The 114,695-nt window shown below is 42.6% G+C and carries 123 protein-coding genes, 1 tRNA gene, 1 other RNA gene, 1 pseudogene and 1 riboswitch (2 of these 127 cut by a window edge); of the genes and pseudogenes, 44 read left to right on the top strand and 82 right to left on the bottom strand.

Annotated features, from left to right (window positions below; all coding sequences use genetic code 11):
- From B6K08_RS04950 to B6K08_RS04860, 19 genes are all read right to left on the bottom strand, one after another.
- On the bottom strand, window positions 1-74 hold the start of the coding sequence (locus tag B6K08_RS04950) for a zinc ribbon domain-containing protein (protein ID WP_080325557.1). Its footprint begins 778 nt before the window's first position; 74 of the gene's 852 nt are visible here — the first part of the coding sequence; it begins with the start codon at window positions 72-74; its stop codon lies off the left edge, out of view.
- Window positions 75-82: 8 nt separating this feature from the next.
- Window positions 83-439 (bottom strand): hypothetical protein, encoded by a 357-nt coding sequence (locus B6K08_RS04945; protein ID WP_080325556.1) that lies wholly within the window; start codon window positions 437-439, stop codon window positions 83-85.
- Window positions 440-621: 182 nt separating this feature from the next.
- Window positions 622-804, bottom strand: coding sequence for a hypothetical protein (locus B6K08_RS04940; RefSeq protein ID WP_143254837.1), 183 nt, complete (start codon window positions 802-804; stop codon window positions 622-624).
- A 271-nt stretch (window positions 805-1,075) separates the two neighbouring features.
- The gene (locus B6K08_RS04930) at window positions 1,076-1,444 is read right to left on the bottom strand and encodes a PDDEXK family nuclease (RefSeq protein WP_080325562.1); all 369 of its coding nucleotides are present in this window, start codon (window positions 1,442-1,444) and stop codon (window positions 1,076-1,078) included.
- Entirely contained in the window at window positions 1,422-1,637 is a 216-nt protein-coding gene (locus B6K08_RS13520) for a hypothetical protein (protein WP_143254836.1), read from the bottom strand. Before B6K08_RS13520 ends, B6K08_RS04930 begins: the two co-directional genes overlap by 23 nt.
- Window positions 1,612-2,010, bottom strand: coding sequence for a hypothetical protein (locus tag B6K08_RS04925; protein ID WP_080325553.1), 399 nt, complete (start codon window positions 2,008-2,010; stop codon window positions 1,612-1,614). The genes B6K08_RS13520 and B6K08_RS04925 overlap by 26 nt, the downstream gene beginning before the upstream one ends.
- Window positions 2,011-2,126: 116 nt before the next feature.
- Entirely contained in the window at window positions 2,127-2,492 is a 366-nt protein-coding gene (locus B6K08_RS04920; protein WP_080325552.1) for a hypothetical protein, read from the bottom strand.
- A gap of 12 nt (window positions 2,493-2,504) precedes the next feature.
- The gene (locus B6K08_RS04915) at window positions 2,505-2,897 is read right to left on the bottom strand and encodes a single-stranded DNA-binding protein (protein WP_080325551.1); all 393 of its coding nucleotides are present in this window, start codon (window positions 2,895-2,897) and stop codon (window positions 2,505-2,507) included.
- The gene (locus B6K08_RS04910; protein WP_159446699.1) at window positions 2,890-3,027 is read right to left on the bottom strand and encodes a hypothetical protein; all 138 of its coding nucleotides are present in this window, start codon (window positions 3,025-3,027) and stop codon (window positions 2,890-2,892) included. Before B6K08_RS04910 ends, B6K08_RS04915 begins: the two co-directional genes overlap by 8 nt.
- Window positions 3,028-3,081: 54 nt before the next feature.
- A complete protein-coding gene (locus B6K08_RS04905) occupies window positions 3,082-3,378 on the bottom strand; it encodes a hypothetical protein (protein WP_080325549.1) in 297 nt (98 codons plus the stop codon).
- On the bottom strand, window positions 3,375-3,581 hold the full coding sequence (locus tag B6K08_RS04900) for a hypothetical protein (RefSeq protein ID WP_080325548.1): 207 nt from the start codon (window positions 3,579-3,581) through the stop codon (window positions 3,375-3,377). Before B6K08_RS04900 ends, B6K08_RS04905 begins: the two co-directional genes overlap by 4 nt.
- Complete coding sequence (locus B6K08_RS04895; RefSeq protein WP_080325547.1) at window positions 3,581-3,811, bottom strand: hypothetical protein; 231 nt, start codon at window positions 3,809-3,811, stop codon at window positions 3,581-3,583. Before B6K08_RS04895 ends, B6K08_RS04900 begins: the two co-directional genes overlap by 1 nt.
- A gap of 77 nt (window positions 3,812-3,888) precedes the next feature.
- Window positions 3,889-4,698 carry an ATP-binding protein gene (locus B6K08_RS04890; RefSeq protein WP_159446698.1) on the bottom strand — a complete coding sequence of 270 codons (810 nt, stop codon included), beginning with the start codon at window positions 4,696-4,698 and terminating at the stop codon, window positions 3,889-3,891.
- Window positions 4,634-5,446: a helix-turn-helix domain-containing protein gene (locus B6K08_RS04885; RefSeq protein WP_143254835.1), complete on the bottom strand. Its 813-nt coding sequence runs from the start codon at window positions 5,444-5,446 to the stop codon at window positions 4,634-4,636. Before B6K08_RS04885 ends, B6K08_RS04890 begins: the two co-directional genes overlap by 65 nt.
- A gap of 12 nt (window positions 5,447-5,458) precedes the next feature.
- A complete protein-coding gene (locus B6K08_RS04880; RefSeq protein WP_080325544.1) occupies window positions 5,459-6,142 on the bottom strand; it encodes a putative HNHc nuclease in 684 nt (227 codons plus the stop codon).
- The gene (locus B6K08_RS04875) at window positions 6,142-6,783 is read right to left on the bottom strand and encodes an ERF family protein (protein WP_080325543.1); all 642 of its coding nucleotides are present in this window, start codon (window positions 6,781-6,783) and stop codon (window positions 6,142-6,144) included. Before B6K08_RS04875 ends, B6K08_RS04880 begins: the two co-directional genes overlap by 1 nt.
- A 9-nt stretch (window positions 6,784-6,792) precedes the next feature.
- Window positions 6,793-7,260 carry a siphovirus Gp157 family protein gene (locus tag B6K08_RS04870; RefSeq protein ID WP_080325542.1) on the bottom strand — a complete coding sequence of 156 codons (468 nt, stop codon included), beginning with the start codon at window positions 7,258-7,260 and terminating at the stop codon, window positions 6,793-6,795.
- A gap of 263 nt (window positions 7,261-7,523) precedes the next feature.
- Window positions 7,524-7,865, bottom strand: coding sequence for a hypothetical protein (locus tag B6K08_RS04865; protein ID WP_080325541.1), 342 nt, complete (start codon window positions 7,863-7,865; stop codon window positions 7,524-7,526).
- 32 nt (window positions 7,866-7,897) lie between these two features.
- Window positions 7,898-8,119, bottom strand: coding sequence for a helix-turn-helix domain-containing protein (locus B6K08_RS04860; RefSeq protein WP_080325540.1), 222 nt, complete (start codon window positions 8,117-8,119; stop codon window positions 7,898-7,900).
- Window positions 8,120-8,259: 140 nt separating this feature from the next.
- Here B6K08_RS04860 and B6K08_RS04855 point away from each other — a divergent pair, with 140 nt between their 5' ends.
- The 5 genes from B6K08_RS04855 to B6K08_RS04840 all read left to right on the top strand — a co-directional run bounded on the left by B6K08_RS04855 (window position 8,260) and on the right by B6K08_RS04840 (window position 11,202).
- Window positions 8,260-8,697 (top strand): helix-turn-helix domain-containing protein, encoded by a 438-nt coding sequence (locus B6K08_RS04855; protein WP_080325539.1) that lies wholly within the window; start codon window positions 8,260-8,262, stop codon window positions 8,695-8,697.
- A complete protein-coding gene (locus B6K08_RS14175; RefSeq protein WP_268761933.1) occupies window positions 8,698-8,829 on the top strand; it encodes a hypothetical protein in 132 nt (43 codons plus the stop codon). It begins immediately after the preceding gene.
- Between the two features lie 133 nt (window positions 8,830-8,962).
- On the top strand, window positions 8,963-9,475 hold the full coding sequence (locus tag B6K08_RS04850) for a hypothetical protein (protein WP_080325538.1): 513 nt from the start codon (window positions 8,963-8,965) through the stop codon (window positions 9,473-9,475).
- A gap of 13 nt (window positions 9,476-9,488) precedes the next feature.
- Window positions 9,489-10,709 carry a site-specific integrase gene (locus B6K08_RS04845; protein WP_080325537.1) on the top strand — a complete coding sequence of 407 codons (1,221 nt, stop codon included), beginning with the start codon at window positions 9,489-9,491 and terminating at the stop codon, window positions 10,707-10,709.
- A 76-nt stretch (window positions 10,710-10,785) separates the two neighbouring features.
- Entirely contained in the window at window positions 10,786-11,202 is a 417-nt protein-coding gene (locus B6K08_RS04840) for an RrF2 family transcriptional regulator (RefSeq protein ID WP_080325536.1), read from the top strand.
- 61 nt (window positions 11,203-11,263) lie between these two features.
- Here B6K08_RS04840 and B6K08_RS04835 read toward each other — a convergent pair whose 3' ends face one another.
- A complete protein-coding gene (locus tag B6K08_RS04835) occupies window positions 11,264-12,748 on the bottom strand; it encodes a class I adenylate-forming enzyme family protein (protein WP_080325535.1) in 1,485 nt (494 codons plus the stop codon).
- Between the two features lie 225 nt (window positions 12,749-12,973).
- On the opposite strand from B6K08_RS04835, the gene B6K08_RS04830 reads away from it, so the two are divergent.
- Both B6K08_RS04830 and B6K08_RS04825 read left to right on the top strand, forming a co-directional pair.
- The gene (locus B6K08_RS04830; protein ID WP_052211791.1) at window positions 12,974-14,671 is read left to right on the top strand and encodes a methyl-accepting chemotaxis protein; all 1,698 of its coding nucleotides are present in this window, start codon (window positions 12,974-12,976) and stop codon (window positions 14,669-14,671) included.
- Window positions 14,672-14,694: 23 nt separating this feature from the next.
- On the top strand, window positions 14,695-15,711 hold the full coding sequence (locus B6K08_RS04825; protein WP_080325534.1) for a substrate-binding domain-containing protein: 1,017 nt from the start codon (window positions 14,695-14,697) through the stop codon (window positions 15,709-15,711).
- Between the two features lie 78 nt (window positions 15,712-15,789).
- Here the strand turns inward: B6K08_RS04825 and B6K08_RS04820 are convergent, their stop codons facing one another.
- Both B6K08_RS04820 and B6K08_RS04815 read right to left on the bottom strand, forming a co-directional pair.
- A complete protein-coding gene (locus B6K08_RS04820) occupies window positions 15,790-16,179 on the bottom strand; it encodes a methylglyoxal synthase (RefSeq protein WP_027396563.1) in 390 nt (129 codons plus the stop codon).
- Between the two features lie 148 nt (window positions 16,180-16,327).
- Window positions 16,328-18,112, bottom strand: coding sequence for a methyl-accepting chemotaxis protein (locus tag B6K08_RS04815; protein ID WP_200810383.1), 1,785 nt, complete (start codon window positions 18,110-18,112; stop codon window positions 16,328-16,330).
- A gap of 330 nt (window positions 18,113-18,442) precedes the next feature.
- Between B6K08_RS04815 and B6K08_RS04810 the strand changes: the two genes are divergently transcribed.
- The 5 genes from B6K08_RS04810 to B6K08_RS04795 all read left to right on the top strand — a co-directional run bounded on the left by B6K08_RS04810 (window position 18,443) and on the right by B6K08_RS04795 (window position 21,500).
- A complete protein-coding gene (locus B6K08_RS04810) occupies window positions 18,443-19,168 on the top strand; it encodes a FadR/GntR family transcriptional regulator (RefSeq protein ID WP_080325533.1) in 726 nt (241 codons plus the stop codon).
- An 84-nt stretch (window positions 19,169-19,252) separates the two neighbouring features.
- Window positions 19,253-19,747, top strand: coding sequence for a zinc ribbon domain-containing protein (locus B6K08_RS04805; protein WP_159446697.1), 495 nt, complete (start codon window positions 19,253-19,255; stop codon window positions 19,745-19,747).
- 532 nt (window positions 19,748-20,279) lie between these two features.
- On the top strand, window positions 20,280-20,453 hold the full coding sequence (locus B6K08_RS13730) for a hypothetical protein (protein WP_159446696.1): 174 nt from the start codon (window positions 20,280-20,282) through the stop codon (window positions 20,451-20,453).
- Complete coding sequence (locus tag B6K08_RS04800; RefSeq protein WP_072033508.1) at window positions 20,443-21,204, top strand: Fic/DOC family protein; 762 nt, start codon at window positions 20,443-20,445, stop codon at window positions 21,202-21,204. Before B6K08_RS13730 ends, B6K08_RS04800 begins: the two co-directional genes overlap by 11 nt.
- A gap of 14 nt (window positions 21,205-21,218) precedes the next feature.
- Window positions 21,219-21,500 (top strand): hypothetical protein, encoded by a 282-nt coding sequence (locus B6K08_RS04795; protein ID WP_039211592.1) that lies wholly within the window; start codon window positions 21,219-21,221, stop codon window positions 21,498-21,500.
- Window positions 21,501-21,638: 138 nt separating this feature from the next.
- Here the strand turns inward: B6K08_RS04795 and B6K08_RS13725 are convergent, their stop codons facing one another.
- From B6K08_RS13725 to B6K08_RS04730, 14 genes and pseudogenes are all read right to left on the bottom strand, one after another.
- Window positions 21,639-21,791, bottom strand: a complete 153-nt coding sequence (locus B6K08_RS13725) for a hypothetical protein (RefSeq protein WP_159446695.1) — start codon at window positions 21,789-21,791, stop codon at window positions 21,639-21,641.
- Between the two features lie 63 nt (window positions 21,792-21,854).
- The gene (locus B6K08_RS04790; RefSeq protein ID WP_039211589.1) at window positions 21,855-22,067 is read right to left on the bottom strand and encodes a hypothetical protein; all 213 of its coding nucleotides are present in this window, start codon (window positions 22,065-22,067) and stop codon (window positions 21,855-21,857) included.
- 161 nt (window positions 22,068-22,228) lie between these two features.
- Window positions 22,229-23,152 carry a dihydroorotate dehydrogenase gene (locus B6K08_RS04785; RefSeq protein WP_039211587.1) on the bottom strand — a complete coding sequence of 308 codons (924 nt, stop codon included), beginning with the start codon at window positions 23,150-23,152 and terminating at the stop codon, window positions 22,229-22,231.
- Window positions 23,152-23,943, bottom strand: coding sequence for a dihydroorotate dehydrogenase electron transfer subunit (locus B6K08_RS04780; RefSeq protein ID WP_080325531.1), 792 nt, complete (start codon window positions 23,941-23,943; stop codon window positions 23,152-23,154). Before B6K08_RS04780 ends, B6K08_RS04785 begins: the two co-directional genes overlap by 1 nt.
- 181 nt (window positions 23,944-24,124) lie before the next feature.
- Window positions 24,125-25,975, bottom strand: a complete 1,851-nt coding sequence (locus tag B6K08_RS04775) for a TonB-dependent receptor plug domain-containing protein (protein WP_080325530.1) — start codon at window positions 25,973-25,975, stop codon at window positions 24,125-24,127.
- 15 nt (window positions 25,976-25,990) lie between these two features.
- Window positions 25,991-26,947, bottom strand: coding sequence for an ABC transporter substrate-binding protein (locus B6K08_RS04770; protein WP_080325560.1), 957 nt, complete (start codon window positions 26,945-26,947; stop codon window positions 25,991-25,993).
- Between the two features lie 145 nt (window positions 26,948-27,092).
- Window positions 27,093-27,269, bottom strand: a riboswitch (cobalamin riboswitch).
- A 213-nt stretch (window positions 27,270-27,482) separates the two neighbouring features.
- Window positions 27,483-29,519 (bottom strand): methyl-accepting chemotaxis protein, encoded by a 2,037-nt coding sequence (locus B6K08_RS04765; protein WP_080325529.1) that lies wholly within the window; start codon window positions 29,517-29,519, stop codon window positions 27,483-27,485.
- 225 nt (window positions 29,520-29,744) lie between these two features.
- Window positions 29,745-30,539 (bottom strand): ABC transporter ATP-binding protein, encoded by a 795-nt coding sequence (locus tag B6K08_RS04760; protein WP_039210494.1) that lies wholly within the window; start codon window positions 30,537-30,539, stop codon window positions 29,745-29,747.
- On the bottom strand, window positions 30,539-31,417 hold the full coding sequence (locus tag B6K08_RS04755; RefSeq protein WP_039210497.1) for an ABC transporter permease: 879 nt from the start codon (window positions 31,415-31,417) through the stop codon (window positions 30,539-30,541). Before B6K08_RS04755 ends, B6K08_RS04760 begins: the two co-directional genes overlap by 1 nt.
- 10 nt (window positions 31,418-31,427) lie before the next feature.
- Complete coding sequence (locus tag B6K08_RS04750; RefSeq protein ID WP_080325528.1) at window positions 31,428-32,423, bottom strand: ABC transporter substrate-binding protein; 996 nt, start codon at window positions 32,421-32,423, stop codon at window positions 31,428-31,430.
- Window positions 32,424-32,669: 246 nt separating this feature from the next.
- The gene (locus B6K08_RS14045) at window positions 32,670-33,014 is read right to left on the bottom strand and encodes a flagellin (RefSeq protein ID WP_234985238.1); all 345 of its coding nucleotides are present in this window, start codon (window positions 33,012-33,014) and stop codon (window positions 32,670-32,672) included.
- A gap of 1,017 nt (window positions 33,015-34,031) precedes the next feature.
- Window positions 34,032-34,451 (bottom strand): annotated as a pseudogene (locus B6K08_RS04740) (flagellin); the annotation flags it as partial.
- 540 nt (window positions 34,452-34,991) lie between these two features.
- Window positions 34,992-36,110, bottom strand: coding sequence for an ABC transporter permease (locus tag B6K08_RS04735; RefSeq protein ID WP_039207430.1), 1,119 nt, complete (start codon window positions 36,108-36,110; stop codon window positions 34,992-34,994).
- Window positions 36,107-37,204: an HlyD family secretion protein gene (locus B6K08_RS04730; protein WP_039207432.1), complete on the bottom strand. Its 1,098-nt coding sequence runs from the start codon at window positions 37,202-37,204 to the stop codon at window positions 36,107-36,109. Before B6K08_RS04730 ends, B6K08_RS04735 begins: the two co-directional genes overlap by 4 nt.
- Before the next feature lie 499 nt (window positions 37,205-37,703).
- On the opposite strand from B6K08_RS04730, the gene B6K08_RS04725 reads away from it, so the two are divergent.
- Window positions 37,704-38,612, top strand: coding sequence for a Fic family protein (locus tag B6K08_RS04725; RefSeq protein WP_039207434.1), 909 nt, complete (start codon window positions 37,704-37,706; stop codon window positions 38,610-38,612).
- Between the two features lie 360 nt (window positions 38,613-38,972).
- Here the strand turns inward: B6K08_RS04725 and B6K08_RS04720 are convergent, their stop codons facing one another.
- The 6 genes from B6K08_RS04720 to B6K08_RS04695 all read right to left on the bottom strand — a co-directional run bounded on the left by B6K08_RS04720 (window position 38,973) and on the right by B6K08_RS04695 (window position 43,417).
- Entirely contained in the window at window positions 38,973-39,578 is a 606-nt protein-coding gene (locus B6K08_RS04720) for a DUF1847 domain-containing protein (protein WP_039207436.1), read from the bottom strand.
- A gap of 17 nt (window positions 39,579-39,595) precedes the next feature.
- Complete coding sequence (locus tag B6K08_RS04715) at window positions 39,596-39,982, bottom strand: C-GCAxxG-C-C family protein (protein WP_039207438.1); 387 nt, start codon at window positions 39,980-39,982, stop codon at window positions 39,596-39,598.
- Between the two features lie 113 nt (window positions 39,983-40,095).
- A complete protein-coding gene (locus B6K08_RS04710) occupies window positions 40,096-40,905 on the bottom strand; it encodes an MBL fold metallo-hydrolase (RefSeq protein WP_039207441.1) in 810 nt (269 codons plus the stop codon).
- 523 nt (window positions 40,906-41,428) lie between these two features.
- Complete coding sequence (locus B6K08_RS04705; RefSeq protein WP_080325527.1) at window positions 41,429-42,427, bottom strand: AIM24 family protein; 999 nt, start codon at window positions 42,425-42,427, stop codon at window positions 41,429-41,431.
- 449 nt (window positions 42,428-42,876) lie between these two features.
- Window positions 42,877-43,155: a DUF4160 domain-containing protein gene (locus tag B6K08_RS04700; protein ID WP_039207443.1), complete on the bottom strand. Its 279-nt coding sequence runs from the start codon at window positions 43,153-43,155 to the stop codon at window positions 42,877-42,879.
- Entirely contained in the window at window positions 43,139-43,417 is a 279-nt protein-coding gene (locus B6K08_RS04695) for a hypothetical protein (protein ID WP_080325526.1), read from the bottom strand. Before B6K08_RS04695 ends, B6K08_RS04700 begins: the two co-directional genes overlap by 17 nt.
- 660 nt (window positions 43,418-44,077) lie before the next feature.
- On the opposite strand from B6K08_RS04695, the gene B6K08_RS04690 reads away from it, so the two are divergent.
- A complete protein-coding gene (locus B6K08_RS04690; RefSeq protein WP_080325525.1) occupies window positions 44,078-44,356 on the top strand; it encodes a type II toxin-antitoxin system RelB/DinJ family antitoxin in 279 nt (92 codons plus the stop codon).
- Entirely contained in the window at window positions 44,343-44,621 is a 279-nt protein-coding gene (locus tag B6K08_RS04685; protein ID WP_080325524.1) for a type II toxin-antitoxin system YafQ family toxin, read from the top strand. The genes B6K08_RS04690 and B6K08_RS04685 overlap by 14 nt, the downstream gene beginning before the upstream one ends.
- A 67-nt stretch (window positions 44,622-44,688) precedes the next feature.
- Here B6K08_RS04685 and B6K08_RS13720 read toward each other — a convergent pair whose 3' ends face one another.
- The 4 genes from B6K08_RS13720 to B6K08_RS04670 form a co-directional block, all read right to left on the bottom strand.
- The gene (locus tag B6K08_RS13720) at window positions 44,689-44,847 is read right to left on the bottom strand and encodes a hypothetical protein (protein ID WP_159446694.1); all 159 of its coding nucleotides are present in this window, start codon (window positions 44,845-44,847) and stop codon (window positions 44,689-44,691) included.
- On the bottom strand, window positions 44,837-45,079 hold the full coding sequence (locus tag B6K08_RS04680; RefSeq protein WP_039206065.1) for a hypothetical protein: 243 nt from the start codon (window positions 45,077-45,079) through the stop codon (window positions 44,837-44,839). The genes B6K08_RS13720 and B6K08_RS04680 overlap by 11 nt, the downstream gene beginning before the upstream one ends.
- A 47-nt stretch (window positions 45,080-45,126) precedes the next feature.
- A complete protein-coding gene (locus tag B6K08_RS04675; RefSeq protein ID WP_039206066.1) occupies window positions 45,127-45,381 on the bottom strand; it encodes a UPF0175 family protein in 255 nt (84 codons plus the stop codon).
- A 307-nt stretch (window positions 45,382-45,688) separates the two neighbouring features.
- Complete coding sequence (locus B6K08_RS04670) at window positions 45,689-46,381, bottom strand: LbetaH domain-containing protein (protein ID WP_080325523.1); 693 nt, start codon at window positions 46,379-46,381, stop codon at window positions 45,689-45,691.
- Window positions 46,382-46,610: 229 nt separating this feature from the next.
- On the opposite strand from B6K08_RS04670, the gene B6K08_RS04665 reads away from it, so the two are divergent.
- Window positions 46,611-46,973 (top strand): helix-turn-helix domain-containing protein, encoded by a 363-nt coding sequence (locus tag B6K08_RS04665; protein WP_052211766.1) that lies wholly within the window; start codon window positions 46,611-46,613, stop codon window positions 46,971-46,973.
- Window positions 46,974-47,152: 179 nt separating this feature from the next.
- Here B6K08_RS04665 and ssrA read toward each other — a convergent pair.
- From ssrA to B6K08_RS04645, 4 genes are all read right to left on the bottom strand, one after another.
- Window positions 47,153-47,504: a transfer-messenger RNA gene (ssrA, locus tag B6K08_RS04660) on the bottom strand.
- 83 nt (window positions 47,505-47,587) lie between these two features.
- On the bottom strand, window positions 47,588-47,935 hold the full coding sequence (locus tag B6K08_RS04655) for an ASCH domain-containing protein (protein WP_027396605.1): 348 nt from the start codon (window positions 47,933-47,935) through the stop codon (window positions 47,588-47,590).
- A gap of 188 nt (window positions 47,936-48,123) precedes the next feature.
- Complete coding sequence (locus B6K08_RS04650; RefSeq protein ID WP_039211438.1) at window positions 48,124-49,053, bottom strand: hypothetical protein; 930 nt, start codon at window positions 49,051-49,053, stop codon at window positions 48,124-48,126.
- Window positions 49,054-49,122: 69 nt separating this feature from the next.
- Window positions 49,123-49,989 carry an aldo/keto reductase gene (locus B6K08_RS04645; RefSeq protein WP_039211436.1) on the bottom strand — a complete coding sequence of 289 codons (867 nt, stop codon included), beginning with the start codon at window positions 49,987-49,989 and terminating at the stop codon, window positions 49,123-49,125.
- A 283-nt stretch (window positions 49,990-50,272) separates the two neighbouring features.
- Between B6K08_RS04645 and B6K08_RS13715 the strand changes: the two genes are divergently transcribed.
- On the top strand, window positions 50,273-50,416 hold the full coding sequence (locus tag B6K08_RS13715; RefSeq protein WP_159446693.1) for a hypothetical protein: 144 nt from the start codon (window positions 50,273-50,275) through the stop codon (window positions 50,414-50,416).
- Between the two features lie 83 nt (window positions 50,417-50,499).
- Here B6K08_RS13715 and B6K08_RS04640 read toward each other — a convergent pair whose 3' ends face one another.
- The 4 genes from B6K08_RS04640 to B6K08_RS04625 are packed head-to-tail and all read right to left on the bottom strand — an operon-like array spanning window position 50,500 to window position 54,123.
- Window positions 50,500-51,651, bottom strand: a complete 1,152-nt coding sequence (locus B6K08_RS04640) for a thiolase family protein (RefSeq protein WP_080325522.1) — start codon at window positions 51,649-51,651, stop codon at window positions 50,500-50,502.
- A gap of 21 nt (window positions 51,652-51,672) precedes the next feature.
- Window positions 51,673-52,233 carry a hotdog family protein gene (locus tag B6K08_RS04635; protein ID WP_039205877.1) on the bottom strand — a complete coding sequence of 187 codons (561 nt, stop codon included), beginning with the start codon at window positions 52,231-52,233 and terminating at the stop codon, window positions 51,673-51,675.
- Window positions 52,230-53,555, bottom strand: coding sequence for an AMP-binding protein (locus B6K08_RS04630; RefSeq protein ID WP_052211706.1), 1,326 nt, complete (start codon window positions 53,553-53,555; stop codon window positions 52,230-52,232). The genes B6K08_RS04635 and B6K08_RS04630 overlap by 4 nt, the downstream gene beginning before the upstream one ends.
- Window positions 53,556-53,562: 7 nt before the next feature.
- Window positions 53,563-54,123: a biotin transporter BioY gene (locus tag B6K08_RS04625; RefSeq protein ID WP_051555365.1), complete on the bottom strand. Its 561-nt coding sequence runs from the start codon at window positions 54,121-54,123 to the stop codon at window positions 53,563-53,565.
- A 275-nt stretch (window positions 54,124-54,398) separates the two neighbouring features.
- Here B6K08_RS04625 and B6K08_RS04620 point away from each other — a divergent pair, with 275 nt between their 5' ends.
- Complete coding sequence (locus tag B6K08_RS04620) at window positions 54,399-54,845, top strand: Lrp/AsnC family transcriptional regulator (RefSeq protein WP_039205878.1); 447 nt, start codon at window positions 54,399-54,401, stop codon at window positions 54,843-54,845.
- A 388-nt stretch (window positions 54,846-55,233) separates the two neighbouring features.
- Here the strand turns inward: B6K08_RS04620 and B6K08_RS04615 are convergent, their stop codons facing one another.
- From B6K08_RS04615 to B6K08_RS04595, 5 genes are read right to left on the bottom strand one after another with little or no spacing between them, the layout of a single operon-like run.
- The gene (locus B6K08_RS04615; protein WP_039205879.1) at window positions 55,234-56,331 is read right to left on the bottom strand and encodes a threonine synthase; all 1,098 of its coding nucleotides are present in this window, start codon (window positions 56,329-56,331) and stop codon (window positions 55,234-55,236) included.
- Window positions 56,332-56,367: 36 nt separating this feature from the next.
- Window positions 56,368-56,991 carry a helix-turn-helix transcriptional regulator gene (locus tag B6K08_RS04610; RefSeq protein WP_080325521.1) on the bottom strand — a complete coding sequence of 208 codons (624 nt, stop codon included), beginning with the start codon at window positions 56,989-56,991 and terminating at the stop codon, window positions 56,368-56,370.
- A 14-nt stretch (window positions 56,992-57,005) separates the two neighbouring features.
- Entirely contained in the window at window positions 57,006-57,392 is a 387-nt protein-coding gene (locus B6K08_RS04605; protein WP_039205881.1) for a RidA family protein, read from the bottom strand.
- A 1-nt stretch (window position 57,393) separates the two neighbouring features.
- Entirely contained in the window at window positions 57,394-58,212 is an 819-nt protein-coding gene (locus B6K08_RS04600) for a carbon-nitrogen hydrolase family protein (protein ID WP_234985226.1), read from the bottom strand.
- 43 nt (window positions 58,213-58,255) lie between these two features.
- Entirely contained in the window at window positions 58,256-59,365 is a 1,110-nt protein-coding gene (locus B6K08_RS04595; protein ID WP_039207035.1) for an alanine racemase, read from the bottom strand.
- 183 nt (window positions 59,366-59,548) lie between these two features.
- Here B6K08_RS04595 and B6K08_RS04590 point away from each other — a divergent pair, with 183 nt between their 5' ends.
- Complete coding sequence (locus B6K08_RS04590; protein ID WP_039207037.1) at window positions 59,549-60,904, top strand: DUF389 domain-containing protein; 1,356 nt, start codon at window positions 59,549-59,551, stop codon at window positions 60,902-60,904.
- A gap of 408 nt (window positions 60,905-61,312) precedes the next feature.
- On the top strand, window positions 61,313-62,062 hold the full coding sequence (locus B6K08_RS04585) for a DUF134 domain-containing protein (protein ID WP_039207039.1): 750 nt from the start codon (window positions 61,313-61,315) through the stop codon (window positions 62,060-62,062).
- 92 nt (window positions 62,063-62,154) lie between these two features.
- Here B6K08_RS04585 and B6K08_RS04580 read toward each other — a convergent pair whose 3' ends face one another.
- Window positions 62,155-62,529: a response regulator gene (locus B6K08_RS04580; protein WP_039207041.1), complete on the bottom strand. Its 375-nt coding sequence runs from the start codon at window positions 62,527-62,529 to the stop codon at window positions 62,155-62,157.
- A 189-nt stretch (window positions 62,530-62,718) separates the two neighbouring features.
- Here B6K08_RS04580 and B6K08_RS04575 point away from each other — a divergent pair, with 189 nt between their 5' ends.
- The 3 genes from B6K08_RS04575 (at window position 62,719) to B6K08_RS04565 (ending at window position 64,963) form a co-directional block, all read left to right on the top strand.
- Window positions 62,719-63,366: a hypothetical protein gene (locus B6K08_RS04575; RefSeq protein ID WP_080325519.1), complete on the top strand. Its 648-nt coding sequence runs from the start codon at window positions 62,719-62,721 to the stop codon at window positions 63,364-63,366.
- Between the two features lie 2 nt (window positions 63,367-63,368).
- Window positions 63,369-63,878, top strand: a complete 510-nt coding sequence (locus tag B6K08_RS04570; RefSeq protein WP_039207046.1) for a type 1 glutamine amidotransferase domain-containing protein — start codon at window positions 63,369-63,371, stop codon at window positions 63,876-63,878.
- A 215-nt stretch (window positions 63,879-64,093) separates the two neighbouring features.
- Window positions 64,094-64,963 (top strand): hypothetical protein, encoded by an 870-nt coding sequence (locus tag B6K08_RS04565; RefSeq protein ID WP_039207048.1) that lies wholly within the window; start codon window positions 64,094-64,096, stop codon window positions 64,961-64,963.
- Between the two features lie 250 nt (window positions 64,964-65,213).
- Here B6K08_RS04565 and B6K08_RS04560 read toward each other — a convergent pair whose 3' ends face one another.
- The gene (locus tag B6K08_RS04560) at window positions 65,214-68,186 is read right to left on the bottom strand and encodes an ATP-binding protein (RefSeq protein WP_080325518.1); all 2,973 of its coding nucleotides are present in this window, start codon (window positions 68,184-68,186) and stop codon (window positions 65,214-65,216) included.
- Window positions 68,187-68,426: 240 nt separating this feature from the next.
- Here B6K08_RS04560 and B6K08_RS04555 point away from each other — a divergent pair, with 240 nt between their 5' ends.
- The 3 genes from B6K08_RS04555 (at window position 68,427) to B6K08_RS04545 (ending at window position 70,688) form a co-directional block, all read left to right on the top strand.
- Window positions 68,427-68,726, top strand: a complete 300-nt coding sequence (locus B6K08_RS04555; RefSeq protein WP_027396625.1) for a hypothetical protein — start codon at window positions 68,427-68,429, stop codon at window positions 68,724-68,726.
- A gap of 63 nt (window positions 68,727-68,789) precedes the next feature.
- Window positions 68,790-68,864 (top strand) — tRNA-Glu (locus tag B6K08_RS04550).
- 60 nt (window positions 68,865-68,924) lie between these two features.
- Window positions 68,925-70,688, top strand: coding sequence for a phosphoethanolamine transferase (locus B6K08_RS04545; RefSeq protein WP_039207052.1), 1,764 nt, complete (start codon window positions 68,925-68,927; stop codon window positions 70,686-70,688).
- A gap of 153 nt (window positions 70,689-70,841) precedes the next feature.
- Here the strand turns inward: B6K08_RS04545 and B6K08_RS04540 are convergent, their stop codons facing one another.
- Window positions 70,842-73,394, bottom strand: a complete 2,553-nt coding sequence (locus tag B6K08_RS04540; protein WP_080325517.1) for a heavy metal translocating P-type ATPase — start codon at window positions 73,392-73,394, stop codon at window positions 70,842-70,844.
- Between the two features lie 14 nt (window positions 73,395-73,408).
- Complete coding sequence (locus tag B6K08_RS04535; RefSeq protein WP_080325516.1) at window positions 73,409-73,759, bottom strand: metal-sensing transcriptional repressor; 351 nt, start codon at window positions 73,757-73,759, stop codon at window positions 73,409-73,411.
- A 446-nt stretch (window positions 73,760-74,205) separates the two neighbouring features.
- Between B6K08_RS04535 and B6K08_RS04530 the strand changes: the two genes are divergently transcribed.
- Window positions 74,206-75,516, top strand: a complete 1,311-nt coding sequence (locus tag B6K08_RS04530; RefSeq protein ID WP_039205887.1) for an ammonium transporter — start codon at window positions 74,206-74,208, stop codon at window positions 75,514-75,516.
- A gap of 19 nt (window positions 75,517-75,535) precedes the next feature.
- Window positions 75,536-75,916, top strand: coding sequence for a P-II family nitrogen regulator (locus tag B6K08_RS04525; RefSeq protein WP_039205886.1), 381 nt, complete (start codon window positions 75,536-75,538; stop codon window positions 75,914-75,916).
- A 137-nt stretch (window positions 75,917-76,053) separates the two neighbouring features.
- On the opposite strand, the gene B6K08_RS04520 is transcribed toward B6K08_RS04525, so the two are convergent.
- Entirely contained in the window at window positions 76,054-77,199 is a 1,146-nt protein-coding gene (locus B6K08_RS04520) for a DNA polymerase IV (RefSeq protein ID WP_039205885.1), read from the bottom strand.
- 291 nt (window positions 77,200-77,490) lie between these two features.
- Here B6K08_RS04520 and B6K08_RS04515 point away from each other — a divergent pair, with 291 nt between their 5' ends.
- Window positions 77,491-78,726 carry an LL-diaminopimelate aminotransferase gene (locus tag B6K08_RS04515; RefSeq protein ID WP_080325515.1) on the top strand — a complete coding sequence of 412 codons (1,236 nt, stop codon included), beginning with the start codon at window positions 77,491-77,493 and terminating at the stop codon, window positions 78,724-78,726.
- A gap of 350 nt (window positions 78,727-79,076) precedes the next feature.
- Here the strand turns inward: B6K08_RS04515 and B6K08_RS04510 are convergent, their stop codons facing one another.
- The 3 genes from B6K08_RS04510 to B6K08_RS04500 form a co-directional block, all read right to left on the bottom strand.
- Window positions 79,077-79,283, bottom strand: coding sequence for a hypothetical protein (locus B6K08_RS04510; protein ID WP_052212049.1), 207 nt, complete (start codon window positions 79,281-79,283; stop codon window positions 79,077-79,079).
- 69 nt (window positions 79,284-79,352) lie between these two features.
- Entirely contained in the window at window positions 79,353-79,766 is a 414-nt protein-coding gene (locus B6K08_RS04505) for a universal stress protein (protein ID WP_027396632.1), read from the bottom strand.
- 39 nt (window positions 79,767-79,805) lie between these two features.
- Window positions 79,806-80,432 (bottom strand): DUF4867 family protein, encoded by a 627-nt coding sequence (locus B6K08_RS04500; RefSeq protein ID WP_039207375.1) that lies wholly within the window; start codon window positions 80,430-80,432, stop codon window positions 79,806-79,808.
- 164 nt (window positions 80,433-80,596) lie between these two features.
- Between B6K08_RS04500 and thiD the strand changes: the two genes are divergently transcribed.
- Window positions 80,597-81,376 (top strand): bifunctional hydroxymethylpyrimidine kinase/phosphomethylpyrimidine kinase, encoded by a 780-nt coding sequence (thiD, locus tag B6K08_RS04495; RefSeq protein ID WP_080325514.1) that lies wholly within the window; start codon window positions 80,597-80,599, stop codon window positions 81,374-81,376.
- 145 nt (window positions 81,377-81,521) lie between these two features.
- Here thiD and B6K08_RS04490 read toward each other — a convergent pair whose 3' ends face one another.
- The 5 genes from B6K08_RS04490 to B6K08_RS04470 all read right to left on the bottom strand — a co-directional run bounded on the left by B6K08_RS04490 (window position 81,522) and on the right by B6K08_RS04470 (window position 87,185).
- Entirely contained in the window at window positions 81,522-83,171 is a 1,650-nt protein-coding gene (locus tag B6K08_RS04490; RefSeq protein ID WP_159446692.1) for a PcfJ domain-containing protein, read from the bottom strand.
- Between the two features lie 182 nt (window positions 83,172-83,353).
- Window positions 83,354-83,851, bottom strand: coding sequence for a methylated-DNA--[protein]-cysteine S-methyltransferase (locus B6K08_RS04485; RefSeq protein WP_239650469.1), 498 nt, complete (start codon window positions 83,849-83,851; stop codon window positions 83,354-83,356).
- Between the two features lie 128 nt (window positions 83,852-83,979).
- The gene (gene bioB / locus B6K08_RS04480) at window positions 83,980-84,957 is read right to left on the bottom strand and encodes a biotin synthase BioB (protein ID WP_080325513.1); all 978 of its coding nucleotides are present in this window, start codon (window positions 84,955-84,957) and stop codon (window positions 83,980-83,982) included.
- Window positions 84,958-85,258: 301 nt separating this feature from the next.
- Window positions 85,259-85,993, bottom strand: a complete 735-nt coding sequence (locus B6K08_RS04475) for an NAD-dependent protein deacylase (RefSeq protein WP_080325512.1) — start codon at window positions 85,991-85,993, stop codon at window positions 85,259-85,261.
- Window positions 85,994-86,249: 256 nt separating this feature from the next.
- Window positions 86,250-87,185: a hypothetical protein gene (locus B6K08_RS04470; RefSeq protein ID WP_080325511.1), complete on the bottom strand. Its 936-nt coding sequence runs from the start codon at window positions 87,183-87,185 to the stop codon at window positions 86,250-86,252.
- Window positions 87,186-87,461: 276 nt separating this feature from the next.
- Here B6K08_RS04470 and B6K08_RS04465 point away from each other — a divergent pair, with 276 nt between their 5' ends.
- The gene (locus B6K08_RS04465; RefSeq protein ID WP_234985236.1) at window positions 87,462-89,234 is read left to right on the top strand and encodes a M48 family metallopeptidase; all 1,773 of its coding nucleotides are present in this window, start codon (window positions 87,462-87,464) and stop codon (window positions 89,232-89,234) included.
- Window positions 89,235-89,388: 154 nt separating this feature from the next.
- On the opposite strand, the gene B6K08_RS04460 is transcribed toward B6K08_RS04465, so the two are convergent.
- Window positions 89,389-90,948, bottom strand: coding sequence for a replication initiation protein (locus tag B6K08_RS04460; RefSeq protein WP_039209070.1), 1,560 nt, complete (start codon window positions 90,946-90,948; stop codon window positions 89,389-89,391).
- A 1,320-nt stretch (window positions 90,949-92,268) separates the two neighbouring features.
- On the opposite strand from B6K08_RS04460, the gene B6K08_RS04455 reads away from it, so the two are divergent.
- Window positions 92,269-93,027 carry a ParA family protein gene (locus B6K08_RS04455; RefSeq protein WP_027396642.1) on the top strand — a complete coding sequence of 253 codons (759 nt, stop codon included), beginning with the start codon at window positions 92,269-92,271 and terminating at the stop codon, window positions 93,025-93,027.
- Window positions 93,028-93,108: 81 nt separating this feature from the next.
- Complete coding sequence (locus B6K08_RS04450) at window positions 93,109-93,471, top strand: hypothetical protein (RefSeq protein WP_080325509.1); 363 nt, start codon at window positions 93,109-93,111, stop codon at window positions 93,469-93,471.
- Between the two features lie 138 nt (window positions 93,472-93,609).
- Here the strand turns inward: B6K08_RS04450 and B6K08_RS13710 are convergent, their stop codons facing one another.
- On the bottom strand, window positions 93,610-93,768 hold the full coding sequence (locus B6K08_RS13710; RefSeq protein ID WP_159446690.1) for a hypothetical protein: 159 nt from the start codon (window positions 93,766-93,768) through the stop codon (window positions 93,610-93,612).
- Window positions 93,769-93,957: 189 nt separating this feature from the next.
- On the opposite strand from B6K08_RS13710, the gene B6K08_RS04445 reads away from it, so the two are divergent.
- Window positions 93,958-96,330, top strand: coding sequence for an ATP-binding protein (locus tag B6K08_RS04445; protein WP_080325508.1), 2,373 nt, complete (start codon window positions 93,958-93,960; stop codon window positions 96,328-96,330).
- A gap of 422 nt (window positions 96,331-96,752) precedes the next feature.
- Here the strand turns inward: B6K08_RS04445 and B6K08_RS04440 are convergent, their stop codons facing one another.
- A complete protein-coding gene (locus B6K08_RS04440) occupies window positions 96,753-98,870 on the bottom strand; it encodes a transporter substrate-binding domain-containing diguanylate cyclase (protein ID WP_159446689.1) in 2,118 nt (705 codons plus the stop codon).
- 319 nt (window positions 98,871-99,189) lie between these two features.
- Here B6K08_RS04440 and B6K08_RS04435 point away from each other — a divergent pair, with 319 nt between their 5' ends.
- Complete coding sequence (locus tag B6K08_RS04435; RefSeq protein ID WP_080325506.1) at window positions 99,190-101,634, top strand: PAS domain-containing protein; 2,445 nt, start codon at window positions 99,190-99,192, stop codon at window positions 101,632-101,634.
- Between the two features lie 68 nt (window positions 101,635-101,702).
- Here B6K08_RS04435 and B6K08_RS04430 read toward each other — a convergent pair whose 3' ends face one another.
- Complete coding sequence (locus B6K08_RS04430) at window positions 101,703-102,254, bottom strand: hypothetical protein (RefSeq protein WP_080325505.1); 552 nt, start codon at window positions 102,252-102,254, stop codon at window positions 101,703-101,705.
- A gap of 435 nt (window positions 102,255-102,689) precedes the next feature.
- Window positions 102,690-104,030 (bottom strand): diguanylate cyclase domain-containing protein, encoded by a 1,341-nt coding sequence (locus B6K08_RS04425; RefSeq protein ID WP_080325504.1) that lies wholly within the window; start codon window positions 104,028-104,030, stop codon window positions 102,690-102,692.
- A gap of 249 nt (window positions 104,031-104,279) precedes the next feature.
- On the opposite strand from B6K08_RS04425, the gene B6K08_RS04420 reads away from it, so the two are divergent.
- The 8 genes from B6K08_RS04420 to B6K08_RS04385 all read left to right on the top strand — a co-directional run bounded on the left by B6K08_RS04420 (window position 104,280) and on the right by B6K08_RS04385 (window position 111,358).
- Window positions 104,280-105,632: a tetratricopeptide repeat protein gene (locus B6K08_RS04420; protein ID WP_159446688.1), complete on the top strand. Its 1,353-nt coding sequence runs from the start codon at window positions 104,280-104,282 to the stop codon at window positions 105,630-105,632.
- A gap of 104 nt (window positions 105,633-105,736) precedes the next feature.
- Window positions 105,737-105,997 (top strand): hypothetical protein, encoded by a 261-nt coding sequence (locus B6K08_RS04415; protein WP_143254832.1) that lies wholly within the window; start codon window positions 105,737-105,739, stop codon window positions 105,995-105,997.
- A gap of 5 nt (window positions 105,998-106,002) precedes the next feature.
- Entirely contained in the window at window positions 106,003-106,197 is a 195-nt protein-coding gene (locus B6K08_RS04410; protein ID WP_080325501.1) for a YjfB family protein, read from the top strand.
- A 209-nt stretch (window positions 106,198-106,406) separates the two neighbouring features.
- The gene (locus B6K08_RS04405) at window positions 106,407-106,922 is read left to right on the top strand and encodes an ECF transporter S component (protein ID WP_080325500.1); all 516 of its coding nucleotides are present in this window, start codon (window positions 106,407-106,409) and stop codon (window positions 106,920-106,922) included.
- A gap of 47 nt (window positions 106,923-106,969) precedes the next feature.
- The gene (locus B6K08_RS04400) at window positions 106,970-109,018 is read left to right on the top strand and encodes a TonB-dependent receptor (protein ID WP_080325499.1); all 2,049 of its coding nucleotides are present in this window, start codon (window positions 106,970-106,972) and stop codon (window positions 109,016-109,018) included.
- 37 nt (window positions 109,019-109,055) lie between these two features.
- Window positions 109,056-109,973 carry a YitT family protein gene (locus B6K08_RS04395; protein ID WP_234985210.1) on the top strand — a complete coding sequence of 306 codons (918 nt, stop codon included), beginning with the start codon at window positions 109,056-109,058 and terminating at the stop codon, window positions 109,971-109,973.
- Between the two features lie 92 nt (window positions 109,974-110,065).
- Window positions 110,066-110,476: an amino acid-binding protein gene (locus B6K08_RS04390; protein WP_027396653.1), complete on the top strand. Its 411-nt coding sequence runs from the start codon at window positions 110,066-110,068 to the stop codon at window positions 110,474-110,476.
- 93 nt (window positions 110,477-110,569) lie between these two features.
- Window positions 110,570-111,358: a ZIP family metal transporter gene (locus tag B6K08_RS04385; protein ID WP_080325498.1), complete on the top strand. Its 789-nt coding sequence runs from the start codon at window positions 110,570-110,572 to the stop codon at window positions 111,356-111,358.
- A 39-nt stretch (window positions 111,359-111,397) separates the two neighbouring features.
- Here B6K08_RS04385 and B6K08_RS04380 read toward each other — a convergent pair whose 3' ends face one another.
- From B6K08_RS04380 to B6K08_RS04365, 5 genes are all read right to left on the bottom strand, one after another.
- Window positions 111,398-111,958 carry a tRNA 5-(aminomethyl)-2-thiouridylate-methyltransferase MnmM gene (locus B6K08_RS04380; RefSeq protein ID WP_159446687.1) on the bottom strand — a complete coding sequence of 187 codons (561 nt, stop codon included), beginning with the start codon at window positions 111,956-111,958 and terminating at the stop codon, window positions 111,398-111,400.
- Window positions 111,959-111,998: 40 nt separating this feature from the next.
- The gene (locus B6K08_RS14170) at window positions 111,999-112,346 is read right to left on the bottom strand and encodes a DAHP synthetase I family protein (RefSeq protein ID WP_268761932.1); all 348 of its coding nucleotides are present in this window, start codon (window positions 112,344-112,346) and stop codon (window positions 111,999-112,001) included.
- Window positions 112,279-113,034 carry a 3-deoxy-7-phosphoheptulonate synthase gene (locus tag B6K08_RS04375; protein WP_268761931.1) on the bottom strand — a complete coding sequence of 252 codons (756 nt, stop codon included), beginning with the start codon at window positions 113,032-113,034 and terminating at the stop codon, window positions 112,279-112,281. Before B6K08_RS04375 ends, B6K08_RS14170 begins: the two co-directional genes overlap by 68 nt.
- A 155-nt stretch (window positions 113,035-113,189) precedes the next feature.
- Window positions 113,190-113,621 carry a flavodoxin gene (locus B6K08_RS04370; protein ID WP_080325496.1) on the bottom strand — a complete coding sequence of 144 codons (432 nt, stop codon included), beginning with the start codon at window positions 113,619-113,621 and terminating at the stop codon, window positions 113,190-113,192.
- 62 nt (window positions 113,622-113,683) lie between these two features.
- Entirely contained in the window at window positions 113,684-114,274 is a 591-nt protein-coding gene (locus tag B6K08_RS04365) for a DUF3793 family protein (RefSeq protein ID WP_080325495.1), read from the bottom strand.
- A 298-nt stretch (window positions 114,275-114,572) separates the two neighbouring features.
- Here B6K08_RS04365 and B6K08_RS04360 point away from each other — a divergent pair, with 298 nt between their 5' ends.
- Window positions 114,573-114,695, top strand: the 5' portion of a protein-coding gene (locus B6K08_RS04360; RefSeq protein ID WP_080325494.1) for a hypothetical protein. 186 nt of this gene lie beyond the right edge of the window; the window shows 123 of its 309 coding nt (coding positions 1-123); it begins with the start codon at window positions 114,573-114,575; its stop codon lies beyond the right edge, outside the window.

Below are 114,695 nucleotides of genomic sequence, written 5' to 3'. Positions count from 1 at the left end.
GACTTTACTCCTGGGGCGTTCCTTGACACCGCTGTATATATCTGAGGAATCCTCCTGTTTATTAATACCTTCATATCGCACCTCACTCATCAAAACTGAATTCCAGTGGAAATTCCTCAGGCTTATTGCTTGCTTTCTCTTTTTCCTTTGCCGCTTTTTTCTCGGCTTCTTTCTTGTCCTTTTCTTCTGCCTGTTTTTTCTTCTCCTCTGCTTCGCACACATCAAGCAGGTTTTTGGCAAGTTTCTTGGCAATATTTACCGCATCCCGCATTTCCATACTAAAACAGGCCAATGTACCAAGCTCCTCTGCTGTTACGCCTTCAAGTAGGTTGTTTTCCTTACATACCTTGATGAGGTTGTCTATCTTGTCCAACATACCTTCCTGCTGTTTCATGCCACTGTTTACACCAGTAGCAAGTCCTTTGTCTTCTCTTGTCATGTCAATCCTCCTATTCTGTTACTTACTCAAAATTTCAACCAATTTCTTGCATGCTCTCCGTCTGATACCTATGTAGATACCTAATGCCGGGAACACACTCATATAAACTCTGTCACCGTGATAACTGATTCTGCTATCACAATAGGCAACAATTTTTCCATACTACTGTTTTCTGTCTGTTCTCATCTCTTAACCTCACACCTGTTAAGTATTTCCTCAATGTCCCAATTCATAGGGGGACTACCAAAATAACACTCATTCCAGTCATACTTATTGTAGAATTTACACTCCTCACAGTTCTTATACTGCGAGCATTCATCACTTATGTACTCTATTGCTTCTCTCAGCATATCTTTATTCATCATCAGCCCTCCCATTCCAACATAACTGCATTATTTTTCACAAGTAAATAGAAAATTTCTAGTGCTGTCCTTTTATCACGATACCTACAATTTGCCTTTTTATGAATTCTTGGGTCATTCTCCTTCCAAGGAATAATGGCAACCCTTTGTGATGACACAAATATCATTTCACACCCTCTTGCCATACAAAGATAAGCACAAGAGTTATACGGCTTTTTGCAGTATTTAAATCCATAATGCTTCACAAAATTTTCCACGGGAATATTAGGTTTCATCATTCTCCCACCTCGTCCAGTTCGTCAACATCTGACAGGTCCGAAAGTCTGTATAATTCAAACCAGTCTTCCAGTGTCATTGTTACCAACCAACGCTCCTTGTTCTTGCGGTGAAACACGCATGCCAGTTTGTTGGTACCGCTTGTCATCACATCCCTCAAAGCCTGTTTGATGGCTTCAAAGATGTTCAGCTTTTCCACTCTCTTGCACTCAATATGGATGTTGGGCAAACCTACCAAATCTGCTGACTCTCCTGACTTACCGCAATACTGCTGACTCCTGCGTACTTTTGGGAAACCTTGCTCTCTGATTTTTCTCACCAGTTCTTCCTCCGCATCCCTGCCCTTACGCTTTCCGTTTACTGCCACTATCTGCCCTCCTATTCCATTCTTCTTGTGCTTTTTGTGCTTCTCTCCAATACATATATGGCCCTGCCAGTGTTCCTGATAACGGATAACCACACGCCTTACACCTCAGCCAGTACAATGGATTTTTTATATTTTCGCTTATCATTTCAGCTTCAAGTCCTCCACAATTACAACAAGGTTTTATAGAATCCATTATCAGCCCTCCACACGCAAGTATATTTATCCTTACTTAACTCATATCTTTTAATGCTTTTGATGTTACAATTTCCTCTTATGTTTCTTACCAATTTCGGTCTGTCTGCACCTATCAATACACTAACTCCATCATCAAGATAAACATACTTATAATTGTTACCAGATACTTCAATCACATCTCCTTTTTCTAGTTCTGGCATAGGATTTACTTCTTGATTAAGCCATTTATTCATTTCCCTTAAACATCTTCCGTTGTCAATATGCTCAGACAAACACTCATCACTATTTCTGATTCCCTTGCAAAAGGTACAACTAGCAGATAATATCTCAGCCAAATATGCCTTGTTTATATTTTCAAAATTGGTCTTCACGCTCTCACCTCCTATTGCTGTCCTTCATGCCTTCAACATACCCTTGTATAACAACACACATGATGCTTATAACGAGGCACCCGCCTAGCACCATACCAACAAGGAATGCCATGACATCAGTCATCTTCTTGGCTCCTTTTCCTGTATTCCTTTGCGGATATCCCGACTATCTCTAGCCGTCTTTTCCATGCTTTTCTGTACTCCCTGTCTATTTTCTTGTACAGCTTCACTGCTTCTGCCCAAGGCACCATTTTTACTATGTACTCATACCCATAGCCAGGATAACCTTGCTTTACAGCCTTAAACCTATATGCTCCTGTTGAATCCTCACAGTTTTGCATATTGGAGTACATCAGAAACTGCGCACCTTCAACAGCTTCCAAGGTGTCATGCACATCACTTCCTACAAGGTGCTCTATTCCCGTTTCTCGGTCACGGACATATATTAATGGCACATGCGTTGTCCAATCTCGATACATCATTCTTATTTCCCCCTAGAATGGTATAGAATAATCATCCACTGGCTCTCCCGCAAAACCACCAGTGTTTCCTGCAGGCGCATTTCCTCTGTCGCCTTTACTTCCACAAAAATCCATTCCGCTGAGAATGACTTCTGTCACATACCTCTTACTTCCATCCTGTGCATCATAGCTACGAACCTGCATACGGCCTTCAACCAAGATTTCCTTGCCCTTTACCATGTTGTCAGCTATAAGCTGTGCCAGTTTTTCCCACGCCACGCATGGGATATAATCTGCCTTAGGTTCCCCTTCTCTTGCAAACTGTCTATTCACTGCAACTGTGAAACTGGCTACACATTTCCCTGTTGTCGTATACCTTATGTCGGGGTCTTTCACCAACCGACCATGTAAAATGACCTTATTCATGCTCTACCTCCTGCTCTAAATATGCCTTAATACCTTCCTCACACTTGAATCCCTCATACTCGCACCGCTCCGGCAATTTTGGCCCTGCACAATACTCACAAGGAACTACTCCCACTATGAAACATGCCATATTTTGAGGGTTCATTTTTTCCATCAGCACATCATATCGCCTCATATTGCACCTCTAAATCATAGGGTTGTTATGATAACCCCTAGAATAATTCTTACTCGCAACCATCAGCAGTGTGTTGTCTACCAACGCAGGAATCTTAACCTTCTTCTCTACCCTGTCCGCAAGTGTCATGCAGGATGTCGCAAGGTCAACAAGCTCCTCAACTAATTCTGCTGTTGTCTTTCCATTTTGTTCATCCCAGTTAGTCCAAGCATTTTTAAACTCTGCATATTCATTGCATAAATGCTCCTTACACTTTTCTATATCTGAATCAATACCCGTTACTGGCGTTATTAAACCTGTTTTCATCCTGCAATCTCCTTCTTGTAAACTTCTGCTAATGCTTCCAGCTCATCAGGGGATATCATTACCCTTCTGCCATTTGAAAATAAGTGATAGGTGACCATTTCTGTCCTATACCCTGGAATCTTTGGAAAATTTGGGTCGAAATACCTCACTTCCTTAGTCACCTCAAGATACTCATTTTTGAAAACTGTTTCACGCTCAACCATTACTTCAGCTCCTTCATGTAGTTGTTCATGTCTCTCAACATATTCTCAAACTCCGCCCTGTCTAGCAGGATGCCACACCTTACCCTCATTTTTTCCGAGAATGCAAAATGATGTGTTACTTCAACCCTAAACAGCTCCGCACTCCCTTGGCTAATCCTTTGCACTAAGATATTCTCCCTATCACCGTTATCATCTATTTCCTCATGCTCATGTATTAATTCCGTCTGCATTGTCTATCCTCCAATCATTTTCGTACCACCAATCATCTTGTTCTTAAGCCCTGATAGTGCCGGCATATTCTTCTCCATTACTGCACCTCCTGCATTCTCCAATCTCCGCCAGCCACTTTAACAAACTTACACATTGCTTTTAGCCGACTCATTATTCTCTCTGCTGGTATTTTGTCCAATCCGTCTTTACTTTGAATACATAACTTCGCCGCAAAGGTTCTCGGATCGTAGTTAGTCGTTATTACCAGCGGAAGGTTCCTGTTATATCGGTGATTGATGATGATAAATAGCTGTTCGGATACCCAGTCTGTCATTTTCTCAGTACCCATATCATCAAGTATCAGAAAATCTGCATCTTTTACACCATCCACAATATCCTTGGCATTACCAGTAGTGAACCTTGACCGTATTGCATCAAACAATTCTGGAACCGAAGTAAATAACACTGGTACACCATTCTTTGCCATTTCGTTGGCTATGATACTTACTAGCATTGTTTTACCAGTACCACGATTTCCATAGAAGATAGCTCCGCTCTGCTTCTCTATAACCTCATACGCAGCATTTACAGCTTCTTGGTTATGGCTATTAATGTGAAAATCACTCCAACCACAGTCAGTGTATCTTTCAGGTATTTTGGCATCCCTAAAAAGTCTATCTACTTTTTCCTGTCCACGTTTTCTTGCTTCGTACTGGCAAAAGTGCAACCTTGTTCTCACACTGCCGTAGTATTCTTCTTCGACTGGAACCATACCAGTTATTTCCTGCTTGCAATAACTAAGGCCAATACATTCTTTACAAAGCTCTTTAGGGTCTATAGGTTCATCCCCACTGGGCAGCCCATTCATCAAGAGGCTCTTGTCCAATATTTCCGTTAGTGCCTGCATTGGTAACCTCCAATTCCTTATAACCATCTTTTGCCATTTGCCTTAGTATGCCCTCAACATATGGCAAAGTACGCTTACCTTTTTTAGCCGCTATTTGTATTGCCTTAATAACAGCCTCAATACCATGACATTCTACAGCCTCAGCCAAACTATCCAGCTCTTGCAAATTGCATATAGGGTGTATTTTGTCCTGATATATTTTTTTTACGTCCTCCGATAAGGGGGGTGGTTCTTCTCTCTCTATACTCTTAATTATTATCTCTTTATTATCTCTATTATCTTGGGTGCAATTTTCTGTAGGGGTTTGACCGATTTTTGCTATAGCAGATACGGATTTTTGCATGGGTAGGGTGCAATTTTCTGTAGGGGGGCTACCGTTTTTTGCTATAGCTTCCTCATTTTTGCTATAGCAAATTTGCGTAAAAGGTATACTGTTTTCTGCTATATCTGACTTATTTTTGCTATAGCAATTTTGAGTAGGGGTGCAATTTTTGGTAGGGGTTATAATGCGAGATACTGGAGTTACAAACTCTAAATTAACGTATCCTTTATTTTTTAACCTATGAATTGCGTCTTGCACTCTTCTTTTTTTATAGCCTAATACTTTAGCTATATAATCATTACTAGCCGTACAACCATCTTTATTATCTAAAGTGACGATTTCAGCCAAAACTAATTTCTCAATTAGGGTTAAGTTTTCGTCCGTCAAAATGCTGAAGGGTATCTTTAAATATTTTTCTTCGTCCAAAATCTCACCCCCTCACTTCTTTAACTTCAATTTCTTACACAAAGCCTCGTCTAACCGTACTGGCACTAAATGAAACTTCTCGATAAAAGCCTCCTCATCATTGTGACAAATGCTATGATGTTCCCGGCACAACGGCAAAACCTCACGCCCCAAATGGTGAACCTCATTTCTGTCTACACCTGCTCCTATCCTTGAACCTTCACAGTGATGTACATCTGCATCCTTGCCACAAACGGCACATTTTCTGTTTATCGAACAGGCATATACAAAACTGGCAATATCCTCACACTGCTCAATTAGAGGTATTTTCGTAGGAATATCATTTTCCACTATAAAACTCACCAAATAAGTGATAAATTCACGGGCTGTACTAACATCACAATTTGCCAGCGAAAAAAGCCTCCGCTCCTGGGCCTCCATCCTGTGAAGTATAAATTCCCACTTCATCATGGACTTAGTTTCATCAAGGGTTTCCGCATTTCTTATACCGCTGACAAACTCTGTTATTTCACCCAACAGGGCATAACATTTTCTTCTCTGCTCAGGGGTAATTTTTCTCCCGTCAGGCAGGATAATTTCAACCCTGTCATAATGTCTGTCCAATGCCTTATTCAAATTTGGCAACTGGGCAAAAATTGTTACTATACCGTTTTCACTGATGTCCGTTATTTTTCCAATGCAATGTTCCTGTACCATCACAACTCAGCCTCTTGGACTAATCGCTCCAATTCTTCTGCGACCCTAACCACTTCATCTGCCGTCATAACCGTGGTAGTTTCCTTCCCACAAATATTCTTGCTTGTGGCTCTCACAAAATTCTTGGAAAGCACATTGTCCTTCATAATCTTATTCAGACGATTAATGGCCTGCTTCTTTACTACATCTTCCTTGGCCTTGGCTTCATCTTCTGCCTTCGCCCGTGACTTCTTTTCCTCATGGAACTCATTTGTGTCTGCATCCTTGCCATCATCTATGGCAAACAGACCATTCAAAGCGTATTTCCTTGCATAACTTGATGTGGACCCAGTGACCTGTGATTCATCCATACCTCGTTTAGAGTCAGCTTCTCTCGCATAGGCTGTTACCTTAACCTCATCAGCATTTACGACATCAACCAGTTTGGCTTCTGCCTTTACATATATCCTGTCACCGACCTCAACGACTTCATCAGACATCAATAAAATAAGGCCATTGTCATTGAGTAACGGCTTCACCGCTTCAATAATGCTCTCCGCTGACCGATACTTATATTTACCAAAGTCATTGACCTTATCTTTCGTAGCTTTCAAATCTCTCTGTATGGACTGCAAGGCCGCATATATTGGTTTACCTGTCATTTTCTCACCTCACTTTATCTGAATATTGTTCCGCTCTACCAAACGGACACCTTCTATCTTCTGCCCTTCCTTGATGGCCTTTTTCAAAGCGTTCTTATCAAAGCTAGGCTTTTGTTCTTTCCAAAATTCAAAAGGGATTTTATCTGCCATGGTCTCATCTATTTCCACTGCTTCACTTGGCAAATATGAGATTCTGAACTCATCTTCTTCCATTTCTTTTCCTTCAAGCTCCCGGCTCAAAGTCTGTTTTGCCCACTCAATAGTGTTCTCAGCTTTCTTTCTGCGGGCCTTAAACTTGTCTTCCTGTGCCTTAAACTTGTCAACATCTGCTGACAGGTTTATCACCAGGAACGCATAGTTTCTCAATTTTTCATGGCGGTCAATTTGCAGTTTTTCCAATTTCTCACTGTCAAGAATCTCACCAGTTTCTTGGTCTATGCAGTCCAAGATTTCCTGATTAATCTCATATAATTTCATGTCAATCCTCCTACTTTAAAAACGGAATCAAGGTACTTACAAACATATAAGCACCCATACAACCTCCAACCACTCCTGCTCCAAACAGAATCAAGAATAACCCTTCATCCGTCAATGGCATCCTTACCCGATGCCGTATCCTTTTGGGCCTTTTGATTTCAAGATACATATACGCCTCCTAGATAAACCCACACAGCAACAACAGGAAGAAGGCCATTCCAACACCTTCCACCGCATCAACCAACATTTCCCAATTCTTGGCCTTACGCCAATTCTTCACCTGCTGATCTACTGACACTTTCAAATTCTCCTTTCCTGCACCTTGCAATAAAACTATTTACTGACCGAACTGTTATCTTCATGTGACTGGCAGGCGGTGTATAAATACATTCCAATAAGCCTTGCCGTACATACTCACCTATTCTGTTCTTGTTCACACACAATGCCTTGGCTGCTTCAGATACAGTCATCAGCCTGTAGGATGTTTCGGGAACAAAGGCCTCCATTTTTCCATTAAGGAAATTAGCCACCTCAGGTGTTTCAGTCAGGATTTCCTTCAATTCCTTTGCAAGCTCAACGGCTTCTCTCAATTCTGAAATTTCCATTTACACCAACCTTCGCTCCACATATCAAGGAATTATCCATTTGTTGTCAGATTTTTGGACTCATCATCCAAAAAAAAAGACACCGGCACATTTAAGAACTTGCAAATGGCCACCATTCTGTCAACACTCATTTCACTTTTTCCATTAATCAGATAATTGAATGTCTTAATATTAATCCCAGTTGCCCTTGCAACAGCAGTCTGCATTATGCCATGTTCCTTAAGATAGACCCTGATTTTTTCATTAACAGTCATTACATCACCACCTTCCACATATTTAGTATATCTTTATTATAATCCCATTTTCTAGGTTTGTACAGTAGATTTCTAGTTTTTTAGATAAATTTTCCATAAAATGGGAATTCTGATATAATGCTTAAAAAGGGGTGATTTTTATGTCCAGTATAGGAGCACGTTTAAAATACTGCCGCGAAAAATTACGCTACCTCCAAAAAGACATTGAAGCCGTTACCGGAATTAGCAGTAAGTCCATTTCCAACTGGGAGCAGGGCAGGTCGTTCCCTTCCCTAACAGATTTGAGAACACTTGCTAATTTATACCATGTTTCTACAGACTTTATCATAGGTGATGTCAATGTCTATCAAGACGCCTTAAAAGAACAACAGGAATCTGATTTTTTAAAAGTCCTTTTTAAAAATGACCCCGAAATGAAGGGGCTAATAAAAAGCGTCAGACTTGACGGTTCCGTTCTTGACAATGATGCCATCTATCATCTGTCTCCCGAAAACATAGCCTTCATAAAGAACGCCATTAGACTGGCGATCATTGAAGCAAAACAAAAAGGGCAGACGGATGTGGAAATAAACCCTTAGGTGGTGAATCGCATGGATGAGGCCGAGTTAATCTCACGTATCGGAGAATTTACCATTGTTCTCTCTGACGGTACCGAGATTAAGGTGGTTTTAGAACCAACCTCTACCACTCCTGAGAGCCCGAAAGACTAACCCTTTTTCGAGTTTTCAAGTCTACTGAAAAGTAGCCAGGCTTTCCTCTTATCAAAGAGCAAAGTCTGCGTTAAAATAGGCCTTTTCCATACAAAATTTGCTAATACAAAATTAAAAAAGAGGCGCTGCTATCATGTTTGAATTCGAGGAAGAATGTAAACAACACATAGAAGCCCGCAAATGGGGTTTACTGAGAAATGTATATTGCAGTGAATATATTTCACTAAAAAAATCCAATGACTTTGAAGGTGCCCTTAAATACTTACTTATAACCCTTTTCTATGATTTGTCAGGCATGGGTAACCACAACAATGTATCTAAATATGACTCTTTAAAATGGGTATTTGAAACAAGGTTATGGGGTGACCTCAGTCTTCTGCTGAAAAAACTTAATTTATCTGACACTGGGTTAGATACTATTTTTAAAGATTCAATCTCACAATGTATTGCCAGGCCTCCGTTTTCTTACTTCAATGATGACATCATGGTATTGATTATCATAGACCATTTACATCAGCATAACGACCTACTAGAGAAGTATAGGCCTTATGCAAATACTCCTAAAATTGGTAGCAAGGACTACTATTTTTATGATGATACCAAATCTCTTGACTATAACCTCAAACATGGTCTTTTTGACAAATAAGGAATGATGCCCCATGGCAAAAGTCAGAACACGCAAACGAGGAAAAACCTATAGCTACATTTTTGAAGCCGGAAAGACTGCCGAAGGAAAACGCCACGTCATCGAAAAAGGCGGATTCGAGTCTGAGGATGCAGCCTACGAAGAAGGACTCAAAGCGTATACCGACTGGAAACACGGAGGTATAGGAATAACCAACGAAAACCTGCTTGTTTCCGAACTCCTTACCTTGTGGTATGACCAGTACAAAAATGAGCTTTCCCGTGGCAGCCAAGACAACTATGAACGTGGTATACGAATACTCAAATCACTAATTGGACACATACCCTTGGAACAGCTACGGCCTAGAGATATTGACTTCATGCTTAAAAAACTGGCCAGTGAGGATAAATCCCAAAGCTACCTAAAGCACATCAAGTCCGTTCTCAATATGGCACTCAGCTATGCTGTATACCCTGCCGAACTGATCAAATCCAACCCTGCAACCGAAATCCATATACCAAAGAACACCCGAACAGGAATCGTCAAAAGAGTCATTGTTACCCCTGAGAAATTCGCTGAAATTATTGAAAAGTTCCCCTTTGGTACTTTTATGCACATAATCTTTATGCTTGCCTACCACACAGGTATGCGCATCAGCGAAATTTGCGGGCTGACTTGGGAGAATGTGGACTTGACCAATAGAATCATCACAGTCAAGACACAGCTTGTCTATGTGGCCCGAACACATTTCTTTAAGGGACTAAAAACTGACTCCAGTTACCGCACCATCTACATTGACTCCGTACTAGCTGAAACACTCACAAAATGGAAAACCCTGCAGCAACAAAACAAAGAACGGATGCAGGGTGGATATCTAAAATGCTACTCCAATGAAAAGCAGGAAGTCACCATAGCTTCTTCCTCTTTGAATATCCAAGGGCAAACACCCATCAACTTGGTGGTAACAGACCTCGATGGTAGGCCAGTACACGCCCGCAACACTTTTTACTATTTCAAACAGTTTGGTCTTAATGCACATTCCTTTAGGCACACCCACGCCACCATGCTTGCCGAAGCAGAGGTTGGCCCTAAAGAGGTTGCCGCAAGGTTAGGCCACAGCAAAATAGACCTGACTATGAATCTTTACACAAAAACAACAGAAAAAATGTTGAAAAATACCAGCTCAAAATTCGAGCAGATTATCAAAAATAATGCAGACAAAGACGCCAATGCAGACAAAAAGCAGACAAATTAAAAGAGGGTTCCCTAAATATCAAGGGAATCCTCTCCATTTTACCAAGGGGTAAAATAGGTTAAAAGGAGGTTATCGTATGATTTCTACTAAAGGAAGATATGCCGTTCGCTTTATGATAGACATGGCCCAGCAGCCTGATGACAAACCCGTAACCCTTGATGATGTTGCCCAGCGCCAGGAGGTTTCCAAGAAATATATGGAACGCGTGGTAAAAATGCTGGTCAGTGCCGGACTGGTGAAGGGAACCAGTGGCAAGGGCGGTGGCTATCGCCTTCTGCGCAAGCCTGAGGAATATAATGTATTGGAGATTCTCCAGGTCACCGAGGGCCGTCTCACCTCTGTTGCCTGTCTGCAGGAAGGCGCTGAGGAATGCCCACGGGAAGCAAAATGTCTCACCCTGCCAATGTGGAAGCTCTTTGATGAAATGGTGAAGGACTTCTTCACCAACATCACCATTGCTGACCTTATCAAGGGTCACGAGCAAAACTCATAAGCAAAATTCATAATTAAAAAGAAAAGCAGAAACCGCAATCAAGCGATTTCTGCTTTTTATATTACTTTTTCTTGGAAGCCTCATACTCTGGGATAATCCTGTTCTTGGCGATCTTGCCGGTGGAAGTTCTAGGCAATGCCTCCACCTCATGGAATTCACGAGGAATCTTATAAAGGGCCAGATTTTTCTGGAGGTATTTCTTTAGCTCCCTAACATTTACAGTTTCTCCTTCACCTACCGCATAGAAGCAAGCCCCCGCATTACCGCGGAGCTTATCTGGAACACCTACTACTGCGCATTCAGTGATGCCTGGATAATGATAAACAAGCTCCTCTATCTCGCGGGGATACACATTTTCACCCATGGAAATAATAATATCCTTTATGCGATCCACTACATAGAGGAAGCCCTCCTCGTCTTCACGCACCACATCACCGGTATGGAACCAGCCATCATGCAGGGCAGCTCCAGTTGCCTCAGGAAGGTTCCAATAACCCAGCATTACATTGTTGCCCTTGACCACCAGCTCTCCGGCTTCACCCTTGGCTACCTCCTGGTTTTCCCCGCTCATTATCTTATATTCAATGCCCTGAACCACAGGACCAATGGAGCCAATCTTGGCAGTTGCAGGAGAATTCATGGTAACCACTGGAGATGTTTCAGAAAGGCCATAGCCCTCACAAAGGGTAATGCCAAAATTGTTCTTGAAATCCTCGGCAATCTTTAATGGCAATGTGGTACCACCACTGACCACCATACGCAGGGTCTTCATATCCTCAGGTTTGGCCAGCTTATTTAAAAGGGCACAAATACTTGGAACCACATGGGTATCAGTAATGCCATAATCACGAATGGTTTCAATGGTTTCCTTTGGAGTAAACTTATCCAGAATAACCATCTTGCCTCCCACATACAGCGGGTACATAACGGACAGGGTCCAGCCAAAGCAATGGTACATAGGCAATACGCAAAGCTCCACCAAATCACTGGTACCGTGGGCCACCTCGTGATACTGCTCATCATTGGCAATAATATTTCTGTGGCAAAGCACCGCTCCCTTTGGATTACCAGTGGTACCAGATGTGTAAATAATCACACAAGGTTCAGTGTCCTTAAAGTCATCAGGCAGCTTGGGAGCATCCGGACAGCTCTGCTCCTGATAGCAGTATCTGAGATTATGCTGCTGAACATTTTCCGTAAAATGTAATTCATCAAGAGCCTCTGCAATATCCAATTCCTTATATGTAAGTACATGGATAATGCCCGCATCCTTAACAATATAAGCTATTTCCCGATTACTTAGCTGAAAATTAATAGGCACCGCCAAGGCACCCAGAGAAACAATAGCCATATATGCAAGGAGAATATCTGAGTTGTTCCGTGAAAAAATACCTACCCGATCTCCCCGGCGAACACCTATATTGTATAGGTAGTTTCGGTATTCCTTTACAGAATTCTGCAAATCCTTATATGTAAATGTACGTTCTTTGTCGATAACAGCAACTGCATCGTCTTTACCACGATAAACCAAATCATGTATTAACATATAGCTTTTACACTCATCCTTCTACTATAATCTCTCATTATCTCTTTTTGTCTAACTGATACAGTATAACAGAATTTCATCACATTGCCAATTAATTCATATCAAATATGACTGACAATTTCAAACATCAAAATAAAAAATAATTCATAAAAATTATTAGCTATAAACGATAATAAAACAGCATAGATTGTGATATAATACTATAGCGAAAAAGGAGGGTTTTATTTGAATGATTTAACAATTCGCCAAAAACTATATATGGTATTTGGGTTGTTGCTGATTATTATCACCGCAACCAACCTCTTTTCCGGGTATAGTTTAAACAGTATTAATAATGGTGCCATGAGAATCGCAACAGAGCATCTTAATGGTGTTATGGCCGCGTCCAACAGCAACCAGACCTTGACAGACTACCGTCAGGGTGAATACAGTGTTTTCACCGCAACTACTCTGCCAAATAGGATTTATGCCATACAGCAGACTAAAAAGCTCGGCGATCAGCTGGACATTGCCTTTAAGGACATCGAGCCAACACTTACCGGGGATAATGCCTCACTTTTCCAGACTATAGTCAGCAATTGGCAGACCTATCGGAAAAACTCTGAGGTTATGATCAATCTTATTTCAGAAGGTAAGCACGCCGAAGCAGCTGTTATGCTTGATAAATCAAAACAGGACTATCAGGTTATCAGCAACGACCTTACAAGGCTTCTGGATGCACAAAAGGATTTTATCCATGCTGAAACAGCAGATGCAGAAGCAAAATATGCTGTTACCAGAAATACTTTAATTTTCACCTTTGTTATAATCCTTGTTCTGTCCGCATTTATGGGCTGGTATCTCAGCTCCACCATTCAGAAGTCTATCACCTATCTGATGAATATCTCCAAGGAGATTGCTGGTGGTAATCTGACAGTGGATGTTTCTGCCAAAACCAACGACGAATTCGGTGAGCTGACAAATTCCTACAAGGACACAGTTCATAATCTCCGTACCCTTATTGGACATATTCATAAAACAGCGCAGGACGTTTCCGGATTTGCCAAGCAGCTTACGGAAAATGCTGAACAGTCTGCCCAGGCAACTAATCAGGTGGCTATGTCCATCACCAATGTGGCGTCCAATGCCAATATGCAGGAAACTGCTGTAACCAATTCATCAAATGATATCAACCTTCTGGCTGAAAATCTTGAGGGCTTTGCAAATAAGGCTTCTGCCTCCAACGAAGCTGCCCATAATGTGCAGGACATTGCCAGCCATGGTGCAGAATCCATTGCCGACGCAGTCCGCCAGATGGAAGAAATCTCTGAAGCAGTTATCAAATCTGCTGAAGTTATTAAACAGCTGGCTGAACGCTCCAACGAAATTGGCACTATTAGTGACACCATTTCAAGTATTGCATCCCAGACCAATCTGCTGGCTTTAAACGCTGCTATCGAGGCTGCCCGTGCCGGCGAAGCTGGCCGTGGATTTGCGGTAGTTGCCGAAGAGGTTCGCAAGCTTGCTGAGGAATCCAACACTGCCGCTTTGCGTATAGCAGATCTGATTTCCGATATCCAAAAGGATACAGATCATGCTGTTAACCGTATGAATCGTGGTACCGAGGTTGTGAAGGCTGGTCAGGAGGTTGTCACCAACGCCGGTGATGCTTTCAATCAAATTGTTAGTGCTGTTGAGAATCTGGCTGAGCATTCCCGTGATATTCTTAACGAGGCCACCAGCTCCTCCTCCAACGCCGCCAATCTGGTTAGCAACATGGCTGCACTGGAGAAGACTGGCAGGGAAGTGGCCACTGAAACCGAATCCGTATCTGCAGCTACTGAAGAACAGGCAGCTTCCATGGACGAAATCGCCAATGCCAGCCGCAAGATGGCAGAGCTCTCTGTTGACCTGCAGAATGCTACTGACAAATTTAAGATTTGATTGTCAAAAGGAGAGAATATTAAGTGAAAAAAATAATCGCTTTAGCATCACTTTTACTTCTTGTAGCAACCTTTCTGGTTAGCGGATGCGGTTCTGACAACGGTTCCAACAAGAAAGTTGCTATAAGCTTTGCCAATTCATCTGCCAGCTGGCAGAAAAACGGCAACAGCGTGAAGGAAGATCTGGAAAAAGAGGGCTTCCAGGTTGATCTGCAGTTTGCTGATACCGAGGATCAGCAGATTGAACAAATAAAGAAGATGATTCAGGACCATCCTGGCTGCCTCGTTATTGGCGCAGTAAATGGTGAAAAGCTCACCGAGGTTTTAAAGGACGCAAAGGCTGAAAACATTCCTGTCATTGCCTATGACCGCCTGATTATGAACACTGATGCCGTATCCTACTATGCTTCCTTTGATAATGAGGCTGTTGGTAAGGCCATGAGTGAATATCTGGTGGCAGCCCTTAACCTCAAATCCGGTGCTGGTCCTTACAACATTGAGGTATTTGCCGGGGATCCAAAGGATAACAATGCTCACATGTTCTTTACTGGTTCCATGGAGGTGCTTAAGCCATACTTCGATAATGGTCAGCTTGTAAGTCGCAGTAACGAAACCAGCTTTGAGCAGGCTGCCACCAAGGACTGGGACGGTAAGAATGCTCAGGCCCGCATGGACAAGCTCATCAGCACCTACTATTCCGATGGTAATCTGGCTGCTGTTCTTGCTCCAAATGATGGCTGTGCCGCTGGCATCCGTGCTTCTTTACAGGCAAATTATCATGGTGCTTGGCCACTTATTACCGGCCAGGATGCCGAAGCCAGTGCCATTGAGGCCATCCGCTCTGGTACTCAGGCTATTACCATTTATAAATCCTCAGATGACCTTAATGCTAAGTGTATCCGCATGATTAAGGCCGTAGTTGAGGGAACTCAGCCTGCCATCAATGACAAAACCACCTACAATAATGGTGTTATGACGGTTCCGGCTTATTTGTGTATTCCAATGATAATCGATAAGGACAACACAAATCTCGTAAAATAATGATCTGTTTTGTACGTAGAAAACGCCTTGACTCAATGAGCCAAGGCGTTTTAAGTTTATCATCGTTGTTTTTTAGAATCAGTCACTGGCAACAGTGTTTTCAATGGCCACATACTTCAGCATGATATGACCACTGGTTCTGTTGGTTGCAAGTGGTACATTGTGAACATCACAAAGTCTCAGCAGTGCGTTAATATCAGGCTCGTGAGGCTGTGAGGTAAGTGGATCGCGAAGGAATATTACATAATCAACCTCGCCAGTAGCAACCTTTGCACCAATCTGCTGGTCACCGCCAAGAGGACCAGACATCATGGTCTCAACATCTATACCAAACTTTTCCTTGATTCTGGTACCAGTGGTATTGGTAGCAATCAAGTGGCAGCCCTTCAGTAAATCAATATGCTGCTCTACAAATTCCAGCATTTCTTCCTTCTTCTTATCATGAGCAATCAGTGCAATAGTCTGCATTAAAATCGACCTCTTTTCTTTTTTCTTTTCCTATTATCGTACATCATGAAATATAACATTAATAAGTGAAAAAAACCTGTAAAAGTCAGATTTTATTCCCAACTTTGATTATACATCAGTTACAGCCTATTTAACACTGTTTTTTAACTTAATTCATCTTGAAATTCTCAACAGCTTTCAGCATATCCTTGGCCATTTCTGCCAATACGCCGCTGGAGCTTTCAATCTCACTCATAGTTGCGGTCAACTCCTCACTGGCAGCGGATACACTTTCTGCCTCGGAGGAAACTGATGAGCTTTTTACAGCCACTGTCTGGATAGCTCCACCAATGGTCTTGGTATTTTCATTCAGAGCATTAACGATATTGTCCATTTCCTGAGACGCTTCCACTACCTTACGAACCATTTCCGCAATCTCATTAAAGCTGGCACCGGAATCCTGTACCACCTTGGTACCAGCTTCCACCCGACCTACACCTTCCTGCATTACAGCCACAGCCTTTTGGCTCTTTTCCTGAATAGATGTAATAAGGCCAGCTATTTCACCAGCAGACTCACTGGACTGCTCAGCCAGCTTCCTTACTTCATCAGCGACAACGGCAAAGCCACGGCCATGCTCGCCTGCACGGGCTGCCTCAATAGCTGCATTAAGTGCCAGCAAATTAGTCTGGGTGGCAATGGAAGAAATAGTATCAACAATCTTACCAATGCGATCAGATTCCTCACCCAATTCTGTAATGACAGCTGCTGATTGGGTTACAGAAGTTTGAATCAGCTTCATCTGCTCTACTGCTCCATCAACTGTCTTTGCCTCCGCAACAGCCTTTTCCTGGGTAACCTGAACCACTTCACTTGAATGCTGAATGGTATTTACGAAATTCATCATGTGCTGTCCCAGTGTTTCCACCTGACCATTGGCAGTTTCAATTTCGGTAAACTGCTCCGAACAGTTGCCTGCCACATTTACCATGGAATTGGCCACGGAATTGGAAACCTCTGCTGACTGGCTGGCACTGTCATTAAGCTGTCCGGCAGAATCAGTAACCTGCTGGGCGGTCTCCATAACTTTTTTCATCATAGTGCTGATACTGGACTGCAAGGTACGCATAGCCTGACGCATTTCGCCGATTTCATCGTTAGAATCAAAACGTGCGTCATCACTGCTGGCAGTACGGAAATCTCCGGTAGCAAAAACCTTCAGCCTGTCAGTTACGCTAATGATAGGCTGAATAATTTTATTTGCAAATACATAACCTATAAAAATAAACAATATCTGCAGAACTAATACAAAAGCCCCCATCTTCATAAGGCCAGACCACAATGCAGCATTGGCCTCTTCTTCCTGCTGGGCCACCATGGCATCAATATGATCAATCCACACACCAGTACCCAAAACCCACTGGTAAGGAGCAAAAGCCACGGTATAATTTCGCTTTGGCAGCGGCGTATCCTCACCTGGCTTTGCAAACATCAGGTCAGTGAATCCGCCACCATCCTTACGGCCATTTTTAATCATTTCTTCAATAAAGCGGGTGCCATTTGGGTCTACGGAATTTATACGGCTCTTGCCTTCTGTCGGACGCCCCAAGAGAACCACATTAACCCCATCATAGGTGTCAATCCAGAAATAGCCGGCACCATTATCATAGCGCATAGCTCTCACCCGATCTGCAGCCTCTTTTTTTGCCTGCTCCTCGGTAAGAGTTCCGTTCTGCTGAAGGCTGTATACGTAATTTATTACGGAAACAGCACTTTCAGTCTGATCCTTAAGCTGTTTCTCAATATCCTGAGTCAATGTTGCCCTATAGGTTTCCACCTGTCGCTTTGATTCATCTACCATGCTGTATACCATCATTATGCCAATACATAAAGTAGTCAGCAAAGATATGGCAACTACAACAAAAATCACCTTGTTTTTTAATGATATCTTCATTAAACTTCCCCCTCTTGCATTTCCGTAGGAATACTCCCCCCTACATCGCAGAATACTCACTATTATATATATAATAGTGAGTATTCTACGTTCTACATAAAAATCCTTCTTTTTTATTTATAAATTGTATGATAAATTATTTCAAGAAGCAACTATCCATCAAACTAACCAGCAAATGGCAAGTCAATGTATTAGCCTATAAAAGCAAGAAATTATAAATAATATTTGAAAAATTGTGTAGCTTTATTGTATCAAATTTTATATAATGGTCTTATAAATTAAACATTTTTTACACGGAACTAAATTTTAACAGTGAGGAGAATTAGTGTCATGGAAGATATAAAGGAGGACAGCGGGAAAACGCTGGTTGAACTAACAACAGACAGAATTATTGATTATATCACTTCCAGGCAGCTGAAGCCTGGCGACAAGGTTCCCACCGAAGCAGAGTTTCTTGACAGATTTGCTGTAAGCCGTGGTACTTTGCGGGAGGCATTTAAGGTTTTGATTGCCCGCAACATTCTGGAAAGTCGTCAGGGGGCCGGCACATTTATTTCTGAAAAACAGGGTATTCCTGATGATCCACTAGGGCTTACTTTTATCTATGACGACCAGATGTTGGCACTGGACATGATTGACCTTAGACTGATGATTGAGCCAAAGGCCGCCCAGTTGGCCGCTGTAAATGCTACGGAGGAACAGAAGCAGGCCCTTATTGATATGATGAAGGCCCTTGAGGATCGCATTAGCAAAGGTGAATCTTATGTGGCCGAGGACGGCAAATTTCATCAGCTTATTGCTGAATCCACTGGAAACAGGATTATTGGCAATCTTACCTATATTCTCTTTTCTTTCATTGAAAAGAATATTTCACTGACCCTCAACAACCTCAGTGTATCAAATACACTCTACTATCATCGCCGCATTTTAAAGGCCATTTTGGAGGGTAAGATTTTTGACGCCTATAATGCCATGACAAACCACCTTAGTCTTATTCGTGAATATATGATAAAAGCCGACGAATACTCACAAAATAAAATAGAGGAGCAAAGCTAAGTTCAAATCTATATGACTTTTCAAATTCCATTTAATTTCAACAATGTTATATTTGCACAAAACATTATCACCGGCATAGGTTTTATGCCGGTGAATTTCCACTTTCCAGGGGTGAATCCCCATACGGATAGCTGTATCAGCTTTGGTGTAAAAAAATTCAACAGCTTCTCTGCCATAGAAGAACAGGTCATCCTTTTCTATGACGATGGAGATATGAAAGCCCCTAATAAGGGTTTTCTCCTTACCACCAAAGGTATGCACATCCTGGGCTATCCTTGGTTTATTCCCATGGAACGATTAATTGGCAGCAATATACAGCTTACCAAGTCCCAGTTTGGCTTTGATTTGACAATGTATTATCCTGAGGGAGTCTCTCCGATATCAGATACCTATAAGATATATGTGCCAAACGATATGCTGATTCCTATACTGCGCATGGTATTTAAACAGTTGTCCGAGCAGGACCATATGGCCCCTGTGGGTAAGGAAAAACGCGTAAAGAAATTCTGTACCAGCTGTGGCACCAAGCTGCTTCCAGGCGCGAAATTTTGCCAAAACTGCGGTATCAAGCTATATTAATCCGTACAGAAAAAGTTGACTATACTGCAAAACGTGATGATATATTTGAGGCTGTTTTACCTAACAGGATTAGCACCACCTACCAAAAAGGATGGGAGGAAACCGACACATCAACTGTCTCTGCAATATATTCTAACAAATATTCCTATCCCATTCAATTTAACACTGCCCAATAGAAAGAGCCAGCCCGAAAGCTGACTCTTATTTTTTTCCAATAATCATTATACATTTTTTTATTATATCAGGATGCCCATAATGGGCATCGAAGGTGAATACTCGTTTCCTTCTGATTTTGTTTTTGGTCCAAGAGCCTAGCACACCTCACTGACGGCTTATCGCAAGGGTATACGTTGCAGCCATCGGCGCCATAAGGAGCCGTTGTCTGCCCTTGCGGCCTGTGAGGTATGCCCTTTCCTGGCCATCAAAAACAAAAAATTCAGCCTGTAAAAGCTAATGCTTTTTGAATGACAATAGAGTATGAAAAATGGTAAAATATAGTATGATATATTTGAGATAAAGGAGTGAATTAGAAATGCTTATTCCAGATACTCCTCAAAATCGTAAAATTGCAGAAGTTGCAGCAACATTGGCAATTGAAAATATGTATCTTAGTAAGGCTTTCATTAAAGAAATAATAAAAGTATCAGAGGGAAAGAAAACCTATGAGCAATTACGCCAGGAGGTTATAGCGGAATATGCACGTTGATAAGTATCGCTATCCTAATTCAAATGTGTTAATAAATAAATTAGGAATAACCAGCAAAAAAGACTTATTAAATGCTGAAGTCCGTTTGACGTATATTCGCCTGAAAGAACTTGAAATTAAACCATTAAAAGGCAAATATGATTTTAAACACCTAAAAGCTATTCATAAATATATATTTCAAGATCTTTATGATTGGGCAGGAAAAGAACGAACTGTAGATATTGGGAAAGGCAACCTGTTTTGTCCAGCATGTAACATTCCAAGCTATGCTGAAACTGTATTTTCAAAATATTATGTTCAGTGTTACGAAGCAAGAACGGATTATAATAAATTTATAAATGTTCTTGCTGAAAATTACGGTGATTTAAATGCTTTACATCCTTTTAGAGAAGGCAATGGACGAACCCAAAGAGAATTTGCCAGATTAATTTGCTTGGCATGTGGATATAGGTTTAAATTAACCCATACCACTCACCAAGATATGCTAAAAGCAAGTATTTTATCTTTTAATCAAGTTGATAATTCACTGTTTGAGAAGATATTTTCCAATGGTGTTACCTTACTCACAGAAGAGCAACCTTCTCTTGGAACATTAGATATTTTGACATCCGATGACCTTGATATAAAGAATACGATCACTGATGATTATGGTTATGAAGAATATAATGCTTCAGATGAACAAATCAATTTTTACAAAACCAAAATAAAAAATATGAAAAAGACAGTAAAAAAACACTCTTTTACACGATAGAAAGGATGATATTTATGGGATGGTTTGGTTCCGGTGTTAATCATGAACCTTATGATAAAGACGGTAATCCGCAGACTACCGGCCACGAATCGGCTGCTATAGTACAAACCTTTGGTACAAATGATCTGGATCATGTTTTGGCTGCATACGCACCAAGCTTAACTAAATGTATTAATTCACAATCTCGTGGATTAACAGAAACTAAGCAAATGGTAGCTGAATTAGCTGAAATTATTAAACAGCAAAACCAGCAGATTGCAGAAATGAGTAAGAAGCTTAACGCTCTGGAGAGATAATTGACTTTAGGATTACGTATGATATAATGAGCATAAGAAAAGAGGCAGTTGATGTTTGCTCCGTCAGTTTCCTCAGAATTTATAATCTCAGTAAAACCGACCACGGCAAATGGTCGGTTTTATATTTACCCTTGTAATTTACTTTACATAGGTAAAAATGGCAACCAAGAGGTTTAGAAGTGCTATCAACAAGGATAGCTGCTCGTAAAGACCCATAGGCACCACCTCCCAAAAAAGATGGTAGGAAACCGACACATCAACATGCCCCTCGATGTCCATTATATCAAACATCTATACCCCATTCAATTTAACAATGCCCATTAGAAAGAGCCAGCCCGGAAGCTGACTCTTATTTTATTTAGTTTCTTCAAAAGGATCTTTACTGCCATTAGGATTTAAGTCTGACATCTTACCGTATTTATGAACAGCATTATCATAGATATTACCTGGCTTCTGTGGATCAAATTTATCCTGAAGCTTATTGCCATAATGTTCACTTGTTTTTGAAGGTGCATCGGCAACATCAGCAACCGTATTGACAACCTTTTGGGCTGCTCCTGATGCCATCCCGGCTGCACTAAAACCATAGTAAGGATTGTTCCCGGCATTAGAGATTATAAATTCATATAATCCTTTTTACTTATGAATACATAAAAAGGCATTTACCAGGCTTAGAAAATTAGCATTCTAAACCTACAAATGCCTTTTGTATTTTTATATTTTTAATATCAACCGATTTTTACCTTCCCCACCAGCTCGGATACATGGCTGAGGTTATGTTTTTCCAGATATGCATCGATTCCCTCGGCTACACGGACCACTGCGTCTGGGTGGACGAAGTTTTCGGCGCCTACGGCAACGGTGGATGCACCGGCCAAAAGGAACTCGATGGCATCCTCAGCAGTGGCAATGCCGCCCAAACCCATAATAGGGATGTTAACCGCCTGGGCCACCTGATACACCATTCGCACTGCAATAGGCTTTACCGCAGGGCCCGAAAGTCCCCCGGTTACATTGCCCAAAAGTGGCTTCCATGTATTAATATCAATCACCATGCCAGTAAGGGTATTAATCAGAGCCAAGGCATCAGCACCGGCTTTCTCTACGGCCCTGGCCATGACTGTAATATCCGTAACATTAGGTGACAGCTTTACAATAACAGGCTTAGTGGTATGGGCCTTCACCTCTTTGGTAACAGCAGCTGCAGCCTTGGGATCTGTACCAAAGACGATGCCCCCCTCCTTAACATTAGGACAGGAAATGTTGACCTCAATACCATCAACCCCATCCACATCCAGCTTCTCAGCCATTATGCCATAGTCCTCCACGGAGCTGCCGGAGAAATTGGCAATAAAAGCGGTGTTAGGGGCTTCCTTTCGTACCTTAGGAAGGATATCCCTTAAAAATACATCAATGCCGGGATTTTCCAGCCCAATGCAATTAAGCATACCAGATGGGGTTTCTGCAATACGCACCCCTTCATTACCAGCCCTTGGCAATGGGGTCAGCCCCTTGGAAATAATAGCTCCCACCTGATCTAAGTCGAGGAAATCGCTGTATTCAACGCCAAAGCCGAAGGTTCCGGAGGCTCCCATAACAGGGGTAGCCATTCTGATACCGGCAAAATCAGTTGCCAATCTTGTTAAATTCATCAGCCAAATACCTCCTCTGCATCAAATACTGGACCGTCACCGCATACCTTCCAACGCTTGCCGCTCTTACCCTCAAAGGTACAGCCAAGACACACCCCAAAGCCACAGGCCATGCGCTTTTCCAGAGAAACCTCACACTCAATGCCCTGTTTTATGGCCAGCTCTGCAATCCCCTTCATCATAACAGTAGATCCACAAACCTTAATATGCTTAATGTCCGGGTATTCCTTCAGTATGTCCGGAATGGCATCAATGGCAAAGCCCTTGCGGCCGTACGAGCCATCATCTGTGGTATATACCAGCTTTTCAGCAAAATTCTCTACGAAATCGCTCCAAAACAGCTCCTTGTGATTGCGTACTCCCAAAAGGATAACAGGCTTAGGACCATCCAGCTCCTTGCTCAAATGACGTGCAGTATAAATAATAGGGGCAATGCCTACGCCCCCGCCAATAAGGAGAGTTCTGCCTTCATTTTTAAAGGAAAAGCCGTTGCCCAAAGGGCCCTCCACACTGATAGGCGCCCCGTCATCCAGCTGGGCCAGCTCCTGGGTTCCCTTGCCAGCCTTGCGGTATATAAGAAGCAACAGCCCCTGCTCTTTGTCCACATCGGCTACACCAAAGGGACGGCGCAGATAGGTACTGCCCATTTCATTTTTTATCATAACGAACTGACCCGGCTTTGCCACAGATACAATATCTGGGCACTCCAGTACAAGAGCATTAACATCGGCGGATAATTCCCAGTTGGAAACAATATTGCCTATCTCCACCAGTTTTTTGGTTTCATTCATTTCGCAATCACCTCATCTAATAATTAAACCATATTACCAGCTATTTTGCCACCTTCTATACTTCCTTCCCCTATTTCTCCCACAATATCTTCAAAAACGAACTATCCCAAAAGGAAAGCTGCCCAGTGATGAGCAGCTTTTGAAATGTAAAATAACTGTATTTTAATGTTGTTTAATTTTATTAGAATTTAATATTTGCACCAACGATGAAGGTACGACCCTGAAGAGGATAATAGAAGCCTGTATAAGTAGATTTAGGTACCACATAATATACCTGATTAGTAATATTATTAATCTTGAAATAGATATCTATATTATCCGTTGCCTTGTAACTAGTGTTGAAATCCCAAATAGCATAGTGGTTGCGACCATAAGCCGAATCATCAAGGCCACTGCCGAAGCGCCCCATAAGGTTAGCCTTCCACCGGTCACATTTATAATGAACCCCCAAACGATACCCATTTGGCTCATAATAAGAAACCTGTTTGTCATCAGTCTTGCTGCTAATATATGAGTAACCAGCCTCATAGGACCAACGGTCAGACAAAGCACCATTCAAAGAAATATTAATTCCCTGCTTCTTTTCATTGGACACATTTTTAGCATCAGTCAAGAAAGTAACTGGGTTGTATACCCATTTAATAGCATCATCAATATCACTCCAGAAGTAATTCACATCCAAAATGGCCTTTTCGGAAAATTCATGGGTTACTCCAACGGTTTCTACATGGCCGGACTCAGGCTTCAGATTTGGATTACCCTTCATCCAAGCATCAGTATAGAACATATCATCAGCTGTAGGAGCCTTAAAGACCTTACCCCAAGAAGCATACAATCTGGTCTGCTTAGTTGGCTGATAATTGAGAGCTGCCTTTGGAGACCAATGGGTACCAAAAGCATCGTGATGATCCATCCGTAAACCCGGTACAAAGGTCCACTGGTCATCAAGCTTGATGGTATCCTGCACAAATAAACCATAGGTGGTGATATCCTTATCCTCGTAACCGCTCTGTTTGTTTGTGGAAGAACTCTTACGCCATTCACCGCCAGCAACGATTTTATGGTTGCCTAGCTGCCAACCATTCTGATATTCCAAGCTATGGCTGTGAGTGTCATATTTTCCCTGATAATCGGTGCTCTTGTAGTTGACCCCATAGCGCAAGAATCCCTGTACAGGCTGATTTTCCTTAAAATTATAGGTAATAGAACCATAATTATAATTGTGATCCTGATGACGTAATAAAGCATCTTCCTGAATACCAGCATCCGCTTGTCTATGGGTGAACATAAGTCTTAGAGAATCACTATCCGTGAATTTTTTATCAAGGCGTAAATAGAGGCTTTTCTTATTATAGCCGCTGTTATTGCGACGAACATCTTCCCCATTATCACCTTTATACCTATAATAATCCCTTTCCTGAAGTCCAGCGGTAGCAAACCAGCTCCAATCGCCTTCACTTCCTTGATTACTAAGCTCCAAATTATGCGTACCAAAGGAACCTATATTCATATCCAAGGTGGTCTCTGCCATGCTGCCCTTCTTGGTGATAATATTTACCACACCACCTACAGCATCACTACCGTAGAGAGCAGAACCGGCCCCTTTTACCACCTCAATGCGCTCAATATTCTTTACAGAAGGAATCATCCCCAAATTAGCACTGGCCCGGCCCATGGAGCCCTGGTCATTATTCAGACGCTGGCCATCAATCATAATCACAACACGTTGGTCACCATTGATAACTACTTCTTGGTCACCATTGGAGTTACCATTGTTCACAACCACACCATTTACATGGGTAAGAGCTTCAGCTACATCGCTGTAGTGATTATCCTCAATCTGCTCAGCGGTGATAACTGTTACATCAGCAGGAGTGCTCATACGGGATGATGGCATACGCTCCGCCGTAACTACCACATCCACAATATCATCATCCTGGGCCACAGCTTCAGCCTGGCACACTGCCGTACCAGAGTACAGCATACCCAGAGCCAATGAGGCCAACACCATTTTCTTCAAATCCCTTTGCATTACATATTCCTCCTATTACCTCTCAACAGCCGACAGATATTGTTGTGGCTCCAGCTTGAATTTGTCACCATATACCCGATAGGCAATCTCCTGAACCGCAAAAACAAAATCCTGTGAGCAATTATATATATAACCCTCATCTGGCATCAGCAGGGCACCATTTTTAATGGCTTTCATTCCCTGTAGCCCCGGGTCATTTATGTATTCAGACCGGATACGGTTGATATCCACCTCTCCATGATTGTTATAGGATGGCAGAAACAAAAAATCTGGATTTATGTCCACCATTTTTTCCTTGGTCATAATCTGTCCATTTTGGATACCCGCAGCGGCAGCACCATTTATTACCCCCGCCAGCTGACAGGCCTCATCAAAGGCACAGCCCGCACCGCCGTAATCCTTCATAAGGGATATTAGCAATACGCTTTTTCGCTCTGACTGAGGAATTTCTGCCACCTTGGCCTTGATTTCCCCAAGCTTTTCATCCATCTTTTTTAAAAGAATATCTCCCCGCTGGGGCTCCCCCACAGCCTGGGCCAACAGAGTAATAGTTTCCTTTATATCCTGTAAATTCTTTGGTCCCTTGCAAACCACCACCGGGATTCCCAAATCCCTTAGGGCCGCCACTCTTGAAAGATCTCCCCAATCCGGCTCGATAACCAAATCCGGCTGAAGTGCTGCTATCTCCTCAACAGATGGATATTTTATTTTTGTCGGTACCTGCTTTCCCAGCTCCACCATATTGGAACTGGAAGGATCATCCAACAAGGAATTAACTGCCACCATGCGCTCCGGCTCCACCAGCCCCAGCATCATTTCATCGGTGCTCATGGACATGGTTAATATCCTCTTAGGCTTGGCAGGGATAGTAACCTTGGTACCCTGAATATCTGTAACTGTATAAGCTGCCGAAGTATCTGCAGTTTTTGTGTCCTGCTTACAGCCAACCAAAGAAATAAGCACCAGCAACATAAGGACTGCAATATTCCACTTAATAAATCTATTCAATGTTCTTTCCTCCGAACAAATAAAATAACCAAAGCAATATAAAAACCGCCCCAATGAAAAAAGGACGGCTTAAAACTCGCTAATCCCCTTCCCATCTCTCGTAGGTCAAACGGTGATTGTTAATTAGGCAGTTCTCCTGGCTCCGGATCATGGCTCCTCCGCTCCTTCCCAGGTTTCCCCAGTGGCATTGCGTGCAGATTCGCTCCCCGATACAGTGGCGTGACCGCGCCGGCATTTAACCGACTTTTCTATTAAGTCTTGCGACACCTAACCCTTTATTATATTGTTCTAAAATACATTCCTCATGGTATCATCAGATGAATTTATTGTCAACGCAAAATATAATTAACAACTATATCATGTAAAGCATTATTTTATTTCGTTACTAAAGTCCTATAACAAAATAAGAGCCATGATATGGTGTAAATTCATCTTATCATGGCTCATATTTTTAATTATATGAATTTCTACATTGCAAATTTTCGTTTACGCTTCCAAATCATACCTTGAACTTGCCCATGGCTGTCTGCAAATCAGTAGCCAGGCTGGACAGGGCATTGGCGGCGGCAGCAATTTCCTCGCTGGAGGCGGACTGTTCCTCAGCTGCTGCGGAAATAGTCTGGGTCTCCTCAGAGGTATCACGGCAAACCTTGTCAATGTTGTCCATAGAACCTACCACATCCTGCATCCCCTTGGATACGGTCTGAACTGCGGCATTGATTTCTTCCATTTCATTCTTGATGGAGGATACACGGGCTGTGATATCCTTAAACTGCTCGCCCACATCACGGATAGCCTGTGTACCCATAGCAACCTCCTGGGTACCGGATTCCATAGCATCCACAGCTTCCTTGGTATCGCCTTGAATAACGGAAATACGGTTCTTGATTTGCTCAGCAGACTCCTGGGACTGCTCTGCCAGCTTGCGAACCTCCTCAGCTACTACAGCAAAGCCACGACCAGCCTCGCCAGCGCGGGCTGCCTCAATAGCTGCATTAAGGGCCAGCAAATTGGTCTGGTCAGCAATGGAGGAAATACTGTCAACGATTTCACCGATCTGTGCGGAGTTTTCGCCCAGTTTTTTAACTACCTCAGCAGAATTAGCAACGCTTCTTTCGATATTGTTAATCTTTTCCATGGCGTTCTGCATCAGCTGAGCACCAGTATCTGCAGCTCCGGCCATCTGCTCTGTATTCTCCGTAACACTGCCGGCCTTATCAGTCATTACACTGATATCCCCAAAGGCGGAATCTATACTGTGCTTAGCCTCATCCATGCTGGACAGCTGCTTTTCCATACCTCCGGCCACATCAACAACGGACTGTGCCACATGGGTTGCTGCCTCTGCTGCCTGCTGGGAGCTGGCTGTCAGCTCCTCACTGGATGCGGCCACCTGTTCTGCGGTATTCATGGTCTGAGTAATTATGCCCTTCAAATTATGAAGCATGGTATTAAAGCCTTCTGCCATCTGCCCCAATTCATCCTTGGAATCTACATTCAAAGGATTCAGGCGCAAATTACCCTTGGCCATCTCACTCATATTGGCACCAAGAGCATCGATTCTGGAAACCATATTGTTTGCCTGATATACAATACTGCCTACGCAGAGAGCAATCATAACGACACAAACAAAAATCATAATCTCGGTGAGGGTTACTGCCGGTGCATTGATTTCTTCCTGTGGCATCTTAATTGCCAGCTTCCAGTTTACCCCCGGTACAGTGGCAAAATACAGATTATTATCATCAAATTCCGTCATGCCACTTTCATTGCTAAGCAGAGCCTTAGCCGAAGCGGCCAAGCTCTTGTTTGCATCCTCGGTGATTTTAACACCATTTTCCACATCGGCAGGATTTTCTGAATATACATAGGTACCATCAGAGGTAACCAAAATTGCTTTGCCATTTTCACCAACCTTGATGCTAGCCATGAGCTCGCTGATTTCTTTGAGGGAGAAATCCACTGTTATACAACCCACATACTGGCCGGACAGGTCAAAAATAGGTGCAGAACAGGTGGACATAACTACCTTGGAGGTCGGATCATAATATGGATCGGTGATTAAAGCACCCTCTTTACCTTCCCCCTTGGCATTTTTATAATATTCCTGAGTAAAATAATTGTACTCCGCATTGCTGTACTCATAGGTTTCCTTGATGGAGCCCCCATCCTTGTACCAATATGGTCCCATATATTCCTGGGATGCATCAAAGGCAAAAGGCTCAAACCAGATACCACTTCCATAGAAGAAATCGTCCTTCTGGATGGTCTTGCCGATAACAGCCTTAAAGGTATCCATTGGAGCATTCTTGTATGTGGCGCCAACGAAACGGGCCGTGTTCACTGCAGTAGAACGGGCCATATTCAGCTTTTCATTAATATAATTCACATTGGCCTTCAGCTCTGAATTCATGGTGTTCTCTATCTGAGTTCCCAAGCTTCCACTGGAAGACACCACTGAAACTATGGTAAGAATAAGCATACCCAAAATTACAACGGGCAGCGTCCCTACCAGCATTTTTCCTTTAATACCCATAGTAAAGCCTCCTTACATATTTGAAAACATGGTATTACTATTATTAACTAAAATTAACTAGCTTATTGTCAGCTTCCATTGACAATCAAATACTGTACTTGATTTATTCCACAAAAAAAATTAAACTCCTGCAAAAATTACAGGAGTTTCAAAAAATACTAATTTAGTCCCGGCAGCATTTTCTCTCGCATGGCAGCCGGCCAGTGTATATTCAGAATTTAATTATTAACTTAACAACAGTGCATCGGAATTAAGCTCGCTGCCTGCAGCCTTCTCAAACATAGCCAGCAGGTCCTTGATAGTGAGGCTTTTCTTTTCCTCGCCACTTACATCAATGAGGATTCTGCCCTCATGGAGCATAATCAGACGATTGCCACAGGACAAAGCATCCCTCATATTGTGGGTTATCATCAGGGTGGTGAGCTTGCGGCTGTTTACAATGCTATTGGTAAGCTCCAGCACCTGAGCCGCAGTCTTTGGGTCCAGGGCCGCAGTATGCTCGTCTAAAAGCAACAGCTTTGGCTCCACCATGGTAGCCATAAGCAAGGTCAAAGCCTGACGCTGGCCACCGGAAAGGAGTCCCACCTTGGATTCCAGACGATCCTCAAGGCCGAGATTCAAGGGCTTCAGCTGCTCCCGGAAATAAGCCCGCTGAGCCTCCGGGGCACTCCACCGCAGGGTTGGGAACTGTCCACGGCGTGAGGCAATGGCCAGATTCTCCTCAATTTGCATGTTGGCAGCAGTACCCATCATAGGATCCTGGAATACACGCCCAATATACTTTGCCCGCTTATGCTCCGGCAGCTTGGTGATATCCTTGCCATCAATAACAATTTTACCAGCATCCACCTTGAAGGTGCCTGCAATGGCATTCATAAGGGTGGATTTTCCCGCACCATTACCGCCGATTACCGTTACGAAATCTCCTGGCTTCAGGTGCAGCGACACCCCTCGCAGGGCCACCTTTTCCGTAATGGTGCCCGGATTAAAGGTTTTCTTGATATTTTCAATATTTAGCATTATTCGGCCACCTTTCTCTTTTTCAGCTTAGCCTGACAAAGCGGCATGGAAAGAGCGGCCGCAACCAAAATTGCCGTAAACAGCTTCAAATCATTTGGCGGCATACCCATCTGCAAAACTACGGCAATAACGGCTCTATATACGATGGAGCCCAAAATAACGGAAATCAAACAGTTTTTGAAGCTACGGGTACCAAACAGCACCTCACCAATAATAACAGAGGCAAGACCGATTACTATGGTACCGACACCCATGCCCACATCAGCAAAGCCATTGGCCTGAGCCACAAGGGCTCCAGACACAGCCACCAGAGCATTGGATATCAAAAGTCCCAAAATAACGGTAATATCAGTATTGATACCATTGGCACGAATCATGTGGGGATTACAGCCCGTGGCACGAATGGAGGCACCAATCTCTGTACCAAAAAACCAGTAGCACAATACACCCGTGAAAACCACCACAGCTGCACCGATTACCAAAACCATATTCCCAAGGGTCACATCAGGAATAGAATACAGGGTAAAAACAGTATCCACCTGTAAAAGGGACAAATTTGCCTTGCCCATTACGTGAAGATTTACGGAATATAGGGCAATCATGGTAAGAATCCCCGCCAGCAGAGCTGGAATTTTTAATTTTGTACATAAAAAGCCAGTCACAACACCTGCCAGCATACCGGCAAAGGCTGCCACAAAAATGGCGAGAACCGGATTCATGCCTCCCAACATACAAGCAGCAGCCACAGCCGCCCCCAAGGGAAAACTGCCCTCCACTGTCAAATCAGCAATATCCAGCACCCGAAATGTAATGTACACTCCGATTGCCAGCAGAGACCACAACAGCCCCTGTGATATAGTAGGAATAATCAAATCCACTTCAAAAACCTCAATTCAGTACCTCGGCATTCTTCAGCACATCTTCCGGAATGGTGATGCCAAGTTTATCAGCATTTGCTTTGTTTACTACAGCCTTAAGAACCTTTGCAAATTCAATTTTCATATCTGCTGGCTTGGACTTGCCGTCAAGAATATCGGCAGCCATAAAGCCGGACTGACGACCCAGCTCATAATAATCCACACCGTAGGTTGCAAGGCCGCCGGCCTTAACCATGTTGGATTCACCGCAAATAACAGGCTTTTTTGCAGCCTCGGTTACGGAAATCAGGGTTGGCATGGAAGAAGCAATTACATTATCAGTAGGAAGATAGAAAGCATCCACCTTGCCCACAAGGCTCTGAGCAGCCTGCTGAATATCATTTACATTGGAAATGGTAGCAGCCTCAACCTTAAGGCCCTTGGATTCAGCATATTCCTTCATGGCCTTAAACTGAATCTCGGAATTCACCTCACTGGAGGTATATACGCAGCCAATAGTCTTGGCATTAGGACAGAGCTTAATCAGAAGATCCACCTGATCCTTGATAGGATTCATATCACTGGTGCCGGTAACATTGCCACCAGGTACATCATTGGATTTAACCAGCTTTGCCCCCACATAATCGGTGATAGCAGAACCAACAATAGGAATATCCTTGGTCAGGTTGGCCACAGTCTGGGCAGCCGGGGTTGCAATTGCATATATCAAATCCACATGATTACTTACAAAACGCTGTCCAATATTCTGTAAATTGGACTGATCGGCCTGAGCATTCTGGTTATCTATCTTCAGATTCTTCCCTTCTTCATAGCCACGCTCCTTAAGGGCATCCCTAAAGCCCTTGTTGGCAGCATCCAAAGCATCATGCTCCACCAGCTGAACAATACCAACCACTTTCTGGTCGGAGGTCGCCTGATTATTGGAGCCGCAGCCCCCCAACAGGCCAAAGGAGAACAGTGCAGCCATTCCCAGGGCTGCCATTTTCATTTTCTTGGAAAAAACCATGCATTATCACTCCTATAGTATAAAAATTACAAACCTGCACATATTATACACGATTGTTTCAGAAAAATAAATATTGTTCTCCCCCATAAACACAAAATTATTTTGTATATAGATAATTATTTTAAAATCCTCTAAACGAGAACATCCATAAATTATCACTCACCCCATAAAAAAAGGGCAGCAACACGGCCGCCCCTTTGGGTTGAATAAATATTCAAATTATGCGATTTGCTGATATTCAGCATACTATTGTAACAAGGACAGCACTGCACTACCGTTCTGGTTGGCCTGTCCCAGCATGGACTGGGCAGTCTGCATAAGAACATTGGCCTTGGTGTAGGCTGTAAAGCTCTTGGCCATATCCGCATCCCGAATTACAGACTCCGCAGAGGTTACATTTTCAGTGGCAGTGGTAATATTGGCCGCCGTAAACTCCAGCCGGCTCTCAATGGAACCAATAATGGTCTGCTGCTTCAAGGCACGGCTAATGGCCCGGTCAATAACAGTTATGGCAGAAGTAGCCTTTTGCTGGGTAGCTACGCTGACAGCAGTACCGTCAGCTTTTGTAAGGCCCAAAGCCTCACAACGCATATCTGCCAAACCAATGCTGATGGTCTGAGAAGCCTTGGTACCTATCTGGAAGTAAGCACTCTTTTCCGGCTCAGAGCTTGCTGCCTGCTTTGCCATGTAGCGAAGAACCATGTAGCCCGCTGCATAGGCACTGTCATCCGAAGGAGCCCCTGAATTCTTTAGTACATCCTTTAAAGTATCAGGGTCATTGGCCAAGGACTGGATTTTCCCCTTGCGGTAATCATCTATACCATGTACCAGCTCTGCCATGCCTTCCTTAACATATTTAGGCAATTCATTAAAATTTTTGATATTGGCAGCCATAATGGCATGGGTCATTTCATGGGCCAGGGTACGGTCCAAGTAAAGCTGGTTCGGATTATCCTTTACCGCGCCATTTTTATCAGTAAGATCAAGGTTGTTATAGTAATGCATATTAACGGTGAGCTCAAGCTTGGTAGTAACACCATCATTATAATAGTTTGTTACGTACGCCAAGTTGTTGGAAGAAGCATCATCTTCAAAGTTTACATCCATGGACTTCACAGAAGTACCATTTTCCCAGAAATTAATGGCAAAGGACTCATCCACCAGCCACATGCAGTTGGTGAGCCACTGGCTGTCCAGGGCACCGGCAATAGCCTTTTGCATGTCGTCACTAATATCATCGGGCCAATTTACCGTAAGTCCCCTGATAAAAGAACTGCCCTTGGTGTTACCACCATATGATGTCTTTTCCTCCGGCACAACGGACTCTGCGGTTTTGGCCTTTTCCCCGCCAGCATCAAGGCCAGTAATGGATCCCGTATCATCATTATTTAGATTGATGCCACAAACCTCCAAAAGGTCTCCATTACTATTTCTCATAGCCTCAACGAAGCTATTTATAAGGGATGCCTCATCCTTAAACATTCCAGAGGAACCAAATTTTATAGCCCCATCCAAAAGCTCCTGGGGGGTACCAGATGTACATGCATCCAAATAAGCCATGAAGGAAACAATGGAATCCTGCTGGTCAGCCACAATATTGCCTCCCATAGCTCCATTTACCAAATATTTTCCATTAAAGGTAACCAAGGCATTATCATCAATCTGGTTCATAAGCTGGTCCAGCTCTTTTTGAATAATTGCCCGGTCACTGTCTGTATTTGTATCATTGGCGGCATCAATAGCCTTAGCCTTGAAGGTTCTCAATGCATCCACCGTGGAGGACACCGCTCCCTCTGCCACCTTCATCATGCTGGAACCGTTCTGGGTGTTGGTAAGGGTCGCATCAAGACTCCGTATCTGCACCCGCATCCGCTCACTGATGGCATAGGAAGAAGCGTCATCCGCCGCACTATTGATCTTCATGCCGGAAGAAACCTGCTGAAGCTGCTTGGCAAATTCCTTGCTGTTCCTTCCAAGAACATTTAAGGTATTGATTGCCGACATATTATTCTTAACTACCATGGCCATAGCGTATCATCCTTTCTGCGCTTGCCCCGTGTTGCTGTAGGGAAATCATCCTTGTTTTAGCCATTGAATTTATAGCGGCATACACCACTACTAATCATGATATCGTTAAATTATTTTGTGAACTTAATATATGAACGTGACACGCCCCCAAGTTGTGTATTTTGCTTTATTTTTTGCAGGAAATCTTCACCTTTTGGAGAATTATTATGTATTGATAACCTTTTTGTTGAAAAATGTGTCTAACTAATACTTAAATTGATATTTGAGAATTGTGCTTTGTGTAGATATTTTTGATGGGAGGGCTATTTATGGAAATTGCTTTAGGGTTCATTATATTCCTACTATGCCTTGTAATCGGTGTTCGAAGCCCCATCCCATATAAAAACCACACCTAAGATTATTAAGTGAATTTAATATTTAAGGTAACAAAAGGGCCACCAGCTTTATGGAAATGCATCCATACAAGTCGGTGGCCTTTTTTACTTGTCAACATACTTTTTTGTCAGTAACTTACTTTTATTAACCAGCATATTACCCGTATTATTCTGCGATTTCCCCGTAGGCAATCTGCTCTTTATCAAATTTTCTGGAAAAAAGTATCCAGATAATCGTTATATAAATAAGGAACTGGCCAATGGTTACAGCGCAATCGAAAAAGCCCGCTCCCCTAAACACGATATCACGAATAAATTTAAACTCCCAAGTTAACGGGAATATCTGGTTAATCCAGTGAACCCAATCAGGCATCATAGTCATAGGCACACCATATCCGCCGAAAATAAATCCTCCTGGCACAAACAAAATCATTCTGCTGGAAGCCGCCCCTGGATTGGCTGCAGACCAACCCATAAACACAGAAACCATCCCCAGCATTATTATGTACAGGGTCTGAACTGCAAAATACAAAATTATATTGCCGGAAAAATTAATATCACCCCAAAAACGCAGTACCACAAGGCCGATAAAATTGGCAATGAGCCAGCAAGCACAATAAGGCAATATGCGTTCTATAAGGTCATAGGCAGTACCCACCTTAAAATGAAGATCCAGCTTCCCCTCCTGTCTCAAGCGTGGCACCATGCCCAGGGTGGCAAAGGCAAAAAACATTGAGGAAAAAAATATCAAAAAGCCCGTTACCTCGCCATTACTGGCAGACTCTGCAGGATTAAAGAGAGAGCGGGAAACCAGCATTGTTCCGCCCCTTATGGTATCACCTGTACCAATACTTGGATTATTTAAATCAGCGATAATCTCATTGAGGGCTTCCCTTACGCCGCTTAAGGCTGAGGAGCTGGTATTATCATAAAATACGCCGATGTCGGCTCGTTCCCCATTATAATGATTTTTCTCAAGACCCTGGGGCAAATACACTACCGCATAGGCCTTATCACGATACATAAGCTCATTTGGCTCTGCAGGTGTATTTACCACCGCTGTAACAGAAATAAGCTGTGAATTATTCAGATAGTCAATCAGCTCATGGCTGTAATGGGAATTGTCCAAATCAATAACCGTAATTGGAGTATCCTTAGCGTAATTTAGCCCCAGCATAACACTGAAAATCACCGTTATAACCAAGGAAACCATTATGGATACCTTTTCATAGGGCATACCATTTCCAGAGAGAAGATGTTTTAATTCGTCACGAAATGCCTTCATCTCATCTTCACTCCCATCGTCATGCCAGGAAGAATTTCTTCAGTTGGTTCAAGGTAAATACGCATCTGGAAGGATGTTAAATCCGCCTGGCCCTTTTCACGGGTCATACGCAAATCCGCAAAGCCAGGGGCCTGGGTGAGCAGGCGAATAGTACCCTTAACCTTTTTCTTTCCAGCTACGGAGATGGCTTCAATTTCATCCCCTTCCTTATATTTGTCGACCTTTTCCTCGCTTACATAAATATCAAAATAGTAACGGTTGCTTTCCATAAGGAGTACCGGCGTATTTTGGGCAATCATTTCCCCCTCTTTTGCCAATATCTTTATAATCTTGCCATCCTCAGGTGCTCGAAGAGTCAAACGCTCCTTTTTAACCTTTAATTCCTTAAGCTGAACCTCCAAGCCTTTCAGCTGCTGGTTCAATGCCTCCACATCGTTTAACTTGTTGGCTGCTGTCTGACGCTCCAGGGCAATAGTTGGCAAATTAAGAGAATCTGTATCACCATTATCTGAGGTACCTGCCAATAATTTACTTAAAAGCTGTTTTTGCTGAGCTACATTTGCAGTGTTTACCTGCAATGAGGTCTGGGCTGCATCCAGATCTGCTTTGGAAATGGCTCCCACCTCAAAGAGCTGAACCTTACGGTTATAGTCCAAGGATGCATTGTTATAGTTGGCCTCTGCCGCATCCACCGCTGCTTTCTGCTGGTCAATCTGGCGGAAGCTCTGCTGTTCGTTGGTGTCCGCCTGGGACATGGCAATATTTACGCCGCCCCCTGCCGACTTTATCTGAGACTTCATCTGGGCAATCTGGGCTTCCAATTTAGCAATGGACAAATCCACATCAGTGCTGTCAAGCACCATCAGCACATCACCCTTTTTTACCTGGTCAGCCTCTTTGACACACTCCTTTACCATCCTGCCGCCTACATTTTCAAAGGAGAGTTTAATTTGTTCGGCGGTTAATATTCCTTCTTTTTTCTCAGTGGCCAGTACCAACGCGTCATTACCTGTGTACATTAAAAGCAGTCCCGTAACCACCATTACCACTGCAAAAATCATACCAAATTTCTTTGCCCTTAATTTCTTATCCATTTCTTACCTCCATCATTTTATGCAAACAAAAAACGACCAATACATAACCGATGGTGACTACAATTTCCGTCCCTGCAGTCTCCTGGCATGTATTAGCCGTTGTCATTTCCCATAATGGGCGACGCCTAAAGCACTATATTGATTTATTTCTTGGTTATCTTACGACAATTTTTAAAAATAGTCAAGAATTTTTGCAGTTTTATAAAAGAAAAGAGCTGATAACCCAATATAATCAAGGTGTTATCGGCTCTTTGTTTTAATTCAACTGTCGAAAACGTGTATTATGACAAAGGTAAAAATTCCCGCATCGATGGATAGATTAAGCAATTGATGTCATTCTGCTATATTCAGATGGAGTTTAAAACTCCGCTTAAATAAGTCTTCATTTTATCGGCAAAATAACTCCATAATATACCATATAAAACGCAATATATTTTGCCGTTTATATGGTATAATTGTAATGAGGCTTGTAAAAGTATATATGGGGAGGGGAGAAACGATGAAATACATAAATGTCAGCGAGGCGGCTTCCAATTGGAAGGTATCGGAGAGAAGTGCAAGAAATTATTGCGCCACTGGCAAAGTGAGAGGCGCAGTATTGGATGGTAAAACCTGGAAAATACCTGATGATGCCCCTAAACCTCCTAGAAAACCACGGGCAGGCAAGATATCCGACGATTTGCTGACCAGACTACAACAGGAAAAAGAGGCTGGAATAAAGGGCGGTATCTATCACAAGGTCCAGATAGAATTAACCTATAATTCCAACCACATTGAGGGCAACAGCCTCACCCATGACCAAACCAGATTTATTTTTGAAACCAATACTATCGGTGTAGACAATGATGCGGTTAAAGTTGACGATATAGTTGAAACGGCCAATCACTTTAGTTGTATCAATATGATAATCGATGCCGCCAAATACAAGCTAAGTGAATCCTTTATAAAGCAGCTCCATTTATGCTTAAAATCAGGAACCTCTGACAGCCGAAAATCTTGGTTTGTTGTTGGAGATTATAAAAGAATGCCAAACGAAGTAGGTGGTCTTGCCACCACTGCCCCGGAAAATGTGTCATTAGAAATAAAACAATTACTAAAAAAATATAATTCGGAGAAAGAGAAAACCTTTGAGGATATCGTGGCATTTCATCATGATTTTGGACAAATTCACCCATTTCAGGATGGCAACGGGCGTATAGGCAGACTGATAATGTTCAAGGAATGTTTAAGAAACGGCATTACACCATTTATTATCAGTGATGATTTAAAGGGTTATTATTATCGTGGATTAAAGGAATGGATAAAGGAACCAGGCTATTTGTTGGACACCTGCCGGACGGCCCAGGACAGATTTAAGGTTTGGTTGGACTATTTCAAAATAAAAATACAAAAAGACCCTAACCGCTGATGGTTAGAGCCCTGACCGAATAAGTCTCATTTAATATTTCATTATGACTACAAGCGTCAAAGAATTTAATAAAACTCATATATCATACTCCGCCACAGGAATATTCCTATCTTAAATTCCATAACAGTACCCCAAACGAAAAACCAGAACCACTCTAGAAATGGTCCTGGCCTTCTTTACTATGAAATCTTAGTGAATCAAATCCCGAAGGATACAGATGAGCTTTAGATTTCGTGTAAGGGCGTGTACACCGTCAGGTGTCCAGTAAGCTTATTACAGGCGAAGTTTGCATTTTCGCCCTAATTGATGGTGGAGATGAGGAGTGTTGTTAATTATAGCAATAATAACGGAAAAATCAACTTAAATTTCCCCTTCATCCATGATTCCCAGCTTCCTTTTCCAATAACGGGAATATATGGCACCCAGAGGATTATGGGAAAGAAGGCGATCCTTTACCACCAGCGCCGTGACAGGCCCCGGGCAGGAGCCATTGAAAATAGCGTCATGGCCCACGCAAAGACCGCAGGAAATGAACAGCTCTGTACCCTTTTCCGCCAATATCTTGGCCTGAAATTTCGGATTACACATGGCCTCATGGTCCAGCTCCGGCTTAACCTGCTTTAATCCAAGATTTTTCTTGTTAAAGCTGCAATTTTTACAGCAAACACTATAAAACTCAAAGCCTTCATTTTTAAAGAACTTGGCAATGTATCTGGCCTCAGAATTTAAGCCAATACAAAAAGCCATTCCCAGCTTCTTATATCCCATGGCCTTGGCAAATTCCGCTGTTTCCTGCAATCGGGTAATATTACTGTAGAAGGTGCCCTCCACATAGGCCGCCGCCTGCATTATTTTCTTTTCCTCATCACTGTAAGCGGATAAAATCTCCTGATCAGTGTAACCAGTGCAGTTTACCCCCTTTGTGTAGCAGGCATGGGAAGGACAATTGGCACAATCTGCTTTCATAAAGAAATCCCTCCGGATTAAATGTATTTTTCAACCAGCTCAATTACTTCCTTAATAAGAGCATCACAATGGGTCTTCTTCTCGATTCCCTTTTCCTTGCTAACGCGCAGAAGGTCTCCGCAGTCCAGCACATCATCATGGTTGGCCTTGATGGCATTATGATACTCACTGAGAATCTTCACATCATTTACCCCGTGCATTCCCAGCACCATAAGACCGGCGGTAACGGCACCGCATACAGAAGCCCGCTTCATGCCGCCACCAAAATTAAATCCAAGATTGAAAGCCTGCTCCTTGGTAAGTCCCATTTCCTCTGCAAAGGGAATCAATACGGACTGGGCACAGTTATAATGCAGGCTGGTATCATCCCGCAGAACCTGGGCTGCTTCTGTGTATTTGCTCATTAGTAACACTCCTTAAAATAAACACTATGATTCATTACGAAAAAAATGTTCCGCAATACATCAGTATTATACCGCAATATATCATTATTTTACAAAGATGTCATATAGATGAATTATATACTATACTCCGCTCCGGAATACATCTGTGACACCTTATCTCCCAAAACCTTCTGCAAAATAGGATAGGCTTCATCACCGGTGCAATGCCCCGTTATAACCCTCTGAATTCCTGTAGCTTCAACGCGTTTTGCGAAGGCCTCCACCTCCTCAGGGGATGTTTTGTATAAATGGAAGCCGCCAATTATGGCATATATTGGAGCATCATTATACTGCTTTTGAACTTCATTGATAATATTATCTGCGCCGCCATGGGAGCAGCTGTTAAATATGACAAGACCTTTTTCAGTTTCAAAAACCAGACTTTGTTCATGGGCAAATAGCTCAGGAAAAAACAAATCATTTTCCATGGTAAACATTTTCGCCTTTTTACCAGGCTCTGTCATATCAAATAAGTGCGGCACCAAAGTTACACCCTTACAGATTTCATAGATGCCATCAACATATTTTATTCTGGATTTGAACTTTTCCAGCCATCCCTTGTGGATACCGATATATTCCATTCCCTCTTCCTTTTGGGAGTAACAATTTTCCTTGCAGGAGCTCCTTAGCAGCATGGATGCCTTTTGGTTTTCCTCGAAAAATGCCCCCATGCCATCTGAATGGTCATAATGGGCATGGGATAATACTGCAACATCCACCTTGGATAGGTCCACTCCTGCCACCTTTGCATTATTGGAAAATCCCTCCGAGGCTCCGGTATCCAACAAAATTTTCTTATCTTCATATTCAATATAAATTGAAAGGCCCCACTCATTTAAATAATTTACCGCTGGCAGATTGTCCATTAACACCTTAATTTTCATATATACACTTCTTTCTTCGCGCCACTCTTTCCATAATAATACATTCCTGTCCTTCGACAATCATATCGACAGTCGTACAAATATAGTTATATTATACCGCCATTGTTCAATTATTCCTAAAAATATATCTTTATATTAGTTGGCCATTTTTCCAGACTCCAAGTCCTCTCTAGTTGGATACAAAAAGGCCCTGACCTCTGTAGAGACCCCCATAAGTTAGATTACTTAGTCTAACTTATGGGGGTCTCTACAATAAGATGGTTAGGGCCCTTATAATATGGCCAAAGCTTCCAACTTCGACCGAATATTTGGTGGAGATGAAGCATACATCACCTTAGTAACTCCCTAGTGAACAACCCCATCTCCAAATATTAGCCAATGTAGCAAAATGCCAATCCTCAACATTTGCTCTTATCTTATCACACTTTTCTGACACACGCTAGCTTAGGTGTTTAGCTTTGCAACCCTTCCTCGGAAGAAGCAAACCTCACTTCTACCCATAGAGTCACCAAACAGGAGAAATTTAATCATCCAGGAAATTATTAATCAATTTCAATGCAGATCCTGCTTTTGAAGCTGCTTGTGAATTTGGATTTGCATTTGAAGATGATGTATTATCTATGGCTTTTTGTTCACCTAAATCATCAATAGGTGCCACAAGGATTTTACCTGTACCTCGATATACATTAACTACCCCTTCGCCAGTTGCCATACTGCTAATAAACGACTTATTGACTTTTTCTACAGCAAAGTCCAAATTGCCAGACCAAGCAACAGCATATGGACCATCAATTCTTGCTGTACTATTCTCAAGCGTAATTTCCATCAATTCATCATATGGTACGGAAGATTCCAATACGGCAACTCCATCACCAACTAATTTAGTATTAAATAATCCCTCTCCGCCTAGAATTGCCGAAGAAAAATTGGCTCTAGACTGCATATCAATATTAATATCACCAGAACTTGCAAGATACATACCATCTTCCACAACTATTCCGCCATCCCAGTCTTTAGGATTAACTAAAATAATATGCTTATACGTTGGTTCAAGAATTAATGTACCGCTACCCGAATACAGTGGTTTCACAGCTGACTCGTTATTTACGACACTCTTAACCATTTTCCCCAAAAAATCTCCTGCACTCTTTACATCTGATTTAACAGAAATATTACCTATCATCATCTGCATAGCACCAGCTTGCAGTCTATATGAATCATCTTTTAATTCAATCCAGACTTGACGTTTGCGTATATTCATTTCAGATGCATAATACGCAAACATAGCTGAAAGTGGATTTGTTGATAAATCTTTTTTGTATTCATATACCTTTACTGCGCCTAACTCAGATACACAACATCTATTTGTTCCTTCCTCTTGCTTTACGGTAAAAGAACCATTATACATAGTGTCATTTTCTACCTGCCCAGTATTTGATGTTGTTGAACCAAGTTGTGTGCCACAACTAGTACAAAATCTAGCCCCATCCGGCAATTTTTGTCCACAATTAGTGCAAAACATACTATTCCTCCCATAAATAAAGTCACATAAAAATATTTACCCATGACCATCTTACAATATTTATTTAGCCATTACAATTTTTCCCCATTGACTCACTGATTATTTTTTTCGAGAACTTCACTGAGAACCGCTCAAAACCTTATGATTAGTAGTTCAAAGCAATTAAGACTCACTGGACCCACATATCTACATCAAGAAATGGAAAAATACCCCTCATTCTTCCACTCAGAAAAAACGCACAAGAAAAGGCCAGAACCACTCTAGAAATGGTCCTGGCCTTCTTTACTATGAAATCTTAGTGAATCAAATCCGAAGGATGCAGATGAGCTTTAGATTTCGTGTAAGGGCGTGTGGACACCGTCAGGTGTCCAGTAAGTTTATTACAGGCGAAATTTGCGTTTTCGCCTTAATTGATGGTGGAGATGAATCATACAGCACCCTACTTATTATTAACAATAATATGAAATCTCATTATGAAACTCATACCACTGCTGAATAATATCCTTTGAACGTGCCTCTATTACAGCCATAATATCTTTTAGAACTCTCTCAGGAATTCTAGAATTATTATGTGCCAATAAACACTTACCACCTTGGGTAATCCATACTTTAGTTGCGTTACCAGATGGTGTTCCCTGAGTTATATGAACATGAATTGGCTCCAGCGGTTCACTCTCATTTGACCAGAAGAAAACCAAATAACCGGCAATTTTAAAAATTTGCGGCATTTCCGAGTCCTCCCTGTCTGGCAAACTGTATAATCAAATGTGCAGTTGATTGAACAATATCCTTTAAATTAGCCAATTCTTCCTCATCAAATCCCTCTATTTTTTCCCACTTATAGGCTGGCAAATAGCAGTAAGCAGACTTAAATCCGAGGTGAATTGGTTTTTCCATATATACTTTTACATATTCTTTGCCCTGTTCATCAAAAAGAGCATCGGAATGGACAATCTGAGTGCCATCATTCAATTCCATAAACTGATGCATCGTAAGAATCACCCTCGCTACCATACCGTAAGTATTTTTTATCCATCTTCAATTTCCTTACTCCAATAAAAAGAGGAAAGTGAACTTTTGTTCTTATGCTAAGTATAGCATAATACCTTGGAAATAGCCAACAATCTAAAAAATTAGCCCAGAAGGTCTATAAAAACCAACTGGGCTAAAAGTGCTCATAAAAACATTTTCGAGGCTTAACAGCATATCACATTACATATATTCACTGCATCATCTGATTCATTATACCAAATTTCTAGAAAAGCATGATATCACAGACGAATGAGCCCTAACCATCAGTGGTTAGGGCCCTTATAACGCCATTGTTCAAATTTTTCTTCTTTAGAAGAAAAATCTTCCAATTAGCGTTTCAACGAGCTGGGAGATATGCTCACCAGCTGTTGTAGTTTGTTTTCCCCCACCTAAAGAAGAAGGGGACATCTTAAAGCTCGTTATAATATGGTCAAAGTTTTCGACTTCGACCGAATATCTGGTGGAGATGATTCATACATCACCCTTGGTACTTAATAGGAATCAACATATAGGTGACATTGCTCTACATTGATTAACATATAATATTTGCCTTCTCATGTCTATTATATTGACAACAGATATTTAGAAGATATACTATAGATACAAGGAGGCGATATTATGGCTGGTACAACGACAAGTATGAGCATTAGAATGGATCGTGCGGTAAAAGAACAGTCTCAACAGCTTTTTAAGGCTCTCGGCATGGATATGACGACTGCTATCAATATTTTTTTAAGACAGGCATTAATAAAGAAAGGACTGCCGTTTGAAGTTACTGCAGAAGGCGCAGACTCAATTCTTATGCAGCGATTAGCGGAGGCGGACAACGATCATGACATTCACGGTCCTTTTAATACTGTTCAAGCCTTAATGGAGGATCTTAATGCTGACGATTGAGTATCCTTCTATTTTCAAAAAGGATTATAAACGCGCAATTAAACGCGGCTGTAACCCCAAAAATTTCGAAAAAGTTGTTCAACTGCTTCAAAATCAACAACCATTACCTAAAAAGTATCATGACCATGCCCTCACAGATTCACGAAACTTCAAGAATGTTCGAGAATGTCATATTGAACCTGACTGGTTGCTTATATACCAGATTATCGAGGAACGCCTAGTATTGAAACTTATGCGAACTGGTAGCCATAGTGATTTATTTTAGGAAACGATTCATTGACCAATATCATTATCAAATACACAGCCTCAGCTACTAAAAAATAGCTGAGGCCTTATATTTTAACCCTGTCCAATTCTGACAATATATCATCAAATGCTTCATCTACATCCTGAACTCGGCCACTTTTCACATCATCCACCGCTTGCTTCAAATGTGCGTATAATTCGGCATTTCCAAATTCTTCCCAAACCATAGGTTTCTTAATTTGCATATTCTCTGCTCCCATCAGGATACTCCAGGTAAGCTCTATTTGTCTCAGCATCAAATTTAGCGATAGGCTTGTTGCAGACCTTCGCTTTCTCTATAGCTGAACGGACAGCCGCAATCGCCCGTCTGTCCATTTCCGCATCCTGATCGCTAATTATATCTTTGTAAGAGATTGAATCATCTTCGGAGACGACTTTGATTTTCATATCTCCTATTTGTTTAATATCCACACTCATTTGTATCACATCCCAATATTTATACCGAGAACTACTAAAAGTTTTAATCAAGCATTCTTCAATTCAGTTTCAAATTCCTCATCGTCATCAAAGGAGAATATGGACACTTCAAACTCCGCAAGGAAATGAATAAATTCTTCCTTTGACATTTCAGCCAAAGCAGCACAATACCCTAGTGACACCTGCTTCTTTTTATACAAATCTACGGCGTAAAGCTGCTTCATATATAATGCCACTTCAGTCTGGGTCTTATGAACATTCAGTAATACCTCATCAGGTATTTTTATAGCCAATGTACACATGAGTATCATCTCCCTCAAAACATGATAATAGGGACAAATAGTGAACCTTTGTTCTTATGTTAGGTATAGCATAATACATTGGAAATAGCCAACAATCTAAAAAGTAGCCCAGATGGTCCGCAAAAACCAACTGGGCTAAATTACACATAAAAATTCTTTTTTGGCTTAATAGAACATCACCTATGTGCACCGCTTTTATTTTAAGCAATCTCCAATATATTCAATACAATAAAAGTATAACATCTAGCGCATTCAGCAATATACAATAATTTAATTCCATGAACGTGTGCATCCACTCTTGTTTACTTTATTGAAAATGGCTTCCTATCATTTCTTGTATTTTATTATTATAGTTTTCTTTGATTATAATATTTGGATATTGTCCAAAAACCATAACATTATCTTGTATTTTCATATCTTTTATGTAACAATTTGCTCCTATTAGAACATTATTGCCTATAATTGATTTTCCTAAAATTTTCGAGTTTGAAAACATAAATACGTTATTTCCAATAACTGGATAAATGCCATTATTCCCGCCAACAGTACACCCCTGAATAAAGCTAAATCCACTTCCAATACTTGCTCTACCGATAACACTCCCCACTGGATGATCGACACTAAAATATTCTGGCAGTTCTACCTCATAATAAACATCACATGATGCAAATGCCTTATTTAAACAATACAATTTATCACAAATTTTTCTTGCTTCACTTAAATAATTTCTGTAATTTTCTTTCTCCTTTATTTCATAATTATATATAGTGTTAGCAAGATAATACAAAAAAATAAAGTATTGCCCAGAGTGTAATAAATTAATATCATCACTGGAGTAATATTTATTTTTTAAATGTTTAAAACAGTTTAAGGTACGAGCTATTGATTCATCTAAATATTGGTCCAAAAAAAACAAGTCACTATCTTTTATACAGTAGAAATTATTTAATTGATGGATAATAAATCCCTTTATCGACTTCTTTTTATCTCCATTAATCAATGCTCATTAACTCCCTCATGTACTCACATTTAGTTATATAATCAGCATAATAATATGTGAACATGTTTTTATTGACAGATAACCATATTATCAGACTCTAAAAAATTTATATACTCCTAAAATACATCTCTACTAATGTCTTTATTGTAAGGTACTCTTGTCATAATGTCAAGAATGCTAATCATTCCATTTTCCTGATTTAGGTTAAAATGATAATCGGGGGTGCGATATGAGTGTTTTTTCTTCTTTAATCAAAGAATGTCGATTAAATCAAAAGCTAAGCATACGTTCAGCGGCAACTTTAATTGGTATTAGCTACACCTACCTTAATAATCTTGAAAAAGGTCTTGATAAATCAACTGGAACAATTAATAAACCTACTCCAGAGACTTTAAAATTAATTTCTTCCGCTTATCATCTTGAATACTCATATCTATTGGAATTATGGGGCTATTTAGCAAAGAGCGATTTAGAGGTTTCTCCCAAGGTTCAAGAATTGTTGACAACCTGTAAAGGGTTTACAGATAAGGACATTGACCTTGTTATAGAATTTGCAAAATATTTATTATGGAAAAATTCAAAAGAGACCTAGACGAATGGTTATCTAGGCCTCTTTTCTGTTATTATCGCTTGTTTTCACCGTATCAAACCTTTCCACCGAAATCCGTTATTTTCTTTTTCACCCTATTCCAAAGCATTCGAAAAGGCCCTAACCATCAGTGGTTAGGGCCCTTATGCTATGGCCAAAGTTTTCGACTTCGACCGAATATCTGGTGGAGATGAGGAGAATCGAACTCCTGTCCGAAAGCGTTGTCATATAGACTTCTCCGAGCGCAGTCAATGTTTAAGTTTAAGAGATGGGCAGACACAGACAACCGCCGTCCCTCCGATCCTGGAGAAAATTCCCCTCAGGCCTCCAGGAGTCAGCCCTTTGGGTATCCCGCTATTGGCCTCTTATCCGCTCACGCGGGAGATAAGCAGACAGAGGTTAGCATTAAGCTGCTAAAGCGTAGTTTTCGTTTGCTTTTATATTTAAAGCGTTTTCACCTTACTAACGGGGCTAGGTGACCCCCCGGCTCGCTATCCATACTCCAGCCACCCCCGTCGAAACCTTTACATCCCCCTGTAAAGGGAAATCTCAGGTTTAAGAGATTTCTGATATATGATAGTGTTTAATATTATAATGATATTCCGCAAAAAGTCAAGTTAATCCAGCACTTCCGTGAAATAAATAACGGTTACTGTATCCTCCATGGTAATGCGCTTTTTGTAAATCTGCTCGAAGTCGGCAATCAACTCCTCACGGGAATTGATTTCCGGATTTTGCACTCCCAGGTCCTCAGAGGTGAGGTTTGCCATGGTCTTTACCCGCACCTTGTCCAAAAATGCGGTATACAGCTTCTTTTTAGGAGTGAACTTCTTGCCTGTGGTAATCCAGACGATGGAATTTTCCGGGAACTGCTTGCTCACATCCCCCAGACGTACGGTACAGCGCTTGGTACGGGCCTCCAGCATTTTTGCGTGCTTCTCAGCCTGAAAATTTAATGACATCATAACTCTTCACTCCTAATATTATAATTTTAAGGTTTACACAAGTTTCGTCAGAGTCTACAAAAATCTAACACAGATACAGTTTAACATATTTCTATGTCATAATAAAGAAAAGTTTACAGTTTTATTTTTCCATTAAAATACAAGAGGAGGGAGGCTCCGGGCTTCCCTCCTTATATTATGATATGTACTTACTTTGTCTTTTCAGGAACCTTGGGGATTTCCTTCAAAACCGCATTATTGAGCACATCCTCCGGAATCACAATATTAGAGATTGTGCCGTAGTTGGTGGCAGAGAAATTCAACTCTACGGTGCTGGCATTAATGATACCATCCATACCGCTGTCTCCCTTCATATTGCTCAGCATAGCCTTGGCAGCGGCTCTCACCTGTGGGGTAAGGTCTGCATAAAGGTTGCGGAACTGATGCTGAACCTCATCTATGGTTATGGTACACTGAACATCCCCCATATTGTTCAGAATATCCTCAAACAGCTTGTTGTCCTTTTCATTACTGCCTTTTTTTACATTACCCAATTTGGACATTTTCAAAAGATAATCCTTCACCTTCTGACCATCCAAAGTAACGATATAATTCTGCTCAGCTCCCTGACGCTGCCCCAATGTTACGCCCTTTACAGCATCCGGCAAATCTGTGCCAAGGCTCTTTTCGATTTCCTCATCAATAGCCTTGCTGTTTCCTTTGCCGTAAACGTACTTGTCCCAGCTGCCGTTCTTGTTTTGTGAATAGAATTCCACATCCTTTTCAGTTTCACGACTATAGAAATTATATCTGGTATTGCCGTTTGGAATTCCACCCAAAGTCATTACCACTTCACTATTTCCCTGGCATACCACTGATGGCTTGGACACGAAATCAAATATGCCATTTACAGTCCCGCCAAAGAATGGGCTTGCCAAATCCACCTTAAAGGATAAGGTTCCATTCTCCATATTAGTAAGGCTGTTCATGGAATTAATCAGCTGTGCCTTGGCGTCCATTTCATTAACGAGGGCAGGCTGAATGTCCTCAGCAAATGCCTGAGAATCCATAAAACCTGGAGTACCAACTGCCAATGCGCAAGCCAGGCCTGCTGCCAATAATTTTTTCTTTAATTTCATAGTGCTCATCCTTTCAAAAATCAAATCACTTAAAGATTTAAATCCACAAATATATTAAAAAAATACTGCTTACTCCGTATCTAAAGGCATCTTACATGATGGTGGCGCAAACTCCCCATCCAGGGCCTGTATATCAGCCAAAGTAAGCTCCAAATTAACAGAGTCTGCATTTTCCTTTATATGCACTGCCGATGAACTCTTTGGTATGGCTATAGTGTGTCCATTACGGATATTCCAAGCCAAAAGCACCTGAGTTGGGGTAACTCCATGGGCCCTTGCAATATCACCCACCACAGGATTTTCCCTCAGCCCTTTACTAAGCCTGCCTCCCTGAGCTAATGGACAATACGACATCAAGGCAATATCATGGTCATTCATATAGTCAATAAGGTCATATTCTATGCCTCTGGAGCCAAGATGATAAAGCACCTGATTAACCTGACACTTGTCTCCCCCTGGAATTTTTAACAGCTTCTCCATATCCCTGGTATCAAAATTGGAAACGCCCCAGCTGCGGATAAGGCCCTCATCCTGCAATGCATTCAAGCCTTCCACAACTTCTTTTAGGGGAACATTGCCAATCCAATGATAGAGATACATATCAAGGTATTTCAAGCCCAAGCGTTCAAGGCTATTTACACAGGATTTGCGCATATTACCCTTTCCCGCATTCCAGGGCAGCACCTTGGAAACCACAAAGACATCATCCCGACTGCCTTCCACAAAATATTGCTTGAGAGCTTTCCCCACCAATATTTCTGATCGTCCCTCACCATACATTTCAGCCGTATCTATTAAAGTCATACCAGCCTTTATGCCAGTGAGAATAGCCTCTATCTCCTGTTTTTCCCTGGTGGGCTCATCCCCAATCATCCAGGTACCAATTCCCAATGGGGGAACAGATTTACCGTTTTTAAGCTGAACCGTCTTGCTCATAGTTTCAACCTCCATTATGGACATTATACGCCAAATTTTCAGTTTTTCCTTTTGAAAAAGATAAAAAAATCCTTATTTCCATTAGAATTCTATTAAACCAATGAAACACCTTTGAGTGTAAAGAATAAGCATGAAATAATAGTGAAAATACACTGTGAAATTTTGCTCATCATCGTTATAACAAAATTGTTAGAAAACGTATATTAAAGTTCTATAGAGGCATACCTTATTATAGGACTATAGTCCCTTTCATGTTTTTATATCGCGCAGTATAATAGGCACTGTGAGAAATGAGAACACAGTAAACCCTTGGTATTGCTGTGATTTCTACTATTCAGGAGGCGAAAACAACATGGATATGGCAATGATTGCTGACGGCATTCTCAAGGCTATCACTTTAGCTGGTGTATATGCTTTCATTAAGTAATTAGAGTATACATTCAAAAAGGTCAAACCCTTTGCTACGAGAGGGCTTGGCCTTTTTTATTTTTCCGCTTTGTCTTTTTGGAGTTACAATCTTCGTACCAAAATGCTTTGCCCCATACCGCCTGCTCCAGCAACAGACATTAGTCCCAGGTCGCCCCCCACAATTTCCAGAGCCTTCAGAAGATGGATCATTATAATCCCCCCGGAGGCTCCGTATGGATGGCCATAGGCCAGGGCCCCTCCAAGCATATTATAACGCTCTATGAGATCAGGGTGCTGCCTTTGAAACAGCACATCGATAACTGCAAAGGCCTCATTAAACTCGATGGCATCCACATCCTCGTATGACAGCCTCTGACGGGCCAGCAGCTTATCCGCTGTCAGCATTGCTCCACGGGGACTTTCCACCGGGTTTCCCCCAGCTGTACAGGTTCCTAAAATCTCTGCCTTAGGGGTAAATTCAGGATGCTCCTTTAGCCAGCTTTCAGAAACCAGCACCACAAAGGCCGCTCCATCATTAATGAGGCAGGAATTTCCCGCCGTCAACAAGGAATCCCCTCCCAGGAGCTTTGGCAATCTGTCCAAAAGGCGCTGGCTCATCCTATAGCGAATGCCATCATCCTTTGATATGCCCTCCACGGGAATAATCTGGTCCTTTAAAAGCCCCTTATTGGCACATTCCGCCGCCAATCTATGGGAGCGCAAGGTCCAAAAATCCAGCTCCTCCTTGGTAACCTTTTCAGTAGCCATAGTCTTGTCCGCCCCTAAAAGCATGGCATTTTCCGCCAGCTCCCCAGGAGAAAACTGGGCCGTCATATAGTGCCCATCTCCCCCGGAAACCCTACCGAAGCGTTCATCGTTTTCGTTATAAATCCGCATAGGCTGCAAGGATGAGCTTTCCATGCCACCACAGATGTACATATCACCATTTCCACTGGCAATCTGGGCATACCCCATGGCTATGGCCGCCGCCCCTGAGGCACACTGCATATCAACAGTAAAAGCAGGCACTTCCTCCGGAAGGCCTGCCGTAAGACACATTAAACGGGCTATATTGCCACCGGTTCCTACGGCATTTCCCGCAATGACCCCATCTGGCAGCAAGCCCCTTCCTATTTTGTTCATAATTCCCTGCACCACAAAAGCCCCCAGCTTTTCCGCAGGGATATACTTAAATTTGTTATTCTTCGTCACTATGGGAGTCCTAAGGCCCCATAAAACATAAACCCGTTCCACGAGATGACCCCTCAGTCAACCTTACTCCACTTCGAAGGTACCGTTAATATATTCCTTGCCGTTACCCCTTAAAACCACTTTATTGCCTTCTATATCCAACCACAAAGGCTCTCCGGCAAAAACAGCGTTTCTATAGGAAACCTCAAACTTTACCACATTCTTTGGCAGAGTCTCCAAAATTCTTTCCATGATAAATATACCAGGCACCACAGGAATCTCCGTACGATGAATCTGGTTGGTATCTCCAACAGCAATTACAAAATCCAAAGTCTCCTGACGGGTGAATACATGCCAGCAGCCCTCGGTATCCACTGCATTGTCACCGGTGAGTTCAGGGGCAATAAGCTCTGCCTTGGCAGCAGCCTCCTTTGGTGTCAGCAGCATGGTGGTAGTCAGGCTTTCCAAGCCGGAACGGGCCTGACAGAGAAGCATTCTCTTGGTGGATTTCAGCATCTCCGGCTCGTAGGTATCCCCTTTATAGGACTCCTCGCTTTCCTTCTGCCACAAATTCTTGATAATCATCACACCATCATAATCGCCGCCTCTAAGGCGACCTGCAATTACAGCTAATTCTCTATTCATAATAACTCCCTCAAGGCTTCCTTGTTTATCTTGCCTCTATCATTTAACGGCAGCATCTCTAAAAATATCAGCTTCTTTGGACGCTCCCGTTCATCCACATATTCTCCCACGTCATGACGGAATTTTTTGGAATCCGTATGGCCGTCTGTCACCACAAAGGCCGCTATGTCCTGACCTCTGGTTGCATCATCAAAGGGCATCACCGCCACGTCCTTGACGCAGTCCATATTGCGTATTTGCTGTTCCAGCTTCAGGCAACTGATTTTATAGCCACCCTTATTTATCCAGTCCGTCTTGCGGCCATTAAATATGATTTCACCATCATCATTAATGTAACCCGTGTCACCACAGCAATATGGAATCTTCACGCCGCTAACATGATATCTGGTGTCCACATATAAATCACCATTCACAGACTTCACCTTTACGCCGTCGAAGGGTTTGCCAAGATTTCTGGAATCCGTATCATCCAGCTTTAAGTGCTTGTAGGAAATATAATTAAGCTCTGAAGTCCCATAATACAGGATTATATCCGCTCTGGTAAAGGTTTTACGAAGGAACTGCTGTGCTTTTAGACTAATGAGCTGTGAACCGGCAATAATCTGTCGAACATAAGGATTCTCTGCCATGGCAGCACGGCCCAAAATCTGTAGCTTGGCGGGCACCATATAAATATGGGTGGCATAATTGCGCATAATCAGCATATTCCAGTAATTGCCGCTTATACGTCGGCAGGTAATCACAGAACCTCCCGCGGCCAGCACTGACATAAACATATTAAGATTTCCAGTAAAACTCATGCTTCCATGGAGGAACATAACAGTGTCTGCATCCACACAAAACACTCTGTTCTGCTCCTGAAAGAAATCCGCCCAGCTTTCAAAGCTACGATATAAAACCTTTGGCACACCGGTACTGCCAGAAGTAAGAGCCCCCATTACCTCCCACGGATAATGATCCGCCACCGCCTCATCCAGAAGCAGGAAATTATTTTGCATGGCACCAACCTGCCACATACCATAAATATTGTTCTCCTGCATAATGGTTTCCACCACATCAGAGGTACAATCCTGATGCATTAAAATGGGGACAGCCCCCAGCTTCTCCAACGCCAAAAAAGCCCCGACTTGATAGACAGGACCTTCAGCTATTATCAATATAGGTTTGTAGGATGTGATTCCCTTTTCAGACGCACTGATAGCCAGTCTGTCCACCAGCTCCAACAGGGAACCGTAGGTAAAACTCTCACCATCGCAGTCCAGCATTAATTTATCCGCCTTAACACCGCACTGCTGAACAAGCAGCTCATAGTAATTTTTCATCTCGAAATTATTCACTCCCCAGAGCTCTATTTACTCTGACGCCAATGAACGCCCCTAAGATACATTTTACTACATCTCCTGGGATAAATGGAAGTACCGCCTGTACAATTGCAGCCTCCAAACCAATATTTAGGACTAACATCATAGAAATCAGTCCACCAATATAGGTAATTGGCAAACTAATGATAATACTTATCAAACTATACCTTTTAAGACTGACCACATTACCCTTAAAATATGACACCATGGTATATGCCACCACAAAGGCAAAATAAAAGCCACCAGTAGGGCCAAAGAGACGCCCCAAGCCACCAGTACCTCCAGGCAAGATAGGCAAGCCTGCAACCCCACCTAAAATAAGGTAGGCAACCAAAGTCATAAAGGTCTGCTTTGGTGTCAAAATGAAGGCTGTAAAGCACATAGCTGCTGTGGATGCAACCACCATGGCCGGCGTAAAGGGAAGTGGAAAAGCAATATATGCCGAAACACTGATGACTGCAAGGCACATGGCCATTTTGGCCAAATCCTTAACGGAAACATTTTGCTGAACTGCCACACTCTGACTCATTGTAAACACTTGCCTTTCTTGCTCTGTAAGTTTAACTCTGCCTCCAAGTATACCCCTTCGTCGCCCTTTCGTCAACCTAAAGTTTACTATTGGTTGACGTGCTGGTTAACTAAAAAATTAATTTATTTTGGTTTCCTGTATCTACCATTTACCAAATATCGAAATTGTTTAACAAATTTCTTTTTTTTAATTATATTTTTAGCCAAAATCTAAGATTTTAATTTACATTTTTCCTTGAATGCTTTATAATAACAGCGAAATGGTGGTGATTGAAAATGGACAAAATTGATAAGCAAATTTTAAAGCGTTTACAGGAAAACGCCCGCGTTACGATTTCCGTTCTGAGCTCTGAAATTTCTCTTTCCATGCCTGCTATCAGTGAACGTCTGAAAAAGCTGGAAGCCTCCGGGGTCATTAAGCAGTACACTGCTATCCTCAATCCGGAATTGATGGATAAGAACCTTACTGCATTGGTTAATTTGGGATTTGATAATCCTTCCAAGGCTGATGATTTCAAGAATTTCGTCCTCAATGAGGCTGATATCAAAGAGTGCTTCTACATTACCGGTGACTTTGACTATTGCCTGAAGGTTGTAACCCATAATACCCAAACACTGGAAAATCTCCTGACACGCATAAAGGAGCAGGCCGGAGTTGCCAAGACTCAGACCATCGTGGTGCTGTCCTCCATTGTTGACAGACCATCCGTTGTGCTTGAGTGACAGCTTAATAAAACCGCAAACAAAAACTGTGGATGTTCCCTTTGTGGGGTGTCCACAGTTTTTAAATTTGTCTGATTAATTTTCTATTCTTATTCTGTACAGGAGAAATTTACGGCTTACGCCTGTCCTCTCCGTCTGTCATAACCGTTTTCCACCCATAATACTGGGCATACATTATATTATGGCTTCCTTCCTGTCGTGGCTCCAAATCTGCCCCCCAGGCCAATATTTCCGTATTCCAGGTAAAACATCTATCGTGCAGGAATAGTTCTTCACCATTCTAGGTGGGATATATGCTCTTGACACAAAAAGCCATAAACGTAGCTGCAATATTTACAGCTGCATTTATGGCTATTTTTCACTCTATATTACTTTTCCTTATTAAAATTCAACTATGATCCGATTTTAAACCTGCCCCGCACATGGACAGCAATGCCTCCTGTGGCTTTCCATATTTTTCACAATAATGCTCATATCCCGCATAAACAGCAGCGGTGGTATGCTCGCAATAAATACCCTGTCTGGCGATTTTCCCTCTGGCTGGCAAAATTCTGTCCTCCGGAATGGTTATACCCTGTACATCGTACTTATAGATATACTCCAGGATTTCCTCGCTACGCATAGGGACACCAATGGCAATACCCTCTGCCAGAGTTCTTTCCACTGGTTCAATTTCCACATCAGACAGCTTTTTCTCCATGGCTTTTACAAAAGGCTGGCATACTTCGCTTTGCACTATAACCACCTGAGGCATCTTTTCTATGGCTCCACTGACCAAAAGCTCCTCCAACCCCTTCATGATACCAATAAACAGGGTTCCATTTCCAAGAGGAACAAAGATATGTCCCGGTATTTTCCCCAGCTGCTCATAGGTCTCATAAATATATGTTTTTGTACCCTCATAGAAAAACGGGTTATATACATGGTTGGCGTAGCATACACCCTCCTGCTCCACCTTGGCCCGACAAACATCAGCACAGTGATCCCGATTTCCAGGTACCACTGTAGCCTTTGCCCCGTGAGCTTCAATCATATTTATTTTCTTGTCAGAGGTTCCCTCCGGAACGAAAATCTCGCAATCAATACCGACCCGTCCACAATAGGCTGCCACACTGTTTCCAGCATTGCCGCTGCTGTCCTGAACCACCTTGTCTACGCCCTGGGATTTTAAAAATGCCACCAGAACCGCCGCTCCTCTGTCCTTAAAGGATAGGGTAGGCATGAAATAATCCATTTTGAAATAGGTATGCTCATCAAAAGGAATAATTGGGGTCATGCCTTCACCCAAGGTGACTTTTTCCCAGGTATCATCGGTCAATGCCATAAATTTTCTGTACCGAAACAAGCTCCAGGTATTTTTATCCACCTGTGACAAATCAAATCTTGGTGGCTGATAATCCAGCTTCCACAAACCGCCGCAGTCACATTTCATTTTTTTGGTGGTAACATCCTCACTATGACCGCATTTCCCGCAAACATACTTCATTTGTCTCTGCTCCTTTCAAAATAAACTAATCTGTCTTTATCTTTTCCCACGAACCTCATCCAAATAGCTATATACAGTGACTCTATTAATACCTAAGCGTTCAGCTACTTGGTCAATACTACCTTTTAACTGAAAAATTCCCCTGGAATCCATAAAGCGGATTTTTTCTATTCGCTCCTCCCGACTAAGGGCAGTCACATCACAGCCGGCCAAAATATTATCTACCAAGGCCAGCACCATTTCCTCCACCCGTTTTCCCTTTCCGTCACTATGGGTTGTCATAGGCTTAGGCTTCGGCAAGAAATTCTGCAGATAGGCTGCCTGCTTCTGAATATGGGTCATATCCAGGTTTATACAAAGGGCCCCTATCAGCTTGCCAGCATCATCTCGTATTAAAGAAGAAGACGTACGAATTAGCTTTCCGTTCTTTTGGAAAAAATCATTTGCAACATAATCCATCTCAACACCTTGAGTGATTGCAGTTTTTACAAAGTGTTCAAAGCCCTGACCTATTTTTCTGCCTGTTACTGTTCCGTTGGCCACGTACACTACACTATGCTCCGGATCTGCAATATCGCGGAGCACTACTTCACACTCATCCCCAAATGTTTCTGCCAACATATCCGCCATTGGAATATAGGCCTTTAATTTTGGATTCACTATTATCCCCCATTTTACTTAAGCTTTGGAATTTCAGCCATCGCTTCAATTTCCACCAAGGCACCGCCATGCAATTCCCTGCTGGGCACCACTACTCTGGCTGGCTTGTGGGTCCCAAAGAATTTGGCATAGGCAGCATTTACCTCATCCCAATACTCAACATTGGGAATATACACATGACACATTATTACATTTTCTTTTTTAAGCCCAGCGGCATTCAGCACTAATTCAACATTATGAAGTGCATCAAGGGTCTGCTGGGTTATATTATCAGCTAATGGCGCCCCTGTTTCGTGATGTACAGGGAGCTGCCCCGATATATACAGCATGCCGTTAGAAATAACGCCAGGCACATAGTGCCCCTTGTTTTCCAGCTTGGAATCAATAGTAATACTTTTCATCCTATTTCACCTCCAAAGCATAAAGGTCAGTCCGCCGATGCTTAATTAATGGCAGCTGCTGCCTGATAGCCTCTGTTTCAGATAAATCCAACTCTATTAGCTGATAGCCCTCTTTTTCATCCATTTGGGCTATTACATTTCCCCAAGGGCCAACGGCAATGCTGTGCCCCCAGGAATGATAGGTGGCATTTAAATCCTGGGCTGGGGCAGTCCCAATGGCAAAGCATTGATTAAACATGGCCTGGGCGCGGAACATCAGCTCCCAATGGGCAGGCCCGGTAGTCATATTAAAGGCTGCCGGTACAAAAACCACCTTTGCACCTTTTAACACCATCAAACGGGCTAATTCAGGAAACCGGAAATCATAGCATATACATAGTCCTATAGCTCCAAATTCTGTATCAAATACAGTGATATCGCGGCCGGCAGTCAAAGTATCCGACTCCTTAAAGGACTGCCCTCCTTGAACATCTATGTCAAAGAGATGCATTTTGCGGTGCTTGGCGATTTGCCTTCCCTGACGGTCAAAGACATAAGCCGTATTATAAACCTCACCAGCTTCTCCCTGCTCCGGTACCGACCCAGCGGATATGTAAATACTGTATTTTTTTGCCAGGGCAGCACATTTACTCCAGACATTTTCTCCTTCCGCCTCGGCATAAAGAGGAAAATTAGCCGTTTCATAGGGACAGCAGAACATTTCCGGCAAGGACAAGAAATCTGCCCCCACCTTAACAGCCTGCTTACAAGCTGCTTCCAGTGTCTTAATTGCCTCATCTTTACTCGGTGATACCATCATTTGCGCCTGTAATATCTTCACCCTTCACGTCCTCCTTTTCCCTTTTACTTTAACTCAATTGCCTCTACACAATTTTTCCGCGACAGGCAATTTCAATTTCCTTTACCACCTTATCCCCGGAAATAAGATATGCTTTTTCATAAAGATTACATACAGGGCATATATGAACCGGTATTATCCGTACCTTGTCGCCAATTTCCACCTTGTTGTGAAAGCTCTGGCTGTTTACGATTGCGTGTTCATCAAAAACCTTATCAATGTGTATCTCCGGATATTCGTAAATAGTCCCCAAGCCCGGTGTAGTACAAATACCAACTGTTCTACGCTGCATGGTCAATCCTTTGGCACCTACATCCAAAATAGTCCGTTCACTGGTAGGTTTACTCATAACTGTTGCCAGGACAGTGGCTGCACATTTGTCAAGTGTACCTACGGCATTCCCTTGGGAGGCGTCCATTAAGGCATAAGTACCAGGTCTTAGCTCAGTGATGCCATCCAAAATTTCCACTTCATTCATAAAAGTAGGTGTAGCGCCATAGCTGACAATCCCACAATTCATTCCATGAGCTTTCGCCAAATTGACAAAAGCCAATGTCCGTTCCTGAGAATATCTGGCTATTTCATGCAGCTTGTCAATGTTATCGGCACCATAACTGTTACCATCATGGGAAAAGATTCCGCCAAATTGGACAAATTCGCATTTTTTTAGTGCTTCCAACAGATTAATAAAATCCTTTTCTTCCACAATTCCCGAACGATTTTCCCCTATTTCAATTTCAATAAGTACCGGAACTGAAACCTTGAAAGCAGAAAATACTTCTTCAGCTGCCGTTATGTGGCACACAGAATCAACACCAAAGGAAATTTCAACACCCTTTTGGGCCAGCTTGGCAATTCTCTCCAATTTAATTTTTCCCACAATCTCATTGGCTATAAAAATATCCTTTATGCCATGCTGAGCCATACACTCCGCCTCGCCTACCTTGGCTACCGCTATTCCACAGGCACCAGCTTTCAACTGCATCTTGGCAATTTCCGGCATTTTGTGTGTTTTTGTATGAGGCCGTAAATTAACCTTATTTTTATCAGCATAGGACTGCATATACACTAAATTTTTCTCCAGTCTTTCCCTGTCAATTAACAAAGCGGGAGTATCTAAATCTCTATACAACATGTTCAGCCCTCCTAAATGAAAACTTACAATTTTTTATTTGCCATCATTGTATATAATTTTTTATATACAGTCAACTAAAATATATTTTTTTATATGACATATTTAAACCCTTTTTCAATGCAGGGAATTTGTCTACATGTATAGAAATATCTAAGGGTAATAATTGTGCAAGGAGGATTGCCCATGAAAACTATAAAAACTATTTTGGCTGACCTGTTTGATCTGCATAAAGACCGGGCTCCCCTAGAGGAAATCAAAGAACGAATTTATTCCGGTGGAACTCTGAAGGGCACAAATATGTGCATTCTGATATTGGCCATATTCATTGCTTCAATTGGTCTGAATATGAACAGTACTGCTGTTATCATCGGTGCCATGCTCATTTCACCCCTAATGGGGGTTATTATGTCCATTGGCTATGGTATGGCTACCTATGATGGTGAATATGTCCGGGAGTCGGTCTTAAAATTGGTCTTTCAGGTCACCTTGTCGGTTATGACCTCGGCAATATATTTCACCCTATCCCCTATTGACACCGCTTCTTCCGAGCTGCTGGCCCGCACCGAGCCCACCATTTGGGATGTGCTCATAGCGATTTTTGGTGGTCTGGCCGGAATCATTGGCAGCACCCGAATTGAAAAGAGCAACGTTATCCCCGGGGTAGCTATTGCCACTGCCCTTATGCCACCTCTTTGTACAGCAGGCTACGGTATAGCCGCCCATTCCCTGAAATTCTTTTTAGGGGCCCTGTATCTTTTCTTCATAAACAGCTTTTTTATCTGTCTGACAACCTTTATAGTTTTAAAATTAATAAAAATTCCAGCCAAGACCTATGTTACTGACGAGGCCTTCCGCAGACAGCGCTGGCAGCTCACCCTTCTTGGTATCATTATTATTTTACCAAGTATGTACATGGCCTACCACAGCATTCGCTCCAACCTGGAGCAGGTACAGGCCCAAACCTATATTGAAAAAAATTTCTCACAAGGAAATCCCCAGGTGGTGGCCTACAATATTGAACCAGACAATCATCGGCTGAATCTAACCCTTATCGGGCGCATTATAACCTCGGAGGAAGAAACAGAGCTGGAAAAAAATCTTCAAGGATATTCCTACTTTAATGGTTGGAGTTTACATATTGTCCAAAACGACATGTCCGACGCCGTCCGCTCTGAAGATGTGAAGGATCTCATCAATAACCAGTGGAAATCTGCCAGTGGATTATCCATTACTGAGGCCCAGGAGGAAATAAAAAAATACAAGGATTTAAGCATGCGGTACTCCACAGCCCATCAACGCTTTGAAAGCGACCAGAAGCTACTGGATAATATCCGAAAAAAAGCCCCGATTCTATTCCCCTACTTTGAAGGTATAGAAGGAGCAGCATTTGCCACCAAGGATAAAGATGGCAAGGTTGCCTACAGAAATTTCATCGCTCTTGTCACCTTGAAAAACACCATAAACCAAGAGGAACATGACCGCCTGCAAAACTGGTTAAATGCTGAATCAGACCTGCCTGTCACCTTAATTATTAAATAACAAAAAGGACTGACTGTTTAATGCTTTGATGCATACAACAGCTCAGTCCTTTCTAATGGTATATGTATATTTTTAAAACTACAGTATGCCTCCATACCATCGTTTTCACATGCGTTCCTTTAGCCACCGTTTTAGCAGGAATGTTAATGCATAAGGGAAAGTATATATCACATTTTTCTTGTGTTTTTAGACCTTAAAATCACATTTTATTACATTCTTTTATGGTTCCTGTCAATCCCGGCATATTCACCAATAACTTAAAAAATAATACTGCGATCCAAATCTATAATCCAATCCATACTTTCACCTTACATAAATAATATTTTAATTTTTAAACAAAGATATTGACATATGTCATAAAATAGCTATAATTTAATTAATGACATATGTCGTAAAAGGAGGGTTGCTATGGCCAGACCTGTAAAAAAGAAAAAAATCTGTTCATTGCCAGCCTTCACCGAATTTATACCCAAGAACGGCAATAAGGATATGCCTGTGGTATTAATGCCGGTGGAGGAATATGAAACTATCCGCCTCATGGACTACAATGGACTGACCCAGCAGGAATGTGCTGAACAAATGAATGTGGCCCGAACAACAGTGCAGGCCTTGTATGTAGCTGCCCGCAAGCGTATAGCTGTATGCCTTGTGGAGGGCAAGCCTCTGAAAATTGTTGGTGGAGATTATGAGGTGTGCAGTGAAGACCACATGTGCAGCATGACCCGTCGCCGAAAAAATCATTGTCCCTATAATCAGAAAGGATGTCGTATTATGAAGTTAGCAGTAACCTATAGTAACGGAAATATTTTTCAGCATTTTGGCAAAACCAGCCAATTTAAAATTTATGACATTGAAAATAACAAGATTGTAAATTCTGAAGTTATCAGCACAAACGGTCAGGGACATGGTGCCCTGGCAGGTATTCTTCAGAGTCTGAAGGTTGACACCCTTATTTGCGGCGGCATCGGTGGCGGTGCCCAGAATGCCCTGGCTTCAGCTGGCATTGCTCTCTATGGTGGTGTTTCCGGCTCAGCCGATGAAGCTGTTGATGCCCTGTTGGCCGGCAATCTTGCCTACGATCCAGCTGTTCACTGCAATCATCATGGCCATGGTCATGGTGAAGGCCATACCTGTGGCAATCACGGTTGCCAGCAATAAAATATAAATTTTGAAGAATAAAACAGAGGCGCCATTATTGGCGCCTCTGTTTTATTCTTCAAAAATACTCACATCACATAAATGTACAGCTATTACCCAAGAACCTTTGCCACCCTGTTCTGCACCTCCTGGGCATTCCAAAATGGCTTTTTCCAAAATTCCACAGCCCCCATCTCCATGGCGGTCTGCTCCATCTGGGCTTGGGCACTCATAACAATCACCGGTATTTCCTTTAGCTGTTCATCAGCCTTCATAAATTGGAGCAGCTCCAGCCCACTCTTATCCGGCAATACCAAATCCAATATAACTAAATCCAGGCTTTCCCCATTTTCCTGCAAAAGCTCAATGGCCCGCCCCACATCATGGGCATTGAGAAGCTCGTAATCTGCTAAAATCCTTGACAACAACAGCTGGTTTACCTCTGCGTCGTCAATAATAAGAATCTTCTTTTTAGACTGGTCACCCATAATATCGCCACCTAACTGTATATTCTTATCTTGATTTAATAATATCACATTGGATACGACGGTACAATAAAAACATTTAACGGATTTTTACCAGCAGGAAAATAGCTACAAAAAAAGAATATAACAATATACCGATATTCCACAAGATTTAACATTCCACTGATATTCCCCTTGAAAGGAGGATTTCCCATGTTTCAGTTTTTAAAACCCATTCTAAGCGGAGTTATGTTCCTGCTTTTGATGCTATGCCCACTGGCAACCCATGCAGAAAAGGTTCACTGGGAAGACAAAGCCTATGATTTTTCCAATATTCAACGGGCCATTGTCTACGACATAGAAATAGTTGACACCTCTGAAATACCAAGTGATCTGACGGAAAAGGTTGTGCAGGAGGAATATTGGAAGACCGCCTCAAAGCCGCCTTACAAGCTCATGCATCCAGACAAGGATGCAGTCCTCTATCCTCAGGATATGGCTGACATTTATGTAAAGGCAGCGATTTTAAAGTGGCATGATGATTACTACATCAAGCCGGCCTACACCAGTTGGGAAACCAGATCCGCCACCCGAAAGGTTAAGCGCTCCGATGGCAGCTGGTACGATGAAACCTATTACTACACCATTCCAGTTTATCACCCTGAAAAGACCATTTACACATCCACTGTACGGGTGAAGTTCGATGTGTATGACAATAAGACCAACAAACTGATTATGTCCCGGGATGAGCTGCGTGAACGGGATGATTCCTACCACGGACAGCAGGGTATCTTTGGTCGGATAAGCAAATCATTCTTTGATGATTTGGGCAAAAAAATAAAAACAAGTAAGGAGAAGTAAGTATGAAGAAAGTTTTACAGCTTGTCAGTGATGACTTTGAGGATTTGGAGTTATGGTGCCCAGTAATGAGACTGCGGGAAGCTGGTGTTCAGGTGGATCTTGTGGCCGAAAAGGCTGGTGTATACCATGGCAAATACGGTGTTCCCTGCGAGGTAGCCATGTCATTTGATGAGGTAGATGCCAAGGATTATGACGGCATACTAGTACCTGGAGGCTGGGCACCAGACAAGCTCAGAAGATTCCCAAAGGTATTAAAGCTGGTGGCTGATATGGATCGGGAGGGCAAGCTCATCGGCCAAATATGCCATGCTGGCTGGGTGTTGGTATCAGCGAATGTCTTAACTGGACGAAAGGTTACCAGTACCCCTGGCATAAAGGACGATATGAAAAATGCGGGGGCCACATGGCTGGATGAGCCATGCGTAGTAGACAAGAATATTGTCTCCGCCAGAAGACCACCGGATATTCCTGAATATATGAAGGCTTTGGTAGAGGTACTTAATAAACAATAAAAAAGCATTTTTTTCCATCAAATCAAAGGCATTCTGCATTTTTTACAGGGTGCCTTATTAATTTTTTTACGTTCATATAGGCTATTCCACCAAACCATGGTATAATATGAGTGAATTATAGTCTAAATTTTTCTACAATTCATACATTTTTCCCATAAATAAATAATTTATTAACTTTAGGGGTAAATTAGGGGGAATACAAGGAGGTGTTTTCAATGCTGGAAGCTATCGGGCGCGTTGGTGCGAGCTCCAGGCAGCGCAATTATCAGTTGGTTGCCCAGTATCGTGCCAATTTAGGACGGAACCTGATGCCCTCAAATACATCACAGCTGCAGCAATCCGTTAAGAAGAATCATACCAGTCCTTCTTCCGGAATAAGCTCCAGTGATGCAATTGAAACTGCCAGCATCAGGTCCAAATTGCAGGAGGGACAAAGGCTTTCCTCTATTGAAATGGACCATCTCAGTTTAAAGAATCCAGCACTCCATCGCAAGGCAGAAGATGTGGAGGAAGCCAGAGTAAGCTTCGAAAATTCGCTGGCTGGCTGTCACACCAAGCAGGAGGCCCGGGACACCCTTATGAAGGCTCTCAACAGGGATGCCAACACCGCAATAAGGGCTTCTGCCTCAGAGAGCTCTGAAGATAATAATATTATCGATGAGCAGGCGGCTGAGGCCTCAACAGTACAGCAGATGGTAACCAGCCTTATGACTCAGATTAAGGCAAGCCTTGGAAACAGCACAAAGGCCGGCAAAACTGCTGAAATCGCAGCATCCGCCAAGGCTATCAAGGCTGATGTGGAAACTGCCTCTGAGACATCAATGCCGTTACCACCATTAAAGGACACCAATCCTGGAGCCAATGATCAGGATATTTTGGAAACATTTCTCTTTAAGATTAGGGCATTACAAAATGCCTGGGATAAATTCGTTCATACACAAGATTATAAGACTATGCCTGAGGGCATTAAGGAAGCCGGAAAGCAGCAGCCAGATAGTCGGGTAATGGATATGATTAAGCGTTACAGTCCTTATAAAATTCAAGCACAGATGGCTACTGCGTCCAATGTGGATATTGCACAGTAACTAATATTCTGTAAAGCATTCTCCCGTAGAACTGGAAAAGCCGGGCGTCACTTATGTGGCGTCCGGCCTTTCTGTTTGTCAATATAACGAGCTTTAAGATGTCCCCCACCTCTTTAGGTGGCGGGAAAACAAACTACAACAGCTGGCGAGTATATCTCCCAGCTCGTTGAAACGCTAATTGGAAGATTTTTCTTCTAAAGAAGAAAAATTTGAACAATGGCGTTATAATGTTTGTAAATTAGTCCTGTGGCTATGCCTCTGCCTTCTTAAACAGATAGGTCAGAGTATCCATCATTTTCTTTACATCAATAGGCTTGGCCAGGTGGTCATTCATACCAACCTCCAGGGCTCGCTCCTTATCCTCCTTAAAGGCATTGGCCGTCATGGCAACGATAATGATATTTGCCTTTGCCTTGTCGTCCAGATTGCGGATTTTTCTGGTGGCCTCATAACCATTAAGATTTGGCATCTGTATATCCATAAGAATCATATCATAATAGCCAGCCTCGGCCTTGGTGAGCATATCAACACACTCAACGCCATCACAGGCATGCTCCACCTTAAAGCCGCTGTCTTCCAAAATAGCTGTGGCAATTTCTGCATTGAGTTCATTATCCTCAACCAAAAGAATACGCTTGCCGGAAAAATCCGGTGCCGCCTCCTGAACATTGCTATCCACTGCAGCAGACGGTTTCTCCCCAATTCTGTGAGGGGTCCGAAAAACTATTTCAGTGCCTTCTCCCAGTTTACTGTGGACTTCAATTTCACCATTCATCATCTCCACGAGATTTTTAACGATGGCCATACCAAGCCCAGTACCCTGGATACCACTCTGAGAGGTGTTACGAGCTCTGGAGAACTGCTCGAAAATCTCCGCCACAAACTCCTCTGACATACCGATGCCGGTGTCCTTGATGGATACCTCCACCAAACACTGCTCCGCCTTTTTTCCAGGCAATTCCTTAACCCGAATCTGAATCATACCGCCCTCAGGGGTATACTTCACAGAATTGCTTACAATGTTCATTACCACCTCAGACAAATGGGTTTTGTCAAGGTAAAGGTAGCGATGCTGTAGGTCACAGGAAACCTCCAGCTTGAGATTCTTCTTCTTTATTTCTCCCTCAAATACTGCAACACAGGCATTTAACAGCTTTATGCCATCCTCCAGCTCTTCATCAATAACAACCTTTTTGTTTTCGATACGGGACATTTCCAAGACATTATTCAGTATGTCCAAAAGCTGATAGCTGGCCAGCTTAACCTTTTTGCGGTACTCCTTGTTCAGTTCAACATTATCAGGGTCCCTTTCCTCCAGCTCCGTAAAACCAATAATAGCGTTGAGCGGTGTACGAATATCGTGGGACATATTAAACAGGAAGGAGGTTTTGGCCTGATTTGCCACATCGGCAGCTTCGCGGGCTTCCTCCAGCTTTTTGTGCTGACTCTGAAGCATTTCGTTAAGCACCTTAGTTTTCTCCAGCTGTACATCCTGGGCCGCCGTAAGCTCCTCAAGACGTAATTGTCTGTCCTGCAAAATGCTATTAAGGACGGTGATTTCCTGTATCTGCTTTTCCGACTCGTCCAGATGTTCACGGTTACGGCTGTTTTCTCTGAAAATGAAGAACACAATCAAGCTGAAAACCACTACAATGGCTGTAATCGGAATCCATATATTTTGCTTCAAGAACTCACCGGGAGTCATGTTCAAATTAGGCATGTAGGTGTAGGAACGGGTCAGCGCAAAATCCTTGTCCATAAGAGTAATACCGTGATTTAACACGCTGATGCCCACCGCATCCGCATTCAGGCCGGCAAAGCCCAAAGAAGCATCATCCGGCAACTGGAGTGTGCGAAGAACACTATAACTGGATTTTTTATGTAACAGGAACTCTGTTCTCAGGCCACTTACAATAACAACATCAGCTTCGCCCCTGACAACCGCATCCATGGCCTCCTCATCAGAATCGAAATAAATAACCTTGTTATCAGGATAATAAACTGCCCTGAAATCATCCATCAGCCCCAAACGGCTGGAAACGGCAATTTTTGCCGTACTCATATCAGGGGAATCCCCTTTATACAGTATATTAAAATAGGAGTTTATTACGGGATCACTTGGCAGCATATCATATTCCTCAGTAATCCAGTAATTGGAAACATCGGGGAATATAATATCGACCTCATGATTTTGCAGTGCCTTGGTAAGAGTCTCCCCCGTATCATATCCCTTGTACTCTATTTCCATTGCAGAATATCCCAAGGCCTTAAAAATTTCGGGAACAAGATCCTTTACAATACCTGTTACCTCACCATTGGCATCTGTATCACAGTAAGGCAAGTAATTATTGAGATAACCTACCCGCAAGGAACTATGCTTTTCCAACCATTGGCGCTCCTCAGGAGAAAGAGCACTGGTAAAAACTGTACGCTTAAACCATTTTCTGTTAAGATCGCTGATATAATTCTGATTTTCCTTATAGAGTCTGTGCTGGGCCCTATTCAAATCTTCAAGGATATCCGGGCGTGCCTTATTTACCGCAAAATAGAAATCTGATGTACCACCCTCAAGGCATACCTCAAAGCCCATATCCCGGAAGGTATTGTAGCCCTCCGCCAACATAACATCTATAAATCCACTTTTCAGGGCATTATCTCTATCTTTGATGTCATCGTATACTATTACTGTAGCCTGAATATTGTGTGTGTCTATGTATTTGTCCACCACTTTGGCATGGGCACCTGTCAATGTACCTATCCGCTTTCCATTAAGGGACTCTGGTTCCGTGGTCACATGATTATTTGAACTGCGCTTAAAAAATAAATACTGGCTAGCGCCCATGGGATTCTTTGGATAACTGAGAACTGCCTCACGCTCCGGCCTGTACGCCAGCCCTCCCAACAAGTCGATTTCACCTTTTACCAGCTTATCATACAGCTCCCCGTAGGAACCATAAACATATTCGTATTTCCAATTCGTATATAGCTTAAGACGCTGCAAATAATCATAGCCATAGCCACTTTTTACTTCACCGTCCTGGTTTCCCAGCTGGAAGCTTTCCTCTACAAAATACCCCACACGAACCACTTTTTCAACATTGGCCTCCACAGGCACCGCAGAGTGTAACCTAAAAGTCCCCGCCAGACAAGCCAAAAATGCTACAAGGCAAAACAACAGCTTTATCTTGTTTAAAAATATCCTTTGGCCACGTCGCATTTTCATGCGCCTCCTATATTTTTATACAATGTAGAGATGTCTTACTATCAAAATCCATGGTATACTTTCTTCATACGTTAGTATATTCGCTAATATTATATCAAAAATTAACATGTAAATTAACTAAAAAAACTTAAAATAGAGAGTTTTTTGCCAATTTGCTTCAATAAAGAAAGGTTCCTATTGGACTATGTGACGCAAAAGTTGTATTATGAAAAAGAACGTTTCACAGCAGGAGGATTCACAATGCTTAATAAAAACTACATGGCTGGCAATGCCCACCTCTCCTCAGAGGCAGCAGAGCCCTTTGAAGTACGAATCAAAAGAGATAAGCCTGAGCTGGCTCAGGGGGTAGACAAGCTACTGGAGCTTGTGCCGGAGGAAATATACAAACGGGCTTTCAAAAATATTCAAACCTTTAACAAACGGGGAGATACACTGCTCATAGTCAGCGGAGGTATATTGGAGCGCACATTTCTGGAGCGTGACTGTATTCCTGCATTGAAGGAAGCCTTTGGTGTGACCAAGGTTCAGATTATCGGATAATGGTGCTTTTTTAATTTTTTCTTGACTCAGGGCGTTTTTTGTAGTAGTATATTTTTTGTTCACGGCGCGTTGGTCAAGTGGTTAAGACTCCGCCCTCTCACGGCGGCTTCAGGGGTTCGAATCCCCTACGCGTCACCAGAAATCACAGCCCAGGATTTTGTCCTGGGCTTTTTTGTTAGCTTTAGGAGTTTTGTATAAATGGATAGGAAAACAATTGGAACATATATTATCAACAGCATTATCTGCTGGGCACTGATGAACGTGTTATTTTATGCCACCACAGGGGATAGCATTATCAGCTTTAACTTGATATTTACCGCTGAATCATTAATATGTGGTTTGCTTATTTTTATTACCCAGATCACCAGCGGATATCCTTTATTTCATAAGAAATGGGCTCCCTTCCTTTTTATCACCAGTTGGTGGTATATTTATGCCCTTTATAAATATATGTTCATCGATGCAGGGCCTGCTTCCCACGAAAGCGAAATTATTGCCGGCATGGGAGGCGCTGCCAGCTTTATGATGGTACAATTTCTGTTGGAAAAATATACCAACAAAAAAGCCCTTCTGTACCTTTTGGACGTCCTGCAATTCATCTATTGCCTGCCTCCTATTCTATCCCTTGTACACTATCATTTATATGGCACCCTCATAACCTACGAGGAAGCCACAGCCATTCGTAACACAAACGTTAGGGAATCCCTTGAATGGATAATGACTTATATGGGGCCTCTTTACATCAGCCTTGTAACAATCGCCCTTGCAGGCCTTTTTCTTCTTATAAACAGGCTGAGAACTCTTCCTTCATCCCAGCATACAGAGGACAGAAAGCCTCCCGTATTGATTGCCTCCATAGGTATAACCCTGGCGGTTTCCCTTCTGCCATGGAATATGTGGGGACAAACGGATTTTGTGGGTCCGTACCTTAAGGCAGTACGCTACAGCATGGGCTTAAGTCAGTATTATCGAAATATTGAAGCAAAAAAGGACAGCATTGTCATTTCTGGCGATGTCCCTGTCACCCAATCTCCCCACACCATCATTATGGTTATTGGGGAATCTGCCACCCGCAACAAAATGAAGGCCTACACCCCCGATTACAAATACGATGATACACCATGGCTGAGCCAGCAGTTAAATAACCCTAATTTTATTATTTTTAATAATGCCTATGCTTGTCAGAGTCTCACCCAGCAGGTGCTGGAAAGCGCTCTTACAGAAAAAAGTGCCTACCACGAAAAGGATTTTCTGGACAGCATGAACATCATAGATATTGCCAAAAAGAAGGGCTACAAAACCTATTGGATTACCAATCTGGGGAAAAACAACAATGAATCCTCCTTCTTCAATGTGGCCTCAAGGGCAGATTACCTCCTAAATACGGGAAATGATGATGACCACAGTATGTTAGCAGAGCTGAGCCAAATTAATCCCCAGGAAAATAACCTTGTTATCCTTCACGGCAACGGCAGCCATGCCGCCTACAAGGAGAGGTATCCAAAGGAAAAGGCTGTATTCACGGAGGATTCCAAGGAAGCAGAATACGCCAACAGCATCCGCTACACAGATGAATTTTTACAGGCTATATACGAATATGCCAAGAATAATCTGAATCTTCAGGTCATGCTGTATTTTTCCGACCATGGTGAGCACATGAAAACAGGTCACACCCCAAATGACCAGAATTATGTGAAGGTACGCATACCTATGTTTATTTTTTTAGGTGATGAATACCTTAAAAATAATTCGTCAAAATCCAAAATTCTTATGGGCAGGAAAAACACCTTCTTCACCAACGATATGATGTATAACACCCTTAGTGGAATTATGAACGCAGAATCAAATTATTATATTTCCAACGAGGATTTAACCAGCCCTGCTTACGATTATACCGCCGACACCCTATGGACCTTCGGCAACACCATCAAGGTCTCTGAAGACCCATTTTTAAAAGAATAACAACACGAAATCTAAAGTTCATCTTCATCTTTCAGATTTGATTCACTAAGATTTCATAATAAAAAGAGATTGCCTGTTACGGGATTTCGCCTGACGAAGTCCCGTAGAATGCAATCTCTTTTTCGTATACATTTTTTAGTTTTCTTTTACCTACTAACCTACTAGTTCATAGCCAGCTTCTTCGATTACTGCCTTAAATTCTGCCTGAGGAATGTCACGACCTGCCTTTACCACTGCAGTCTTTGCCTCCAAATCCACATTAACCTCGGTAACCCCGTCCATTTTGGACAGCGCCTCAGTAACGTGCTTCTGGCAATGCATGCACATCATACCCTCAATTTTTAAAGTCTTTTCCATAGTTTTTTCCTCCTTAAAATCTTCGCTGACTGATTCAGCTGGTTTTTCTGATATTTTTAATAAGGCTTCCGGCTTAAAAAATCTCAGCCGCAAAGCGTTTAAACAAACGCAAACACTGGACATACTCATGGCAGCTGCCCCCATTACCGGAGATAGCTTAATTCCAAAGGTGGTGTACAAAGCCCCTGCTGCCACCGGGATACATATAATATTATAGAAAAATGCCCAAAAAAGATTTTCCTTAATATTACGCATAACCGCCTTACTTAATTTAACGGCACTAACTGCATCCAGTAGGTCATTTCTTATCAATACTGCATCGGCACTTTCAATGGCGATATCAGTACCTGCCCCAATGGCAATACCCAAATCAGCCCGCGCCAATGCAGGTGCATCGTTGATTCCATCGCCTATCATGGCCACCCGATGACCATTGCCCTGAAGCTCGGCAATATGGGCCTCCTTATGCTCCGGCAAAACTCCCGCAATGGACCTTGGTATATCCAATCTGCGACCTATAGCCTCAGCTGTCCGCTGATTATCTCCGGTAAGCATAACCACCTCAATACCCATTTCTTTAAAGAGACGTATGGCCTCAGCGCTGGTGGACTTTTCACGGTCCGCCGCCCCTAGAATGCCAATTAATACATTATTCTGGGCAAATAACAATGGGGTACGACCCTGATCCGCCAGCTCATCCAGATACTCCTGATATGGTGCAGTATCAATGCCCTGCTCAACCATGAAGCTCTGACTTCCAGCCAAATATTGGTCATCAGCCTTCAGCCCCCGGCCAAATACAGCCTTAATATTTGTCATGGACATGGCCCCAATACCCTTGGCATCCGCATAATTCAAAACTGCCTCTGCCAAAGGATGCTCACTGCCCTTTTCCATTCCTGCAGCTATGGAAATAAGCTCCCACTCTGTTATGCCAAGGGGCTTTACATCCGTAATCACAGGCTTTCCATCAGTAATGGTACCCGTTTTATCCATTACTACCGTATCAATATTATGGGCAATTTCCAGGGCTTCCCCGGATTTAATTAATATGCCGTTTTCCGCCCCCTTGCCTGTGCCCACCATAATGGCCACAGGAGTTGCCAAGCCCAAAGCACATGGACAGGAAATAACCAGAATGGATATTACAATGGAAAAAACGAATTCCACGCTGGCTCCCATAATCAGCCAAATAAGGCCGGCGGTACAGGCAATCATAATGACAACGGGAACGAAAATTCCCGCTATTTTATCCGCCATGCGGGCAATAGGGGCCTTGGAGGCACTGGCCTCATCCACCAATCTGATTATCTGGCTAATGGTGGTGTCCTCCCCCACCCGCAAGGCCTTGAATTTTATAAAGCCATTTTTATTGATGGTGGCGGAAATAACCTTATCCCCCACTGTCTTTTCCACAGGAATACTTTCCCCGGAAATAGCTGATTCGTCAATACTGGTGGAGCCTTCGGTAATCACACCATCCACAGGAATCCTTTCCCCTGGCCGCACCACCACAATATCGCCAATAGCAAGGCTCTCCACTGCCACCAGCTGCTCAGCCCCGTCTCTTATAACAGTAGCCTGCTTTGGTGCCAAATCCATGAGCTTTTCCAGAGCTCGACTGGTCTGTCCCTTGGCCCGGGCCTCCAAATACTTTCCCAGAGTTATCAGGGTCACAATCATGCCCGCCGACTCAAAATACAAATTGGTACTGTACTCAGTTACCAAGGCCATATCCCCATGTCCCAGACCATATCCCATACGGAAGATGGCAAAGGCTCCAAACAAGGCTGACGCCATAGAGCCCATTCCCACAAGGGTATCCATATTTGGTGCCCCCTGGGCCATGGTACGAAAACCTACAATATAGAAGTGGCGATTAAGATACATAATAGGAAGCACCAAAATCAGCTGGGCGAAGGCAAAGGTTATAGCATTTTCAGGCCCGTCAAAAAGCTCCTTTATAACCTCTGGAACCGGGATTCCCAGCATATTCTCCAGCATCCCATGCATGGCAATATACATAACGGGAATCAAAAAAGCAAAAGACAATATAAGCCGCCGTAAAATTTCTCTGGCCTGTTTATCCGCCACCTTTTCACTGGTGTCAGCCCGCCCCGCAGCCTCTTTTTGCTGTCCCTTTACGCTGGCCCCATAGCCGGCCTTTTCCACCGCGGCAATTATAGCCTCTGAATTCGTCATAGCCTCATCGTATTCCAGCTGCATACTGTTGGTTAATAAATTAACGGCAACCTCCCGTGTACCAGCCACCTTTTCCACGGCCCGTTGCACCCGTGCCGAACAAGCTGAGCAGGTCATTCCCGTTACATCAAACTTCTCTTTTTTCAAAATATACCCCCTGATTATTTCATAACCTTCTGTAAAAGGCAGCAAAGCTCATCCACAACTGCATCATTACCACTGCGGATATCCTCCACCACACAGCTATGAATATGCTGACTCAGCAGCTCCTTGGTAAAGGCGTTTAACGCTGATTGTACTGCACTTACCTGAGTAAGAATATCCACGCAATACCTGTCCTCATCCACCATATTGTGAATCCCCCGAATCTGACCCTCAATCCGGTTGAGACGACGAATCAGGGCTTTATATTCTTCTCCCTGCTTGTCACGAAATTTATGTTTATGAATGCCTTCACTCTCTGCACTTCCACAGCAACAACTATGTCTTTCCTCTGTACGTACATCACTCATTGTAGCTCTCCTAATAACACACGATATGAATATACCTTATGGGGGTATAATATACCTTATGGGGGTATATGTCAACATACTTTTCTTTTTTTCTATGATATAAAATTATCTAAAAAACATTTCTATACCCTATTGACATAGTACAAAAAATGAGTATACTTAATGACAACAACATACATGGCAATGACGCCCCATGAAATCAGGTACCGGATTTCGTGGGGTATTTTTGTTCTCCTGTAGGTTGTATTTCTCACAAACCAAATAGAAATATCTATACTGTCACACAAGAAATAAGATCTCCTAGCTTTTTCTTCAGTATAGGTATAAGACAATGGCGTCTTATGGTTCTTCCTTAAAAAAAGGGGGGATTATGAGACGCCATTCTATTTGGGAAACATTATTTGGAATAATCTATTTTTTATTTAAGGTGGAAAGGACTGATTCTTATGATTAATACCGGCGATACAGCCTGGGTCCTCATCAGTGCGGCCCTGGTATTTCTAATGACTCCCGGCCTTGCCTTCTTTTATGGTGGCATGGTTCGCAGCAAAAATGTACTTACCACAATAATGCAGAGCTTTTTTATAGTTGCATTAATTTCCGTTGAATGGGTGCTTATTGGCTATGCCATGACTTTTGGAGCTGATATCAACGGCTTTATTGGCGCTTTGGACAAGGTGGGGCTCGTAGGTGTAGGCTACAATGTCCTTGAAAATGGCACCATTCCGGAGTTGGCCTTCGTTGCCTTCCAGTGCATGTTTGCCGTTATTACCCCGGCCCTTATTACAGGCGCCTTTGCTGAACGCATGAAGTTCGCCGCATTTGCTCTCTTTATTCTCCTTTGGGCCATCTTTATTTACAACCCAATGGCTCACTGGGTATGGGGCGGTGGCTTCCTGGCTGAGCTTGGTGCCCTTGACTTTGCAGGAGGTCTGGTAATTCACATTCTCTCCGGTGTATCCGGCCTCACTCTTTGTATTCTCCTTGGCAAGCGCGCCGGCTATGGCCGTACTGCCATGATTCCTCACAATCTTCCAATGACAGTTCTCGGGGCAGCCCTTCTCTGGTTTGGCTGGTTCGGCTTTAACGCCGGCAGTGCCCTTGGTGCCAATGAGCTGGCTGCCAATGCCTTTGTTACCTCCCAGGCCGCAGCCGCTGCTGCAACCCTTTCCTGGGTAGTTACTGAATGGCGGATCAGTGGCAAGCCTACCATCCTGGGTGCCGCCTCCGGCTGTATTGCCGGCTTGGTAGCCATTACGCCTGCCGCTGGCTTCGTGGCCCCTCTCCCATCCGTTATCATCGGCCTTGTAGGCGGTGTAGTTTGCTACTTTGCCGTTGCTGTCCTCAAAGAAAAGCTGGGCTACGACGATGCCCTTGATGCCTTTGGTGTTCATGGTATCGGCGGTATGTGGGGTGCTTTGGCCACTGGTATTTGGGCTACTACAGAAATTAATCCTGATGGTGCCAACGGTCTTTTCTATGGTGAAAGTCACCTTTTCATTGCTCAGCTCATTTCCATTGTTGTGGCTGTCGTTCTGGCAGTTGTGGGTACCACTATTCTGTACAAGCTGGTTACCCTCGTTACCGAAGCCCGTGCTTCCGAAGCTGAGGAACTGACCGGTCTTGATATCATTGAACATGGTGAGCGGGGCTATGCCCGTTCCATCCTGGGTGGCAGCCCTATTATGGGCAGCTTTGAGGATTCCTCCGAAATGCTGGCCAACACAGTGTTGAATGCCACCACCAACAAGGCGTAAGAAAGGGCAAGGTGATAATATGGTAATGACAAAAATTGACATCATAACCCGCTCCAATAAGCTGGACGAGCTTATGAATGCCCTTAACGATATAGGTGTTCTCGGCATGACCGTAAGCCAGGTATTTGGATGCGGTCTCCAGAAGGGCCACGAGGAGGTATATCGTGGCAAGAAGTACGATATTAATCTTGTGCCAAAAATCAAGGTGGAAACCGTGGTATGCGAAGTACCTGTAGACAAGGTGCTAGAAGCTGCCCAGAGAGTTCTCCGCACTGGAAATTACGGCGACGGAAAAATATTCGTATATGAACTCACTGATGCTGTCCGTATCCGTACTGGTCAGAGAGGTGCCACCGCCATCATGGACATTCCTGGTGAAAAGAAAGAAGGCAAGAAATAAATTCTTTAACAGCTAAATAATGTTATATAAATATTATATAATTATTATTTAACAATTATTAAAATGTTATTCTAGATTGTGTTAACCTAAACAATCTCAATAAAAATACTGGAGCCTCTTTTGAGATTCCAGTATTTTTATTTTTTAAGCAAGCTTCCCCGGGTTACTCCCAGCTTGCCAAATTTATTGTTTATATCATCTATGGCCTGATAGAGCTTGTCCTTTTTCTCGTCATGGAACAGGGACACAGCCTCCATTTCCCCAAAGCCTGTGGTGGAAACTCCCAACAGCCTTATATTATTAGTAATATTTAAATGTTTAAATAACTCTTTTATAGCCGTATAAATATCATTGTCGAAATTTGATGCCTCGCAAAGCTGCTTTTGACGGGTATAGGTGGTAAAATCCCTTGTCCGCAGCTTAAGCTGTACGGTCTTGGCCTTAAAGCCAGCTTTTCTCAGCCGCCAGCCCACCTTTACGGACAGCTCCAATAACACCTGTAAAGCATCCTCAGCAGTCTGCAAGTCCTCCCCAAAGGTCACCTCATTACCAATGGATTTGGCTCTGCCCCTTGGGGCCACCGGCCGCTCATCCTTCCCCTGGGCCAGCATAAACAAATGGGAGGCTGTTTTATCACCGAAGGTTTTATGAAGCTCCTCATAGGTCATTTTCCGCAAATCGGCAATGGTCCTGATTCTAAGTCTGTCCATTACCATGGCTGTCTTGGCTCCTACGCCCCATATTCTCCTTACGGGTAAAGGATCAAGAAACTCCTGCACCTTATCCCTGTCCACCACCACCAAACCATCCGGCTTATCCAGATCCGAGGCAATCTTTGCCAAAAACTTGTTGGGAGCAATGCCCACAGAGGCCACTATGCCCGTTTTTTCCTTTATCTCCTGCTTTAGCTTCATGGCATATTGGAGGGGGCCTTCCATAAGATGCTCCATACCGCTGATATCCAAAAAGGCCTCATCTATGGATAATGGCTCTATAAGGGGAGAATAACGGTCAAAAATATCAAAAATCTGCTGGGAAACCTCACTGTAACGGGGATAATTGCCCCGAATAAAAATTCCCTGGGGGCACAGCTTCATGGCCTTGGCCGTGGGCATGGCAGAATGGACTCCAAATTTTCTGGCCTCGTATGAGCAGGTAGATACCACTCCCCGGCCCCCAATACCGCCGACTATCAAGGGCTTGCCCCGATATTCCTTGTGGTCCAGCTGCTCCACCGATGCAAAGAAAGCATCCATATCCACATGCATAATGAGTCTGTCCATAAATATTCTCCAGAAACAAAAACAAACATACCTTCTAAAGGTTAATTTTATATGTTTTTTCCTCAAAAGTCGACCAAAACAGCTAAATTTATGTATATACTACAATTCCAAAAAAACTTTTTAGGTATAGCCTACTCCTTCGCCAATCACCATGTATTATTAATAAGTCTGGCTAATATGTTTTTGATAATCTTTTTCAATATTTTCTCTTTAAACTATTGTATTTGCATATTACTGTGATATAATATGATAAAAATGTTATACTAAGTTATGTTTTAAGGGGTGTTTTATTTGGCTACTGTAAACGAAAACTATTTAAAATTACCGGGAAGCTATCTCTTTGCAGAAATTGGCCGCCGTGTGGCTGCTTTTAAGGAAGCCCATCCTGAGGCTGATATTATCCGTTTGGGTATCGGAGACGTTACCCAGCCATTGCCAGCTGTATGTATTGACGCCATGCACAAGGCTGTTGATGAAATGGCCAAGGCTGAAACCTTCCGGGGCTACGGTCCGGAGCAGGGCTATGATTTCCTTATTGAGGCCATTCGCAAGGCCAATTACACTGACCGGGGTATAGATATTGAAGCCGATGAAATCTTTGTCAGCGACGGCTCCAAAAGTGACTGCGGCAACATTCAGGAGATTTTTGGGGTAGATAACAAGGTGGCCATCACTGACCCGGTATATCCTGTTTATCTTGATACCAATGTTATGGCAGGACGCACCGGAGAGCTGAAGGAGGACGGCCACTTTGAGGGAATTACCTACCTTCCATGTGATGCGGAAAACAGCTTCTCCCCTGACCTACCAAATGGGCGGGTGGACATGATTTATCTCTGCTGCCCAAATAACCCTACCGGCACCACCCTTTCCAAGGAGGAACTGACCAAGTGGGTAAAATATGCCAAGGAAAATAAATCCGTAATCCTCTTTGATGCGGCCTATGCAGCCTATATAACTGAGGAGGATGTACCTCGTTCCATCTATGAAATTGAAGGCGCCAAAGAGGTGGCCATTGAGTTCCGTTCCTTCTCCAAGACAGCGGGCTTTACAGGCACCCGTTGCGGTTATACCGTAATTCCTAAGGCAGTTAAGGGCCTTACAAAAGAAGGTAAAACTGTGGAATTTAACAAGCTGTGGAATCGTCGTCACACCACTAAATTTAATGGTACTGCCTACATCATCCAGCGTGGTGCAGCAGCTATTTACACTCCTGAGGGCCAGAAGCAGGTAAAGGAGCTAGTGGGCTACTATATGGAAAATGCCCGTATTATTCGTGAAGGTCTTAAAGCCGCCGGCATTGAGGCCTATGGTGGTGTAAATGCTCCATATATCTGGCTGAAAACTCCAAACAATATGCCATCCTGGGACTTCTTCGATAAGCTCTTAACAGAAGTAAATATCGTGGGTACCCCTGGAGCTGGCTTCGGACCATGCGGTGAAGGCTATTTCCGCCTTACTGCCTTCGGTGACAGGGAAAACACCTTGCGGGCCATAGAGCGTATTAAGAATAAATTACATTTTTAATAATGTAAAAATAACAATAAAAAAACACCAAATATGTCTTGATAGAACATATATTTGGTGCTACAATACAAACTGAGAGACAGTTGATGTGTCGGTTTCCTCCTCTAGGGAGGTGGTGCCTATGAGTCTTTACGAGAAGCTATCTTTACTGATAGCATTTCTAACCCTCGTAGTTACCTGGCTTAGTCGTCGGAAATAAACCTTCCACGGTAAAAGCAGAAGCCGACCACTGCAATGGCCGGCTTCTAAAGACAACAATCCGAGGAAGCTGACTAACGCCATCAGCTGTCTCTTTTCTTATGCTGATTATATCATTAATAAGTTGTAATATCAACATGCGGCTTCTTCACTCACCAGATTTCCTTCATCCAATTCCGATAGTTTTCTCCCATGAATTTCATTACCAGATCCAGCATGCCGTAGATTTCATCTCCAAGGGTTTCAAAATCCTTCTCCTTCTGCCCAGGAGTCAGCACACACACATCCAGAATCAAAGCCCCATTGCGGTCAAAATACAGTTTGAATGGCTTGTAGCTCATGTTCAGGTTATTGGCCATATAAAACACGTATTACAAATATTTTTTATTTTACAATTTATTTAACACTAAATTAATGTTTTTTAACTGTTATTTTGCTATTAAAACGGAGCAAGGTGCCTGCTCCAATACATTACGGCTTACGCTGCCCATCAGGATACCTTCCACCAGACTCAGGCCGCGGCTGCCCATAACAATCAAATCAGTGGCGTTATCCTTGGCATAATCCACAATCTTCTCATAAGGAATACCCACGTCAAGGACAGTTTCACACTCCAGCCCCTCTGGCAGGCTTTCCTTGATTTCCCCAAGGATTCTGTTCCCCTCCTCTGTAAGAGAATCGATTATCTCCTGACAAAGGTGTACAGAAATAGCCGCCTGCTGAATATTCACCACATACATAAAAATCAGCTTACCAGGCTCCAGCTTGGCCAGACGTACAGCCTGCTCTATGGCCTTCTCGGATTCTTCGGATCCATCTACTGGTACTAAAATCTTGCACATATTTATTCCCCCTTAAATTATCACAAAATTAATGGGTATTTACTCAAAATCCCTTACACTTAAATTTTTACCCTTCAGCAGCCCTACCCGGCCTCTTTCGCCACTTTCAGGATGAACCAGCAGCCACTTGTTGATGGCAAAGAGCATTTTTGACTCCCCCTTGGCCTCCGGCACCACATCCAAAGCCTCGTTGGTACCACCAGGAAGCACTACCCCACTGCGGAATTCCTTCCCATCCACACCACATGGTGCGTAATGCAGAGTTGTGGCAAATATCTCCACCACTGTACCCTTTGGCACAAAGAAGGCCTCCACCTTTGAGGTATCGTATGAATTATCCTCATAATCAATATCCCAGCGGTGTCCCACCATCAATATCATATCCGTTCCTGCAATATTGATTTCCGAATCCCTGTGGTACTCCAGACCGTTCAGTTTATCGTTAAAGCCATGGCAACAGCCAAATTCTATTGGCATTCCCCCATATATCTCATCCATGAACTTTAAGAACAGCTTTGTTTGCTCAAAGGATGGAATAGATGCCTCATAAAGCACCTGACCCTGGGGAGCCGCCGGCAGCTTCTGAACCTCATCCATGAATTCAGTTGCATCCAAATCCAGCACCCGGCCATACATCTTGAAGCCTTCATCCAATACACTTTTCATTACGTAACTCCTCCGATTCTCTTTATGCCTTTAAAATTCGCCAAAATACTTTTCAAATCCTGCCAATCATATAAACTTTTGTTGCCACGGGCCTTTCTTGGTTCTATACTTTAAATTGTATGTACTTGGGATTTGAAACTTATCCCAGAGAGAGAGGGTTTATTATGCAATCTGTATTAACTATTGCCGGGTCGGATTCCAGCGGGGGAGCTGGTATTCAGGCCGATATCAAGACCATTACCGCCCACAAGCTCTATGCCACCAGTGCAATTACGGCCCTGACAGCCCAAAATACCACTGGGGTGCGGGCCATTCACAACTCGCCGGCGGAATTTGTAGGGCAGCAATTAGATGCTATTTTTGAGGATATTCCCCCTGATGCGGTGAAAATCGGTATGGTATCCTCTCCTGAAATTATTCAGATTATTTCTGAAAAGCTGCGGGATTATGGTGCCATGAATATTGTGGTAGATCCTGTTATGGTATCCACCAGCGGTTCCAAGCTACTGAAGGATGAGGCTCAGGATAATCTCTGTCGTTTGCTGCTTCCTATTGCCAGCGTCATTACTCCTAATATCCCGGAGGCTCAGGTGCTTTCGGGCATGGAAATCAACAGTCTGGAGGATATGGAGGAGGCAGCCAAAATTATTGGCTCCAAAATCTATGGTGGTGTTCTCATAAAGGGTGGCCATTTGTCCGCTACAGCCACAGACCTTCTGTACTATGACGGAGAATTTAACTGGTACCGCCAGGAGCATATTGATAATCCAAATACCCACGGCACAGGCTGTACCCTATCCTCGGCTATTGCCTGCAATCTGGCCATGGGCTATGATTTGCCTGAGGCCATTGCCAATGCAAAGAAATATATTACTGGTGCATTAAAGGCAGGGCTGAATCTGGGGAAGGGTTCAGGACCCTTAAACCATATGTATGCGCTATAAAAGCGATTTTTAAACACTAAATTAGTCTTAATACAATATTTAATTAACATTTATATAACATTTTATAGAACATAAAACGGCAGTGACTATGTCTGTAGCGCCGCTACAGCCATAGCCCCTGCCTTTTTTATACTAATGTCGAAACTTATGACATAGGCTTAAATTCCAGATTATGCCTTATGCCCCAGTCCACCACTGCATCCTTTATTTCACCCTTCAAAATATGATTGTGGTCCCCCAGGGCCTGAACAATAGCCCCATTGGATACCTCAATACAGGCCACCGGCTTTCCTTCCTGCTCCAAATAGTATATGGAACACTCCTTGCGGTTCATTCTTTCCGTATAAAGATAGAATACACAATTATGGAATGCCTCCGAAAGCTCAAAGAGCTCCTTACCATTGCGGGCAATCTTAAAGGAGCCCTGTGGTGTATCCTCCTCCTTCATGAGATCTCCCTTGGCCAAGGTAAATTCTATCTCCAGATAACTCTTATGGCGGGCATTACTCTCCCGGCGCCGCTGCTCTGCAGCCAGCTGACTAAGACGGCGTTCCTCAGCGGTCCACACATCATGGGTTTCCTTGGAAAAGCCTGTACGATAAATTGCCTGAACAAAATCATCTGTCAGCTCACCACGGGTGTAGCTATTAAACCACATCCTAAGACAATCATGCACCTCGTATGAGCCCCCATCCAAGGCACTATGAAGAATCTCAGCAGCCCTCAGGGGTTCCCACTTTTCCATAAGCCAGCTATATAGCATCTGCCAGCCCACGTAGGAAGGGTCATAGCCAGATAAGTCCTCCTTATCCTGACGTTTCCACCACCAGTTTATTTCATAATTGCTCAAATCTCCCCACCAATATCGCCACCAGGCCCCCTGGCGCTTATAAAAGGCTCCAAAACGGTCAATTCCCAGCCTATCCAATTTTTGCCCCAAAAGCTGATTTATATCATAAAAATGCGGCCATAAATTTATATCATCAATGCCGATTTTCTGCAGGAAAAAGCATACTACAAGGGAGCGCCCGTTTTCACGATAGGCCTTCTGCAGTCCCTTGGTTTTTGGCAGCTTAAGATAATCGCAAATAAGGTCAAAATTGCTGTCATTTGTTCTTATAATGTGACGGGAAAAGTCGTAGCCAAGCATATCCACATACCAGCCCACATTTACGTCAAGAGGATACTGGGTAAAATACTTCATGAGTCTGGCAGGCGGCATATCTGTAGGCACGGTTGGAACAAAACCGAATTCCTCTTGTGAAAGCTCCTTTAAAAAGGCCATAACCTTGTCCGTAACTATCTGGGGAATTTCCACAGAAAAATCAAAGCCCTCATCGGTCCAGTCGTATTTATAATTAAACACGCTGCCACCGGACTCCGCCTGGTCTGACTTGGACGGAATTGCGGTGTACTGCCATTTGCCATAATTCAGCCTCAATGAATACTGCTTGCTGCCCCTTCTATGAAGCTCCACACCATCAGGAGTGCCCATAACACTAAAGACATCCACCAAAATAATGGCAGTTTTTTGGGGTCTATATAGCTGTACCCGCCATCTGGCCGCCGCTTTCTTATATACACAGCTGTATCGATAATTAAAATCACCTATATCCACATAGGCCAGAAGATGATCCGGGGACTGCAGCTCTGCCAGGGCATCAAGCTGCCTTTCCCCCATTCCCTTATCAACTATGCTTAATGAGAATTTCTCAATATCCTTCTCTATCCAGGGCTCCTGACACTCCACCCAGGACCTGGATTTTCCATCAAAATAATAATAACTCTGTTCCACAAATATCCCGCCCATATATATTACAAAGCGCACCTCAAACGAAGTGCGCAATTTAACCTTGACAATCAAAACATTATTTTAACATTAATATAATATTAATAAATATTTTATTAAATACTAATAAAGCGATTATTAAATGTTTATGTAACTTTTATTAAAACCAATGGTTCTTTATGGAAAGCTTATTCCGTAAATTCGATTTTCTCCAACTCCAGTAAAAACTTTTTCTTATCAATACCACCGGTATAGCCCGTTATAGTCTTGCCAGAACCCAAAACTCGATGACATGGCACCATGATAGGTATTGGATTATTACCTACTGCTCCCCCTACAGCCTGAGCCGACGCCTTCTTCCCCCGCTTTTTGCTCAATAGCTGGGCAATTTCACCATATGTCATGGTCTTTCCATAGGGGATTTCCTTAACAACATTCCATACATCCATACGAAAATCTGTGCCATCCAAAGATAAGACAGGCATAAAATCCGGGTTACAGCCACTAAAATATAGACTTAACCACAATTTTGCATCCTGAATAATGGGCAAATCATCACTAAACTCAATATCCTTGACATTAACAGGGAGCTGATTGCCCTCCTCCTGTTCAAAGATGATGTTGGTCAAGCCATTCTCATGGGCCATAATATAAAGTTTTCCCAAAGGTGAATCATAGTACGACATGTATTGCACGGTGGTTATCACCTCGATTGGCTACAATAAAAAATCCCACGTTTATTTTATTATAACCCAAGCGTGGATTTTTTTCACTTGGTTATGAAATAATCGTGGGATATGTCAAAATATTCTTTTTAATGATTTGTCATGCCTAATTTCTTTAGCAGCCCCATATCTTCCTTAATGGTAGTGCCGGAGGTTGTCAGCATATTGCCAGTGATGGAAGCGGATGCTCCCCCCTGAAATGCGGTTGCACCGTTTTTCGGCAACACCTTTCGCCCCGCAGCCATTCGGATATTCGCTGATGGGTTTATGAATCTGAAAATAGCCAATGTCCTTAGTGCGTTATCTGATGATATAGGGGCTTGATGCTCCATGCCGGTTCCCGGAATAGGTACCAAAATATTTATCGGAATGGACTGAATCCCTAGCTCCTGTAAGGCAAAGGCCATATCTATACGATCCTGCCAGCCTTCCCCCATACCAATAATTCCCCCGGAGCAAACCTCCAAGCCTTCAGCCTGGGCCGCTTTGATAGTCCTTATCCTATCTTCATAGGTATGGGAGGTACAAATTTCCGGAAAATAACGCTCACTGGTTTCTATGTTATGGTGATAGCGGGTCACTCCAGCTTCACGAAGCTTTTTAAACTGTTCCCTGGAAATTATTCCATGGGACGCACAGAGTTTAATCGTAAGCTTATCCTTCATCAATCTATAGGTTGACAGCGCTTTTTCAAAATCCTTACCGCTTAATGCCCTGCCGGAGGTTACCAAAGCAATTCTGTTTACCCCTACGGCTTCATTTGCTTTGGCATTTTTCAGAATTTCCTCAGTGGATAAAAAATCGTACTCATCAACGCCAGTTTTATGGCATGCTGCCTGGGCACAATAACGGCAATTCTCGCCACAGCGTCCGCTGCGGGCGTTTATTATTGTACAAAGATCTACGTGGTTGCCACAGAAATGCTGCTGGAGCTTCAATGCTCCCTGTTGTAATTTTTCTAATGGTGTATTTAAGAGGAAGGATGTATCATCTTCGTTTTTTATCCTTTTTCCCCCTATAATTTCTTCTACAATGCTATCTATGTTATGAAAATTAACCTCACCCATTATATGCCCCTCACTTTTTTCCACATTTAATTGAACTAACGTCAATATTGTATGACTGTGGCATTTTATTGTCAACCAGATACAGAATTTAGGTTAACGCATATCCTTTTCTGCTAATGAACACTTGATATTATTTAAACATTATTTTTATGTTATTTTATTGTTATTAATTTGTTATTTTATACTTTATTTATTGCTTTTTTATTGTTAATTATCCACTATTTTAATACTGCAAAATAAAAAGCTGACCTTGACTGCAAACAATCAAAATCAGCTTTAAAAAACTTCATTATTCTACATATTATTCAACACAGGCTTTTAAAACCTTTCCTGCAGCATCGTGAATAACCAGATCACACCATTCGTCAGCCGGGGTTGCTGTCTTGTTTATCACAATAAGGTTCATGCCCCTAAAAAATCTTACCAGACTGGCCGCAGGATAAACCATAAGGGAGGTGCCCCCTACTATCATGGTATCAGCCTTGGTAATGGCTTCCTCTGCATCAATAAGGTCCTGGCGATTTAGGGCCTCCTCGTAAAGCACCACATCAGGCCTTACCATGCCGCCGCATTTCGAACAGGTAGGAATCCCCTCACTATTCACTACAAATTCTGCATCATAAGTGGCGTGACATTTTACGCAGAAATTGCGGTGAACAGAGCCGTGGAGCTCAATGACCCGCTTGGAGCCTGCCATCTGATGCAGTCCATCTATATTCTGGGTAACCACGGCCTTCAGCTTCCCCATTTCCTCCAGCTTGGCCAGAGCTTTATGGGCATTATTCGGCTTGGCATCCAGATAAATAAGATTTTTCTTATAATAATCGAAAAATTCCTTTGGGTGATCCTCCAAAAATGTATGGGAAACCATTTCCTCAGGAGTAAATTTTTGCTTTAGCTTTCTGTTATATAAGCCCTTGGCGCTACGGAAATCCGGAATCCCGGACTCGGTGGAAATTCCAGCCCCACCCAAAAAGACCATGGAACGGCTCTTGTCTATTATTTCCTTCAATTTCTTTATCTCTACAGCACCCATCCAAAACCACCTCACATTCATTGGATATTTGCGTCTGCTATTAGCTTTTTCCTCTGCTATTAGCTTTTTCCGGTGAATCTTAATTTTAGTTTATTCTGCAAAATATAATAAAAATCCTGCTGAAAATTTCGCAATATAAGGAATATAATTTTTACAACACTCGCAATTTCTAAAAAAGAAAACACCTGCTGATTAGCCAGCAGGTGCTTCCCTCTAGGAAGGTCTTATGGGTTTATCAAAAAATGAGATTGTCTTATTAAACAGCACGCTTATAATTTTCGAGCTGCTCTATTCCCTTTGGCAAAGGCAGGCTGTCATAGGTTCTCTTAATAGAAGTATAAAGCTCCGCCTTTCTTTCAGTAGAGGTCTCCGGATTTCTCCATTCCTCATACATCTTATGGGTTGCACGACTGGCTGCCAGAGTTTCCTGTGAATGAACCTGTATTTCAAAAACCTGCCCGGATGGGCTGGTAGCATTCAAGTGTACTGCCTTGTAGCGGCCATCCTTGTTAAGATATTTATTGTCAATTTCATCCAATGTGTAGCCCTTCTCCTCAAGGAGCGCCACAGTGTCACGAACCTTATCTGCCATTTCATCGTGGTTCACCACTTCAGTATATCTGAGGAGATCACCGGTTTCAGAAACATATTCAAAATCCTGCTTTGGGGTTTCCCCTGCTTCCAGGGCCTTGTTGGTCTTACGGTCAATTTTGCTCTTGATACTGGAGGCTGTTTTAACGGAATACTCCAGCCCCTCCATGGATGTACCCAGTCTATTGGCAATATCCAGCATATCCATGGTAATACGCGGTTCATTGGCCCGCGCCATATTATACGCCACCTGAGCCCGCTGCTGACATCCTTCCAGAATGTTATCTCCCTGGGATGCACTACCGGAAATAACCACCTTGCCGTTTCTGTTACGATAAGGAATACCACCAAGGCGCATACTGTCTGTCAGAGCCGTTGCTGTGCTCATAAGGCCCAGCTGAGCCGCCGAAGCACTATTTACATTACCAAAGCTGCATGTAAATGCAGACCATGCAACCACACCGGCAACGAGAAATGCCTTCCCTCTGCCAAGGTTGTCCATCTTGGTTATTTCAATCATCCGTGATAAATCGTTGAGCTTGGTATTTTTCAAATATCTTCTCACCTTTTTCATGTAATTATTAACATCATTTGTATCCATACAGCTTCACTTCCCCTCTGTACTAAAATAGCTGAGATACATTGCAACAGCTTTAATGCTATTGTCTATGGTTATAATATAGCAGTGAATTATGAATTTTAGTTGAAAGTCATAACCAAATAAATAAAAATTTCCTAGCTTTTTCTTTTACAAGAATTAAGATTACCATGTTTAAATTTTAATTAATACAGTATTAATTAAAATATAATGTATCCCATATTTAATAGTGATATGATGTTTTATATAAAATATTATGAGGTGATGGGATTGAAAAAAATGGATTTGAAGAAAAAGGTAATGTACACTCTAAGCACTGGTCTGCTGGCGTGTACCTTTTCATTTGCTCCCCTTTCTGCGCCTTCAGTGGCAGAGGCTGCAGACTGGGGTCTAATCGGCAACATCTTTGGCACTGTTTCTCAGGCTGCCATGGAATACGATCAGGTACAGACCTATTTGCTGAATTGGGGCAACAGCCCTGAAACCCAGCAAAAGACCCTGAATGAAACCGTTGAAAAATATGGTCTTGATACCTCTGTAGAGCATAACGAGCGGGTATCCCGGGTTCTGAACCAGCTTATAGACCACGGCCATTACGCCATGGAGCCAAACAGCCTGCCATTCAGATGGCGTGTTATCAATAATGATGAGTGGAATGCAGCCTGCTATCCAAATGATTTTATTGAAGTAAATAGTGGACTTCTGAATGATCTCCACAGTGATGACGCACTGGCAGCAGTAATGTCCCATGAGATGATTCATGGCCTTCATCAGCACATGGCAAAGGATGCTCCAAAGCAGGTCCTTTATAAATACGGTACAGCACTTCTCACCATGAAAGCAGATGTGCTCCAGGCTACTTTGGGATCTTATATTGGAAATTACATTTCCGTAAAAAACACCACCAACCTGTCAGAGGCTGATGCAGATGAATATGGCTTCTATCTCCACTGCAGTGCTGGCTTTAACCCTGGTGGCTTCTCTGCCATGACCTTGAATATGGCCAAGGGTGATAATACTGATCGCAACATTATAAAGGAAATTTTTACGGGAGCCTATAACCATCCAGCTTCTCAAAAGCGCTTTGAACAGGCCCAGCAGCGCATGGAGGAATATGGCTACAACCATGTAAAGGTTAAAAATGGCACCGATATTTTCATTGATGACAAGCATTTCATGACTGCCGTGGAAACCCCTGAGCTGGCTGACTGGGAAAATGCTTATCTTATTGCCGGTGGTATCTGCAAGGGTATTCACGACTATTCCACTGTTGAGGCTTGGGGCTTTGGCACTCCGGACTTCCTCAGTGACATTGCCTATAAGGATCTGAAAAATGCCCTGAATGATCCTTCTCTTTCTGCCAGTCTTCAGACCATGCTAACTAATGCTTATGCCTTAGATATCCATGATAATGATCACAGAAGCACCAAGGCAAAGCTGAGAAAGGCTGAAAAGGAGCGTAATGACAAGATTACCAAGCGCCAAAAGGAAGTAATGTCCGCTGAAAATGCTTCCTCCTATGAAGGTCATTTTGAAGGCTACACCAAGCTGGGACTTAATGTTTTGGCCTACAAGGAGGCTGAAAAGGCCTATAAGGCAGATCCAAACAGCTATATTCAAACCGGTAATATGTCCCGTGCCTTGAATGCCCTTAATGCCGAATACAGGGAAAAGCATAACACCTGGAATGATGATTATACCCAGAAGGCTATTGAATACACTGATAAGGCCCTTAAAATCTGCCAGGACAACTCCATTGATGATACCTACTGGCTCTACAGCAATATGGCTTATTATCAGATGCAGGCCCAGAACTACGCAACCTCCAACGAGGCAGCATTAAAAGCCATCAGCCTTAAGCCTGATGAAAAGAGCAACTATCGTTTTGTTGGCTACAATAGCTTAATGCTGGGGGATAAGGGCAGTGCAGTTAAGTATTATTCTCTCTATCTGAACCACGGTGGTGATAGGGAAATGGTGCCATCAGAGCTTTCCAATGAAGTTCAGGCAAATGCCAGAACCCTTGAAGAAATTTACGACGCCAACGAGTAAAATTTTATACACAGGCAACAGAAAAGGACGCAACTGAGTTTGCGTCCTTTTTTTGCTTTAAAATATTAAATTAATCCACAGCTTTCTTGGGAAATCCACAATTTATCAAAGGGTTATACAGAGTTATTCACAGCAAGGCTGTGGACTGTGTGGATTACTCAAGAATATCCGCTATAGATGTTTTACCAACGATGCTTTGAATCTCGGAAATATTCAGCTTGGCATCAAGACACTGCTGTAAAAATTCCTTGCTGATTTTCTGGCCATTAACCAGCACAGTAAGCACCAGCTGGTTTTTCAGAGCTTCCTTGACAGAGCTGTTGTGTTCTTCCACAGGGGCTATGTCAGCCTCAGGTACATCCTCTACAGCATCAAGAATAGCTGCATCATCTGCCTCAAATGTATCATTATCCTCAGCATCTGGTGTTGCCTTAACTGCTTCAGCTTCAAGGGTTTCCCGGGCTGCTGAAAATTCTGATACATTTTGGTCATATATAGACCCAACATTATCCATAAGGGAAGAAAAATCTCCCTTTTGATAGCATTCTATAAACTGGGCCTTATCAATATCGCCCAATAATTTATCCACAACCTCGTCCATATCCCCGGCCTTGGCTTTGGCCATAATAACCTCCCGAGACATTTCACCAATGCCACGGGAAATCAGGAAATCCTCACAAGCCTTATCGCTGTTGTCATCCGCCATCTTATTATGCTCAAACAAGTCAAACTGCATGGCTGCCTTCTTGGCATTGCCCGCATAATCCTGCTCAATGGCTTTGCGCATATAGGCGGGAATATTCTTCACCCCATGCTGGGTGAGGGTGTATTGCACATTGTCCTTAATACGCTTGGCATCATAGGTCTTTATAAGGCGATTTGCCACGATTTTGCCAATGCCATATTTCAAGAGTACGTCTACAAGATCATCCTCCGCCACAGTGAGATTATCCTCAAGGTTTGGAACATCCTCCTGCTTTCTGAGGAAAAACTTGAAGCCAGTAATGGTACGGCTTGGCTTTATTTTTTCATATTCAATAAAATATGGTGTATGATCGTTTATATCATTTATGGAATAATTAATGACAGAGCGTATAAATACTGATACGTTCAGATACTTATCCGGCTCAATACCCATATAGTAGCGTAAATCCTTCAGGGAGAATTCGCGCTCAATAACACCGGAGGTTTTGAACTTCTCAAACCCCTGGTACTGCAAAAGAAGCTCCAGCAGCTTTATGGAATGGGTCGATTTCAGTGAGAAAATAGAGCTGGCGGCAATCTGGGTATATGGCTTATCCGCAAGTTCCAATACATAAGGAGCAAAATCCTTGTGCAGCTCTATGGAGAGCATACCCTTAGCCTTATCAAATTCAAATTTAGGGAATGGCACTACAGATACCAGCTTGCCTTTTTCCTCATTATCCTGCAGCTCTACCTGAATGCCCTGAAGGTTACGACAAAAGCCCTTCAGACGTGAATAGTACACGTTGTTGCCACCAAACATTTTGATGACATCCACCGAAGGAATACTTACCACCTTATTTTCTGTAGGCTCCCCAGCCTTTAGCTGGGGCCTCAGGCTGGCCAGAGCCATGTAAAAAAGGCGGGCCTCCATTAAATTGGAAAAGAATGAGGCAGATTCAATCAGGGTATTGGCCTGAATTATGATCTGTTTTGTACTTCGCTTATGACTACTAAGTTTTGTATCCATCCTTTTATACCTTTATTTTAAAAATATTATTAGACGACCTAATTGTATCAATCTACGCGACCATTATAACATTATATGAGTAAAATGTATAATACTTTTTGATATTTTTTTCATAAATGTTACATTTATGTCGTGTGTCGTATCGTCCCGTGTTGTGTGGCTTCGTGCAGCTTCGTGTCGTGTCGTTTCATGATTTTTCATTAATACATGACCTTATTGTATAAAAAACTTCTAAAATCTATGATACAATTAGGTCATATATGAACTAAAATGTATCAAAATTTCATATAGATGACTGAATTGTATCTTTAAATTTAATTACATGACTTGATTGTATCATAATCTTCAGCTTATTACACTTATATTTATGTTACAAATCAGTCATGTATTCTAAATTCATGATACAATACAGTCATATATAGGCTATACATTACCTAATTGTATCTTTTTTTTAGTGATTTTATTTAAAACTAATGATACATTTCAGTAACCTATTGTTACAATCAGGTCATTTATACTCTTTTTTATCATTTTTCTTCTATATTATATGATACAATCCGGTCATGTTTTACTGATTTTATCCTTGCAGCCAGTCTTTTCAGGGTGAGCCAGCTCTATATTAGACAGAAAATGACAATAAAAACCTCGGTTTTACCCGGCTGCGAAAAATTATACTACACTATTAATACTAGAACGATGGAGAATAGGGGATGAAATTACATTTAAATAGATGACCATAATGTATCATCTTTTTAAATTTCCTTTTCTGAAAAGGACTATAGGAGACCAAATTGTATCTAAGCTTCACCTGTATCCCTGATAACTACTGACTTTTCCACAGATACATGACCTAATTGTATAATTCATTGGTATTTTTCACAGTCAATTATGTTATACATGATACAATTCAGTCATGTAATACTACAATAAGGTAATCTTTAAGATACAATTCCGTCATCTATATGATACATTTTGGTACGGCTTATGATACAATTACATCAGCTAAAGTATACATTTCAGTCGCATATAATGGCTGTAACCCTTGATATATAATGATTTACCGCCAGGTAAAAACTATAAAACATATAAAATACATATAAAGAAATAAAACACACAGATATCAACAGAACTCTCCGGTTAAGAAGATGGGGGAGTGGTTGCTGTGTGTTTTTTATTATTTGTAGTAAGTAATGTAATTAGGGACTTGCTTTATTTTTAAAAAAATACTATTATAACTGTATTATAGTAATATTAAAATTATAAATTAACATTTATCTAACATTATATAAATGTTTAATTACTACAAAATGAGGTGTATAAATGGAAATAATTGCGTTTTCAAACAAGAAGGGTGGTACAGGAAAAACCACCTCTGCCATTAATTTTTGTGCAGCACTGGGAAGAAAAGGATATAAGGTATTGGCCATAGATCTTGATCCCCAGGCAAACTTCACAGCTGATTCAGGGGGAGAGGCTATTGGTACAGTAGCAGGAACCTTTGATTTTATTTTGGGAGCCCCTTTGGAGGATGTGGTACAGCACAATGAGTATTATGACTTTATGGGTGCCGATAAGCGCATTGAGAACCAGAGAAATAAGTTTGAGGAAAAGGGATCAGATTTCTTATTAAAGAAAGCCTTGGCTAAGGTAGAGGGCTATGATTTCGTTGTTCTGGATACAGCTCCTAGTATGTCCGGTATCGTATTTTTGGCACTGGTGGCCTGCAACCGGGTTATTGGCGTATGTGATGCTGATCAGCGAAGTGTTACTGGGCTTGGTGATTTGTATTCTGCAATTCAAAGTGCAGCTGATTATAATCCAGGACTGAAAATTGACGGTATTCTTATTACGAGGGATGTTCCCCGGACCCAGGCAAACAAGTTTGCAGTGGATGTATTCCATCAGGCTGCAGCCCAAATCAACAGTATTGTTTTTAATACACATATAAAGGAGCGTACAGTATTCCATCAGTGTACTGCCCTTCATACCAATGTATTTAATGTGGACGCCAGATCTGATGGTGCCAAGGATTATGAGGCATTTACCGATGAGGTTCTGGAGCTGTTTAAAAAAGATTAAAAAAGCAATATATTAAAATTTAATAAATGTTAAGAAAATGCTAATTTAAAGATAGAATAACATTAAATTGAGGTGAAAATAATGGCAAAGAAATTAGACCTTAATAATACTGCAGCGGCATTGGGAGATTTTACAGGCAGAGCAAAACCAGTTGTTCCACTTCAGCAGGAAGAAGAAAAAAATACTGAACCAGTGGTGCAGGCTGCTTCTATAGTTACTATAAATGAAGAACAGACACATGACCAAAATGTATCAGAAAATAATGTGGCACCTAAAAGACGTGGACGGCCAACAAAGGCAATAAAAAAAGATTCCAGGCTGTCCGTCTATATGACTGAGGAATTAAAAGGACGTTTGGAAGCATTGGCAGATAAAAAGAGTATGAGCATGAATACCATAATAACAGCTGCTCTTATGGATTATTGTGAAAGCAATGGAATGTAATATTAATGCTATATAAAATGTAAATAAATATTAAAATAATGTTATTAAAATATTTATTTAAGGATAAAATAATGGTTTTATAGCAAAACAAAAGGCTCGTCCACAACAGGGCGAGCCTTTTAAAATACCCACAATTTACTAATACTTTTTGCCATATACATCTTCTTCCTGTCCAATTTCTTCTTCTTCATCAGGAAAATGGCGATCATCAATATCAGGATGCAAAGGGTCAGCGTCCTGCCAGGCTTCCTTTTCTGAACCATCATATTCCTGCCACCACTTCTTAGGCCCATCCATACCGCTTCCCTCCTTTCCACGAAACATTTCTAACCCTATTATACCATGTTCAAAACAAAAAATATCAGAAGTTTTTGAAAATTCAGAGATGCTAAAAAAGAAGGATTTTTATAAGAAATGTAAAATATATTTAAGATAAAGTATTAATGTGACTGAGTCCATCTTCCTTCTGCACAGGAGGTGAATATCATGAATAAAGCTGGTTCATTACAAAAGCAGGCAATGGCTTTTCTGATAATTACCCTGGTGCTTTTAACAGCATTACTTAGTTTTGCTGCCTTTGAGATAGTAGGCAATGAAAAAGACAGGGATATCGCCATCGAGATGAACACCCTCACCGCCAACGAGGCCGAGAAGCTTAATCATGACTATATCAAATTTGAAGATGCAGTAAACCACATGGTAGGAATCACAGATTTTTATATAACCAGTGTGGATGATATTATGGATCCCGTAAAAAGGGAAGAAATAAACAAAAATCTTCAAAGAATCTATGATATTTTCTCCCAAACGACTAATATGTCGCTGAGCTATTACTGCGTATATAATCCGGATTTGGTAGGTAAGCAGCAGGGCTTCTTTTATACCCGTAATGCCGCTGATAATATGGAAAAGCGTGAAATGACGATTATCAGTGATTTTAATCCGGAGGATATTGAGCGGGTGGGGTGGTACACAGCTCCTATAAGGGAAAGGAAAGCAGTTTGGCTGCCACCATATTACAATAAAAATACAAGGCGTTATACTATATCCTATTGTGTGCCATATTATAAAAATGATGTTTTGATAGCAGTAATAGGTATGGATTTTAATTTCGAAATACTGCTGAACATGGTGGATCAGATTCACTTCAGCAAGAATGGCTACGCCTATTTAAAGAGTGCTGACGGCACTGTTCATTATCATGCCCATGATTTTATGTTGGGAAATGTACATGGTGATGAGATTCTTAAGAAAGTTAAAAATTCTGATTTACTTTCCAATGATAATTCTGGAAATAATGTAATTCAATACGAAATAAAAGGCAGTGAACGGGTACAGACCTTTGAAACATTAAGATGCGGACTACAACTGGTATTATGTGATGATTATGATGAAATATACAAGGACAGGTACGAGCTGGTGACAATGGATATTATAGTCATTGTTGCCTGTGGTTTGTTAATTATTTTATTGATGGTTTACTATACCAACCGTATTATGCAACCAGTGAAAATGCTCACAGAAGCAGTGAATGAAATAAAGGATGGTAAGTATGATGTGAAGTTTCCCAAAAATGCACCGGGAGAAATAGGTGTTCTTTCTCAGGGCATAGCGATGGCAGCGGCAGCCCTTGAGGAAAAGCAACGTTTGAATGCCTCGGCCTTGGCGGCACAAAACAGGAAGCTGGAGAAGGCCGTAAAAAAAGCAAAGGACGCCAGCAGGGCAAAAAGTGATTTTTTGTCCCGGATGAGCCACGATATACGTACGCCGATGAATGCCATTGTGGGTATGGGGATGATAGCAGATTCCCATAAGGACGATCCGGAAAAGCTGTCGGAATGTTTGCGTAAAATATCCAATTCAAGCAAATATTTGCTTAATCTCATTAATGAAGTATTGGATATGAGCCGTATAGAAAGCGGTAATCTAAGTATCAATAAGGCAAATGTGAATCTTACGGACCTTATCGGAAGTATTGTTGCCATGTTAGCCCCTCAATTTGATGCCCATGATCATCATATCCAGACAAACCTGGATAACATCATACACGAAAATGTAATCAGTGACTCCCTGAGAATACAACAGGTGGTTATTAATATCTTGGGTAACTCCATTAAATATACTCCTGACGGAGGGGAGATAAGCATTTCCGTTAGAGAAGAACACGTATCGGCCAATAGAAGCCTGTACATTTTTAACTTCAAGGATAATGGAATAGGCATGTCAAAGGAATTCCAGGAAAAATTGTTCCAGCCTTTTGCCAGGGAGCAGGATGATCATGAAACTGAGGTAAAGGGCACTGGTTTGGGAATGTCTATTACCAAGGCCGTAGTGGATTTACTTGGGGGAACAATCCGGGTAAACAGTGCTCTGCAAAAGGGAACGGAAATTATTGTTCAGCTGGATCTGGAATTTGTTGAGGATGTTGTATCCGACAAGAAACAACATAGGCAGATGGATTTTTCAGAAATCAGATTGGATGGTAAGCGGATTCTCCTTGTTGATGACATATCCCTGAATCTGGAGATAGCAGAAAACCTGCTGGAAATGACGGGAGCTGTAATGGACAAGGCCATCAATGGCAAGGAAGCAGTGGAAATGTTCAAGGAAAAGGGAGAGGGCTTTTACGATCTGATTTTCATGGATGCCAGAATGCCAATAATGGATGGTTATGAGGCCACAAGGACTATCAGAGGCCTTGGTTCGGAATATGCAGCGCAGCTGCCTATAATTGCCATGAGCGCTGATGCCTTTGCAGAGGATATTGAGAATTTCAAAAAGTGTGGCATGAATGACTATGTATCCAAGCCGATAGATCTTAAAAACCTGGCCAGGGTTTTGCAGAAGTACTTGCTTTAAGAGTAAAAAAATACCAAATAAGTGGTATTTAAACATTTAATAAATATTTGATAAACACTAAAACAACAATAAAATAACATTAAAAAACACTGATTAAGCGGTAAAATACTACATAATCAGTGCTTTTATTCATCCCGTAAATCTGACTCATCCAGACCTCATAGTAGACATAAAAAATGCCGCTAACACCATAAGGGGTAGTGTCGGCGGCCATGGGTGAAATGCTCTGGGGAAGAGCAAATCGAGAGAGGGGTTATGGGGGATATAATTGAATCCATATATCCACCTAGAAACAACATTAGCAGAATAACATTATTTCTTTAGAGCATTATATATTAAAAATACAGTTTGTGTAAACAACAATTAACTTAAAATACTGTATACTTAATGAAACACCCTAAATTGTAAACCTACTTCCAGACTCACCGCCTGCGTCTGTCAATTCCTGCTCTGTAGTAAAAAGCCGCCTTGTCCTTATACATTTCCTGGTCTGCAACGGAAACCATATCGTTAAGACTATTATAAGAGCCTTCATGATTATTGGCACAACCAATGGCTACAGAAAGGTTCTTTACGAGCTTACCGGACCATCCGTTAAATGATTCCTTAAGACGCTGCAAAATATCTGGCCAATCATCAATATCATGGTACAGAATGGCCATAAATTCATCGCCACCAACCCTGTAGACGTTGCCGTAAGGGTTTAAAACCTTTTTCATACAATCTGCGGCTCCAATAATGAGCTCATCACCAGCCTCGTGCCCCTGCTCATCGTTGGCTTTTTTCAAACCATTAAGATCCATGGCTACAACAATTACATTTCCTTCTTTAAGCTCCGAGTTCATATTATCCACATCATCGTTAAAGCTACGTCGGTTGAAAAGTCCCGTAAGCCCGTCGTGATGGGCAATATATTCCATTTGGGCACGATTTTTGTGGATGAGATATATATAAGCCAGAAGTCCACTTACAGTGGCAACAATAATGCCAACTATTATTGTAAAAAGAATAAAGTGCTGTAAAATAAAATCCTTAAGGGTCATGGAGGTCATTTGGCTGGTGTAGGTATAGGTGGAGGTAAAACCAAAATCTGAAGGCAGGTTGGTAATTCCCCTATTAAGTATTGATAAGAGCTCATTGTTGCCCCGTTTTACTGCAAAGCAGCGACTGCTGTAATCCCTCATAGGAGCAGTTTGAAGCATATTGTAGCTTGGATGGATGAGGTACCCGTCTTTACGGAACTGGTTCAGTATACAGCCATCCACATCACCATTTTTTACAGCCTCCAGCATGTCATCAATTTTATCGTAATAAAGAATTTCCGAATCAGGAAAATGACTGCGAATATAAATATCAGCAATGGAATTGCCCTGCTTGGCGGCCAAACGTCTCAGCTGAAGATGTGAATAATCTCCCTTGTATATGAGATACATAGGGGTGGAAATAACCTCTGTGGTCAGGAAGATATTGTTCTCCTCGGCCCGGGCCACATCATAATTAATAGGAAAGGCCATATCGATGGTACCGGCCTGAAGGGAAGCAACTAAGGCTTCATAGGATTTATATGAAGTAAATTGAAATCTCACATCATCCTTTATTCTTATTTTTTTGCAAATCTCATTAAGTAAATCTGTAATGATGCCATATACCTTTCCTTCCGCATTTGTGTCGGAAAATGGCAGATAGTCATCCAGATAGCCAACAGTTATTACGGGATGCTCCCTAAGCCAGGTGATTTCATCTTCCTGGAGCTTACCGCTGACGGCCAGATCAGAAAAATAGGTATTGGATAGCTTTTTTGTAAAATAAGGATCTGTGGAGGTGATTTTACTAAGGGCAGAATTAAGCTCCTGTACCAGATCAGGCCTACTATGGTTAATGGCCAAATAATATTCGGTCTGTCCAATTCTGGTAATAGGGACCATGTAATTGTCACGATTTACATTGTTATCGGTATCCACCGTGGCATCTGTTCTGCGGGAATCGAAATCCCTGTAACGGGAATCATTGCCACTGTAGGTTACAATGTTAGCTTGATGGTTTCCTTCATCATTCCATTGGTGCAGCATGTCCTCCATAACAGTGTTGCGGTTGACACTGATGGTACGGTTAATAAGTCCGGAAATTCCTTTGGAGGCCAAAGGACTATCGGAATAAACGTAAATGTAATAATTTTCCAGCCCCATGGAATAATCAGGGAAAAGCAGCTTTTCCATACGTTCAGGAGTCTTGGATACTCCTGCCATAACGTCAATTTCCCCATTGTAGAGCTTTTGGAGCATAGTGTTCCAGTCACCATATACGTAGTCGTAATCCCAGTTGGTATAGTAGGAAACCTTTTGGAGATAATCGTAGGCAAGTCCTGATTTTACAGCATTATCATCCATGCCCTCCATAAAGTTTCGGCTTTCCACATAGCCCACTCTCACTATTTTTGAAGTGTGCAAATGTGGAATCTGGGCAGCAGAAGCAGTGCTGCCGGTAGATAGACAGGTATTGTTGGTTTCAGGAACACAGATCTGTACTAAAAAAAGGCACAAAAAAGTAACCAGAAAATAGCAGCTTCTGATATAATTTTTTAGCCTTTTACGTGTATTTTTTATGGACAGATATTTCATGTCATATACCAGTCCTTTTTATGTGATAATTCGTCGTTATCATTTATTCTTATGGTTATTATAAATGAATTTCTATTAAATTGTAAGCGTTATTAGGAAATATTTTTAAAAATTTTTAACTGTTGATGAATGTGGTGATAGATAGAGGAATTTTCATTGTTAATGAAGAATAATACACCATTGAAGTGTTGGGAAAAACGATTTTTGTAATTATTTTTGTAGTTTTTAAGGCGGGTTTATTATGAAGAAAGATTCAGGTAGTATAGTGAAAATGCGTTCCGGAACATGGTATGGAGAATTGGATGAAAATGCCCGCGTGGAAAAAGCTACTTTTTCCGAAGAATTACGACAGATGCTGGGCTATGACCAAATTGATTTTCCAGGAACCTTTGACATCATGCTGGAAATAGTGCATCCAGATGACAGACAGAAAATGTTAGATGCAACAGGTGCTACCATTAGAGGCGAGGTCAGTTCCTTTGATACGGAATTTCGCCTAAAAAAACAGGATGGCAGCTATATGTCGGTGAATGCTACTGGCACGGTCACTAAAAACGATGATGGCATCCCTTTTATTATACATGGCACAATTTTTGATATATCAGCGCTGGTGGAAAACCGTATGGCTTATGAGCAAGCTATGCATCGTTTGGAAGCTTCCCAGAAATTGGAGAATGATTTAAAACAGTTTGGGCCTGTAGCGGCCATTTATGAAACGGCCAGGTTCCGCCTCGAATATGATGAGCAGGGAAGACGAGTATCAGTAGCCTGGAATGATGCTTATAGGGAGCTTTTGGGCTATGACAGTGATGAGGAGTTTCCTCAAACGTTACAATGCTTTTATAATCATATTGTGGCTGAGGATTTGGAGAATGTCGGCCACGCTATGGACCTGCTGGAGAATGGTGCTCATGTTGACTCAACCTATGATGTGGAGTTTCGCATGTATAAAAAGGATCGGTCCATTGTATGGGTACGGGCCGCGGCCAAGCGTATTATCGGGTCTGATGGCAAAGCGATGCATTCTATTGGCCTCTTGACTGATATTACAGCACAGAAAAATCTGGAGCTGCAAAAAACCATATATGAGGTCTTTTCCCAGGAGTTTCTGACAGTAGGTATCATCGATATTTTCCATAATCAAATATGGCTGTTACGTGATAATATGATAAATGATACCTTTATTCAGTCCTATGAAAAAGGTGCACATAATTATGACGATTTCCTCAAGGAATATGTTAGTAAGCACGTGGTAGAGGAAGATCGGGACCGTGTGTATCGGGGCAGTCGGGTTTTCCATATAGTTATTGAGCTAAAGAAAAATGACGTATATCGCATCAGATATAAGTTTAAAAAAGAAAATGGGGCTGTACAATATGTTCAGGGAACATATTTGTGGCTTAACAAGGATGGGGACAAGCGAAAGGTAATATGTGGCTTTCGTGATGTAACGGACCTTATACGTCAGGAGCAGGAAAAGCAGGAAGTATTGCGCAAGGCCCAGGAAGAAGCCGAACTGGCCCGCTATGAGGCTGAGGCAGCCAATCAGGCCAAGACCTCCTTCTTGTTCAACATGTCCCATGATATTAGAACCCCAATGAATGCCATTACGGGGTTTAGGGAGCTATTGGAGCGGGAGCAGGAGGACCCGGACAAGCGCCAGTATTATCTGGACAAGATGAACGATGCCTGTAAGGTACTGATATCAATCATAAATAATGTATTGGAAATGGCCCGCATTGAAAAGGGCGTATTGAAGCTGGATGAGATATTATGGAATACAGATCAGTTTAATGATGGCCTGTATTCAATCATAAAGCCAATGATGGACAAGAAGAATATCACGTTTACCCAGGAAATAGTTGTTTATCACCAATATTTCTTTGGTGATGGGGATAAGCTACGGGATATATTCCTGAATATTTTGTCCAATAGCTGCAAATACACCAAGCCAGGTGGTTCAGTTCATATGAAGCTGGAGGAGCTGCCTCATGAAAAGCTTGGCTGGGCTTGGTATAGAACCACGATTAGCGACACGGGAATCGGTATGAGTGAGGAATTTTTACCTCATATTTTTGATTCCTTTACCAGGGAAAACAATACCACCAGCAACAAAATTGAGGGAACTGGCTTAGGAATGTCCATTGTAAAGCGGCTGACGGATTTTTTGGGTGGCAAAATTGAGATAAAGAGCAAAAAAGGTGAGGGTACAACCTTTATTATAGATATGCCGCATCGTTTGGGGCAAAAGCCCGATGAAGGATATTCAGTGAGTGAGCATATGGAAGTTGACCCTGCTGTATTTGTGGGTAAACGGGTTTTGCTGGCTGAGGATAATGAAATTAATGCTGAGATTGCCCTGGAGATTTTGTCTTCGGCAGGTATGGTGGTGGAACATGCCAAGGATGGTCAGGAATGCGTGGCCATGCTGGAAAACCAAGATGGAAGCTATTATGATTTGATTCTTATGGATGTGCAAATGCCAAAAATGAATGGCTATGAGGCCACTCGGGCTATACGGGTGTTAGCTGATGAAAAAAAGGCGCATATTCCAATTGTAGCCATGACTGCCAATGCCTTCGAAGAGGACCGGAAGGAAGCCTTTAAGGCGGGTATGGATGGCCACTTATCGAAGCCAATCGATATAAGGGAATTAATGCGGGGTATGGCCAAGGTGTTCAGATAGCACAATAAAAAAGCAGTGATATTAAAGGCTGATGTAGCCCGTCATATCACTGCTTTTATTTGTTGCTCTTATTTCGTGGTCTTATTGGCGCCGGCCAATGGTTTGGCCAATTCAGGGTGCTCACAATAGAACTGCACAGTGGTCCAGTAGTTTTCATAGGCCTGGCTGTAGCTAGTTTCACCGATTTCAACCCAGCCCTGACGGTCTCCAGGCTGAACATTTGCCATTGTAAGAGGATCTGGATAAATCACCTGTGGAGTTTTGGCAGCCTTCTCCAGCTTTTTCTTTTCAGCCTTTGCCATTGCCTCTGCCACAGTATCATCCACGTCCTCAACTACAGGAGGAAGCACAGTCCAGATGGAAACGGTTACGGTATCGTCCACCTCAGGAGTAAAACGGAAACGGGCATTTTCAAAGGACTTGTTCTTTATGGCAATTTTTATCCACGCATAATAGGAACCTCCGGCCTTGCGAGCGGTTTCAGTTTCAAGGTAGTGCATGGTATTGTCGTCACCGTACACCAGCACCTCGTGGGCCTGTGTGTTATTTGGAGCCACAGCCTGGCTGCCGCAAAAGAGGGCCAGGGCGGCCACAGCAATAGCACAAAAACGCTTAAACATAATATAATTCTCCCTTCAAGTTCACTATATAACATTATACTATCAAGTTTGGATTTTGCAAAATTAAAAGGCCACCTTTTCAGATGGCCACTACACACAACATCGGCTTCAATCAACTACTTACTACATCTCTCTTAATTATAGAAAAGAGGTACCTGACGTCGTCGGACATCCCAATCGGGAGTGAAGCATTGATTAATATTCGGGTACTAACGCTACCACACAATCCACTGTCACTAACATCTACTACCAGACAACTAAGTGAGATTAATGAATATCGGCGCATCAACGTCAGCTGGGAAACCGTTTCTAATATGTCAAAGCGCTGACGGTGCAAACATCAAGTACCTCTCTATTTGTGTATATTATATTACGGATGGAAAAACTTTGCAATAATATTTTGAATTGTCTGACAATAATTTTAAGCTATGAAATTTATTCCATTTCAGCATGGTAGGCTTCCTTCATGTTATACATACGCTGGTCGGCAATTTCCCTCAGCTGCTGTGGATCTGTGCCGTCATCAGGGTAGAAGGCATAGCCAATACTGATACTGACCATCATATTGTTGGACCCGCTGACAATGGAGCGATTAAAGGCCTTGGTCATTTTAGCTGCTATGGTTTCATAGGCGCTCTCTTTTATGTCCTGATTTACCAGAATGGCAAATTCATCGCCGCCTAAGCGGTAAACATTAAATTCGCAGGCACCCTTCATCCTTAAGGCCACTTCCTTCAGCACATCATCCCCGGCTCTATGGCCATAGGTGTCATTAATGTGCTTGAACTTGTTTACATCAATATAGAAAATACCGTGTAGCTTGTTGGTGCGAACCAGAGTAGCCATATCCTCCTCAAAGCAGCGGACATTGTAGAGTCCCGTCAGCTGATCCCTGAGGGAGATATTGGAAAACAGGGCCCTGTCCTCTGCCAAAAGCAGCACCATGTAGGTAAGCAGTGTGAGCAGCAGCACCAAAAACAGACCAAACAAAGCATATGGAAGCAGGTATGATGGCTGAACCCAGCCCTCCTCAGGGGCAATGGCCAGTCGCCAGGATACACCGGCAGCATCAAAATCCGCCACCACAGGATCCTCCAGTATTCCTTTGGAGGAGGTGATAGGATGCATTTCTTCGTCGAAGGGGTTGGTTTTGTATAGGGTATAATCATAGCCAAAGGTTTTTAAGTTGTCGGTGGAAATCTGGAATACATCCGGCACCTTAATTATAGCAATGGCGAAGCCCCAGAACTGTTTAATTCCATTACTGTCACGGACGTATACAGGTTCCCGCAGCTCCATGCCGATTTCCTTGTGCTGGATTTCAAAAGGTCCTTGGAGAGTCATGGTGCCTGTATTTTTACTGTAGGCAGCTAAAGAGCCGTAATGCTTTTCCTCAAAAAGGTTTATGAGATCACCCTCGTAGCCTTCTATGGGATAAATGGAGGTTACAGTACCGTCAGGGGCCAGTTGGAGGCAGGAAATATATTTCCGGTCCTTCATGATGTGTTTGGCTACATTGTTGAAATCTTCCATGGTTCCTTCAGCATTTTCCTGTAAAATGAGATTCATGGTTTCAGTAATGCCACAGCATTCGTTAATTGCGTATTTTATCTCGCTGACACGGTTTTGAATATTTTGTTTGGCCAGTGTTTGTTCCTGGGTGGTTTGCTGTCTCCAAATGCCGTTTATGACAAGGCTCAGTACCAGCATACTTAGCAGGAAAACTGCCGAGACGATGGTTATGCGGCTTGTTTTGCTAACAGTATTTATGTTCATGCCTTATCCCCTCGATGAATAATTCTTTTCTTAATTATAACGCAAATGTTCATTTTTTTCTTTATAATTGGAAAGAAAAATTTCCAATTAATGTATTTCTAATAAAGTTCTAATTGTGGGGAAAAGGGGCTGGTGGTAGAATGAAGGAGCATTATTTTAAGAGAGGAAGTTGTGAAAACCATTATGAGCAATCTTAATAAGTTAAGCAAAAATATAGGTAAAACAATAGTTGGAAATATAAGTAAAAAAATGGGCAGAAGGGTTATGGCTCCTTTGATGGCAGCTGCCTTTTTGATGACACCTGCCTTTGCTTTTGCGGCAGAGGATTTTAGCGGTCTTACAGACGCTCAGGTGTATGAGCTAGGAAATTCCTTCATGGAAAAGCGTGACTATGGACGTGCTCTGGAGGCTTATAATCATATACTGAGTGAAAACAGTGGTTGGGCTTTGGTATATACCAGTCGTGCCAGAACAAAGTTCATACTTGGGGACAGGGAAGGGGCAGAGGCAGATCTGAACACTGCTCTCAGCTACGATCCTAATCTTCCTGATGCCTACTATGTAAGGGGTAGCTTCCTATACATGGAAAATGATTTTGCAGGAGCCGAGGAAAATTTCAATCACGCTTTGGAGCTGTATCCTGATTATGTGGATGCAATTACCATATTGGGAAAGTTGTATTTCGATACGGGGCGGGAAAATGAAGCGGTTAAGGCCATGAGTCTGGCCGTGGAGAAGGCCCCTTCTGCAGCAACCTATGTAAACCGGGCCATTATTTACTCTAAAATACCGGATGCTTCTGCGGCCAACCTCGATTACAACAAGGCCTTGGAGCTGGACCCAAATTGCGTGACGGCCTATTTGAACCGTGGCATGCTGTTTGTGGAGCAGGGGAAATTCACCGCGGCCCGCAGCGATTTTGACAGTGCCATTAAGGCGGATCCGAAAAATGCCAGTGCCTATATAAATAGAGGCTATTTGTCCATGGAGTCAAAGAAGTACGAGGATGCCATGGCAGATTTCAACAAGGCTGTTGAGCTACAGCCGGATAATGCTCTGGCTTACAATGCCAGAGGCTTGGCCAGCCGCAAGGTAGGCAGCTCTGATGAGGCACTACGTGATTTTGACAAATGTATTGAGCTGGCTCCGGATTATGAGGTGGGGTACCAGTCACGGGCCATGCTTCACAGGGATATGGGGGAATATGACAAGGCCCTGCCGGATTTTGAAAAAATAATTGAGCTTAATCCAAATAATCCTTTGGCACATTATGACAAGGGGTGTCTTTATTTGGAAATGCAGCAGCCGGATAAGGCTTTGGAGCTTTTCAACAAGGCCATTGAGCTGGATGGCGGAAATACATACCAGTTTGTTATGAACAAGGCTGTGGCTGAGGCATATCTAGGGCAAAACGAAGCCGCGGTGGCTGATTTTACAAAAGTTATTGATATGACTGATAATTATGTAATGGCCTACCTTTATCGTGGGATTGTCTACAATACCATGGGGATGAAGGCTGAGGCCAAGGCGGATATTGACAAGGTGCTTATGCTGTCTCCTGAAAATCAGCAGGCCAAGGAACTGATGAAAAAGCTTAAATGATATTTCTTAAATGACATTAATGGTGTGAATTTTTTAACTGGAAATGACGATATAGTATATGATATAATACCGATGTTATTTTTGGTATTGCTTGGAGGTTCACGTTGATGGATCCAATTTATTTATCAATTGCTATTCTTGTGGCATCGATGGCGGTCTTTTTCCTGATTTTCAAAGCCTACAGAGATGAAGGCAAGACGCCAAGGTTTCACAGAAAGGCTGCCATTTTGTTTGGTGTCCTTACAGTATTGAATGTTGCCGAAGCAATGGTGCGAGGTGGAGCCGACATCATGCTCATAGTTTGTACTGTACTTACCTCAGTGGCTGCTGCAGTGAATTGGCGTATATACAAGAAGGGGGAGTGAATTCTATGGATATAATGAGCATTGCTGCTTTGTCAGTAGACATGCATCAGCAAGAGGATGCGATGAATATTGGCACAGCTGTAATGAAAATGGCCATGGATACCCAGACTGAAATGATGGATGGCATGCTGGATGCAATGGGTGCTGCTGAAGTGGCAGCTATGACCGGTGTCGGTCAGAACATTGATATCATGGCATAAGACTGCCATAAGGTGAAAAGTCCACTACCTACCTATTAGGTGGTGGATTTTTTTATGGAGAATATTAGTAAATTAGTCAGATATTGCTTGCTATATAGGGGCATTTAATGGCAAAATAATAGGGTATCTGGGAAATTATATCGGATAAAACAAAACTATACTATTTTGATAGGCTTTAAACGCCAGTCAGTATAGAAAAAGGAGTTATTATGAGTACAAAAAAGACGGTGTTTGCGGGATTTTTTGTGGCATTAGGTGTGCTTTTGCCCATAGCTTTTCATGCTTTTGGGCCCGTGGCCAGGATTTTATCCCCCATGCATATTCCCGTGTTTTTGGGTGGTCTGATTTTAGGACCTGTATATGGACTTATTGTAGGTGTGGTTACACCAATTATTAGCAGCTTTTTGACGGGTATGCCTCCATTGATGCCTATGCTGCCAATGATGGTGGCAGAGCTGGGAGTGTACGGTCTGGTTTCCGGGCTTTTGAGCCGTAAGCTGAATCCATGGCTGGCCATGCTGGGGGCCATTATCTGCGGTCGTGCTATGATTGTATTGGTTTTGCTGTTATTTGGGGAAATGCTGCAGATTAAGGCAGAGCCAATAGCTTATGTGTGGGGCGGTATTGTAGCAGGAGCACCTGGTATTTTGATACAGCTTTTGCTGATTCCGTTTATCGTAAAGCAGTTGAAAATGGCCTTTTCTCATCATGAGTTATTCAAATAGGAAATAAATTTAGTTTTTAATAAAGAGCATGTTTAAGGAGCAGGGAAATGAGCAAGTGGAAGATTTTAAGTGGGTTGTTGTGCCTTAGTCTGGTTACTGGCAGTGCATTTGCCGCGGAGGTAGCGAATTACGGCGATGAAGAAGTGGTGGTATATGGTGATGAGACGACTGATAATCATGTGGATACCATCATAGATTTGAAGGATTATAAGGGCGAGGTTAAGTCCGTGCCTGAGCTGCTGCGTGGTACAGCGGGCATTCAGATTCAGGAAAGGCCTGTAGGTGGTGCCGAGGACCAGAGTGTTAAGCTCCGTGGCCATGACAGCCGTCGTTTTCTTGTACTGGTGGATGGTGTACCCCAGAAAAATTCCGGCGTAATGGGCGGCAGCTATTTCAGCTGGGACGCCATGCCAATGGATATGATTGAGAAAATTGAGATTATTAAGGGCGCTAAGTCCTTTAAGTACGGCCAGACCGATGGTGGTGTTATCAATATTATTACCAAGCACACCAATGGGGGACAGATTAAGTTTTCCGTGGGCAGTAATCGTCTGCGTCAGACCTCGATTTACTACAAGGGCTCAGCTGGGCAGCTGGATTATGGAATAAATTATCTGTTTGAGTCCAATGATGGCTACCTGAGAAATGCGGACTATGGCAATAAGCTGTTCGGATTGAATTTGGCCTATCATTTAAGTAGGACGGACAGCATCAAGGTGAATTTCCAGCATAACCGCACCCATGTAGGGCGAGTGGTGGCAAATTATCCAGGTGCCCCAGCAGGCTATAATTCTTATTATCCAACTACTCTCTTTAGTGATGCTTATGGTAATGAGAATCCGAACAGTCCGCTAAATCCTCCATTGGGGGACGGTAGTCGTACTGTGGCCACGGGGAACCGCTTCGATATTTCCTATGAGTCCAAGCGGGACAACGGCACTGACCTACTTACCTACTGGAGAAATAATGAGGATTTGCATGAGGTTAAGGTATCTGGTGGAGTGGTAGCCTATGATCGCCACAATTCCAGCGACAAGTCCTCCGGCTATATTTATCGGGGCACCCGGGTGTTGGATGACAAGCATGAGCTGGCCTTTGGCGGTGAATATACACGCCTGCGCTACGGCTACGGCTGGTATAACGGTGTACAGCCAAACGGTGCTCAAAATCTTTATCCATCTCAAAAAGCGGATGTATGGGGCCTCTATGTGGGGGATACCTGGACCATGGACAAGCGGTGGACCCTGGAATATGGTCTTCGTTATGATACAATGCGGGCTGATCGGGATGATGCCAGAGCCACAGTTGTAAAATCCTACAGTGATAGTGGGTTTTCTCCAAAGCTGACCGCAACGGTGAAGAATGATGACAAGACTACTACCAGCTTGTCCATTAATCGCATTTGGCGCAGTCCATCTATGGCAGAATTTTATTGGTATTATCAGGGTATGGCTCTACCTCCTGCCATGGGAAATCATAATAAGGATGCAGAAATACGCCCAGAAAAGGGCTGGGGCTATGATTTATCAGTGGCCCATACCTTCAGTGACAAGTACGACACCAAGGTATCCCTGTTCTATCAGAATTTCAGCTCCTTCATTAATTTTGTACATACTCAGCCATTCAATGTATATATGCTGAATGGGGTGAAAATATGGGGCTTTGAGTGGGAGAATAATTACAAATTTGATGATTATTCCTCTGTATATTTGAATTACACCAATCAGCATACCTCCAAGGATGGGGCCAAGACCTATGATCACGTGGCCTTGTCTGATGAGCTGGATTATCGTCCTCGTCACATGCTGTCCTTGGGCTACAAATTCCATCGGGATAGCTGGATCCTACAGTATGATATGCATTACATTGGCAATCAGCGGGCTATGTACGGTTATCCGGCAGCTGCACGAGCTGAGAATAGAGTTGTGAATTTGGGCGGCTATGTTGTGCATAATCTTTCTATTACAAAAGAATTTAATAAGCAGACAAGCGCTAATCTGTCGGTGTATAATCTATTTGATAAAAACTACAGCGAAATCTATGGCTATCCAATGAATGGCCGCACCTATGTGCTGAGCTGCAGCTATAATTTCTAAACTTTAATATGGGATTCCCTGGGAGGCTATTTTACGCATGAAAAACTTTATGAGAAAGTATCATGTAAAGAGAAATATTATAAAGTACGTTTTGATTGTTCTGGGCTGTTTTATCGCCAGTGTAGGCATCAATGCCTGTTATGTGCCGGCGCACCTTTTGACAGGAGGCGTTACGGGTATTTCCATGATTATGCTGTTCTCCTTTGGTTTCCCTTTGGGTATACAGTCCTTCCTATATAATATTCCACTTTTGATAGCCGCCTATTTTTTCTTGGGGAAACGCTATCTTATGGATGTTTTTGTGGGAACCATGGTGTTTTCCTTCTGTCTGGACCTTACAAAATTTATGAATGACTTCCATCTGGTGCCTGATCACATGCTGTCGGCAATTTTCGGTGGTGTTTTGTGCGGTATCGGATATGGTATAGTCTTTAGAAATAATGCCAGTACCGGTGGCTTTGATATTATCGGTGCTATTGTGAAGAAATACTATTCCTTCGATATGGGCGTGGTAATTTTTTCCTTTAACTGTATGCTGATGATAGTAGCGGGAGCGCTCTTTGGCGTTACCCAGGCTATGTTCACCCTTATTGGTATGTTCGTGGCAGCCAATATAACGGATAAGGTTATTGCTGGTATTAACCACAGAAAGGCAATTCTTATCGTGTCCAACAAGTCCAGGGAAATCGCCGATGGTATTATCTACGAGGTAGGTAGAGGAGTTACCTTTATCCACGGTCAGGGGGCTTACAGTAACTCTGAACGGGATATTGTCTTTGTGGTGGTGAAAACTACTCAGATTGCCAAAATTAAAGCCATTGTAAATACTGTGGACAGAGCGGCCTTTATGCTGATTGTCTCCGCCAATGAAGTGCTGGGCAGAGGCTTTACCCTGCCTGGTATTGAGCTGGATAAGCTGCGTCAGGGCAGAACACCTGTGGAGACAGATGACTAATATGGCGGTTTTTGGTTTACAACTTTACACATATTTGCTATAGTTATGGGTAGAGTTTGTTAAATGAGACTTGTTTAGTAGGAGGTTTAAGTATGCTACAACAGATTTCTCTTTTCACGGAAAACAAGCAGGGGGGATTGGTGAAAATTACCTCTGTTCTCGCCAAGTCAAATATAAATATTTATACCATGCTGGCCAATGACAGTGCTGAGTTTGGTATTATCCGCCTTATAGTGGACAGACCTGATGAGGCCATCAAGGCCCTGAAGGATGCCGGTTACCAGTGCCGTCTGGACAAGGTTATTGCAGTAACCATGGAGGATGTGCCGGGGTATCTGGACAAGATTTTGTCCTCCGTGGATGGAGCAAATATTGATATCTGTTACCTCTATATTTCCTTTGACCGTTCCACCGGCAAGCCAGTGGCCGTATTTAAAACCAACGAGCCGGAAACAGCCACCTTCCTTTTGGGCAAGGGCTTCAATCTGGTGGAAACCTTTTAATTTTTTATGTGTAGGTTTTAAAAAAACTATATGAAGTAACAAAAAAGCAGAGTCATGGTTATTGGCTCTGCTTTTCTTAAAAGAGGTGAAATAATGTCAGTTGAAATAATACAGGGTCTCCTGATTCCATTTTTGGGCACAAGTCTGGGAGCAGGCTGTGTATTTTTTATGAAGGAACAGCTAAATCCTCTGGTGCAGCGGGGCTTGCTGGGATTTGCGGCGGGTATAATGGTGGCGGCTTCTGTGTGGAGCCTCTTGATTCCTTCCATGGAGCAGGCCATTGACAGCTGGGGAGATGTGCTAAGCTGTATTCCTGCTGTAACGGGCTTTTGGGCGGGAATACTGTTTCTGTTGCTGTTGGACTATCTGATTCCCCATCAGCATTTAAACAGCGACGAAAGTGAGGGCATGAAATGCAAGGCTGCCAAATCTACAATGATGGTGCTGGCAGTGGTTCTTCATAACATTCCTGAGGGCATGGCAGTAGGCGTTTTATATGCAAGCTGGTACAACGGGGCAGCTGACATCACCTTGGGGGCGGCCATAGCCCTGTCTGTGGGTATTGCCATCCAAAATTTCCCCGAAGGAGCCATTATCTCTATGCCACTAAGGGCAGAGGGCTTGTCCAAGGCCAGATCCTTTGTTTATGGTGTCCTTTCCGGAGTTGTGGAGCCGGTGGGAGCGGCCCTTACCATTATATTTGCCGGTATCATTATCCCGGTGCTGCCATTTTTGCTCAGCTTTGCAGCTGGGGCCATGCTGTATGTGGTGGTGGAGGAAATTATCCCCGAAATGTCCGAGGGTGAACACTCCAATATCGGCACCCTTATGTTCGCCGTAGGCTTTTCCCTAATGATGGTTCTGGATACCACTTTGGGATAATAAAAGGCCCTGCATGTTAAAAATGCAGGGCTGTTGCGTTTATTTCACCTTTTCAATTAAATACAAATATGGGGCGGTGGAGTCGTGGTTGGTGAGCTGGCATTTTATCACGGAATACTCATCCTTAGGCAGCTCTTCCAGAAGAATCATAAGGCGTACCCCTTCCTCCTTGCCAGCAGGGTGGCCGGGATAAACCATAATGGAAATGACACCGTTTACCGCCAGCTGCTTCATGGCATTTTCCACTGCCTTTACAGTCACCTTTGGTACAGTGGTAATGGAATGGTCTCCACCAGGGAGGTAGCCTAAATTAAATACTACCAGATCCAACTTTTCATTTACCACCTGGCTGATATTTTCATGGCTGTCCAGTACATAGGTGATGCCATCCTTGAATTTCTCGGTGGTTTTCTTGGTTTTCAGCATGGCTGTTGGCTGAACATCAAAGGCGTAAATATGGGCATCTGGCTTTTTGTGCCGGGCAAGATATAATGTGTCCTTGCCGGCACCGGAAGTGGCATCCACGATTATCTTGGCTGTTTCCAGAGATTTTGACCATACCCCCTGGGCCATGGTCAGCATATTTACCGCAGTCTGCATAGAGAGTCCCTCCATTAAAATTATTAACTTTCTTTAATAATTAAAGCATATCTGCCAGATCCAGCAGCAGGCGTTCAGTCTTTTCCCAGCCCAGACATGGATCTGTAATGGATTTGCCGTATACGCCGCCGTCCACCTTCTGACAGCCGTCCTCAATATAGCTTTCGATCATAAGGCCCTTTACGATATTTTTAATATCAGGGTTAAGATTACGGGAATTAATAATATCCTTGGCAATGCGGATCTGCTCCAGATACTTCTTGCCGGAGTTGGCGTGGTTGGTGTCCACTACAATGGCTGGATTTTCCAGCCCCCGTTCCTCATACATCTTTATGACCTTGGTCAGGGTTTCGTAGTGGTAGTTTTGGCAGGCTGTTTCCTGCGGCATCAACGTATCCACGGAGAATGGAGTGGGCGAAAGTATTTCCCTTGGTCCGGACCTCCCATCCACGGAAAAGGAATTCCTGGGAATGCTGGGCAGCTGCCACGGAGTTTAGCATAACGGATAAATCGCCGCTGGTAGGATTTTTTAGGCCCACAGGGATACCAACACCACTGGCAATCATACGGTGGAGCTGGTCCTCACTGGAACGGGCACCAACTGCTGCATAGCAAAGAAGGTCGGAAAGATAACGGAACACCTCAGGGTAGAGGATTTCCTCGGCACCAGTAAGGCCAGTTTCCTCAATAACGCGGACATTTAACTTGCGGATGGCAATAATACCCTCCAGCATGTCCTCCTCTCCCTCAGGGGAAGGCTGGTGCAGCATACCCTTGTAGCCAACGCCGATTGTGCGGGGCTTATTGGTGTAAAGACGGGGCACGATGAAAATCTTGTCCTTGATCTTTTCCTGGAGCTTAGCCAAACGGGATACATAATCCACTACAGCATCCTCGTTGTCGCTGGAGCACGGTCCGATAATAAGGGCCAGACGATGGTCCTCGCCGGAAAAGATATTCTTGATGGTTTCATCACGCTCCACCTTGATTTCCTTGTATTTCTTTTTGATAGGGTAATCCTCCATCAGACTTTGAGGTGAAGGGAGTACCCTGATGAATTCCATTTCCATGCTCATAATTATCACTCTTTTCTTGCTTAAATTACCCAATAAAATGTCATACGAATATTGTAACATAGAAAAAGAGCTGCGTCCTAATAATATTTTAGGTCACAGCTTTTTTCCTTAGTAAGGCTTAAAATTATAGAATGGTTTAGAATGATTAGAAGTAATCAGAAGTTTTCTTTTACAAAGTTTTGGGCGAAATCCTGACATTCCTTAAGACCAGCGTCGTCAGGGGTGTTATTTATCATAACACCTTCTTTGTAGACCTTGGCACCGTGATCCTTGCAGCGCTGGTGCCAGTCCTGGAGCCATTCCCCGGAGCCCCAGCCATAGGAACCAAAGAGCCCCACTGGAATATCGGCGATTTTATTCTCAGCCTCCTGGAAGAACGGCTCAAATTCAGCCTCCTCCAGCACCTCGCAGCCCATGGCGGAGCAGCCGAAAAGGAAGCCGTCATAGCCATCCATTTTGTCAGCACTGAACTGATCAACGGAATAAAGGTCTGTTTCAGCTCCGGCAGCCTTTGCCCCATCCAGCATAGACTCAGCCATAGCCTTTGTATTTCCGGTTCCGGACCAGTAAACAACAGCAATTTTCATAAATTATCAACTCCTATGTAAACATATTAAATAAATAAGCTAACTTAAAAATATTATCCAATTTATGCGGCACCCATGACATCCAAAAGGCTTTCCCCGGCCCTGAGGCGGTCACACATGGCATTTATACAATCGTTGTAGCACTGAAAAAGGTGCTTTTGGGCGGCTTCGTTGGTATACACCTTCCAGAATCCGCTATAGAGGAAATTCTGTCCCTTATTTTCAATGAAGGCCTGCACATCTGCTGGGGGATACCCCAGAAAAATACCGATTTCATGGGGAAAACCCTCACAATTAGCGATGCGGTTTTTAAGATGCTCCAGCAGGGCGGGAAGGGGTTCCTCATTAATACCCCTTTCCACTGGATAATCAAAACTTCTTAGAATATCTATAGCCAGGGGGCGACGAAGAAGGCGGGTCAGGAGCTGTGGCCTATAAAAAAACATCAGGACATGATTCCTTTGCCGTGAAAGCTGGAGGTATGCTAAACCATGACACTGGAAGCAATTGGCGTGGCTTTCAAGAAAATTCCGGAAGGAGTTATCAGAACCAACTGTAAAAGCCACCATACTGCCACACTTAATTCCCTTAATAGTAGGGGCACAGTGATATGCCATCTGATGTTCATAATTATTGTACATTGATTTATTCATGGAAATCACCCCCTTGACTATTTGATATCCTTTCTCAATTACACAGAAAGTATAACATATATGAGAATGGTTATCAATAGCAAAAACACAAAATGCTATAAAAAAAGCAAAATTATATAAAAATCTAAATGATTTGAAAGCATAAAATAATATTTTTTGTGTTCAGATGAGATAAAAAACAGAAAAAAAGGATTCATTGGGTGAGTGTCGAAGTATACTCTAACATACTATTGATTGTTGCCTTGAAAAATTAATCATGAAATATGAATAATTGTCAGCGCAAAGGAGGCTACCTTTGATGCGAAATAATAAATTTTTCATTATGCGAATATTAATAGCGGCACTTATGGTTTTTGTGCTGCTTCCTTACCAGGTGCTGTATGCGGACGAGATTCCCGATACCCGGGAGCCAGTTCATGTG

The organism is Anaerovibrio lipolyticus DSM 3074 (assembly GCF_900141865.1).
GTDB classification, from domain to species: domain Bacteria; phylum Bacillota; class Negativicutes; order Selenomonadales; family Selenomonadaceae; genus Anaerovibrio; species Anaerovibrio lipolyticus.
This window is presented reverse-complemented; position numbering and strand designations above follow the sequence as displayed.

Excerpts from the sequence above, each read along its gene's own strand:
- B6K08_RS04695 (WP_080325526.1), bottom strand. The coding sequence starts at position 43,417 with ATGCATCAGTTTATGGAATTGAATGATGGCACTCAGATTGTCCATTCC.
- B6K08_RS04720 (WP_039207436.1), bottom strand. The coding sequence starts at position 39,578 with ATGAAAGCAGATTGTGCCAATTGTCCTTCCCATGCCTGCTACACAAAG.
- B6K08_RS04895 (WP_080325547.1), bottom strand. The coding sequence starts at position 3,811 with ATGCAGACGGAATTAATACATGAGCATGAGGAAATAGATGATAACGGT.
- B6K08_RS04790 (WP_039211589.1), bottom strand. The coding sequence starts at position 22,067 with ATGGCATCAGGAGCAGCCCAAAAGGTTGTCAATACGGTTGCTGATGTT.
- B6K08_RS04815 (WP_200810383.1), bottom strand. The coding sequence starts at position 18,112 with ATGAAGATATCATTAAAAAACAAGGTGATTTTTGTTGTAGTTGCCATA.
- B6K08_RS04390 (WP_027396653.1), top strand. The coding sequence starts at position 110,066 with ATGCTACAACAGATTTCTCTTTTCACGGAAAACAAGCAGGGGGGATTG.
- B6K08_RS04645 (WP_039211436.1), bottom strand. The coding sequence starts at position 49,989 with ATGAGCAAGACGGTTCAGCTTAAAAACGGTAAATCTGTTCCCCCATTG.
- B6K08_RS04820 (WP_027396563.1), bottom strand. The coding sequence starts at position 16,179 with ATGCAGACTATTGCACTGATTGCTCATGATAAGAAGAAGGAAGAAATG.
- B6K08_RS04575 (WP_080325519.1), top strand. The coding sequence starts at position 62,719 with ATGTTTCAGTTTTTAAAACCCATTCTAAGCGGAGTTATGTTCCTGCTT.
- B6K08_RS04915 (WP_080325551.1), bottom strand. The coding sequence starts at position 2,897 with ATGAATAAGGTCATTTTACATGGTCGGTTGGTGAAAGACCCCGACATA.
- B6K08_RS04810 (WP_080325533.1), top strand. The coding sequence starts at position 18,443 with ATGGAAGATATAAAGGAGGACAGCGGGAAAACGCTGGTTGAACTAACA.
- B6K08_RS04530 (WP_039205887.1), top strand. The coding sequence starts at position 74,206 with ATGATTAATACCGGCGATACAGCCTGGGTCCTCATCAGTGCGGCCCTG.
- B6K08_RS04420 (WP_159446688.1), top strand. The coding sequence starts at position 104,280 with ATGGGCAGAAGGGTTATGGCTCCTTTGATGGCAGCTGCCTTTTTGATG.
- B6K08_RS04545 (WP_039207052.1), top strand. The coding sequence starts at position 68,925 with ATGGATAGGAAAACAATTGGAACATATATTATCAACAGCATTATCTGC.
- B6K08_RS04400 (WP_080325499.1), top strand. The coding sequence starts at position 106,970 with ATGAGCAAGTGGAAGATTTTAAGTGGGTTGTTGTGCCTTAGTCTGGTT.
- B6K08_RS04570 (WP_039207046.1), top strand. The coding sequence starts at position 63,369 with ATGAAGAAAGTTTTACAGCTTGTCAGTGATGACTTTGAGGATTTGGAG.
- B6K08_RS04940 (WP_143254837.1), bottom strand. The coding sequence starts at position 804 with ATGATGAATAAAGATATGCTGAGAGAAGCAATAGAGTACATAAGTGAT.
- B6K08_RS13520 (WP_143254836.1), bottom strand. The coding sequence starts at position 1,637 with ATGGATTCTATAAAACCTTGTTGTAATTGTGGAGGACTTGAAGCTGAA.
- B6K08_RS04525 (WP_039205886.1), top strand. The coding sequence starts at position 75,536 with ATGGTAATGACAAAAATTGACATCATAACCCGCTCCAATAAGCTGGAC.
- B6K08_RS04865 (WP_080325541.1), bottom strand. The coding sequence starts at position 7,865 with ATGGAAATTTCAGAATTGAGAGAAGCCGTTGAGCTTGCAAAGGAATTG.
- B6K08_RS04380 (WP_159446687.1), bottom strand. The coding sequence starts at position 111,958 with ATGCAGACTGCGGTAAATATGCTGACCATGGCCCAGGGGGTATGGTCA.
- B6K08_RS04875 (WP_080325543.1), bottom strand. The coding sequence starts at position 6,783 with ATGACAGGTAAACCAATATATGCGGCCTTGCAGTCCATACAGAGAGAT.
- B6K08_RS13710 (WP_159446690.1), bottom strand. The coding sequence starts at position 93,768 with ATGGATGGGCCTAAGAAGTGGTGGCAGGAATATGATGGTTCAGAAAAG.
- B6K08_RS04730 (WP_039207432.1), bottom strand. The coding sequence starts at position 37,204 with ATGGATAAGAAATTAAGGGCAAAGAAATTTGGTATGATTTTTGCAGTG.
- B6K08_RS04850 (WP_080325538.1), top strand. The coding sequence starts at position 8,963 with ATGTTTGAATTCGAGGAAGAATGTAAACAACACATAGAAGCCCGCAAA.
- B6K08_RS04890 (WP_159446698.1), bottom strand. The coding sequence starts at position 4,698 with ATGCAGGCACTAACGGAAATATTGGACAAGAGCCTCTTGATGAATGGG.
- B6K08_RS13720 (WP_159446694.1), bottom strand. The coding sequence starts at position 44,847 with ATGCAAATTAAGAAACCTATGGTTTGGGAAGAATTTGGAAATGCCGAA.
- B6K08_RS04475 (WP_080325512.1), bottom strand. The coding sequence starts at position 85,993 with ATGGGTGCTGTAGAGATAAAGAAATTGAAGGAAATAATAGACAAGAGC.
- B6K08_RS04710 (WP_039207441.1), bottom strand. The coding sequence starts at position 40,905 with ATGAAAATTAAGGTGTTAATGGACAATCTGCCAGCGGTAAATTATTTA.
- B6K08_RS04650 (WP_039211438.1), bottom strand. The coding sequence starts at position 49,053 with ATGAAATTAAAGAAAAAATTATTGGCAGCAGGCCTGGCTTGCGCATTG.
- B6K08_RS04770 (WP_080325560.1), bottom strand. The coding sequence starts at position 26,947 with ATGTTGCTGGTGCTTATTTCTTTGGTTGGCTGTAAGCAGGACACAAAA.
- B6K08_RS04675 (WP_039206066.1), bottom strand. The coding sequence starts at position 45,381 with ATGTGTACATTGGCTATAAAAATACCTGATGAGGTATTACTGAATGTT.
- B6K08_RS04370 (WP_080325496.1), bottom strand. The coding sequence starts at position 113,621 with ATGAAAATTGCTGTTGTTTACTGGTCCGGAACCGGAAATACAAAGGCT.
- thiD (WP_080325514.1), top strand. The coding sequence starts at position 80,597 with ATGCAATCTGTATTAACTATTGCCGGGTCGGATTCCAGCGGGGGAGCT.
- B6K08_RS04510 (WP_052212049.1), bottom strand. The coding sequence starts at position 79,283 with ATGGCCAATAACCTGAACATGAGCTACAAGCCATTCAAACTGTATTTT.
- B6K08_RS04460 (WP_039209070.1), bottom strand. The coding sequence starts at position 90,948 with ATGGATACAAAACTTAGTAGTCATAAGCGAAGTACAAAACAGATCATA.
- B6K08_RS04590 (WP_039207037.1), top strand. The coding sequence starts at position 59,549 with ATGAAAACTATAAAAACTATTTTGGCTGACCTGTTTGATCTGCATAAA.
- B6K08_RS04470 (WP_080325511.1), bottom strand. The coding sequence starts at position 87,185 with ATGGATACAAATGATGTTAATAATTACATGAAAAAGGTGAGAAGATAT.
- B6K08_RS04455 (WP_027396642.1), top strand. The coding sequence starts at position 92,269 with ATGGAAATAATTGCGTTTTCAAACAAGAAGGGTGGTACAGGAAAAACC.
- B6K08_RS04920 (WP_080325552.1), bottom strand. The coding sequence starts at position 2,492 with ATGATGTATCGAGATTGGACAACGCATGTGCCATTAATATATGTCCGT.
- B6K08_RS04900 (WP_080325548.1), bottom strand. The coding sequence starts at position 3,581 with ATGGTTGAGCGTGAAACAGTTTTCAAAAATGAGTATCTTGAGGTGACT.
- B6K08_RS04555 (WP_027396625.1), top strand. The coding sequence starts at position 68,427 with ATGCTTAATAAAAACTACATGGCTGGCAATGCCCACCTCTCCTCAGAG.
- B6K08_RS04880 (WP_080325544.1), bottom strand. The coding sequence starts at position 6,142 with ATGGTACAGGAACATTGCATTGGAAAAATAACGGACATCAGTGAAAAC.
- B6K08_RS04465 (WP_234985236.1), top strand. The coding sequence starts at position 87,462 with ATGGATTTGAAGAAAAAGGTAATGTACACTCTAAGCACTGGTCTGCTG.
- B6K08_RS04655 (WP_027396605.1), bottom strand. The coding sequence starts at position 47,935 with ATGATGTCATTAAATTTTCAGGCTGAGAAGCACGCAAAAATGCTGGAG.
- B6K08_RS04870 (WP_080325542.1), bottom strand. The coding sequence starts at position 7,260 with ATGAAATTATATGAGATTAATCAGGAAATCTTGGACTGCATAGACCAA.
- B6K08_RS04595 (WP_039207035.1), bottom strand. The coding sequence starts at position 59,365 with ATGTTGTATAGAGATTTAGATACTCCCGCTTTGTTAATTGACAGGGAA.
- B6K08_RS04385 (WP_080325498.1), top strand. The coding sequence starts at position 110,570 with ATGTCAGTTGAAATAATACAGGGTCTCCTGATTCCATTTTTGGGCACA.
- B6K08_RS04725 (WP_039207434.1), top strand. The coding sequence starts at position 37,704 with ATGAAATACATAAATGTCAGCGAGGCGGCTTCCAATTGGAAGGTATCG.
- B6K08_RS04855 (WP_080325539.1), top strand. The coding sequence starts at position 8,260 with ATGTCCAGTATAGGAGCACGTTTAAAATACTGCCGCGAAAAATTACGC.
- B6K08_RS04580 (WP_039207041.1), bottom strand. The coding sequence starts at position 62,529 with ATGGGTGACCAGTCTAAAAAGAAGATTCTTATTATTGACGACGCAGAG.
- B6K08_RS13725 (WP_159446695.1), bottom strand. The coding sequence starts at position 21,791 with ATGTTTGATATAATGGACATCGAGGGGCATGTTGATGTGTCGGTTTCC.
- B6K08_RS04845 (WP_080325537.1), top strand. The coding sequence starts at position 9,489 with ATGGCAAAAGTCAGAACACGCAAACGAGGAAAAACCTATAGCTACATT.
- B6K08_RS13730 (WP_159446696.1), top strand. The coding sequence starts at position 20,280 with ATGCTTATTCCAGATACTCCTCAAAATCGTAAAATTGCAGAAGTTGCA.
- B6K08_RS04705 (WP_080325527.1), bottom strand. The coding sequence starts at position 42,427 with ATGTTTTGCACTAATTGTGGACAAAAATTGCCGGATGGGGCTAGATTT.
- B6K08_RS14170 (WP_268761932.1), bottom strand. The coding sequence starts at position 112,346 with ATGCCGCAGGAAACAGCCTGCCAAAACTACCACTACGAAACCCTGACC.
- B6K08_RS04395 (WP_234985210.1), top strand. The coding sequence starts at position 109,056 with ATGAAAAACTTTATGAGAAAGTATCATGTAAAGAGAAATATTATAAAG.
- B6K08_RS04795 (WP_039211592.1), top strand. The coding sequence starts at position 21,219 with ATGGGATGGTTTGGTTCCGGTGTTAATCATGAACCTTATGATAAAGAC.
- B6K08_RS04635 (WP_039205877.1), bottom strand. The coding sequence starts at position 52,233 with ATGAATAGAGAATTAGCTGTAATTGCAGGTCGCCTTAGAGGCGGCGAT.
- B6K08_RS04735 (WP_039207430.1), bottom strand. The coding sequence starts at position 36,110 with ATGAAGGCATTTCGTGACGAATTAAAACATCTTCTCTCTGGAAATGGT.
- B6K08_RS04775 (WP_080325530.1), bottom strand. The coding sequence starts at position 25,975 with ATGCAAAGGGATTTGAAGAAAATGGTGTTGGCCTCATTGGCTCTGGGT.
- B6K08_RS04765 (WP_080325529.1), bottom strand. The coding sequence starts at position 29,519 with ATGGGTATTAAAGGAAAAATGCTGGTAGGGACGCTGCCCGTTGTAATT.
- B6K08_RS04435 (WP_080325506.1), top strand. The coding sequence starts at position 99,190 with ATGAAGAAAGATTCAGGTAGTATAGTGAAAATGCGTTCCGGAACATGG.
- B6K08_RS04365 (WP_080325495.1), bottom strand. The coding sequence starts at position 114,274 with ATGAATAAATCAATGTACAATAATTATGAACATCAGATGGCATATCAC.
- B6K08_RS04425 (WP_080325504.1), bottom strand. The coding sequence starts at position 104,030 with ATGAACATAAATACTGTTAGCAAAACAAGCCGCATAACCATCGTCTCG.
- B6K08_RS04715 (WP_039207438.1), bottom strand. The coding sequence starts at position 39,982 with ATGAGCAAATACACAGAAGCAGCCCAGGTTCTGCGGGATGATACCAGC.
- B6K08_RS14045 (WP_234985238.1), bottom strand. The coding sequence starts at position 33,014 with ATGCGTTGTGAGGCTTTGGGCCTTACAAAAGCTGACGGTACTGCTGTC.
- B6K08_RS04605 (WP_039205881.1), bottom strand. The coding sequence starts at position 57,392 with ATGAAAAGTATTACTATTGATTCCAAGCTGGAAAACAAGGGGCACTAT.
- B6K08_RS04910 (WP_159446699.1), bottom strand. The coding sequence starts at position 3,027 with ATGGCATGTTTCATAGTGGGAGTAGTTCCTTGTGAGTATTGTGCAGGG.
- B6K08_RS04785 (WP_039211587.1), bottom strand. The coding sequence starts at position 23,152 with ATGAATTTAACAAGATTGGCAACTGATTTTGCCGGTATCAGAATGGCT.
- B6K08_RS04630 (WP_052211706.1), bottom strand. The coding sequence starts at position 53,555 with ATGAAAAATTACTATGAGCTGCTTGTTCAGCAGTGCGGTGTTAAGGCG.
- bioB (WP_080325513.1), bottom strand. The coding sequence starts at position 84,957 with ATGGGTGAGGTTAATTTTCATAACATAGATAGCATTGTAGAAGAAATT.
- B6K08_RS04665 (WP_052211766.1), top strand. The coding sequence starts at position 46,611 with ATGAGTGTTTTTTCTTCTTTAATCAAAGAATGTCGATTAAATCAAAAG.
- B6K08_RS04405 (WP_080325500.1), top strand. The coding sequence starts at position 106,407 with ATGAGTACAAAAAAGACGGTGTTTGCGGGATTTTTTGTGGCATTAGGT.
- B6K08_RS04945 (WP_080325556.1), bottom strand. The coding sequence starts at position 439 with ATGACAAGAGAAGACAAAGGACTTGCTACTGGTGTAAACAGTGGCATG.
- B6K08_RS04535 (WP_080325516.1), bottom strand. The coding sequence starts at position 73,759 with ATGAGTGATGTACGTACAGAGGAAAGACATAGTTGTTGCTGTGGAAGT.
- B6K08_RS04835 (WP_080325535.1), bottom strand. The coding sequence starts at position 12,748 with ATGTTAATACATGATTTGGTTTATCGTGGTAAAGACGATGCAGTTGCT.
- B6K08_RS04585 (WP_039207039.1), top strand. The coding sequence starts at position 61,313 with ATGGCCAGACCTGTAAAAAAGAAAAAAATCTGTTCATTGCCAGCCTTC.
- B6K08_RS04430 (WP_080325505.1), bottom strand. The coding sequence starts at position 102,254 with ATGTTTAAGCGTTTTTGTGCTATTGCTGTGGCCGCCCTGGCCCTCTTT.
- B6K08_RS04565 (WP_039207048.1), top strand. The coding sequence starts at position 64,094 with ATGCTGGAAGCTATCGGGCGCGTTGGTGCGAGCTCCAGGCAGCGCAAT.
- B6K08_RS04620 (WP_039205878.1), top strand. The coding sequence starts at position 54,399 with ATGGACAAAATTGATAAGCAAATTTTAAAGCGTTTACAGGAAAACGCC.
- B6K08_RS04860 (WP_080325540.1), bottom strand. The coding sequence starts at position 8,119 with ATGACTGTTAATGAAAAAATCAGGGTCTATCTTAAGGAACATGGCATA.
- B6K08_RS04410 (WP_080325501.1), top strand. The coding sequence starts at position 106,003 with ATGGATATAATGAGCATTGCTGCTTTGTCAGTAGACATGCATCAGCAA.
- B6K08_RS04760 (WP_039210494.1), bottom strand. The coding sequence starts at position 30,539 with ATGCTAAATATTGAAAATATCAAGAAAACCTTTAATCCGGGCACCATT.
- B6K08_RS04905 (WP_080325549.1), bottom strand. The coding sequence starts at position 3,378 with ATGAAAACAGGTTTAATAACGCCAGTAACGGGTATTGATTCAGATATA.
- B6K08_RS04485 (WP_239650469.1), bottom strand. The coding sequence starts at position 83,851 with ATGTCGTACTATGATTCACCTTTGGGAAAACTTTATATTATGGCCCAT.
- B6K08_RS04780 (WP_080325531.1), bottom strand. The coding sequence starts at position 23,943 with ATGAATGAAACCAAAAAACTGGTGGAGATAGGCAATATTGTTTCCAAC.
- B6K08_RS04445 (WP_080325508.1), top strand. The coding sequence starts at position 93,958 with ATGAATAAAGCTGGTTCATTACAAAAGCAGGCAATGGCTTTTCTGATA.
- B6K08_RS04500 (WP_039207375.1), bottom strand. The coding sequence starts at position 80,432 with ATGAAAAGTGTATTGGATGAAGGCTTCAAGATGTATGGCCGGGTGCTG.
- B6K08_RS04505 (WP_027396632.1), bottom strand. The coding sequence starts at position 79,766 with ATGTGCAAGATTTTAGTACCAGTAGATGGATCCGAAGAATCCGAGAAG.
- B6K08_RS04680 (WP_039206065.1), bottom strand. The coding sequence starts at position 45,079 with ATGAGTGTGGATATTAAACAAATAGGAGATATGAAAATCAAAGTCGTC.
- B6K08_RS04800 (WP_072033508.1), top strand. The coding sequence starts at position 20,443 with ATGCACGTTGATAAGTATCGCTATCCTAATTCAAATGTGTTAATAAAT.
- B6K08_RS04520 (WP_039205885.1), bottom strand. The coding sequence starts at position 77,199 with ATGGACAGACTCATTATGCATGTGGATATGGATGCTTTCTTTGCATCG.
- B6K08_RS04450 (WP_080325509.1), top strand. The coding sequence starts at position 93,109 with ATGGCAAAGAAATTAGACCTTAATAATACTGCAGCGGCATTGGGAGAT.
- B6K08_RS04560 (WP_080325518.1), bottom strand. The coding sequence starts at position 68,186 with ATGAAAATGCGACGTGGCCAAAGGATATTTTTAAACAAGATAAAGCTG.
- B6K08_RS04840 (WP_080325536.1), top strand. The coding sequence starts at position 10,786 with ATGATTTCTACTAAAGGAAGATATGCCGTTCGCTTTATGATAGACATG.
- B6K08_RS04805 (WP_159446697.1), top strand. The coding sequence starts at position 19,253 with ATGCCGGTGAATTTCCACTTTCCAGGGGTGAATCCCCATACGGATAGC.
- B6K08_RS04685 (WP_080325524.1), top strand. The coding sequence starts at position 44,343 with ATGCTGACGATTGAGTATCCTTCTATTTTCAAAAAGGATTATAAACGC.
- B6K08_RS04700 (WP_039207443.1), bottom strand. The coding sequence starts at position 43,155 with ATGCCGCAAATTTTTAAAATTGCCGGTTATTTGGTTTTCTTCTGGTCA.
- B6K08_RS04375 (WP_268761931.1), bottom strand. The coding sequence starts at position 113,034 with ATGAGCATGGAAATGGAATTCATCAGGGTACTCCCTTCACCTCAAAGT.
- B6K08_RS04615 (WP_039205879.1), bottom strand. The coding sequence starts at position 56,331 with ATGAAGTATGTTTGCGGGAAATGCGGTCATAGTGAGGATGTTACCACC.
- B6K08_RS04690 (WP_080325525.1), top strand. The coding sequence starts at position 44,078 with ATGGCTGGTACAACGACAAGTATGAGCATTAGAATGGATCGTGCGGTA.
- B6K08_RS04625 (WP_051555365.1), bottom strand. The coding sequence starts at position 54,123 with ATGAGTCAGAGTGTGGCAGTTCAGCAAAATGTTTCCGTTAAGGATTTG.
- B6K08_RS04750 (WP_080325528.1), bottom strand. The coding sequence starts at position 32,423 with ATGGTTTTTTCCAAGAAAATGAAAATGGCAGCCCTGGGAATGGCTGCA.